Below are 112457 nucleotides of genomic sequence, written 5' to 3' on the forward strand. Positions count from 1 at the left end.
GACAACCCCGTCAACCTCGACCCCCGCATGGCCAAGCTCGCCGGCGGTGTCCACCGTCTCGACGGCCAGCTCATGGTCGTCCTCGACGTCGATCGTGTCCTCGAGCTCGCGCCCGAGATGATGGCGGCCTGATACGGCGGCATCGCCGCCGACGTACTCGCAATTGGAAGTTCCCCCGCAAAGGGGATCAGAAGCAGAGGTTCACATGAGAACGTGTCTCGTCGTTGATGATTCCAGCGTCATCCGCAAGGTTGCGCGCCGGATCCTGGAAGGCCTCGACTTCCAGATTCTCGAAGCCGAGGACGGTGAGAAGGCGCTCGAGGCCTGCAAGCGCGGGTTGCCCGACGCCGTGCTGCTCGACTGGAACATGCCGGTGATGGATGGCTACGAATTCCTCGGCCATCTGCGCCGCATGCCCGGCGGCGACCAGCCCAAGGTGGTGTTCTGCACCACCGAGAACGACGTCGCCCATATTGCGCGCGCGCTGCACGCCGGTGCCAACGAGTACATCATGAAGCCGTTCGACAAGGACATCGTGACGGCGAAGTTCCAGGAAGTCGGCTTGATCTGAGCGAACACCGGAGGCTGAACGGCTCCTTCGGCGTTTTCAACTAAACCGTTTCAGTCTGAGTTGGTGAGTAATGAGTATTGCGTTCGCAGGTAATTCGGCCACGGGCTCGTCGCGCGAAGCGGGACCGCTGCGAGTGATGATCGTCGACGACTCCGTCGTCATTCGCGGTCTGATCTCGCGCTGGATCGGTGCCGAGCACGATATGGAGGTCGCTGCCTCGCTGCGCACCGGGCTCGAGGCGGTCAACCAGATCGAACGCATCAGCCCCGACGTTGCCGTGCTCGACATCGAAATGCCCGAGCTCGACGGCATCTCGGCGCTGCCGCAGCTCTTGGCGAAGAAGCGCGATCTCGTCATCATCATGGCCTCGACGCTGACCCGCCGCAACGCGGAGATCAGCTTCAAGGCGCTGTCGCTCGGCGCGGCCGACTACATTCCGAAACCGGAATCGACACGCGAGACGTCCGCCGCGGACATCTTCCATCACGATCTGATCCAGAAGATCCGTCATCTCGGCGCGCGGTTGCGCAGGAAGCCTGCGGTTTCAAGCCCGCCGCTGGCGCCGGCGAGCCCGGCTCCGGCCGCGCGCGGACCGATTGCGCGGCCTGCCTCGCCAGCACCGGCTCCGGCCGCGCATGCCCTGTCGCCAGGCCCGGTCACCACGCGTCCGTTCTCGACCCAGGCGCCGAAGGTGCTGCTGATCGGCTCTTCGACCGGTGGTCCGCAGGCGCTGATGGCGCTGGTCACCGAGCTCGGCCCGGTGATCGACCGCGTTCCGGTGCTGATCACCCAGCACATGCCGCCGACCTTCACCACAATTCTCGCCGAGCATCTCGCGCGTTCGAGCCGCCGGCCGGCAGCCGAGGCGGTCGATGGCGAGCCGGTGAAGCCGGGGCGTATCTATCTCGCGCCCGGCGGCAAGCACATGCGCGTGGTGCGCAGCGGCGCGGACGTGGCGATCGCGCTCGACGACGGCCCCGCGGTCAATTTCTGCAAGCCCGCGGTTGACCCGCTCTTCACCTCCGCCATCGACATCTGGCACGGCAACATCCTCTCCGTGATCCTGACGGGCATGGGCTCGGACGGCATGCGCGGCGGCAAGGACATCGTCGCTGCCGGTGGCAGCGTGATCGCGCAGGATGAAGCCTCCAGCGTGGTATGGGGCATGCCCGGTGCGGCTGCCCATGCCGGCATCTGCGCGGCGATCCTGCCGCTCAACCAGATCGGCGCCAAGGTCAACCGCCTGTTCGCGGGAGATCGCTCGTGACGCCTGCGGACTACGAGTATCTGCGCAAGTTCCTGAAAGAGCGCTCCGGTCTCGATCTCTCGCCCGACAAGCAGTATCTGGTCGAGAGCCGGCTGCTGCCGCTGGCCCGCAAGGCAAGCCTATCAGGTATCCCCGATCTCGTGCTCAAGATCAGGAACGGCGATGGCCGGCTTGCGACCGACGTGGTCGAGGCCATGACCACCAACGAGACCTTCTTCTTTCGCGACAAGATCCCGTTCGATCATCTCCGCGACAGCATCATGCCCGGCCTGATCCAGGCGCGTGCCGCGCGCAAATCGTTGCGCATCTGGTCGGCGGCTTCGTCGACGGGGCAGGAGCCCTATTCGATCGCGATGTGCCTGAAGGAGATGGGCACCGCGCTCGCGGGCTGGCGCATCGAGATCGTCGCCACCGATCTGTCGCAGGAGGTGCTGGAGAAATCCAAGGCCGGCGTCTACAGCCAGTTCGAGGTGCAGCGCGGCCTGCCGATCCAGCTCCTGATGAAATACTTCACCCAGTCCAACGAGGTCTGGCAGCTCAATGCCGATATTCGCGCGATGGTGCAGTTCCGCCAGCTCAATCTGTTGCAGGACTTCTCCCATCTCGGCACGTTCGACGTGATCTTCTGCCGCAACGTGCTGATCTATTTCGACCAGGACACCAAAGCCGTGATCTTCGAGCGCATGGCGAAGGGCCTGGAAGCGGACGGCACGCTGTTGCTCGGCGCCGCCGAATCCGTCGTCGGCATCACCGACGCATTCCGTCCGATCTCCGACCGCCGCGGTCTCTACCAGCTCAATCCGGCGCGCTCCGGCCGGGCGATGGGGGGACTGATGCCGCAACCGCTGAAGGTCGCCGCGGCAAGGTGATCTACAAGATCGCATGCGGCAAAAACCGCGAGCCGTTGCCCGTGATCGGGCTCCCGTCTTCGCGGATCGAAAGCCCGCATGGCTCGTGGTTCACCAGCCAGCTTCCCACCACGGGATAGACGCCTGAAAAGTTCGGGAGCGGCGAGAGCGCCTGGCGAATAAATCCTTCCGCGCCATACGGGCCTGCGTGTTCGTCAAGCGAAACACCGGCCGACACCAGCGTGACATTGGCGCCTTCGCGCGACAGTAGGGGCTTGCGGACGTAGGAGCTGCCGAGCTCGGCTGCACGTGGATCGTCCTCGAAGAAGGCCGGCAGCAGATTGGGATGGTTCGGAAACATCTCCCAGAGCAGCGGCAGGATGCCCTTGTTGGAGAGCACCGCCTTCCATGGTGGCTCGATCCAGCGCGTCGGAGCGCCGGCAAGCTTTGCACCGAAAGCGTCGTGGAACATCCATTCCCAGGGGTAGAGCTTGAAGACCAGCTCGATGTCGCGGTCGTCGAGATCGACGAAGCCGCCGGCCTCATCGCGCCAGCCAATTTCTTCGATGTCGAGCAGCGTGGTCGAGAGGCCTGCCTGGCGCGCGGTGTCTTCGAGATAAGCGAGCGTGCCCGCGTCCTCTTCGTTGCCAGTCGTGCCTGTGAGATGCAGATGCCCGCCCGCGCCGATCGCTTTCCACGCCTCGATCAGCCGCTCGTGAATGGAGTTGAACTGGTCGGCGCGGGCGGGAACGATGCGCCGCTCGATCGCCTGCTCGAGCCAGGTCCATTGAAACACCGCAGCCTCGAAGATCGAGGTCGGCGTGTCCGCATTGTATTCGAGCAGCTTTGCCGGGCCGTCGCCGTCGAATTTCAGGTCGAGCCGGCCGTAGAGGCTGCGGTCGTCTCGCTCCCAGCTTTCCGCGATCAGGTCCCAGAACGCTTCCGGAATTTTGAGCCGCCGCAAATGGCGCTCGTCGCCGGTCACGTGACCAGCGAGCTCCAGGCACATGGCATCGATCTCGCCGGTCGGCGTTTCGATCGAGCGCTCGATCTCGTCGAGCGTGAAGGCATAATAGGCGCGCTCGTCCCAATAACGCTCGCCGTCGATGGTGTGGAAGGCGAAGCCGCATTGCTCGGCGGTCTGTTGCCAGTCGTCGCGCTCGGGACAAATGATGCGTTGCATGTGTCAGCCGCCGCCCGAGAAGCCATGCGCAAACGAGCCGAAGCCGCCGCGCGTGACGCCACCGGAGCCGGAATCGGACGACGTCCCTGACGAGGAATGGCTCGAGGAGTCGCTGCTGTAGAAACCCGACCGCGAGGACCAGTGCGAGGTGCCGCCTGACGAGCTGCTGCAGTTCGTCGTCTGCGTCGGCGCCGCCGCCCCGGGGACTGTCGCCCCGGCAACTGCCGCCCCGGGAGGAGAGGGGTCGCAGCTTCGGTGCGGTATCAGCGTGTAGGCCGTGGTGCCGGCCGCGATCGTCCCCATCACCAGCAGCGCGACATGGCCCGAGCGTTTCACCGGCTCGCGCGGGGCCGGCGGCGCGGGTGCGGGCCTGCGCTTGCCGAAATCCTTGGTCGGAGGCTTCGCTGCCATATCAGTAGATCATGCAGGCGGCGTTCAGGAGGCCCGCGGCGAGCGAGGACAGGCCGAGCCAGATCGCGGGCGCCAGCTCGCCGGCGGCGATCCGTCCCGACAGGTTCGGCACCGGGATTTTCACGATGTAAAACACGGCAACTTGCACGATCAGCGCGATTGCAGCCCAGATCAGGCAGTCCAGCACGTTGGCCGAATGCGCGATCGCGCTGAACAGCGGCGCCACGAAGCCGAGCAGGCTGAGGCCGAGCGCAATCGCAGCCGCCGGATCGTTGTCGCGGATCAGCTGAAACTCGTTGTGCGGCGTGATCCGCGTGTAAACGAAGAGATATGCCACTATCGCGATTAGCCCGGTGCAAAAATAGACCAGGAAGGCGGGCAGGCCGGCGAGCGATTGCAGGATCATGGGGAGGTCCAACGTTGGCGCCGTGAATTCTGGCACGATCGCTTAGTCGCCGCATCGGTCGAACAGGTTCGATCCCCAGAAACAAGCCGGCCCTGTGGTACGCCCCGGCACTGCACAAAATATCGGGCCGCATGAGACATGCTTCACAAATGCGTCTCGAGGTTGCATGTGATAGTCTCGCGCATTGTTTTCACGGTCGTCCTGATTGCGATCGGCCACGCACATTCGAGGGCTTCTTCGTTCAGATCAAAATCTTGTTGAGTGAGGCGCAAAATGCCTGTTGCCGAATACGAAGATTTCGAGCTCGAGATCGGCTCCGATCTGCCCGTGGGTGGCGGCCCTCAGCAATATTACGGTCGCGTCGTCAGGTCGCCGGCGGGTGAGGCGCCGAAGGCACAGGTGAAGTTCTGGTTCTCTGCGCCCGGCGAATTGGCCAAGTTGCGCGGCGAGCTGGAAAACGCCGTGCTGGAAATCGACGACAAAAATCGGCAGGGCCCGACGACGCGTGGCGAACAGGTGCTGCGGGATTTCGGGCGCGGCGTGTTCCGCAGCGTCTTCACCGACGTGCCCTCGATCCAGCGGATCTACGAGCGCAGCAAGGGCGCAGCCCAGGATCTGAGGATCAAGCTGCGGATCGAGGCGGCCGATCTTGCCGGACTGCCGTGGGAATATCTCTACGACGAAGACGACATGCCCGGTTTCGTCAGCTTGACGCGGCCCATCGTGCGCTATCTCGAAACCGCCGGCAGCGTGGGCCGGATGGGCGTCAAAGGGCCACTGCGCATTCTCGGCATGATCGCCGACCCCTCGACCAGCGAATGGCCGAAGCTCAACGTCGTCAAGGAGCGCGACCGCATCAACAAGGGCATCGATTCCCTCCAGCACGAAGGCAAGGTCGATTTCCAGTGGGTCCCGGGCGGGAGCGGAAGAGACCTGATGAAGAAGCTGTTGGAGGGCGAATGGCACATCTTCCATTTCATCGGGCATGGCGGGGTCGAGGAAACCTCGCCCGGGGCCGGCGCGAGCGGCTTCGTCGTCATGGTCGACGAGGACGGTAGGCCGGTGAAGAAGTTCGCCTCCGATCTTGCGATGATGCTGACGGGGGCAAAACGGAGCATGCGCCTGATCATGCTCAATTGCTGCGAGAGCGCCCGGATCAATGTCGGCGATCGCTTCGGCAATCCTGCGATCGGGTTGATGAAGACGGGATGGCTGCCCGCCGTGGTGGCGATGCAGTTTCCGATCACCGACAGTGCCGCGATTTCGATGTCGGAGGGGTTTTACGCGGCACTTGCCGGCAATCGTTCGATCGACGATGCGGTGACACTTGCGCGCAAATTCATCCAGGAGAAGTCCCGCGTCGAATGGGGAATCCCGGTCCTCTATATGCGCTCGTCCGACGGCCGAATCTTTGACGTCGAAGCGCCGCAGCCGCTGCCGACCCCGGCCGAGGCCGCGCGCCTCTCGAAGGACATGCTGCGGCAGCGGCGCGACGAATTCATGGAAGCACTCGCCGCCGGTCCCGCCACGATCGAGGCGCTGGAGGAGCTGACCCGGCGCGGGCAGGAGCTGCACGGCCTGCTCGCGGATGACGGCGAACTTTCGGTTCGGCTCGCAAAAGTCTATTTCGATCTCGGCACGCTTCAACACAAGCAGAAGCAGATTCCGAAAGCCGCCGCGAGCTTCGCCTACATGCTGAAGCTTGATCCGGCGAAGCCCGAATATTTCGTGCGCCGCGCCAATTTCAACGTGACCGTCGGTCTTTACGAAAATGCGCTCAACGACATCACCGAAGCGATCAAGCTCAAGCCGAAGAACCCGGAATTCTACTGGATCAGGGGCATCGTCAGCATGACGGCCGCCGGCATCGACGACAAGCGTGGCTATCTCGAGGAGGCCATCAAGGCCTTCGGCACGGCAATCGCGACCAACGAGAACGAGCCGAAATATCTGGTGTCCCGGGCCAACGCCTATGCCCAGATCAAGGACGTCGCGAAGGCCCAGAACGATATGGACAGCGCGATTGCGCTGGCTCCGGACAATATCGATCTCCTGGTCCAGAAGGCCAAGATGATCGCCCAGGCTGCGTGACTCTCACGCGACCGCCGGATGCCGCGGTGTCCGGCGCGCCTTTCAACAACGAACCCTAGCAATAGGAGTTCATCGTGCCGCTTGCTGATGTCGTAGACCCCCTGAATGCGATCCTCGAGTCCTTCGGCGGACCGCTTCTGGTCGTGCTGTTCTACTGGTTCAGGTTTCACACGATGAAGGGGACCCGCTCGTTCACGACGCGGCCGCTGTTCTTGTTCGGCCTCGCCGTCTTCATCACGCCGTTCCTGGTGATCTACGCTTTTCTTCCCGATAAGCTGTCGCCGCTCGCCGCGGTCTGGCTTCTGATGTTCGCCTGGCTCATTCCGGTCGCGCCGAAGGCGTGGCGGAAATTCTGCCAGGAGCTGGCCGGCATTCCCGTCAGGGCGTTCGCGCTGCGCGACGCGCTGGCCGCGTCGCCGTTCCAGGTCGCCCCGGACGATATGCAGAGCCTCCAGCGCAAGCTCTCCAGGGTCGGCTATCAGGTCGATGATTTCCGCGCCACGCAATCGACCGCGATCCAGTCGCGCTTCCTCAAGATCTCGGCGCTGATGCTCCATCTCGAGCGCTGGGCCGCCGAGCATGATGCCTTCATGGAGCGCAATTCCGATCTCTATGCCGAGCTGCTCGCGGTCTACGACTCTCTGTGCTTCCGCACCGTCCGCGTGCTCAAGAGCAGCGCCGAGATCTACGGTGCGATCATGGAGGACAGCCAGGTCGAGCCGGACGACTGGCAGGCGCTCGATCAGCTCTCGACCCGCCATAGTGCGGTCAGCCAGCTTCAGCTGGCCGCCCAGACCGCGGCGGGATGCATGCTGGAGGATCTGCGCAAGGACATGGATTCCCTGCTCAACAATCTCCTGCTGTTCGCGGCGCGCGCCGCGCTCGCCGGCGAATGGACCTTTGCCCGCAGCAGAAAAAGGTTAGGGGCAATCGGCTTCGTGCTGGAGCCGGCCCCACCCGGTATCGTCAAGGTCGTGGCGGTCGTGGCGGCCTTCGCCTTCGTCTGGTGCCTGGCGTGGCTGCTCGGGTCCGGCAAGGTCGTCCACATGCCTGGAGACCAATATGTCGGCATGATGCGGACGCTGCTGATGACGCCGCTGTACCTGATCGTGAACTTCTGGCTGGTTTATTATTTCAAGCGGCAATACGCGTTTGCGAACGAGACCATCTTCGGCCGGCTGCCGGTCGGATTCATTCTCACCATCGGTCTCTGGAGTGCCCTGATCCTTTTCCCGATTCAGGCCGCCTTCGACTTCTACCAGTTTCCGCAAAAGCCCTATCTCGACGTGGTCCTGCACGAACTGCCGCTTTTGACCTTTCCTTGGGGGATCGCGGCGATGGCGGCGCTGCTGGTGCAGGATTCGACCTGGGGCAGGCGGTCGCGCAAGACACGGCGGATGCGCGACGGCCTCGTCTTCGGTGGCGGCATGACGGTGCTGCTGTGGGTCCTGCTGGCCATCCACCAGGTCAGCCCGATGCCGGTCATGGAGGTCGTCGACAACGTCTCCGGCTGGGCGTTCTTCTGGTCCTTCGTGCTCCCGACCTTCGCGTTCGGATTCATCATCGGCTACGCGTTGATTGCCTGGCTGCGCGAGGCGGCCGCACGCGTCCCGGTCAGGAGCGCGCCTCTCGCCACCGCCTCGCTGGTGAGCGCCTGACGAAGCCCCAAAAACAAAAACCCCGCCATTCGCGGCGGGGTCCAGGCTGGGAGGAGCAAGCCCCGAATGGCTCGCGACGTAAACTGATCAGGCCGGAATGCGCTCTTCGACCTCGTGCGGCTCGCGCAGCACGTAGCCGCGGCCCCACACGGTCTCGATGAAGTTGCGTCCCTCGGAAGCGTTGGCGAGCTTCTTGCGGAGCTTGCAGATGAAGACGTCGATGATCTTCAGCTCGGGCTCGTCCATGCCGCCATAGAGGTGGTTGAGGAACATTTCCTTGGTGAGGGTCGTGCCCTTGCGGAGCGAGAGCAGCTCCAGCATCTGGTATTCCTTGCCGGTCAGGTGCACGCGCTGGCCACCGACTTCGACCGTCTTGGTGTCGAGATTGACGACGAGGTCGCCGGTCTGGATGACCGACTGGGCGTGACCCTTGGAGCGGCGCACGATCGCGTGGATGCGGGCAACCAGCTCGTCCTTGTGGAACGGTTTGGTCATGTAGTCGTCGGCGCCGACGCCGAGACCCTTGACCTTGTCCTCGATGCCGGCGAGGCCGGAGAGGATCAGGATCGGCGTCTTGATCTTGGAGACCCGAAGCTGCTTGAGCACGTCGTAGCCGGACATGTCGGGCAGGTTGAGGTCGAGAAGGATAATGTCGTAATCGTATAATTTTCCGAGATCGACGCCTTCTTCCCCCAAATCGGTCGTGTAGACATTGAAGCTCTCAGACTTCAGCATCAGCTCGATCGACTGCGCGACGGCGCTGTCATCTTCAATCAGCAAAACGCGCATGCCAGTTCCCCATAGTCGCCGCTCCTGGGCGTCAGGTCGGCCGCATTCGCGGCACTCAACTAAACGCCTTTGAACAACTGATTCGGATCCTGACGACAGATGGTTAACAAATCCTGATTCTGGAACGCAAGTCCCCTTGGTGCAATTTTTCTCGAATCGCCCTAAGGTCTTGCGTAGGAAGCAGCTTTTGTTACTCCGCTCCGTTCAAGCTCCACTTTAAGAGACGGGCCTAACCGACTCCCGCGACTCAGCCTTCTTCTGAAGGGGAGTCGCGCTCAGTCACAAAGACAGTGACGCAATGATTAACGATGCGGGTAAACACGAGGTTAAGCGCCGTTCAGAAATATGGCGAAACTTAAGGGTTTCGCCATGAAGGCCCCCATCATGAAGGCGCGTCCCCTATGAAGGCTGCTCCATGAAGGCTGCTCTATGAAAGCTCTTGCCGAGCAGATCGGCGATATCGACGGCGTCAATATCTATGGCCGTGTGGTCGGCGTGCGCGGCCTCATGGTCGAGGTCGCCGGCCCGATCCACGCGATGTCGGTCGGTGCGCGGCTCGTGATCGAGACCGGAGCCAACCGTTCCATTCCCTGCGAGGTGATCGGCTTCTCCGGCAACAACGCGGTCGTGATGCCGTTCGCCGGCCTCGACGGCGTGCGTCGCGGCTGCAAGGCCGTGATCGCCAATGCCGCCAATCAGGTGCGACCGTCGTCGGCCTGGCTCGGCCGCGTCGTCAATGCGCTGGGCGAACCGATCGACGGCAAGGGACCATTGCCGCAAGGCGCTTCCCCGGTGCCGTATCGCAATTCGCCGCCGCCGGCGCATTCGCGCAAGCGCGTCGGCGCGCCGCTCGATCTCGGCGTGCGCGCGATGAACACCTTCCTCACCTGCTGCCGCGGCCAGCGCATGGGCATCTTCGCGGGCTCCGGCGTCGGCAAATCCGTGCTGCTCTCGATGCTCGCGCGCAACGTCGATGCCGCGGTCAGCGTCATCGGGCTGATCGGCGAACGCGGCCGCGAGGTGCAGGAGTTCTTGCAGGACGACCTCGGCGAGGAGGGCCTGGCGCGCTCCGTCGTGGTGGTCGCGACCTCGGACGAGCCGGCCCTGATGCGGCGGCAGGCCGCGTATCTGACGCTCGCGGTCGCCGAATATTTTCGCGACGAGGGCCAGGACGTTCTCTGCCTGATGGACTCGGTGACGCGTTTCGCCATGGCCCAGCGCGAGATCGGGCTGTCCGCCGGCGAGCCGCCGACCGCCAAGGGCTACACGCCGACCGTCTTCACCGAGCTGCCGAAGCTTCTTGAGCGCGCCGGACCGGGGCTCGGCGAGGGCGCGATCACCGCGATCTTCACGGTGCTGGTCGACGGCGACGATCACAACGAGCCGATCGCCGACGCCGTCCGCGGCATCCTCGACGGCCACATCGTGATGCAGCGCTCGATCGCGGAGCGCGGCCGCTATCCCGCCATCAACATCCTCAGGTCGGTCTCCCGCACCATGCCGAAATCGGCCGATCCGCAGTTCTGGCCGACCATCCAGAAGGCGCGGGCGGTGATGGCCACCTATGCCGACATGGAGGAGCTGATCCGGCTCGGCGCCTACCGGGCCGGCTCCAGCCCCGAGGTCGACGAGGCGATCCGCCTGCACGAGCCGCTGGAGGCTTTCCTGCGCCAGGGCAAGGACGAAAATGCCTCGCTGGCCGATGGCTACCGCGAGTTGGCGCAAATCCTCGGCAATTTGGAAACGGAACGCTAACTTTGTCCCGTCATCATCCGACCTCACAGAGTAGCAGAGCCGGTCTTGGCCCAATCGGGCCTGTGGGGAGACTGGTGTCGTCCCACGTGCAGCCAAGGGACTTCTGGGGAGTACGAGTCGATGAAGTCACGTGATACCCTCATTCGCCTGAAGAAGTTTCAGGTCGACGAGAAGCGCCGCCGGGTCGCCCAGATCGAGTCCATGATCGCCGACTTCCAGCGGATGTCGACCGATCTGGATCGCGAGATCCAGACCGAGCAGGACCGCGCCGGGATCAACGATCCCGCGCATTTCGCCTATCCGACCTATGCCAAGGCCGCCATCCAGCGCCGCGAGAACCTGACCCGCTCGGCCGACGAGCTGAAGGGCCAGCTCGAGGAGGCCAAGGCCGCGCTCGGCGAGGCTTTCGAGGAGCTGAAGAAGGTCGAGCTCCTGGACGAGCGCGACCAGGCCCGCGAGCGGGCCGAAGAAAACGCCCGCGAGCAGGCCGATCTCGACAGCATCGGCCTGATGCGCTCCCGCATCGGCGCCGTTGCCTGAAGGCGCCGCCAGCGGTCAAGATCGCCAGAGAATTTGCGAGCCCGGACCCGCAAGGTCCGGGTTTTTGCGTGTGCTGTCCACAGCGTGGCGCGCCGGCTCTTGGTGACCGGCTTGGCCGCGCGCTATGGTAGCGGAGTGCCGGGGTCCGCGCGGATGCGGCGGGGCCTTGAGCGTTGGGGGGCTGAATGCTGACGCCAGCAGAGCTGGTCGGGCTGATCGAGGCGGTGGCGAAGCGCGACCAGGCCGCGTTCGAGCGCCTCTACGGCGCCACGCGCGCGAAACTCTATGGCGTCGTGCTCCGTATCTTGCGCCGGCAGGATCTCGCAGAGGAGGTCATTCAGGAGACCTACGTCAAGATATGGAACAGCGCCGGTCGGTTCAATCCGACGCTGTCATCGCCGATCACGTGGATGGCGTCGATCGCGCGCAACCGCGCCATCGATATCGTGCGCAAGAAGACGGAGGCCTCCATCGAGGAGGAGCCGCAGGCGATGGACGTCGCTGCCGACAGTCCCGATCCCCTGGCGCGCCGGGAGATGTCCGAGGAGTTGAAGCGGCTGCTGGAATGTATTGGCCGCCTCGAGCCGGACCGTCAGCGGCTCGTGCTTCTCGCCTATTACAACGGCTGGAGCCGCGAGCAATTGGCGGAGAAATTCGCCGCGCCCGTCAACACGGTGAAGACGTGGCTCCGGCGCAGCATGTTGGATATCCGGGAGTGCCTCGGACTTTAGTGGATGATGAGAGTGCCTATGCTGACGCAGCGTTCTTGTTTCACCTCTCCCTTCGGGAGAGCTGAAGGAAAGTGATGGCCTATAGCGAGGACCATATCGTGCTCGCCGCGGAATATGCGCTCGGCACACTCGATGCCGACGAGCGCGCGCAGGTCGCGACCATGATGGCGGTGGACCAGGAGTTCGCCGCCTTGGTGCAGTCGTGGGAATTCCGGCTCGGCGTCCTCAACCAGATGGTCGGCACGATCGAGCCGCGGCCGATCGTGTGGGAGAACATCCGGCGCGAGATCGCGCGGACGCTATCGTCGCAGGATTCGCCCCAGGCACCGCCGGTGCTCCCGGAGGCGCCGCCGCCACCGCCGGAGTTCTATTCACCGGAGCCTTCATCGCCCGAATCTTCGACGACAGAGCCTTCAGCGACAGAGTCTTCAACGTCAGGTCCGCCGACGCCGGAGCCTCCGTCGCCGGACGTGCCGTCGCCGGAATCCAATTCCGATGCCGTTCCGATTTTCCCGCCGCAGTTCGTGCCGCAGACCCATGCGCCCGATCCGAGCGTCGCACCGGTGACGCAGGCGCCGGTCGTCGACGGCAGCAACGTGATCCATCTCGAGGGCCGCGTGAAGCGCTGGCGCACGATCGCCTCCGCCGTGGGTGCGCTTGCGGCCGCATTGCTGGTGACGCTATCGCTTCAGATCTTCCTGCCCGATGCGCTGCCGGGCGCGCTGCGGCCCGCACCGCGTATCCAGACGGTCGAGCTCAAGACACCGGCCGCGCCGCTATCTTCGCCCGCGCAATATGTCGCGCTGTTGCAGGGCCAGAGCGGCGGCCCCGCCTTCATCCTCACCATTGACGGGGCGACCAAGAACTTCACGGTGCGCAAGGTCGGCGCGACGCCGGAGCCGGGCAAGAGTTTTGAGCTCTGGCTGATCTCCGACAGGTTGCCGCGCCCGCGTTCGCTGGGCGTGATCGGCAGCGGCGACTTCACGGCGCGCCCGGTGCTCGCCGGCTACGATGCCGATGTCGTCAATGGCGCAACCTATGCCGTCACGGTCGAGCAGTCGGGCGGCTCGCCCAACGGCCAGCCGACCGCGGCGCCGGTGTTTTCCGGCAAGCTGATTGAGACCGTGCCGCCGTCCCAGCCGCAGTTGCCGGCGAAGAAGTAGTCGCCACAAGGGCGCATCATTGTCGCTGCGGTCCATTTCGCCGTCGTAATTCGACAAGTCTGGCTGAATCCGTCTGTGATTTGAACCTCAATGCATGTCCCGGCGTCAAATGCCCGGAATTTGCAGTCGGCACCGCCGATCATGGTGCCGGAAAGGGGCTAGAAATCAGATGGATGCAGCCAAGCCGCCGGGCGTCTTTATTCACCAATATGCCGGCCTGCCGCAGGGGCCGGCATTCGAGCACTGGCGCGACAGGGCCTTGGGGTCCTGTGGCCTCGAGATCGGACCGAGCCAGGGCGACAGCATCGATTGCCGGCTGCAGATCAGCGTGGTCGATAATATTGCGCTCGCCATTCCCGAGGGGGCCTCCGCACACTATTCGCGCACGCAGAGCGGTCTCGCCGACGGCAGCGACGATCTCGTGCTGATCGCCGCGCATGCCGGCCTCGTCAACGTCCGGCAGAACGGCCACACCGTCGAGCTCGCGCCGGCGCAGATGACGCTTGCCGATATGGGCATCACCGGCAGCGTCGGTCACACCGACGAGAACCGCTTCGCCACCATCCGCATGCCGCGCCGCGCGCTGCTCGACATCAATCCGCGCGCCGAGGAGAAGCTGTCGCAGGTGCTGTCGGATGGTGCGGTCGCCGAGACCATCTTCCGCTATCACGCGCTCGCTGCCCATCAGGCACCGCATCTCGACGCCGTCGGCCAGCGCCTGACCGCGCAGCACATGGTCGATCTCGTCGGCCTGCTGCTTGGCACCGATGCCGAGCACGCGGCGCTCGCGCGCGGTCGCGGCCATGCGGCGGCCCGTCTCGATCTCATGCGCGCCGATGTGATGGCTGCACTCGGCCGCAACGATCTCTGCCTGTCCGAGGTCGCCACCCGCTCGGGGCTCAGCCCGCGCCAGGCGCAGCGGCTGTTCGAGCAGGCCGGCACCACCTTCACCGAATTCGTGCTCGAGCAGCGCCTGCTGCTCGCGCGAAAATGGCTCGGCGATCCCCGCGCGCGGGCGCGCAAGATCAGCGACATCGCGCATTCCTCCGGCTTCGCCGACCTGTCCTATTTCAACCGCGCCTTTCGCAAGCGTTTTGGCGCGACGCCGTCGGAACTGCGCGAGGCCTGAGGCCCGATTTTGTGCAGCGGCGCGACGCGGCCGCAGTTGGTCGATCCGGACGAATGAGCTATATCTGTCTGCGCGGGGCAGATCGTCGGATTCCCTGGAACAGCGAAGTCAAAGCACATGGCGCGTATCGTCGTGCTCGGCGCCGGGTTTGCGGGTCTGTGGGCGGCCATCGGTGCCGCGCGCATGCGCGACGAGATTGGTGCCGCCGGCCGCGACATCGAGATCCGCGTTGTCGACCGCAATCCCTACCACAACATCCGCGTGCGCAATTACGAGGTCGACCTCAGCGAGGTCGCGCTGCCGCTTCCGCAACTGCTCGATCCGATCGGCGTCGCGCACGGTATCGGCGAGGTCACGGCCGTCGATCCGTCGCGGCGCCAGATCTCGCTGGTCACGAGCAGCGGCGAGGAGACGCTGAGCTACGATCGCCTCGTGCTTGCACTCGGCAGCGAAGTGATGCGTCCTGATATTACGGGCCTGGCGGAGCATGCGTTCGACGTCGATACTTATGCTTCGGCGCTTCGCCTCCAGGATCACCTGATCTCGCTCGGGCGTAGCCCGCCGTCGCCGGGACGATCGACAATTCTGGTGGTGGGCGCCGGCTTCACCGGCATCGAGGTTGCCGCCGAATTGCCTGACCGGCTGGTGCGCGCGGGCATCACCGGCAATCGCCGTATCATCCTGGTCGATCCCAATCCCGCGGTCGGTGCCACCATCGGCGCGCAGGCGCGTCCCGTCATCGAGACGGCGCTGTCGTCGCTCGATGTCGAAGTGCGGCTCGGGGTGCGCGTCGCGTCGATCGAAGCTGCTGGCGTTCGCTTGAGCTCGGGCGAGTTCATCGCAACGCAGACGGTGATCTGGTGCGCCGGCATGCGCGCGAGCCGGCTGACCGCAAGCTTTCCGGGCGCGCGCGACCGCCTCGGGCGCCTTCTGGTCGATCCCTTCATGCGGGTCGCGGATCTGCCCGGCGCCTTCGCCGCCGGCGACGTCGCCTCCAGCGTGGTCGATGGCTTGCATCCGACCGTGATGTCCTGCCAGTTCGCCCGCCCCATGGGCCGGTTCGCCGGTCACAATGTGGTGGCCGATCTTGCCGGCCAGCCGCTGCTGCCGCTGCGGATCGACTGGTACGTCACCGTGCTCGATCTCGGCGACTGGGGCGCGCTCTACACGGAAGGCTGGGACCGCGAGGTGCGGACGACCGGCCAGGCTGCGAAGGCAACCAAGCAGACCATCAACCGCAAGCGCATCTATCCCCCACTCACCGGCAGCAAGGAAGATCTATTCGCCGCCGCCGCGCCGACGGTGCAGGCGCCGCCGCCGACCTATGGGACGCCGCGTCGTTGAGCTGGGCCGTGCATCCATCAGCCAAGCGAAATGATGAATGCGACGAAAGCAATGTCCGCTTTGTCACCAAAGCGAATGGCTGCAGCGGAGCTATTGCCATTGTTCGTCCGCTCCGGGTCTCTGAGCCGACTTGGGCGCGTTCCCGATGTCCCCAAATGACCCGAAACCGACTTTGCGCTGGCGGTCTCGGCAGCTATGATGTCAGCCGATAAAGATGGCATCTGACACAGCAACGAGGGTCTGTCGTCGATGAGGTTGATTTGTGCGGTTCTTTTGCTTGCCTTGACGCAGTCCGCAGATGCGCAGCAGCAACTCTCGACGATCACTTTGGCTTGCAACGGAACAAGTAAGTTGGTGGCTACATCCGGAGCAGAGTTGAAATTGGACCCCGTCGCCAATCTCCGCATCATTGTGAGCGCGGGCAGTCAAACAGTGTCGTTCCTTGATAACGTCGTACCGATCACGAAGACCACCCCTTTGCTTGTCGGGTTCAGCAGCCAGTACGCGAATGGGAGGCCGACCATCTCTGGCCGGATTGATCGGCTTACCAAGAGTGTCGAAATCGATTGGATGTACGAGAACGTCGGCGATAACGCCCATTGGGAGCTTACGTGTCGTCCCGTCGTTCCCTTTTCTGAAGGCCCCAATTTTGATCGCCCACGGGCCCACGGCTGACGTTAGCTTCTCGGCTTATGCCGGATAAAGGCACATCAGGCGGCTAGCATCGGTAGCAAAGAAAACGAAGCCACGCTCGGCGATAAACGCCCGATGGATGCCATTCGCTAAGTCGGTTGTTGGCCCATAGCTGATCTTACCCTGCCTCCTGCCGACTGTCGGCTTCCAATCCAATTCCAGATCTCTCAACGAACTCAGAGCTGCTTATCGCCACCAATCCGGCGGGCCATGTAGAGGTGAGTTTCGTAGTCCATTTCGAATTCTCCCCCGTGACGATCGATCGCCTTGGAAATGTCATTGATCAGCTCGTCGCGGATCGTTGGCGTGAGCATCCGAATATCCGAGCGCGTCCCCTGGAAATTGGCATAGCTTGAAGTCGTGTGCTGCCACTTCCACGGATAGCAGCGGTGCTCCACCGGTCCAAACAATCCCGACTCGTCAAACCAGCCTTTGAATGGACCGCTGGGCAGGTACCAGGCTTCCGGCGGGGGCCCCCAGCGGCCCGTATGACGCAGGTATATTTCCTTGAACCTTTCGAGCAACGGGATGGGCCATCCGGTCGGAACATGCCCGAAGACGGCCAATGATCCGTCCGATGAAAGCAACTTCGCGGCCTTCACGAACCGCAAGTCCGGCGAAACCCAGTGCCACGACTGCGCAGCGATGATGAGTCGGAACGCCCCTTTGTCTTGTGGCCACGCCTCGAGTGTCGTCTCGACCAGCTCGACGTTACCAAAACCGGCCAAGCTCTCACGCGCAGCGCGGATCATTTCGGGGCCAGGATCGATTGCAACGATCCGAAAATCTCGCTTCGCGAAGCTCCTCGTTGCCTGCCCCGTGCCGCAGCCAACTTCGAGAACGGGATCGCCCGGCCTCAAGTTGCCGTACGAAACCACGTCATCCACGAGAGCTTCGGGGTAGTCGGGGCGTGAGGCCCTATATGCCTCCGCAATCTGATCGAATGTAAAGCGCTGCTCCACGGAGGTCCCCGCTTCATCAGGTTGTGGAGCTAGCCAAGTAAAGCCATTCGTTGTCAAGACATCTTGAGCCCATCTACAAGCCCTTGCGTTGCCCGTCGGGCAAAACACCCAAACCGTCGGTCAATCCGCGCGGCCAAAAATATTCCACTTTACCGAAATTCGGAAATCGCGTATGTATCGCGCAACCCGGCCCAAGGAAGAGGGGCGTATCGCGATCGTCACGAACGCGGGCCGGATGGCGGTGGACGTGAGTCACATCGGCGCGAAGGGCAATCGCAGGGCGGGCAACCGTGAGCGAAGACCTCGCGCACACGACCGGTGTGATCTGCGTACGGCAAAATCGTGTGGTCCTGGCGCCCGGAGCCTGTGCGCCAAGTCTTGCGGTGATGGGTGTGGCCCAACCGGGCCCTCACATCAGTCATCCGTGAGGCGACGGGGGCAATAGCGCATCGCTCCCCGGGGAGAGCACGACATAAGCCGTCAAACCACTGCGCAGGGAAGGCCGGGATGTCCTGGCTTCACCTGTATGCCGCTGTGCAGATTTTCTGATTGTAACTTCGCACAGTGGACCGCGGGTGCCAGCCGGCTCCCGGCCTTCCCTGCGCCCTCTTTCAATTGAGGGCAAGGCGACGAAGCAAAGCTCGGGCGATATGAGCCGCGAGAGGGCGAAGGTGTGTCTGCGATGGATGTGCGAGTTGAAAGGACGATGTCCGCGCCTCACACTCCGTCATTGCGAGCGCAGCGAAGCAATCCAGACTGCCGCCGCGGAGGGATTCTGGATTGCTTCGCTCCGCTCGCAATGACGAGGTTGATGCAGCTGTGCGCGAACACCGCGCTCTCGTGCCCCGGACGCAGTGCAGCGCCCACTTCAGCGGTGCGCTGCAGAGCCGGGGGCCATGCAGCAGCGTGAGCGCGGCCTGGGTCCCGGCTCTGCGCAGCAACGCTAAGAGGCGTTGCGGCGCGTCCGGGACAAGAGAGGAGCGAGTGGCGCGCGCGTGCGCTCACAATGACGAGGTACCCCCAGACATGAGAAAGCGCCCGAGGGGGGCGGGCGCTTTCTGTAGTCGACTTGGGGTTGGGGTCGTCTACATATCCACGTGGCGACTTTGGGGGGCTGGTAAAGAGCCGCGTGAATTCCTGAAACTCAAATCTCCTTAGCGAACGACCGATGCGTTCGAGCTGGTGATCGCAACCGGCTTGCCGGCCTTGATGACGCGGGCGGTCTGGGTCAATCCGTCGTCCGAACCGGTGCGTGCAGTGATGCCGAACCCTGCCACCGCGATCCCGGCGACGAGGGCCACGACCACGATCTTCAGATGTGTCGAGCGATCTGCGCTGTAAATCGAGTGGTTCATGGAAGGCTCCTGCCGCCATCTACCCGAAGTAGTCGCCACCCTTGTTAGGCAGGTTCATGCTTCCGGTGCCCAACAACCTAGTATTGGGCGGATTCGTTCCCAAGGGGCTATCACAAGAGCGTGATACGACGTGAACGATCGCGATCAAGGGCGGATCTTGATCGCCAGATTTCGCAATTATTTCAAAGATGTAATATGCCTGGAAGGCCCTTTTCCAGCAGTTGGTCGACAAGGTGCCAGAAACTCAAAAACCATTTGCCTGTGGCCGAAAAACACACGGCTTCTTAAGGCAAATCAGATGCTTCCGACCGTTTTCAGCCTCGCTCTCGGGTGGATTTCGGCCTGCGACAACACGGTCGTCTGGGCCCGGAACCGCTCGACCAGGGAGCGGACGAAAGGTCGAATTGCCGCGGAGGTCACCAGCACCGGCGCCTCGCCTTCGCGGGCGGCACGCTCGAAAGCCTCGCGCACGCCGGTCATGAACTCCGACAGCTTGGAGGGCTGCATCGCGAGGCTGCGTTCTTCGCCCTGGCCGACGATGGATTCGGCAAAAGCCTGCTCCCACCGTGCCGACAGCGCGATCAGCGGCAGATAGCCATTGTAGGACGTATTCTGCGCGCAAATCTGCCGCGCGAGGCGAGCGCGGACATGCTCGACCATGGTCGCGGGATTGCGCGAGAAGGCGAGCGAGTCGGCGATGCCTTCGAGGATGGTCGAGAGGTCGCGGATCGAGATGCGCTCGGCGAGCAGCAGCTGGAGCACGCGCTGGATACCGGAGACCGTGACCTGTCCGGGCACGATGTCCTTGACCAGCTCGCTCTGCTCCTTCGGCAGCTCCTTGAGCAGCTTCTGCACCTCGCCATAGGACAGCAGGTCCGACATGTTGGCCTTGAGCAGCTCGGTGAGATGGGTCGAGAGCACGGTCGCGGCGTCGACGACGGTGTAGCCCTTGAGCGAGGCCTCCTCCTTGAGGCTGGCGTCGACCCAGGTCGCGGGCAGGCCGAAGGTCGGCTCGGTGGTGTGGATGCCGGGCACCTGCACCTGGCTGCCGCCGGGGTCCATGACCATGAACTGGTTCGGCCAGATCTTGCCGGTGCCGGCGTCGACCTCCTTGATCTTGATGATGTAGGTGTTGGCTTCGAGCTGAACGTTGTCGAGGATTCGCACCGCGGGCATCACGAAACCCATCTCGATCGCGAGCGAGCGGCGCAGCGCCTTGATCTGCTCGGTGAGGCGGTCGGTGCCGTCGGGGCCGTTGACCAGCGGCAAGAGCGCATAGCCGAGCTCGATCTTGAGGTCGTCGATCTTGAGCGCCGCCGAGATCGGCTCCTCGGCCGCCGCGGTGCCGGGGGCACCGGGCGTCCCGGCCGCGGGTGCGGCCCTTGCGGCAGCCTCGGCGTTGGCGGTCGCACGGTTGCGGTTGCGCGCCGACCACGCCAGCGCACCGGCGCCGGCGCCGAGCAGGAAGAAGGGGATGGTCGGAATGCCCGGCAGCGCGGCCAGCACCAGCATGACCGCCGACGACATCGCCAGCGCCTGCGGATAGCCGGAGAACTGCTTCATCAGCGCCTTGTCGGCCGCTCCCGAGACGCCGGCCTTGGAGACGAGCAGGCCCGCCGCGGTCGAGACGATCAGCGCCGGGACCTGGGTGACGAGGCCGTCACCGACGGTCAGCAGCGTGTAGCTGCGGCCGGCGTCGGCAAAGGACAGGCCCTGCTGCGCCACGCCGATAATCATGCCGCCGACGACGTTGATGAAGACGATCAGGAGGCCGGCGATGGCGTCGCCGCGGACGAACTTCGAGGCGCCGTCCATGGCGCCGAAGAACCCGCTCTCATCCTCCAGCGCCTTGCGGCGCTCCTTGGCGACCTTCTCGTCGATCAGTCCGGCGGACAGGTCGGCGTCGATCGCCATCTGCTTGCCGGGCATGGCGTCGAGGTGGAAGCGGGCGGCGACTTCGGCGATACGGCCCGAACCCTTGGTGATGACGACGAAGTTGACGATGATCAGGATGGCGAAGACGATGATGCCGATGACGAAATTGCCGCCCATCACGAAGCTGCCGAAAGCTTCGATGACGTGACCGGCAGCATCCGTGCCCTCGTGCCCATGCGACAGGATCAGGCGGGTCGAGGCCATGTTGAGCGACAGCCGCAGCATGGTCGAGATCAGCAGGATGGTCGGGAAGGCGGAGAATTCCAGCGGCGCCTGGATGAACAGCGAGGTCATCAGGATCAGGATCGACAGCGTGATCGAGATCGCCAGGAACAGGTCGAGAACGATCGCCGGCAGCGGCAGGATCAGCACCACAAGGATGGTGAGGACGCCGAGCGCGAGCGCGATGTCGCCGCGCTTGAGGATGGTGACGATCTCGGAAAGGGAGGGGATGCCGGGCTTGGCGTTACCTACGCCCTGTCCCGCGGTGACGTCGACCATGGTAGCTGCTCCCCCGCGCGACTGCCGTCCGCGCGCCCCAAACGTCTGCGCGGCGGCCGATGGGCCGCCGTTCCGAAAGTGAGGCACCGCACTGGCGTCCACGGGAGCTCCCGTTCTACGCGGCTGACGACACTCGACTCCACTGGGCAATTCTTGCCGGGTGTATGGTTAGCAAAGGGTTAACGGAGCGTGCGGCAGGAGTGCGGGGTGGGGGTGTTTCGGGACTATCAGGTCATCATTCCGGGTCCGCCAAGAGGCGCGCCCCGGAATGACCATGAAGGAGATCGCCCTACTTCGCCTTCTCCATCTTCGTCACCGTGTAACCCGACGCGGCCTCCTCGGCTTCGAATGACACCTTGTCGCCGACCTTGACCTGCTTGAGCATGGCGGGATCCCTAACGCGGTAGACCATGGTCATGGGCTCGTCCATGCCGAGGCCTTTGGCGGGGCCGTGCTTGAGCGTGATCTTGCCGGCGGTTTCGTCGATCTTCTTGACCTCACCGTTGATGGAAGCGGCCTGCGCCAGCGCGCTCGCGGTCAGGCCCAGCGTCAGTGCGAATGCTGCGGTGGCGCGGATGATCGGCTTCATGGCTCTCTCCATTGTCCTCATTTCACGGTGACGTGGCCGACCATGCCGTAGTCGCGATGGTCGGGGATCAGGCAGGAAAATTCGAAGGTGCCGGCTTTGGTGAACTTCCAGACGATCTCGGCCGTCTTGTTCGGCGCAAGCCGCACCCCGTTCGGGTCGTCATGCTCCATGTGCGGGTGCTTCTTCATCACCTCGGCATGTGCGAGGTTCTCCTTGGTGGTGGCGAGCAGGAATTCGTGGTCCTCCCTGCCGACATTACGCAGTACGAAACGGATCTGCTCGCCGCGCTTGACTGTGATGCTCGACGGCTCGTAGGACATTTCGCTCAACGCGATCTCGATGGTGCGCGCCGGCTTCCCGGGATCGCCGGGCTCGCCGGCCGAGAAGCCGTGATGGTCGTGACCCTCGTGCGCGAACGCGGGTGCGGTCGACAGCGCGAGCAGCGTCAAGGCGAGTTTGATCGTCTTCTTCATTGTGGTCTCCAGTTGGTGGTTCATCGAAACGCTCACATCTTCATCTTGTGCGCCGGCATGGCTGGCTGCCGCGCCGGCTCCGCCGCCGGCGAGGCGACCTCGTAGGCGACGGTGCCTTGCGGGAATTGATAGGGGCCGGGATCGCGATAATCGTCGCGCGCGAGGTCCTCGCGGATCTTCATCACCGTAAACATGCCGCCCATCTCGATCGGGCCGAACTGGCCGGTGCCGCTCATCATCGGCAGCGTGTTGTCAGGCGCCGGCATCTCCATGTTGCCCATCGCCATGCCGGACTGGCCCATCACCATGGCGTCGGGCGCAAGCTTGCCGACGGCCCTGGCGAGATCCTTGCGCGACACGCCGATCATGTTGCGCATGTCGTGTCCCATCGCATTCATGGTGTGGTGCGACTTGTGGCAGTGAAACGCCCAGTCGCCGGGATTGTCGGCAAGGACGTCGAATACGCGCACCGCACCGACCGGCACGTCGGTCGTCGTCTCCGGATATTGCGCGCTCTCGGGAATCCAGCCGCCGTCGGTGCAGGTCACGGCAAAGCTGTGGCCATGCAGATGGATCGGGTGATTGGTCATGCTGAGATTGCCGATGCGCACGCGCACCTTGTCGCCGAGCCTGACCGGCAGCGGATCGATGCCCGGAAACACCCGCGCATTCCAGGTCCACATGTTGAAATCAGTCATCTCGTTGACCCGCGGCAGATATGTGCCGGGATCGACGCGATAGGTGCTCATCACGAAAACGAAGTCGCGGTCGACGGGGCGGAAGTTTGGGTCGCGCGGGTGCACGACAACCATGCCCATCATGCCCATCGCCATCTGCACCATCTCGTCGGAGTGCGGGTGGTACATGAAGGTCCCGCTCTTCTTCATCTCGAACTCGTAGACGAAGGTCTTTCCCGGCTCGATATGCGGCTGGGTCAGTCCGCCGACGCCGTCCATGCCGCTCGGGATGATCATGCCGTGCCAATGCACGGTGGTGTATTCGGGAAGGCGGTTGGTGACGAAGATGCGGACCTTGTCGCCCTCGACTGCCTCGATGGTCGGCCCCGGCGACTGGCCGTTGTAGCCCCACAGATTGACCTTCATGCCCTCGGCGAATTCGCGCACCACGGGCTCGGCGACGAGATGGAATTCCTTCCAGTCGCCGTTGATGCGGAACGGCAGTGTCCAGCCGTTGAGCGTGACGACGGGGCGATAGTCGGGACCGCCAATGGGATGCAACGGCGGCTGCATCACCGCCTTGTCCATATGGGCTGCTTCCGGAATCGATGCGGCTTGGACGCGGCCGCTGACGGCTGATGCGCCCACGAGCGCGGCGGTGCCCAAAAATCCTCGGCGGGAAAACATGCTGGCCCCCATGTCAGTGGCCGCCATCGGCAGGTGCTGCCGCGGCGATATTGGTTGGATTGTCGCCGCCGGAAACAGGCGCGCCGCCGCCATTGACGGCGGTCTGCAACTCGGACTGGGCGATCAAGAAGTTTTGCCTGGCCTCGATCGCGCCGCGCAGCGAAGCGAGCCGCTGGCGTGCTTCGGTCAGGAGCGCGAAGATGTCGACCTGCATGCTGGAGAAGCGCAACTGCATCTCCTCGGTGATGATCTTTCGCAGCGGGATGATCTCGCGCTGGTAGTGACTAGCGATGTCGTAGGAGGAGCGATAGACACGGTAAGCGTCGCGCGCCTCCGAGCGGACGTTCACGGCACGCTCGGTGAGGCGGTTGAAGGCGAGATTGTAGGTTTCCGCGGCCTGCCGCACACGGACCTCGCCGCCATCGAAGATCGGGATCTGGAACTGCACGTCGAAGCCGCGCTCGCGGAACGGGGCGCCTTCCGGATCCTGAGTCCGGCGGGAGATGCCAGCGAGATCGAGCAGCGTGACGAAGCGGGTCGCCTCGGTGAGGTTCAACGACTTCGCCAGCGCCGTCAGCTCCAGCCGCGCGATCTGCAGGTCGATGCGATGGGCCACCGCGTCGGCCTCGATCGAGGGCAAAGCCTGCGGCCGGCGCGGCAGCGGCGGCAGTTGGTTGGGCAGACGGAAATCGAGGCCGTCATCCCACAGCCCCATCAGCCGTGCCAGCCTATCGCGCGCGCTCGTCGCCGCCTGGCGTGCGGTGGCGAGGTCGGCGGTGGTCTCGGCGTAAAACACCTGTTCGAGGGCCTGGTCGAGCTTGTTGACCGAGCCGGTTTCGCCGAGCTTGACAGCGAGCTGCGCGGTCGATTCCGCGGTCGCCTTCGCGTCGGTCAGCAGGACCACCATCTCGTTTCCGGCGACTGCGCGAACGTAAGCGCGCCGCACATCGGTGGCGAGCCGAAGTGTGGCCAGTGCCGCACGCAATTGCGCCTGACGAAAGCGCTCGCGCGCGATGTCCGATCGGAACGGCAGCGTGGCCAACGCCAGGATGTCGCCGACGACCTGGCGCTCGATCTCGCTGGCGCCATTGCCCGAGATGCGCGAGACCGAGAACACCGGATTGGACGGCAGGCTCTGCTCGACCAGATCGGTCTCGGCCAGCGCCAGCTCGTTATAGGCGGCCTGCAGCCCCTTGTTGTTGAGCAGCGCCAACTGCACGGCGGTCTCTTCGGTCAGCGTCCGCGACAGCAACTGGCGAACGCGCGCGTCGACCGCACCGGCTCCCTCGGCCGTCCGCACGAAGGCGATGTCCTTCCTGATGGTCTGGCTCGTCAGCTCCGAGACCGCGCTCATGCCGCTGTCGGGCGAGAACGCGGCACAGCCGGAGAGGCCGAGCGCGCCGAGAACGAGCAGGCTCCGTGCAAAATACTGTGCCATGGCGCGCTCCTACCGGTCCTGCTTCGGCTGCGGAGTGACAGCGTCGTTGCGCTCGCGCCATGGCGCAGGCGCTGCAGGCCGCAGGCTCGTGTAAGGCGCAACTGTCGAGCGATAGTCGACGCGCGCTGCCTTTGCTGCGGGATCGGCTGGATCCGCGCCGGTCACGGACGTTGTCGCTGGCATGCAGCCGGACAACGCCAATGTGGCCGCGGCCAGCAGCGGCCAATTGAATCGAAAGTGACCTCGACGCACCGCAGATGCGGCGGCGGACCTCGCCCCGAGAAGCGTAAGCATGATTTATCCCTGATCTGTCTGGAGACCACAGGTTCGCGCGCGCGGATTGCGCGCTCGGCCTGATGTCGTGGAATCAGATCAGATGATGGGAGGGCGATAGAGTCGGGGCGGCGCCGCGCTGTGCAGGCTGGCCACGATCTCGGGCGCGCAGCTGGAAACCGGCTGAAGCGGCTTTGCGAAGCTCGGCAGGTCGGCCGGTAACGCGCTGATGCACATCATGGCGCAGCACGGGCCAGCCTTGCCCTTGCCGTCATGATGATGCGGGGCAGGGGTGTCCTGCGCGGCGGCCTGGTGATGCGCATGCATCGCCGCGGGGTCATGCGCCACGTCGCCATGCATGTGGCTGGCCGGCATCTGATGATGCACGGCCACAAGGTTGGCGAGCGGGGCTTCGTCGCCAAGGCATGGCGCTGGACCACTGCCCCAGGCGAGGCTTGCCGCCGGCGCGAGCACGCAGAACAGATAGGCCAGCGCAATGAAGCGCCCCACCCTGATCCGCATCGATCGCGTCAATTGCAACAACATTCCGACAGCATGCTCCGCGCGGCATTGTTGCACACGCAGATTGCAAACTAATGGCAAAGCGCGATTTCGCCAAGCTCCTTCTTACCGCAGTGCACCGCGCATGCCCATTATCGCGGCACGATGCTTGACCGCGAGGCGATCCGCGAACATGTTCCGCGCCGTGCACGCACCAAATCACCCAGGACAGAAACCGGCCTCATTCAGCCCTGACTCCCGTCAGGCCTGGGTGCGGCTCTTGCTCGCACTGCTGATCGGCTCGATCGGCGGCGTCGGCATGTGGGCGGTCGTCGTGGTGATTCCCGTCGTGCAGGCCGAGTTCGCCGCCACGCGCGGCGCGGTGTCGCTGGCCTTCACACTGATGATGTTCGGCTTCGGGCTCGGCGGCGTGATCGCCGGCAAGATCACCGACAAGTTCGGCATCGTGCCGGCCATGGCGATCAGCATCGCCTTCCTCGGCGTCGCCAATACACTGGCGGGGCTCTCGACCCAGCTCTGGCAGTTCGTCGCCGCCTATTTCCTGATCGGCCTCGGCACGTCAGCGACCTTCGCGCCGCTGATGGCGGAGGCCTCGCACTGGTTCGAGCGCTATCGCGGGCTGGCCGTGACCATCGTCGCGAGCGGCAATTACGTCGCCGGCACGATCTGGCCGCCGCTCATCAGCTCGGGCATCGAGAGGATCGGCTGGCGCACCACTCATGTCGGTATCGCCCTGGTCTGCGTTAGCTTGATGTCGATCCTGGTGCTGGTCCTGCGCGCGCAGATGGGCGACGACAAGGTCCGCAATCACGCCAATGCGCCGCCGCCGCGGGTCGACCTCAGGCTCTCGACCAACACGCTGACGGTGCTGCTCTCGATCGCCAGCATCTCCTGCTGCGTCGCCATGGCGATGCCGCAGGTGCATATCGTCGCCTATTGCGGCGATCTTGGTTACGGCGTGGCGCGCGGCGCCGAGATGCTGTCGCTGATGATGGCCTGCGGCATCGTCAGCCGCATCGGCTCCGGCTATCTTGCGGACAAGATCGGCGGCATTCCGACATTGCTGATCGGAGCACTGGCGCAGGGTTTTGCGCTGGTGTTCTACCTGTTCTTCGATAGCCTCGCCTCGCTCTACCTGATCTCCGCGATGTTCGGCCTGTTCCAGGGCGGCATCGTGCCGAGCTATGCCATCATCGTGCGCGAGGCGATGCCGGCCAGTGAAGCCGCGACCCGCGTCGGCATCGTGATCTTCGCCTCCGTGTTCGGCATGTCCTTTGGTGGCTGGGTGTCCGGCGTCATCTTCGATGCCACCGGCTCCTACGCGGCTGCGTTCGCCAACGGCGTGGCGTGGAATGCCCTCAATGTCGGAATCGTGCTGATGCTGTTGATCCGCTCGCGGATGAATGTGGCGAGGCGCGGACCGGGATTTGCGACCTAGACCGCCTGTCCTGCCCTCAGCAGCGAGCAGCCGGTGATCTTGTAACCTCCGTCCGCCTGCTGCTCGAGCGTGTAGAGCGCTTCCCAGGCTTCGCCGTTGGCATCGATGATGTGAACCCGCTGGGCGACGGAGCTGCCTTCGATCTTGCTCTCGCCGAACTCAAAGCTCTTGTGACGATAGACCGGCGCGTAGCCGTTCTGCACCATGGACATGAAGATGTCGGGCGCGGGGAAGATCTCCCGGATCGCCGGCGCGGCGTAGGAATAGGCGGCCGCTGCGTCGTCATGGCTCAAGGCTTGTTCCTGCGCTCGGATCACGCCTTGCGCTGTCGCGATGTCGTCGGCACGTGCTGAGATGGAACTGCAAGCAATACTGAGAACAACGAGCACGGCGGCAATGCGCATGGCAGGCTCCGCGTTGAAATCCCGGCTATGCTGATCGTAGCACGACCTTGGCAACTACGGACGCGCTATCGCTTCGGTTTCGCGGCCGGCTTCGCGCGCTTGATGGTGTGCGCCTTTGGCTTTGCGACGGGCTGCACGCGAAGACCATCGACGAACACGTCGAGGAGTCGCAGTGCGGTTGACTGCCAGCCGGGCTGGTCGTGGATGTAGCACATGCCGAAGAACGCGCGCAGCAAGTCCTCGGGACTGATGTCGGCGCGCATCTCGCCGGCCGCGACTGCGCGGTCGAGCAGCGAGCCGGTCGCCTTCGTCAGCCGGTCGAACGAGAAGGCGTGCAGCTCGGACCCGCTCTGCACCGCGAGCGCCAGGGCCGCCACCATGCCTTTCTTGGTGGCGACGAATTCGACACCTGAACGCAGCCAGCGCCTGAGCGCATCGACCGGATCCTTGGCGTTCTTCAACTGCTCGGCGAACTCGCTGAGCTGCTCGACCTCGCGCCGGTACACCGCCTCGAACAGATCCTCGCGCGTCGGGAAATGCCGGTAGAGCGTGCCGATGCCGACGCCTGCGCGTTTGGCCACGGCCTCCAGGCTGGCCTCCGGACCGCCGGCGTTGAACACGACCTTGGCTGCCTCGAGCACGAGCTCGCGATTGCGCACGGCATCGGCGCGGGGCTTGCGGGTCTGGTCGGTGTGGTCGTCCATGCCGGCAATGTAGATCACGAATTGGTTAGATTGAACCCTTGGCTAGCTGCACCGCGTTGTCTGCGCACGGGCTTTTGACGAATTCCAAATATTTTCCAGTGGCCCTTGTTAAGCGGAGGCTGCCTCCGTATCTTCGCTGAGGTGCCGGTCCTGACCCACGTCCGGGGCGGCGCGATATCGGCGGCGGCCACGGCGGTGGCGCGCGGGCGATGAGCCATGTCCATATCTGATCGGAGCCTTCTATGAACCACTCCATCAGCCTCACCGTGAACGGTGCGCGGCGCGATTTCGTCCTCGACGATCCGCGCGTCACGCTGCTCGATCTCCTGCGTGAGCGCCTCCATCTGACCGGAACCAAGAAAGGATGCGACCGCGGCCAGTGCGGTGCCTGCACTATTCTGGTCGACGGCAAGCGCATCAATTCCTGCCTCGCGCTCGCCATTAGCCATGACGGCGCCGACATCCTCACCATCGAGGGCGTCGCGCGCGGCGATCAGCTTCATCCGGTCCAGGCGGCCTTCATCGCCCATGACGGATTCCAGTGCGGCTTCTGCACGCCCGGCCAGATCATGAGCGCCATAGGCATGATGCAGGAGGCCCAGGCCGGCAACGATCCCGAACGCATCCGCGAATGCATGAGCGGCAATCTCTGCCGCTGCGGCGCCTATGCCGGTATCGTCCATGCCGTGCTCGAGGCGCAGGCCGGTGCCGACGAATCCAACCGGAGGCGCTCCGCATGAAACAGTTCGATTATGTCAGGCCCGCCACCGTCGCTGAAGCCGTTGCCGCCGCCGCCCAGCCAGGCGCGACCTATCTCGCGGCCGGCACCAATCTGCTCGACCTGATGAAGGGCGGTGTCAGCCGTCCGGATCGGTTGGTCGACGTCACGCATCTCGATGGTCTCGATCAGATCGAGCGTCTCGCGGATGGAAGCGTGCGCATCGGCGCGTTGGTGAGCAATGCCGATCTCGCGCATGATGCAGAATTTGCAAAATCCTATCCGGCCGTCGTGGAAGCGCTGCTCTCCGGCGCGTCGGCGCAATTGCGCAATGCCGCGACCGTGGGCGGCAATCTGCTGCAGCGGACCCGTTGCGCATATTTCTACGACACCGCCAGCCGCTGCAACAAGCGCGAGGCCGGCTCGGGCTGCGACGCCCGCGAGGGCGAGAACCGCACGCACGCCGTGCTCGGCTGGAGTGAAAGCTGCATCGCCACGCATCCGTCCGACTTCTGCGTGCCGCTGGTGGCGCTCGACGCCATCGTCGAGATCGAAGGCAGGAACGGTCGTCGCGAGATCGCGCTCGACGAATTGCATCGCCTGCCCGGCCATACGCCCGAGCGTGAATCAGCGCTTGAGCCCGGCGACCTCATCGTCGCGGTGCGTCTGCCGCCCGCGGCGCGTGGTTTTGCCGCGCATGCGCGCTATCTTAAGGTCCGCGAGCGCACGTCCTACGCGTTTGCCGTCGTCTCGGCTGCTGCGGCGCTACGGATCGAGAATGGCAAGATCGCGGAGGCGCGACTTGCGCTTGGCGGCGTCGCCGCAAAGCCCTGGCGTACCCGCGCCGCGGAGGATGTGCTGAGGGGCGTCGCACCAACGGCAGATGCTTTCCAGGACGCCGCATGGCGCGCACTCGCCGACGCAAAGCCGTCCGGCGACAACGCCTACAAGATCGAGCTCGCGCGCCGCATCGTCGTGCGCGCGCTGACCCTTGCCGCTGCCGGCACGCCCGCGCGTATCTCCGCGCTGCCGGCTTCTCCCTTTGCCTCGACCTCTGGAGCCATCCATGCCTGAGCTCAATCTCACCAGCGCTCCCGCCCATCTTCGCCACGGCTCGAGCATCGGCCAGCCGCTGACCCGCCGCGACGGCGTGCTCAAGGTCAAGGGGCAGGCGACCTACGCCGCCGACAATCATCCGCCCGGCATGCTGTTTGCGGTGATGGCGGTTTCCAGCATCGCACATGGCCGCGTGATCTCGCTCGATGTCGCTGCCGCCAAGCGTCATCCCGGCGTCGTCGACGTCATGACGCCGGACCACAAGCCGCAGCTCGCGATCGATCCGGAGATCAAGACCAATCCGTTCGTGTTCCGGATGGAGGTGCTGCAGAGCAACGAGGTCCGCTACGCCAACCAGCCCATCGCCGTCGTGATCGCCGAGACGCTCGAGGCGGCGACCGAAGGCGCGGTGCTGCTGGCGCCGCGCTATGAGACGCTGCCCGCCCTCGTCGGCCTCGATGCCGGCGAGAGTTTTGTGCCGCCTGTCGTTGGCGTCGGCAATCCCGCGGAAAATCATCGTGGCGATGTCGAGGCAGGCCTCGCATCGGCCGAGAAGCAAATCGACGTCGTCTACGAGACGCCGCCGCAATACCACAACGCCATGGAGCCGCATGCGATCGTTGCTAGCTGGGATGGTGACAGTGTGCAGATCGACATGCCCACCCAAGGTCTCATGTTGTCGCTGGCGCGCGTCGCCGAACTGTTCGGCATCGCGCATGACAAGATCCATATCCGCAGCCCGTTCCTCGGTGGCGGCTTTGGCTCCAAGGGGCTCATGGCCGGTCCTCCCGTGCTCGGTCTGATGGCCGCAAAACTGGTCGGCAGGCCGGTCAAGCTCGTGCTGCGCCGTGAGCAGATGTATGGCCCGGTCGGCCATCGTGCGCCGACACGTCAGCGCTTGCGCATCGGCGCCGACGGCGAGGGGCGCCTGACTGCGCTCGACCACCATGCGCGCACCGTGTCGAGCACGTTCGATGATTTCTACGAACCGGCCGCCGACGCGTCGCATACGCTCTATGCCGCGCCTGCGATCCGCACCTCGCACGATGCCGTGCGCGTCAATACCGGCACGCCATTGTTCATGCGTGCGCCGGGCGAGGCGACGGGATCGATTGCGCTGGAAAGCGCGATCGACGAGATGGCCTGGGCTTGCAGTATGGATCCGCTGGCCTTCCGGCTGAAGAACTACGCCGAGGTCGAGCCGATCACCGGCAAGCCGTTCTCGTCCAAAGCGCTGCGCGCCTGCTACGATCAGGGCGCGGCGCGCTTCGGCTGGTCGAAGCGCTCGCTGCAGCCGCGCCAGACGCGCGACGATGCCGGCCTGCTGGTCGGCTGGGGCATGGGCACGGCGACCTTCCCGGCGCTGATGTTCCAGGCCGAGGCGCGCGCGGCGATCCGCCGTGACGGCACCGGCGCGATGGAGATCGGCGCGCATGACATGGGGCAGGGCGCCTGGACGGCGCTGGCCCAGATCGCAGCCGACGCCGTCGGGCTCGATATCGACCGCGTCGAGTTCAAGGCGGGGACATCAGATCTGCCCGATGCCGGCATCGCCGGAGGCTCGGCGCACACTGCAACCGCCGGTGCGGCGATCCACAGCGCCGGCGCGGCCGTGATCGCAAAACTCGCCGATCTCGCCACCAAGGACCAGCGCTCGCCGCTGTTTGGCGCCGGCAATGCCGGCGTGATCGCGCGCGACGGCCGGTTGATCCGGCGCGACGACGAGAACCGCAGCGAGAGCTACACCGAGATCCTGGCCCGTGCCGGCGTCGCCGAGGTCGAGGCCCGCGGCACAGGTGCGCCGAATCCGGCGGCGATGGAGGAGTATGCGATGCATGCCCATGGCGCGGTGTTTGCGGAGGTGAAGGTCGATCCCGAGCTCGGGCAGATCCGCGTCACCCGCATGGTCGGCGCCTTCGCCGCGGGGCGCATCGTCAATCCGCATCTGGTGAAGAGCCAGCTGTTCGGCGGCATGATCTGGGGCATGTCCTTTGCGCTGCACGAAGAGGCCATCACCGACCGCCGTAGCGGAAGGATCATGAACGCCAATCTCGGCGAGTACCACATCCCGGTGAATGCCGATGTGCCGCCGCTCGATGTGATCACGGTCGACGAGTACGATCCGCACGTCAATGCGCTCGGCATCAAGGGCGTCGGCGAGATCGGCATCACCGGCAGCGCCGGCGCCGTGGCGAACGCGGTCTGGCATGCGACCGGCGTGCGGGTGCGCCGCTTCCCAATCCGGATCGAGGAGCTGCTGACGTAGCTTTGAGGCTTTCGGCCTGCCGCCGGCTCAAAACGTCGGTGGCGTGCAGGCCGAGATCACTTCGCACGGCTTGCCGCCGACGCAGCGGAAGCGATGCGGACGGCGGCTCTCGAAATAATAGGCATCGCCCGGATTGAGGATGCGGCGTTCATCCTCAACAGTTACTTCGAGCTTGCCCGAAATCACGATGCCGCCTTCCTCGCCGTCGTGAACAAGATGCACGCGCCCGGTATCGCTGCCGGGCTCGTAGCGCTCCTTCAATATCTGCAGGCTGCGGCCGAACAGATTGTCGCCGACTTGCCGATACGAGATCGGCTTCTTACCGACCTCGGTCAGCTCTTCCGAGCGGTAGAAGATCTTGCGACGACTCTCCGGCTCCAGCGCGAAGAACTCGGCGAGCCCCATCGGGATGCCGTCGAGGATGCGCTTGAGCGCGCCGACCGACGGGTTCATCTGGTTGGATTCGATCAGCGAAATCGTCGAATTGGTGACGCCGGCGCGCTTGGCGAGCTCCCGCTGCGACAGCTTGTGGCGCGCCCGGATGAATCGCAGCCGTCCACCGATGTCGACGCTCATGCCCAAATCCCTGTTGCAGGTGTTGCGGATCGCGCAAATATGGACCGGCAGCCCCAGTTAAATCAATGGTTTGCAGGCCGTCAGAAAAGGACTTGTTGCGCTTTGGAAGCCGTGCCTCTGCTGTGCCGTCAGCAAAGGAGCGTGGCCCGTGACCCTTCATCAGATTCCGAACACTATCAAGACCGACTCGTTCTGGATGCCGTTCACGGCCAACCGTCAGTTCAAGAAGGCGCCGCGCCTGTTCTCCTCGGCCGAGGGCATGCATTACACCACCGTCGACGGCCGCAAGGTGATCGACGGCTCCGCCGGCCTCTGGTGCGTCAACGCCGGCCACGGCCGCAAGCAGATCGCCGCCGCAGTCGAGCGGCAGCTGATGACGCTGGACTTCGCGCCGTCATTCCAGATGGGCCATCCGCTGGCGTTCGACTTCGCCGAGCGCCTCGCCGAGATCGCGCCCAAGGGCCTCGATCGCATCTTCTTCACCAACTCCGGCTCTGAATCGGTCGACACCGCGCTGAAGATCGCGCTCGCCTATCATCGCGCCAACGGCCAGTCGAGCCGCACCCGCCTGATCGGCCGCGAGCGCGGTTATCACGGCGTCGGCTTCGGCGGCACGTCGGTGGGCGGCATGGTCGCCAACCGCCGCGCCTTCGCCACGCTGCTGCCTGGCGTCGATCACATCCGCCACACCCACGATCTCGGCCGTAACGCCTTCGCCAAGGACCAGCCGGAGCACGGCGCGGAGCTTGCTGATGATCTCGAGCGTCTGGTGGCCTTGCATGGTGCCGAGACCATCGCTGCCGTCATCGTCGAGCCGGTGCCGGGTTCGACCGCGGTGCTGCCGCCGCCGAAGGGCTATCTGCAGCGCCTGCGCGCGATCTGCGACAAGCACGGCATCCTCCTGATCTTCGACGAAGTCATCACCGGCTTCGGCCGCCTCGGCACGCCGTTCGCCGCCGACTTCTTCGGCGTCACGCCTGATATGATGACGACGGCGAAGGGCATCACCAACGGCACCATCCCCTGCGGCGCGGTGTTCGCCAGCCGCAAGATTCACGATGGCATGATGGTCGGTCCGGAGAACCAGATGGAGCTGTTCCACGGCTACACTTATTCCGCGCATCCGACCGCCTGTGCCGCGGGTATCGCCACGCTCGACATCTACAAGGACGAGGGCCTGCTCACGCGCGGTGCGTCGATCGCCGAATATTGGCGCGATGCGCTGCACTCGCTCAAAGGCCTGCCGAATGTCGTCGACATCCGCAATTGCGGCCTGATGGGCGCGGTCGAGCTGTCGTCGCGTGACGGAACGGTCGGTGCGCGCGGCTACGACGTCATGGTCGACTGCTTCAATCGCGGGCTCTACTTCCGCATGAGCGGCGACTCCTTCGCGCTGTCGCCGCCGCTCATCGTCGAGAAGAGCCATATCGACGACATCGTGTCGATCCTGGGCGATGCCATCAAGCGGGTGGCCTGATAATTGCTCCCGCGGTTCACGGAGTTTCTTCTTGCAGCGGCGAACGTGATGCCGCGGGAGTTTGACGAAGCGTGAAAGTTCTGATCCTCGGCAGCGGTGTCATCGGTGTCACCTCTGCCTACTACCTCGCGCGTGCCGGTCACGAGGTGACGGTCGTCGACCGTCAGCCCGAACCGGCGCTGGAGACCTCTTTTGCCAATGCCGGCGAAGTGTCGCCCGGCTATTCCTCGCCGTGGGCCGGCCCCGGCGTGCCGGTGAAGGCGGTCAAATGGCTCCTGATGAAGCACGGCCCGCTGGTGGTCCGGCCGAAGCTCGACCCCGTGATGTGGGTCTGGCTGCTCAAGATGCTGCGCAACTGCACCAGCGCGCGCTATGCGGTCAACAAGAGCCGGATGATCCCGATCGCTGAATACAGCCGCGACTGCCTGCGCGATCTGCGCCGCGACATCGGCATTCAATATGACGAGCGCACGCGGGGCACGCTGCAGCTGTTCCGCTACCAGGCGCAGCTCGACGGCACCGGCGAAGACATCGCCGTGCTCAAGCAATATGGCGTGCCTTACGAAGTGTTGAGCCGCGAGGGCTGCATCGCGGTCGAGCCGGCGCTTGCCGGCGTCAAGGAGAAGTTCGCCGGCGGGCTTCGTCTGCCGCAGGACGAGACCGGCGACTGCCACATGTTCACGCAGGCGCTGGCCAAGCATGCCGAAGCGCTCGGCGTGCGATTCATGTTCAATACCGGCATTGATCGGATCGTCACCGATGGCACGCGCCTCAGCGGTGTCGCGACCAGCGCCGGGATGCTGCAGGCCGACGCTTACGTCCTTGCGCTCGGAAGCTGGTCGTCGCGGCTCGTTGCGCCGCTCGGCATTTCGCTGCCGGTCTATCCGGTGAAGGGCTATTCGATCACGGTGCCGATCAAGGACGCCTCCGGCGCGCCGGAATCGACCGTGATGGACGAGAGCTACAAGGTCGCGATCACGCGCCTCGGCAATCGCATCCGCGTCGGCGGCACCGCCGAGATCTCCGGCTTCTCGACCAAGCTCTATGATGCGCGGCGCGCCACGCTCGATCACTCCCTGACCGATCTGTTCCCGCGCGGCGGCGATCTCTCCAAGGCGACGTTCTGGAGCGGCCTGCGTCCGATGACGCCGGACGGCCCGCCCGTGATCGGCCCGACGCGTTACAGCAATCTCCATCTCAACACCGGCCACGGCACGCTCGGCTGGACCATGTCCTGCGGCTCCGGGCGCGTGCTCGCGGACATGTTGTCGGGCAAGAAGCCGGACGTCGATGTGAGTGCCCTGACGGTGGACCGGTACGCGCACAGGTTTGGATAAGACTCTATCCCCTCGTCATTGCGAGGAGCCCTTGCGACGAAGCAATCCAGACTGCCTCCGCGGAAAGACTCTGGATTGCTTCGCTTCGCTCGCAATGACGATGTGGAGACGCTGCGGTTCTTCTTATCTTCTCCGTGCGCGGTGGTAGTGAGCACGGAGCTACCCTGCGCCCGTTACGCAATTCACCCACAGCACCACGGCCTTCGCATCCTGCGCCGGATTGGAAAACCGGTGTGGCCGGCGGCTCGCGAACCGAAAGCTGTCGCCTGTCTTCAGCGACCACGTCTCGCTGTCCACCGTCAGCATCATCTCGCCTTCGAGCACCAGGCCGGCCTCTTCGCCGTCATGGGTGTAGAGCTCGTCGCCGGTAGAGCCGCCGGGCTCCAGATGCACCAGGAACAGATTGAGCTTGTTGTCGGCACTCGCAGGGCTCAGCAATTGTTTTGAGACGCCGGTGCGCCAGAGTTTGAGTTCGGGCCGCTGCGATCCGCGCGTCACCACCTGATCGGATGTGCCGTCGGCGCTCGGGCTTGCGCCGAACAGCGCGGCGATGCCAACGCCGAGCACGTCGGCGAGCGTGGCCAGCACGCGCAGCGACGGCGACGACAGGCCGCGCTCGATCTGGCTGAGGAAGCCGATCGACAGCTCCGTGCGCGCCGCGACCGTCTCGAGCGAGAATTGCCTGACGCGCCGGAGATCGCGAATGCGGCGACCGACAGCAACGTCCATTGCAGGCTCCGCGGGCTTCGCGATAGCCTTGGCCTTCTTCACCGGCTTTGCGGCGGCCGGTTTGCGCATTCTTTTGCCACCGCTCACGTCAAACCGCTTCCTTCATGTGCATGAAAACCGCTTGCATCGCGGGCGAAAGTGTGGCCCAATTTTCATATTAGTGAAAATAGGCCGAAACGGCTCGGCCCGCAATGTCTGCGATGACGACATTTGCGAGCGCCGCATCGGCCCGGCCCAAAGGGGGATGCGATGAAGCGTTTTGGTCTGGCCGCGGTCGCGGCGCTCGCACTTGCGGCCATCGCGCCGGCTTCGGCGCAGCAGGTGCTGAAGGTCGGCTCGACGCCGACGGGCATTCCCTTCACCTTCCTCGACACCAAGACCAACACCATCCAGGGCATCATGGTCGATCTCATCACCGAGATCGGCAAGGATGCCGGCCTCAGCGTGCAGATCGAGCCGATGCAGTTCTCGGCGCTGATCCCGTCGCTGACCTCGAGCAAGATCGACATCATCGCGGCTGCGATGTTCATCACCGCGCCGCGCAAGGAGGTCGTCGACTTCTCCGACCCGATCTACACCTATGGCGAAGGCCTGGTGGTGCCGAAGGCCGACACCAAGGCCTATGCCACACAGGACGATCTGAAGGGCGAGACGGTTGGCGCCCAGGTCGGCACCGCCTTCGTCGACGCGCTGAAGAAGTCCGGCCTGTTCGCCGACGTCAAGGCCTACGACACCATCCCCGACATCCTGCGCGACGTGAACACCGGGCGCCTCAAGGCCGGCTACGCCGATTATCCGATCCTCGCTTACAATTTGAAGCAGGGCGGCTTCCCCGAGGTGCGTCTCGTCGACGGCTACAAGCCCGTTACCGTCGGCTCGGTCGGCATCGGCGTGCGCAAGGGCGAAGCCGCGCTGCTCGGCAAGATCAACGCGTCGCTGGCGAAGCTCAAGGCCAACGGCACCATCGACAAGATTCTCGGTAAATGGGGCCTGAAGGCACAGGGCTGATGAAAGGTCCATCGAAGGTTGCCCGATGAGAGGCTTCTGGCACGACGCCGTCGAGTTCTTCCCGATCCTGATGAGCGGCGTCGCGCTGACGATCGTCGTCACCATCGGCTCGCTGCTGCTCTCGACGGTGCTCGGCCTGATCTGGGCGATGATGCGGGTCTCCGGCATCAAGGTGCTGTCGATGCTCAGCGCCAGCCTGATCAACGTGATCCGCGGCATCCCGATCATCGTGCTGCTGTTCTATCTCTACTTCGTGATGCCCGATCTCGGCGTCACGCTCAGCGCGTTGCAGGCCGCGATCCTCGGGCTCGGCATCGCTTATTCGGCCTATCAGGCCGAAAACTTCCGCGCCGGCATCGAGGCGATCGACAAGGGACAGATCGAGGCGGCCCAGTCGATCGGGATGGGCTGGTGGGTGACCATGCGCCGCGTGGTGCTGCCGCAGGCAGTGCGCATCGTGCTGCCACCTTACGGCAACGTCATGATCATGATGCTGAAGGATTCCTCGCAGGCGTCGACCATCACGGTCGCCGAGCTCGCGCTTCAGGGCAAGCTGATTGCGTCATCAACCTTCAAGAACACCAACGTGTTCACGATGGTGGCGCTGATGTACCTCACCATGAGCATTCCGCTGATCCTGCTGGTTCGCCACTTCGAGAAGCGGGCGGGCAAGAAATGATCGAGCTCACCGACGTCCACAAGAGCTTTGGCCAGAACGAGGTGCTCAAGGGCATCACCGCGAACGTTGAGAAGGGCGAGGTGGTCTGCATCATCGGTCCCTCAGGTTCGGGCAAGTCCACCATTTTGCGCTGTATCAACGGACTTGAAAGCTACGATCGTGGTGAGATCAACATCGAGGGCCTGAAGGTCGACCGCGATGCGGCCTCGATCGTGAAAGTCCGCACCCAGGTCTCGATGGTGTTCCAGCGCTTCAACCTGTTCCCGCATCGGACGGTGCTCGAAAACGTTGTCGAGGGGCCACTCTTCGTGAAGAGGGAGCCGCGTGTCCAGGTGCTCGAGCGCGGCCGCGCACTGCTTGCGCAAGTGGGCCTGGCCGAGAAAGCCGACGCGCATCCGCCGCAGCTTTCCGGCGGCCAGCAGCAGCGCGTCGCGATTGCGCGGGCCCTGGCGATGCAGCCGAAGGCGATCCTGTTCGACGAGCCGACCTCGGCGCTCGATCCGGAGCTCGTCGGCGACGTCCTCGGTGTGATGCGCAAGCTCGCCGACGACGGCATGACCATGGTCGTCGTTACCCACGAGATGGGCTTTGCCCGCGACGTCGCCGATCGCGTGCTGTTCATCGATGGCGGCGTCATCGTCGAGCAGGGGCCGGCCAAAACACTGCTGAACCAACCCCAGCATTCGCGCACGCAGGACTTTTTGCGCCGCGTCCTGCATCCGCTCTGACCGGATTTCGCCATGACTACGCGCCTGCCTCTGCCGCCCTCGCTCTATGCGGACACCGCTGTCGCGCCGGTGGCCACGCCGCCGCTCGACGCGGACAAGACCGTCTCCGTCGCGATCGTCGGCGGCGGCTATACGGGGCTGTCCACGGCGCTGCATCTGGCGGAGCAGGGGGTCGGGGCGCTGGTGCTGGAGGCGCAGGAGCCGGGTTGGGGCGCGTCGGGCAACAATGGCGGCCACACCAATCCGGGATTGAAGCACGATCCCGATCAGATCGAGGCGGATTTCGGCGCGGAGCTTGGCCGCCGCATGATCGAGTTTGCCTATGGCACGACGAACTTCACGCACGATTTGATCCGGCGCTACCAGATCCCCTGCGAGGCGCGGCAGAACGGCACGCTGCGCGCGGCCTATAATGAGGCCAGCGCCGCCGCGATCGAGAAGACCGCACAGCAATGCATCCGCCGCGGCATGCCGGTGTCGTATCTGAACCGCGAGCAGCTGCGCGAGATGACCGGCACGGATCGCTACATCGGCGCCATGCTCGACACCCGCGGTGGCGACCTGCATCCGCTCAGCTACGCCCGAGGCCTCGCGCGCGCCGCGATCTCCGCCGGCGCGAAGGTTTATGGCGAGACGCCGGCGCTATCACTCCGGCGCGACGGCAGCCGCTGGCGCATCGAGACGCCGCGCGCGGTCGTGCATGCTGATAAGATATTGCTCGCCACAAACGGTTTCACTGACGATCTCTGGCCCGCACTTCGCCGCACCATCGTGCCGGTATTCTCTTCGATCGCAGCCACCGCGCCCCTTTCGGACGATGTCGCGCGCTCGATCATGCCGACGCGTCCCGTCCTCTACGAGAGCGGCCACATCACGGTGTATTACCGCATCGATCAGCAGAACCGCCTCTTGATGGGCGGCCGCGGACCGATGCGCTGGATCAATTCGCCGAACGACGTCGCCTATCTCGTCCGCTACGCCGAGCGGCTCTGGCCACAGCTCAAGGGCGTGGCCTGGACCCATGGCTGGAACAGCCGGCTCGCGATCACCAAAGATCATTATCCGCATGTGCATGAACCTGCGGAGAACATCCTGATCTCGCTCGGCTGCAACGGTCGCGGCGTCGCGCTCTCGACCGCGATGGGCGCGCAGCTCGCACGCCGTTTGATCGGCGGAGCCAAGGCCGAGATCGATATGCCCGTCACCGGGATCAAGCCGATCCCGATGCACGCGTTCTGGCCGGTCGGGGTGACGACTGCGGTGATCACGGGCCGCGTGCGCGACCGGCTGGGGATCTAGCTTTCCGCCACCGCATCGGCCCAGGGCTGGAAGATCTCGACTGCGCCGGAATTGATGTCGCCGTCGCGCATCACAACGCTCGGGCAGGCGAACTTCATCGGCAGGGTCTGCACCGGCGCTTCCTTGTAGTCGAAGCGTGCGGCAAGCGCCTTGCGTACATCCGCAGGCAGCCGCGTGTCGCCGAGCACGAGCGCGCCTTCGCTACAATCGATGCGGGGCTGATGGATGGCGGCATCGAGGTCCATGTCGAAATCCATCGCAAAGGACACGAGCTGCATCACCGAAGGCAGGATGCGGCGGCCGCCGGAAGCGCCAACTGCGAGGCGCTTGCCGTCCTTGGTCTCGGCAATAACAGGTGTGTAGTTGGTGAGGCAGCGCTTGCCGGGGGCGAGCGAGTTGGTGGTAGCAGGCGTCGGATCGAACCACATGATGCCGTTGTTCATGGGAATACCGGTGTGCGGCGTCACATATTTCGAGCCAAAGGACGAGAGCAGCGTCTGCGTCACCGCGGCAATGTTGCCGTCTCGGTCCACCACGGAGAAATGCGTGGTGCAGGCCGGCGCCAGATATTCGGCGCCGAGCGCGCGCTTGCCGTCGGCATCGCCCATGTCCTTGAGCCGCTCGCGATAGGCTGCCTGCAAGGCGAGCGCATATTCGACATAGGCGGCCGCATCTGGCGTGCCGGCCGGCTTCAGACCTTGCTGCAGCAGGCGCAGCGCATGCGCCATGGTTGGCCCGGCGGTGAGTTCGGGCGTCGCAAGCACCTTGCCGCCGCGATAGGGGATCGCTAGCGGCTCGCGCAGATGTGCGCGGAACGCGGCGAGATCCTCGACCGACAGCGAGCCGCCATCGGCCCTGATGTCGGACGCGATGCTCTTGGCGAGATCGCCCTGATAGAAGTCGCGCGGTCCGGCTTCGGCGAGGTGCAACAGCGTCGCCTTTAGATTGTGCTGCGGTAGCCGGATCTCAGCCTCGATGCTCCAGGGCGGGCTCGGGGGCAGGCCGTCCTGCAAAAACATTGCCGCGCTCGCGGGATAGCGCCGAAGATCTGCCGCCGAGCCCGCGATCGTCAGCGCGGTCCACCAGTCGGCCAGCAGGCCCTCGCCGGCGAGCGCCGCAGCCGGAGCGACCAGGTCTTTCCACGTCATCCGGGCGTGTCGACGGTGCGCCTCCTCCATGCCGGCGACGACACCTGGCACGGCGATCGCGCCGGGGCCGTGAACGTTGCGGTCGTCCTTCACCCGCGGCCACGGAAACAGGTCGGAAGCGGCGCGTTCTCCGGTGATGGGATAATCGGCCGCACGCAGGCTTTGCGGTGCGCACATGCCATAGTCGATCACCTCGTAGCGATTTTCCTTGGCGCGGTAGAGCACCATCGCGCCCCCGCCGCCGATGCCGCTGTTCCAGGGCTCCAGAACATTCAGCGCAAAGGTGGTCGCCACGATCGCGTCGACGCAGTCGCCGCCCGCTGCCAGCACCTGCGCTCCCACCTCGGCCGCCCGCCGCGATTGCGAGGCGACAATGCCGCCCTTGGAGGTGACGGCGGGCTTGCGGACGGTTTGGTTGAGGCTGAACTGATGAGGCATGAGTCGTTTTGTGTCTTCGGTTATCGTTGCTTCGCGCGCGCTGACAATGGCACATCGCCTTCAACGAGAACATCCACCGGGAGGAACGACATGGCAGGTGTGAAACAGGCGCGGGTTGGCGCCGTCGGGATATTGACGCTCGACGAGCCGGAGAGCCCGAACGCAATGACGCCGGTCCGCTCGGCGCGCTTGCCGGTCGCGACGCGCGCACTGGTCGAGGAGAGCGAGCACACCAGCTACGAGGCGCAGTTCCGCCGTGAGATCGAACTTCAGGCCATCATCCGCACAAGCGCCGACGCTATCGAAGGCCCCAAGGCCTTCGTCGAGAAGCGCAAGGCGAAGTTTACGGGGAAGTAGGCGAGAAGGAGCGGGCTGCGCTCAGAGCTCGCGGTTCAGCCGGCTGGCCTGATATTTGGCGTGCCATTTTGGGCCAGGGCCGCGCATGTAGTAGAGCTCGGGGCGGTAGGGGTTGCCTGCGATCCGCACCAGCTTCTGCCATTTGGTGGCGACGAAGGTGAGGGGCTGGCGGAGCAGAGTCAATGACGCGAGCAGCATGGCATCACCTCAGTGCGGCTTGCCGAGCATGGCGGTGAAGGGAAGATCGAAAATCTCCTCGCCGTCGTCGTCGCTGATATGGATCACCCAATCACGCCAATCCTCGGCGCCGGGCGTCTCGATCATCGCGCGCATGATCTGGGCGGCGCGGTCGCGCGCCTCGGTCAGGTTGGCGACTGCCGTGCCGTAACGATCGATCAGCGTGCCTTCGGCATTCGAGCAGTGGAAATACATCTGAACCATGCACGCCTCCTCTGGAAAGCGATTTGGACGGCATATCGATACCACCCGAACAGAACGAAAAATATTCGGGCCAAGCCCGGTAAGGGAATCTACGGAGATTGGTCGGCACCACGCGCCTTGCGGGTTTGATCACAGGCGGGTGATGTTCAACTGGACGGCGCCTGGCGGGCATGGAACAACCTTCGACCGAACGTCCGGGAGGCCCAGTGAATCATCTCACATTCCAGGTTGGACGCCGAAGCTTGTGCGTAGGTGTCGTCGCCTTTGCGGCAGTCCTGCACGGCTTTGGCTCACTGGCTGCGTCCGACCCCGTGAGGAAAAGCGGCTACGCGGTGGGAACGGAGACCTGCGGCAGCGGCGATCTCGCCTTTCCCAAGGTCCAGATCGATATGAAGGCCGGCTTTTGCGCCGGCCTCGTCGCCAGCGAAGAGGACCATCTGAAATTTCCGCGGTCGATCATCCAGGTGCCCGGCCGGGACCTGTTCGTGGTCGCCGACATGGGCGGTTGGGGTCATGCCGATGGCCGGCTGCTGCTGCTCGACCCGCACGCTGCCCAGGGGCAGCGCTTCAAGGAGCTCCTGACCGGGGTCGAATATCCGTTCGGCCTCGTGATCGGTCCGGACAAGAAGCTCTACGCCTCGACCGCCGAGACCATCTTCCGCCTCGATCCGCTCGCGGACGATCCGCGCGGCACGGTCGAGACCATCATTCGTCACATGCCGGGCCGCCGCATCACGCTGCCTGACGGCACGAAGCTCGACGAGAGCGCGCACCCCCTCAAGCAGTTCGTGTTCGATCGCAACGGGCGGCTGTTCGTCAATGTCGGCGCCCACAGCGACGATTGCATCACGCCGGCGCCGATCACGAGACCTTGCGCGGCGGCTGAAGGTTCTTCCGCCATGGCTGCGATCTGGCTGTTCACGCCGCCGTCGGGGGGCGTCTTCCCGGCGTTGAAGCCGAATGATCCCGATCCGCCGCATACGGTCTACGCGCGGGGCCTGCGCAACTCGATGGCGCTGGCGCTGCACCCGAACTTTCCCGACGCCGGCTACGCGTTCCTGCAAGGCGAAAACGGCCGCGATCTGCCCGACATCTTCGAGCCGAACGAGGAGATCAACGCGATCGAGCGGGGCAGGCACTACGGCTGGCCTTATTGTTATGATCTGTCGACGCCGAGTCCCGAGTTCAAGCGCGTGCTGCAATCCGGCGTCTATAAATCGCTTTGCACGGCGAACGCGCTTTACAAGCAGCCGTTCTCGCTGCTGCCGCCCCACGGTGCGCCGCTCGCGATGTTGTATTATCACGGCGCCAAATTTCCGGAGCTCGAAGGCAAGCTGCTGGTCGGCCTGCACGGTTATCGCCCGACCGGCAGCCGCGTGCTGATCTACGACGTCGACGACCACGGTTTTCCAAAACCCGCGCCGGCGCCGGTGCGCTACCACGTCAGTTGTGCGGCCGATCCGACTCACAATTTTCAGACCGACGCCGGAGATGTCGCCGCCGCGTCGTTCGAGGAGTTGATCGCCGGCTGGCACCGCGTCAATGGTGCGCGGCCGCAAGGCGCGCCGGTCGGCATCACGGTCGCAGAGGACGGTGCGATCTGGCTGGTCGAGGACAAGAACCAGACGATCATCCGCATCGATCGCGCCGCGGGCGATCCGCCGCCGCCGCTGCCCTGCGACACGCGCAGCCAGGCGCTGATCGACCAGCTCGCTGCCTTCGTCGCCAGGGATCCGCAAAACAAGGTCCGGCTCGCCACGCTGCGCAAAAACCTCGTCGAAAAGCACTGCGTCGGCTGTCACTCCGATTTCGGTCTGAAGGCGGGGCAGTCGGACGCCGATAAGGACGCGACCGTGCTCCGTTTCATGTTGTCGCAGGATGGCTGGATCTATCCGGGCGATCCGGAGTCCGGCAAGCTGCGCACGCGGCTGCGCGGCATTGGCGCGGAGAAGCTGATGCCGCCGGGCGGCGAGAGCCTGCCCAAGACCGAGCCCGGTTATGCGGCTCTGCTCACGACTGCGGATCAGCTCGTTGCCAAGATGGTTCCGGGAACGCCGATGCGCATCAAGCTCGGCCTGCCGCAGCGCAAGTTTTATGGCAAGGCGAACAAGGAATGCGGCGAAATACCGGCCGCCAAGGTCGTTGTCGTGACACAAAGGAACGCTGTAGACAAACCGGGCTTCAGTCGATTCTTCCGGCCGGCCGATCCTTACTTGAATGGCGAGTGCAGCGACGACGATGGCTATTTCATCCGGCAGGAATTTCTGGTGCCTGTGCAGTAGCATCCTGCTCGTCGTCGCCACGCCGCTCGTCGCGGCCGAGACGAAGCTGTTCGAAAGCGTGCAGGTGACGCCGGCCAGCGAATATACGTTCGGCATCGAAGGGCCTGCCGCCGATCTCGATGGCAACCTCTTCGTCGTCAATTTCGGCAAGCCCGGCACCATCGGCCGATTGCCCGCAGGTGGCACGGCGTCGGAGGCCTTCACGGCGCTTCCCGAGGGCAGCGTCGGCAACGCCATCCGCTTCGATCGCAACGGCACGATGTTCATCGCCGACTACAAGAAGCACAACATTTTTGCGATCCCGAAGGGTAGCGCCGAGCCCGGCGTCTGGTTTCACTCCGACGAGATGAACCAGCCCAACGACATCACCATCGCCCGCGACGGCACGATCTATGCGACCGATCCGAACTGGAAAGGTCGCGAAGGCCACGTCTGGCGCATTGCGAAAGCCGCCGATGGCACGGTGCAGGGACAGGTTATGTCGGCGCCGCGGGCGATGGGCACCACCAACGGCATCGATCTCAGCCCCGACGGCAACACGCTCTACGTCGGTGAATCCAGCAACGGCCAGGTCTGGTCCTACGCCATCCGCGGCAACGCGCTCACCGACGCGAAGCTCGTCAAGGCATTCCAGCCCGACACCATCGACGGCCTGCGTACCGATATCACCGGCCGCCTCTACGTCGCGCGCATCCTCAAGGGGACGATCGCGCTGATGAAGCCCAACGGGGCGGTCGAGCGCGAGATCGCGCTAAGGGCCAAGGAGCCGACCAATCTCGCCTTCGGCGGCAGCGACGGCAAAACCGTCTTCGTCACCCAGCGTCAGGGCGGCTTTATCGAATCCTTCCGCACCGACCAGCAGGGCCGCGAGCACTGTCTCCAGCGCGAGCGCTGCTGAGCATCAGACGCGATCTGTCGTTGGCGCAGGGCCGTGCCGTGAAGACGGCATTCTTCTTGCTTGCATCTGGCCGCCGCAGGGATTTAGACATCTGCGGGCATCGTCAATGCGACCACGGAGTATCGAGTGAAAGCCGTCCATACCGAACTGCACCGCAGCCACGATCCGCAATTCTTCCTGGTTCGCGGTGTCGTCAAGCGCACCACCGAGCAGCCTGAGCGCGCAGACCGCCTGCTCAAGGGCCTGAAGGACGGCAAGCATCAACTGGTCGAGCAGACGACATTCGGCCAGGGCCCGCGCGCGCGCATTCACAGCCCCGAATATCTGTCGTTCCTGAGTGAAGCCTGGGACGCCTGGAAAGCACTCGGCGATTCCGGCCCGGAGATGATCGGCAACATCCATCCCGTGCGACATGCCGCGACCTATCCCACCCACATTGTCGGCAAGCTCGGCTGGCACACCGCCGACACCGCGGCGCCGATCGGCCCGGGCACCTGGGACGCGGCCTGCGCCGCGACCGACGTCGCGGTCACGGCGGCGCAGATGGTGATGGACGGCGAGGACGCGACCTACGCCCTCTGCCGTCCGCCCGGCCATCACGCCTATCGCGACATGGCCGGCGGCTTCTGCTTCCTCAATAACAGCGCGATTGCCGCGGCCCATCTGCGGCTCAAGCACGAGCGTGTCGTCATTCTCGACGTCGACGTCCACCACGGCAACGGCACGCAAGGCATCTTCTACGCGCGGCCGGACGTCTACACGGTCTCGATCCACGCCGATCCGATCGCGTATTATCCCTATGTGTGGGGCTATGCGCACGAGCACGGCGAAGGTCCAGGCCTCGGCACCAATCTCAACATTCCGCTGGCGATCGGCACCGGCGATGACGGCTACATCCAGGCGATGGATGTCGCGTGCAAGGCGATCGAAGCCTTCGCGCCCGGCGCGCTCGTGATCGCGCTCGGCCTCGACGCCTCGGAGCACGATCCCTTGAAGGGCCTCGCCGTCACCACGCCCGGCTTCCGCCGCATCGGCCAGGCCATCGCGAAGATGGGCCTGCCGACCGTGTTCGTGCAGGAAGGCGGTTATCTCTCGGATATTCTGGGTGCGAACCTGACTTCAGTGCTGGCAGGATTCGAAGAGGCGCGGTGATTGTCTCGCCCTAATCCTTGAACAGGATCTGCTCGAGCAGGTCGATCCGCCTGATCCGGATGGAGCTGCCATCGATGGCGATGATGCGGCGGTTCTGGAAGCGCTTGAGCATCATCGTGACCCATTGCCGGGTCGAGCCGACCATGGCCGCGATCTGGTCATGGGTGATCTTGCGGTTGATGACGACGGTGTCGCCATCGGCAATGCCGTGCAGCTCCGACAAGGTGAGCAGGAGCTGCGCCAGCCGCTCGATCACCGATCGCGTGCCGAGGATCTGTGCCATCGAGGAATAGCATTTGCCCTTGGCGATGAGGCCGTCGATCAGCGCCAGTGCGAATTGCGGCATGCCGGTCAGAAGCTTCTCGAGCGCCGGGCCCGACAGCGCCGCGATCTCACAGGCCTCGATGGCGATGCCCGACCACATGTGAATGCCGCCACCGGAGATCTCCGGACCGCCGATGAAATGTCCCGGCGTCCAATAGGCGAGCGTGATCTCGCGGCCTGACGGTGCCGTGTAGTAGACCCGCACCTGGCCGCGGCGGATGATGAAGATGCCGTCGTGGCCGTCGCCTTGGCTGAACACCATCTCGCCCTGCGGCACCGTGATCGTGCGGCCGGCCGCATGCACGCGCGCCTGTTCCGGCGCGGACAAGCGATCGAGGAAATGCGCGCCGGCATTCAAGCCGTCGATCGTCTCGCTCATGAACAGCGCCGAGCTTGTGGTCGTCGTACGTGCGCTGCGGGACCGCCGCGACTTCTCGCGGCCGGGCCAGTCGAACCGCACGCCTGCATGTGGCCGCTGGGCAAAAGCGGCAGGCTCGGTCACGGCAGCTTCCTTGAGAATGGTCATCCCAATCCTGAGCTCAACGAGGTCTTGCAAACAGGTAAGTGCGGAGATGGTGCGATGTCCATCTCTTTGCGATCGTTCCAAATCACATAGCAAAGCTTGATATGCGCGCCGAACGGAGACGAAACGATTCCTCTGTCGATTGCATGGTCCTGAGAAAATCCTTTGCGCCGGCGCGCGACGGAATCATGACGCCAGCGCTCTATGCTCGCGATGCAAGTAATTGCTTCAACCGCTGCGTCGCGCCTTCGATAGTGACGGTTCGCGTCGCTGCCGGCATGGATCCGGCCTGCCGAGGACAGTTCGATGATCGATTTCAGCTCTTTGAGACTCAGTGCGGCCGTCGTGGTCATGACCGTCGCCATGTTCGGACCGTCGCGGGCGGAGACGATCCGGGTTGCGGTCGGGACGCAGGATACGACCATCAACTGCGCGACCGGCGGGCTGCTCATTCGCGAGCTCAAGCTGCTGGAGAAGTTCCTGCCTCGTGACGGCAAGTACAAGGATGTGACCTACGACATCCAGTGGAAGAATTTTACGAGCGGCGCGCCGCTCACCAACGAGATGGTCGCGGGCAAGCTCGATTTCGGCGCGATGGCGGATTTTCCGGGCTCGCTGAACGGCGTTGCGTTCCAGAAGGCCGGGCGTCGCAGCCTGTTTATCAGCGTGCTGTCCGGCAGCACCAAGGGCAGCGGCAACGGAATCGTGGTGCCGTCGAGCTCGCCGGTGCAGTCGCTCGATGAGCTCAAGGGCAAGACCATCTCCGTTCCCTTTGCCTCGACCTCGCACGGCATGCTGCTCCGCGCCATTGAGGCCAAGGGCTGGAATCCCCAGACCGACGTCAACATCATCACGCAGGCACCGGAAGTCGCCGGGCCGGCCTTGCAGGCCAATAAGATCGAGGCACATGCCGACTTCGTCCCGTTCGCTGAGCTGTTTCCGTGGCGCGGCTTTGCGCGCAAGATCTTTGACGGTGCACAGGCCAATGCACCAACATTCCACGGTTCACTCGTCGACGCTGACTACGCCGAAAAATATCCGGAGATCGTGGTCGCCTATTTGCGTGCTGCGCTCGAGGCGGATCGCCTGATCGCGGAGGAGCCGGAGAAATATAGCGAGCTGATCGCGAAGGTGACCGGCATCGAGGCGGAGGTCGACTACCTCTTCCACGGTCCGCTCGGTCTTCAGACCCGCGATGTCACCTGGAAGCCGGAATACCGCCAGGCGGTCGCCACCTCGATCAAGACGCTGAAGCTGCTCAAGCGCGCGGACAGCGATCTCGATATCAACCAGTTCGTCACCGACAAGTATATTCGCATTGCAGCGGCGCAGGCCGGCCGCGACTATGACGCCGGGCTGAAAAACTATGCGCAGCTTCCGCTTCGCGCCAAGGATGCGGCGACGGGCGCTGAGATCAGCGACTTCAGTCGCGTGGCACAGATCTGGGTCAAGGATGAGCCGCATGTGCGCCACTACGCCTCGCCCGAGAACGCGCTGAAGGCGCTCGCCGGACTCGAGAAGGACGGCAAGACCGCCCGCGTCGTCTATGCGCAGGATCGCGAAAGCGGCATCAAGCTGTTCGCAAACCAGGCGTGGTTCGTGCGCTCCCAGAACGGTGAGCTGAATGCGTTCCTGCTCAAGGAGGGGGCCGAGCGCTGGTCGAAGCAGCATGGCGGGACGGTGCTCGACTTCGCCGCTGCGCGCGAATCCTTGGTCGCGAGCCGGTAGGGCCATGGCGATCGCTCAACCGGCGCGGCCTGCGGGCATCCGATGGGTGGTCCGCGGCCTTTCGATCCTGGCCTGCATCACGCTGTGGCAAGTCGCATCAGTGATGCATCTCAATCTGGGGATCGTCACCTTCCGCAACGTGCCGCCACCGGTCGAGGTCGTCGAATCCGCTGTCGCCCTGTTTCATTCGCCGAAGCTGGCGGCGCATATCACCAGCAGCCTCTGGCGCGTGTTCGCGGGCTATGGGGCGGCGGTGGTGATCGGCGTGGTCCTCGGCTTTGCGATCGGCCGGTCGCGCGCTGCGAGTGACCTCTTGCTGCCGCCGCTGGAATTGCTGCGGCCGATTCCGGCGGTGGCGTGGATACCGCTGTCGATCCTGATGTTCCCGTCGTCCGAGCTGTCGATGATCTACATCACCTTCATCGGTGCGCTGTTTCCGATTGTGCTGAACACGGTCCACGGTGTTGCGAATGTCGATCGCCGGCTGGTCGCGTCCGCGCGCAGTCTTGGCGCCGGGGAGCTGGCGATCCTGAAGGAGGTGGTGCTGCCGGACGCCGCGCCCAGCATCGTCACCGGTCTTGCGATCGGCATGGGCACCTCGTGGTTCTGCCTTGTCACCGCCGAGATGATCTCGGGCCAGTTCGGCATCGGCTATTACACCTGGGAGGCCTACACGCTTCAGAACTATGCCGACATCATCGTCGGCATGCTGGTGATCGGCCTGCTCGGGATGGGCTCCAGCTGGCTGTTGACGACGGCCGGACGGCTCGCGATGCCCTGGCGTAGTCCGAAGGTGGTGCGATGAATATTCGGGTTGCGGATATCGGCACGCAAAGCGTCGGCCTTATCGACATCGCTGATGTCTCGATCTCGCTCGGAGAGGGAATCGATGCGTTCGAGGCGGTGAGCGGGCTCGATGTCTCGATCTCGCCGGGCGAACTCGTCTGTGTTCTTGGGCCTTCCGGCTGCGGCAAGTCCACGCTGCTCGGCGCGCTAGCCGGACATCTGCCGAATACGGCAGGCCGGCTCACGGTCGACGGACAGACGGTCGTGGGGCCGAGCCCGGACCGCGGCATGGTGTTTCAGCAGCACACGTTGTTTCCGTGGAAACGGGTGCGGGACAATGTAGCCTTCGGCCCGAAGATGCGGGGCCTTGCAAAAGCCGAGCGCAATCGCGCGGCGGATGCAATCCTGAAGCTGGTCGGTCTGTCCGGCTTCGAGGCATTTTACCCGGCGCAGCTGTCGGGCGGCATGCAGCAGCGTGTCGAGATTGCGCGGGTGTTGATCAACCAGCCGCGGGTGCTGCTGATGGACGAGCCCTTCAGCGCGCTCGACGCGCAGACGCGCGGCATGATGCAGGAGGTCCTGCTCGATATCTGGGGCAAGATCCCGACCACCACGGTGTTCGTCACCCACGACATCGACGAGGCGCTGTTCCTCGCCGATCGCATCGTCGTGATGAGCGCAAGGCCTGGCCGGGTGATCGAGGACATCGTGCCGCCGTTTGCTCGGCCACGGAGCCAGGATCTCGTCACCGAACCCGAGTTCGTGCGCCTGAAGCGTCTTGTCATGCAGCTTCTGCGGCGGCCAGAAGGCAGCGAGCCGATGGCGCGGCTCAGCCCGCTGGGCGTGCCGACCTAGAATAGTTCGCTCGCCCTCAACGCCTTGCAGACGTGCTGCATCTCGGTCTCGTCCGCAACCATGTCGAGCATGATCGTGGTGAGGCCCTTCGCGGCAAACTCCTTCAGCTTCGCGCCGATCTCGGCATGGCTGCCGACGAGATAGGGGCAGTCGGCCTGGAAGGTGAGGAACGGCAAGAGCCAATAGCCATTGTCGTGGAGCTCGCCGGTCTGGCCTTCGTACAATCGTCGCTTCCAGACGGAATCTGAATTCTCCACCGTAAGCGCGAGCAGGTCGCGGTCATCAGGGTTGTCGCGGAAGCGGGCCTTCGCCGCCTGCCGCGCCTCCTCGCTGCTCTCGCGCGCGAAGATGCCAAAATTCATTCCGGGGGCGTTGAGGCCGCGATCGAGGTCGGGCGGGAGCATCTGCATCTTGATGCAGCCGGTCTCCTCTGCGACGCGCCGCGCCGCTTCCGACTGCCCCGCGATCAAAAATTCCGGCATCAGCTCGGTCGGCAAGCGCGGCCGGAGTTGCAGATTGCTGGCGCGGTAGAACCGACCCTCGAGATTGACCGGGCGCTGGCTCGCGAGCAGCTCGCGCATCAGTGCGACGAACTCGCCGAGCCGGACATAGCGGTCGGCATGCGGTTGCTCGTCGCCAAGTCCCTCCAAGTCGCTGATTGCGGTGCCCGTAATCATGTTGAGATAGACCTTGCGGCCGTAGAGCTGCGCAAAGGACGACACGAACTTCGCCGCTGTGAACGGGTGCATGTAGACCGGATTGACGGCGATCAACGGCGAAGATCGCGTCGTCGCGGCCAGGATGTGCTGGGCCATCGCCCAGGGCTCGACGAAGACGTCATTGCCTTCGAACAGCAGAATGCCTTCGAAACCGTTGCGGTCGGCGAACTCCGCCACCCGCATCAGCTCGCCGACATATTTTTGGGGATCGCGGTTGCGCGAGATCGCGGGAAAGACGCGCAGCCGCGCCGGAATCATTCCGCCGCTTCCCGGAGCGGCCAGGCGTTGCGGGTGATGCGAAGGCCGCCGGCCGCACCGGAGCCGTCGGCGATCGCCAGGCGATGCGAGGGCGAGGGCGAGCACAGCGAGAAGTGCCAACCTGCCGGATCGTCGGAGATATCGGGCTTGAAGCTGATCTCGATCGCCTCTCGCGACACCTGCATCGCGAATGCGTCGAGCGGCAGGTTGAGCCCAAAACCCCTGGCTTTCAGATAGGCTTCCTTCAGCGTCCAATAGTCGAAGAAGCGCTCGATCGCGGCGGGCTCCGGCAGTCCGCGCAGCGTCTCGACCTCCTCCGGCGCAAAGAAGCGAAGCGCGGTGGAGAGTGGCGCGACGCGCCGCGACACGGTCTCGACGTCGACGCCGACGGTCTCGTGCTTCGAGACGACGCAAGCTACGCAGCCGTCGGCATGGGACAGGCTGAAATGCAGTGCCGTCGAAGTCGCGGGCGCCGCGACAAAGGGCCGCCCGTAGCGGCCGGTCGAAAACGACCAGTCGGTCGGCTCGATCTCGGGGGCCGCGTGCGAGAGCGCCAGGCGCAACATCGCGTGCGCGAAGATATATTGCCGCTGATGCCGCTCAAACATGAAGCGGTCGGCGCGTATCCGTTCATCGACGGAGAGCAGCCGCCGGCACGATTCGACCGCGCCCGGCGTCTCGATGCTCTCGATCAGTCCGACAAACAGTTCAATTTCGTCGTCTGCCATCAATTGGGCCCATAGCGTCAGGCGGAGGCCAAATCCGGCCCTGACCGAAGAATCAACCAAACAGGAAGCAACTGAGCCGACCGCTTCTAGCGGTCCACTCAGGCAAATTCTTGTCGATTGCTGGCCGGTTTACAGGTTCAAGCTTGTGCGAGACCCCAACTCGACAGGCGAGCGGCCTAAATTTGGAAATGAACTTGAAGATTCGTGCGGCGTCCCGGCCGACAAGTCTTACTTTTTCTTCTTGGCTTTCTTGCCGCCCAGCATCGAAAGGCTGGTGTCGACGTCCTTTAGAGCGGACTGGAGCTTCTTCTTCTCGTCAGAGAGAAGCTTTTGCAGGGCCTTGCGGTCCTTGTCGCTCAGCGAGGTACCCTTGGTAAATTTGATGAAACCCATAATGACACTCCCCCGGTTGAAAATAATCGTCCAAATCAAAAACGCAGGAATAATCTTGCGCGGCAAGCGCCAAAGAATCAAGATGCAACTTGGTCATTCACAGCTCTTGCGAGTGAACCCGCGTTCGGCGTGGACTAACAGCCGGTCAAGCCGCCCGGCGGGCGAGCAGCCGGTCGAGTGGCGCATTGGGCTGCGTGATAGCGGCCCTCAGCAGCGCAACGAGATCCTCCATCCAGGCGCCGACCACGGCGCCGTCGAGCAGCTCGCCCTTGTAATTGCACGAACCTGTAATCCCGGTCAGGCGCTCCTTGAGCATCAGCGACAGCCAGGTCTGGTCGACCGGCAGTACCGGCTGGCCCTCGCGCGCAACATTTCCGATCGATCGCACTGCGACATCAGGCAGCTCGAGCGGCTGGCGCAGCGGATTTTGCAGCGTGAAATAGACCTGGAGCAGCGAAGCCGGATCGATGCCCTCCTGCTCCAGATGGTCGGCCAGGATGTTGAACGGCAGCTCCTGCCGGGCATGCGCCTCGAGCACGCTTTGGCGCACGCAGCCCAAGGCCTGCGTGAACGACAGATCCGGCGTGATTCGGCTGCGGACGATCACGGTGTTCTCGAACGGGCCCACGATCCCCTCGGTGTCCGGCTGGGCGCGATTGGCCATGGCGGTCGCGACCGAGATGTCCGTGCGTCCGGTCCGCGCCAGCAGCAGGGCCTTCAGGCCAGTGAGCAGGCACATGAACAGCGTGGCGTTGTGCTGTCGCGCATAGGCGGTGAGGCGGGCGACTAGGTCGCGCTCCAGGCTGAGGGGATGATGGCCGGTCGACGCGCCCGGCCGCGCCTCACCGTCAAACAGGGGGGCTGAACCGCGCAATGCCTCGCTCCAGTCGAGGGCCTGGCGGCGGGCCGCCTCAGTGCCGCACCACCAGCGCTGCCAGCGTGCGACGTCGGAGAACGCGAGCGGCATCTTCGGCAAGGGCGCCGACGGATGGCCTGCCAGCGCGGCGTAGCGGTTGGACAGTTCCTCGAACAGCATGCCGATCGACCAGCCATCCGCGATGGCATGGTGCAGTGTCAGCAGCAGGATGTGATCCTCGGCGTGCAGCCGCAGCAGCCGCGCCCGCAGCAGCGGCGCCCGGGCGGCGTTGACAGGAGTATATGTCTCCTGCGCGATCAGGAGCTCGATTTTCCTGAGCTCGAGGGCCTTGCGGCGCTTGTTGTTGTGGGGCCGCCCGTCGCCGATGGTCTCGACGGTCAGAACCGGACCGAGCGCGGCGGGCGCGACGATCCGGCTGACCGGCTCCTCGCCATTCCAGCCGAACGCCGTGCGTAACGATTCGTGGCGGCGCACGATGTCGTCGATGGCCTGCGCCAGCCTGCGCGGATCGATCGGGCCTTCGAGGTGGAAAGCGAAGGGCAGGTTGAACAGCGGCAGATCGGGCAGATTCTGCTCAATTCGCATCATCTGGTCCTGCGCGATCGACAGCGTGGGCGGTCCGCTGTCGGCGAGGCGTGGCACGCCGGCCGCGGGTTTTTGCGGTTTCGTGGTCACGGCCTCGTCGACCCGCCGGGCGAGCTCCTCGATCGTCGGCGCCTCGAAGATGGTCTTGATCGGCAGCGAGACCCCGAGCGCACGGGCCACGCGCGCCATGGCTTGGCCCGCGAGCAGCGAATGGCCGCCGAGGTCGAAGAAATTGTCGGTGACGCCGAGGCTCTCGACCTTCAGCAGATCGATCCAGATGTCGGACAGCACCTTTTCGGTGAAGCGGCGGGCTGGCACGGCGGCTTCCGTCGCCGCACTCTCCTGTTGCGCGGGCGCCGGCAGGGCGGAGCGATCGAGCTTGCCGTGGGCATTGAGCGGAATCTGATCCAGGAACAGGAAGGCCGACGGGATCGCATGCACAGGCAGCCGGCTCTTGAGGAAGTCGCGCAGCTCGCTGGCGCTGATCTGGCTGCCGGCCCTGGCAATGACATGGGCGATAAGCCTCACATCGCCATTGGCGTCGCGGCGCGGCTCGACGATGCCGGCGCGCACGCCTGCGTGGTCGCCAAGCGCAGCCTCGATCTCCTTGAGCTCGATGCGATAGCCGCGGACCTTGACCTGAAGGTCGGCGCGGCCGAGGCATTCGATCGTCCCGTCGGCGCGGCGGCGGGCGAGGTCGCCGGTGCGGTACAGCCGGCTGCCTTGCGCGCGTGCGAACGGATCGGGGATGAAGCGCTGCCGGCTCTGGGCGGGATCGTTGATATAGCCGCGGCCGACGCCGGCGCCGCCGATGCAGAGCTCGCCGACCACGCCGACCGGCTGCGGCTCCAGATTGGGATCGAGCACATAGAGCTGGGTGTTGGGCAGCGGCGCGCCGATCGGGACATTGGTCGTCGCGGTGTCCGGCGCCCTGGTCAGCCGGTGCAGGGAAACGTCATCAGAACATTCCGAGGCGCCGTAGGCGTTGATCAGCGGCACCTTCGGGCAGCGGACGAACCAGGCGCGGCAGAGCTCGACGGGCAGTGGCTCGCCGGTCGAGATCAGCAGCCGCAGTTTCGCAAAGGCGCGCAGCATCGGTGCCTCGCCGAGGCGTTCGAGGATGACGCGGAGCAGCGAGGGGACGATCTCGAGCACCGTGATGCCCTCGCGTTCGATCTCCCGCGCCAGCAGGATCGGATCCTGCACGACCGAATTGCCGCAGACATGGACACGTGCGCCGACCATGGGAGCGGCGAGGAACTGCCAGACAGAGATCACAAAGCTCTGCGGTGCGGTCTGTGCGACCACGTCCTTGCCCGTGAGGCCGAGCTCGGCGATGAGCGACGCCAGATGGTTCGACAGCCCGCGCTGCTCGATCATGACGCCCTTCGGCGCACCGGAAGAACCGGACGTATAGATGAGATAGGCAAGGCTCGCGCTTGCGCGCCGTGCCGCGCGGGCCGGCTTGGTCGATTCCAGCGCCATCGCATCCTCGATCTCGGCGACCTGGATGCGCGCGACCAACGGCTCGAGCAGCGTGTCGACCATGGCGGACTGGGCGCGCCCCGTCAGCAGCACGCTTGCGCAGCTCGATCCGAGGATGGTTGCGAGCCTCGCGGGTGGCTGCTCGGGATCGAGGTTCAGGAAGGCCGCGCCCGCGCGTTGCACCGCGATCATCGCCGCGAGCAGGTCGGGCCCGCGATCGGCAAGCAGCGCGACCACGGTCTCGGTGCCGACGCCCTCGCGGGCAAGCCAGCGCGCGATCGCCTGGCTGCGGCGCGCCAGTTCGCGATAGCTCAGGGACAGAACTCCGTCGGATATCGCCACGGCGTTCGGCGTCTTCTTTGACTGCCGCTCGAAGCGTTCGCATAGATTTCCGCGCGTGGCGAAATTGGCAGGCCGGCCTTTCGTCGGCAACAGCCGGCGTTCCGCGTCGGTGAGCAGCGGCAGACGCGAGATGCGCTGCTCGGGATTGGTGATGGCGGCCTTGAGCAGGGTCTTGAACTGACCCGCCATGCCCTCGATCGTACCTGCGTCGAACAGATCGGTGGCGTATTCGAAGAAGCCGGTGAAGCGGCCCTCGGCCTCGACCAGCTCGAGCGTGATATCGAAGCGCGCGACTTCCGGGTCGATCTCCAGCCGCCGCGTCGACAGGCCGGGGAAGCGCGCCGCCTCGATCGACGCATTCTGGAGGATGAACATGATCCGGAACAGCGGATTGCCGTCGCTCCTTCGCGCGATCTGCAACGCGCGCAGGACTTCCTCGATCGGAAGATCCTGGTTGCGATAGGCATCGAGCGTGACCCGGCGCACCCGCCGCAGCATCTCGCCAAAGGTCGGGTCGCCACCGAAATCGTTGCGCAGGATCAGCGTATTGGCAAACAGCCCGATCAGCCGTTCGCTTTCGATCTGGTTGCGGTTCGCGATCAGCGAGCCCGTCGCGACATCCTCATGTCCGGTATGGCGGAACAGCAGGCACTGGAATACCGCGAGCAGCGCCATGAAGGGCGTCACGCCCTGGTCCTGGCTCAGTGCGCGAATGTCGGCCGAAAGGGTTCTTGAGAATTCGAAATAGTGACGGGCGCCGTGTCCGTTCCAGACTTCCGGCCGCGGCCGGTCGGTCCGCAGCGGCAGCGTGGTGACGCCGTCGAGCTGGGTTCGCCAGTAATCGAGCTGCTCCTTCGCCATCGGTGTCTGCGCCCAGCTCAGCTGCCAGCGCGCAAAGTCGCGATATTGGAAGCCGGGCGAGGGCAGCATCGTCGTGCTCCCTTTGCGAGCGGGGGAATATCCGGCGGCGAGCGCCTCCCAGAACAGCCGCTGTGACCAGCCATCGGTGACGAGGTGATGGACATTGACCACCAGCGCATGGCTGGATTTGTCGAACGAAAGCAGCGTGACCTTCAGTGGTGGCTCGCGGGCGAGGTCAAACGGATATTGCGCCAGCTTGAGCGCCTCGCGCCTGACGACCTCAGCCCGCCGGTGCGGAGGGCAGGGTCTCAGCTTGATCCGCTCGAACCGCGGCGGTGCGTCAAGCACGCGCTGCACAAGCTCGCCCTCGCGTTCGACGAAGACCGAGCGCAGTGCCTCGTGGCGCGCGCAAATCGCACCGAGGCTCGCCTGGAGCGCAGCGATATCGACCTGCCCCTTGAGCAGCGCGACCTCGACCACGTTATAATTGTAGCGTGTCGGATCGAGCCGCGAGAGCACATACATCCGCTGCTGCTGGAACGACAGCGGCGCATCTCCTTCAGAAGCCGCCGGGCGCCAAGCCGGCAGCGTCGCATCCCGATGCGCCGTGGTCTCGAGCCGGGCTGCAAGAGCGCCGACCGTGGCGCAATCGAAAATGTCCTCGAACGAGAAGTCGACGTTGAAGCGCTCGCGCAGGCGCGAGCGCATCTGCGTGACCGCGAGCGAGTCTGCGCCGAGCGCAAAGACATCCTGATCGACGCCTACTTTCGGAAGCTCCAGAAGATTGGCCCAGATCTCCGCGAGCTGGGTCTCCAGCGCGTTGCGCGGCAGCTGCGTCTCGTCGTCATCATGGGACGCCGAAATCAGGTCGGCCAGCGCGTTGCGCTTGACCTTGCCGCTGGCGCCTTTCGGCAGCGCCGCCACGCTGCGGATCAGGCTTGGCACCTTGTAGGCGGCGAGACGTTTGCGCGCGAACTGGCGCAACTGGTCGGAGGTCGCCTCGGAATTGTCCCGCAGCACCACGACGGCGGCGACGTTCTCGCCGAGTTTTGCGTGGGGAACGGCAAAGACGCCAGCTTCCAGCACCGCCGGATGGGCCAGCAGCACCTCTTCCACCTCAAGCGGCGAGACCTTCTGGCCGCCGCGGTTGATGACGTCCTTGATGCGGCCGACGATGAAGAGATAGCCGTCGGCATCGAGATAGCCGAGATCGCCGGTCCGGAACCAGCCGTCGCGAAATGCAGCTTGCGTCGCGGCCTCGTCATTATAATAGCCGCGGCTCATGTTCGCTCCGCGCAACATGATCTCGCCACGCTCGCCGCTTGCAAGCGCACGGCCGGTCTCGTCCATGATGGCGATCTCAGGACCTGCGGCACGGCCGACCGATCCGATCTTGCGCAGCTCGAACGGATTAGCGGCAATCTGCGAGGCCGCTTCAGTCATGCCATAGGTTTCCAGCACGGGCACGCCGAACATCGTCTCCAGCCCGTTCAGGATCGCGGGCGCAAGCGAGGACGAGGCCGAGCGGATTACGCGCAGCGATGACGCGCGGGCGCGCTCCGGGTTGGCTTCCGCGGCCGTCAGCAGGGCGCGGTGAATGGTCGGCACCGCCGTGTACCAGGTCGGTTGCAGGTCCCGCATCCAGCCGAAGAAGGACGGTGCGTCGAAACCGCCGGTCGCGATCACGCTGGAGCCCGCGGCGAGCGCGGTCAGGAGACCGGAGATCAGGCCATGGGCGTGAAACAGCGGCAAGGCATTCAGCAGGCGATCGTGCGATGTGAGCGACAGCACGCGGCCGGCATTTTGCGCGGAGAGACACACATTGCGATGCGTCAGCGGTACCATTTTGGGCCGCGCCGCTGTGCCTGACGTCAGCAGGATGAAGGCATCATCCTCGGCACTCGCGGCGCCGTTCGCGCAGGCCGGACCGATCGTCGGTCCGATGAACGCACAGCCGCCAAGATCCGTCTCAGGTCCCGGAACGAAGTCGATCATCGCGATGTCAAGCGCCCTGGCGACGTCACGACTCGGCGAGTTCATATCGGGCCGGGTGACTAGCGCCGTCAGCTTCAATTCGCTGAAATAACGTTGCAGCTCATCCGCCGTCAGGTCCGGGTTGACGGGGACGCAGGCACAGCCTGATGCGACCGCGATGAGAGCCAGCGCGCTGTCGGCCCCGCGCGGCAGCGCAACGGCAATCCGGTCGCCAGGTGCAATGCCGAGCCCGCGCAGCGTTTGGACGAGATGCGCGGTCCTGGCGCCGAGCGCACCATAATTCAGAGGCGGCCGGCCAGGGGCGAGCAGGGCGGGCGCCGCCGGCATCGTTCGCGCATGGAAGGCGAGAAGGCCGCCGATATGGGCAAACGTATTGGTTTCGGCGCCCGCGTCTGCCGATCCCTCTCCCGCCCCGGACGCAATCTCCGACAATGCCATTCCCTTTTGATCTGATTGGGCTATTCTTCCCAAGAGTTAGGGAACGCGTCCAGTCCGAGGTGAAGTTTTGGTCCCAAAATCTGTGGTTGAGGGACCTTAAGCCTTTCGGCGGGGGGAGTGTCGGGCGGGATCACCATGCTGGAGAAAGAGCCGGGGACGGATGTCGGGTTGAAGCGCTGGCTCGAAGGCATCGGTCTCGGCCACTACACCGATCTGTTCGCGCAACACCGCCTCGATCTCGATGTCATGGGGGACCTGACCGAGGCTGATCTTGCCGAGCTCGGATTGCCGCTTGGCGATCGCAAGCGGCTGCGGCGGGCGACCGCGTCGCTGTTCCAGGCCGAGACGGCGGAGGCGCCGGCCGCGCCGGCGCACCCGCCGACCCGCACCGAGGTCGGTGCCGAGCGGCGTCAGCTCACTACCATGTTCTGCGACATGGTCGATTCCACCGCGCTCTCCGCCCAGTTCGATCCGGAAGACGTGCGCGACATGATCGCGAGCTTTCGCGAGACCTGCGTGCGCGTGGTCAAGCATTACGAGGGTTTTGCCGCCCGCTTCGTCGGCGACGGCATTCTGGTCTATTTCGGCTATCCGACCGCGCATGAGGACGACGCCGAGCGTTCGGTGCGCGCCGGGCTCGAGATCGTGCGGGTGCTCTCGACGGCGCGTGCGATCGAGCCGCGCGGCGCGCTCAGCCACGCGCCCGCCGTCCGTATCGGGATCGCGACCGGCCTCGTCGTGGTCGGTGACCTCGTCGGCCAGGGCACCGAGGAGCGCGATTCCGCGGTCGGCGAAACCGTCAATCTGGCCGCGCGCCTGCAGGCGCTGGCGCCGCCCAACGGCGTGGTGATCTCCTCCTCGACGCAGTCGTTGCTGAAGGGGAAGTTCGATTACCGCAATCTCGGCGCCCACGCGCTGAAGGGCATCTCGGAGAAGACCCAGGCCTGGCACGTCGTGCGCGCCACGCGGGTGGAGACCCGCTTTGCGGCCGCCATGGGCACGCGCCTGACCCCGCTCGTCAACCGCGAGGAGGAAATCGCGCTGCTGATGGGACGCTGGCAGCAGGTCAAGGTGGGCGACGGCCAGGTCGTCGTCAAGTTCGGCGAGCCCGGCATCGGCAAGTCGCGCATCATCCAGGAGATTTTTGAGCGGATCGCGGGCGACCGCCACGGACAGGTTTCGTTCCAGTGCTCGCCTTATTACACCTCCACCGCCTTCTATCCGTTCGTCGAGCAGCTCAAGTTTTCCCTCGGCCTCGATCGCGAGGATGTGTCCGCGCTGTCGCTGGCAAGCCTGGAGAATGCAATTGCCGCCGCGCACGGCGATATCGAGCAGGTCGCGCCGCTTTTTGCCGCGCTACTGTCGATCCCGACCGGCGAGCGCTATCCGCCGCTCGACCTGTCGCCGCAGCAGCAGAAGGACGCGACCGTCGCGGCACTGGTCAATCACTTCCTGGGCCTCGCGCGCGAGATGCCGCTGGTGATGGCCTTTGAGGATCTGCACTGGATCGATCCGACCTCCCGCGAGGTGGTCGACCTCGTCGTCGACCGGGTGCAGAACCGGCCGATCCTTGCGATCATCACCGCGCGCTCCGAATTCCAGCCGAGCTGGAACGCGCATTCGCACATTACCACTCTCGTGCTGAACCGGCTCAGCCGGCCGTTGCGCGCGACGCTGGTCGAGCGTGTCGCCGGGCGCGAGCTACCCAAGGAGGTCATCGAGGAGATCATCGTCAAGACCGACGGCGTGCCGCTGTTCCTGGAGGAGCTGACCAAGACGGTTCTCGAGTCCGATCTCCTGACCGAGCGGCATGGCCGCTACGTTCTGTCGGGCCCGTGGCGGCAACTCGCGATCCCGGCGACGCTGACGGACTCGCTGATGGCGCGTCTCGACCGGATGGGGCCGTTCAAGCGGATCGCGCAGATCGGCGCCACGATCGGCCGCGAGTTCTCCTACGAGACCCTGCATGCGGTCGCCAACACGCCTGCGGAGCAGATCGAAGCGGCGCTGACGCATCTGGAGGAGGCGGGCCTGATCATGCGGCGCGGCCATCCGCCGGACGCGCTCTACTCCTTCAAGCACGTGATGATCCAGAACGCGGCGCATGCCAGCCTCTTGCACAGCGAGCGGCGCAAGCTGCATGCCAGCATCGCCCAGGTGCTCGCCGAGATGTATCCGGAGAAGACCGAGCGCGAGCCGGAGCTGCTGGCCCACCATCTCACCGAGTCCGGCCAGAGCGAGGGCGCGGCGAGCTTCTGGCTCAAGGCCGGCAAGCAGGCGGCCAAGAGCGGCGCCAATCTCGAGGCCATCGGCCATCTGCGCCGCGGCTTGAGCGTGGTGCAGGCCAATGCCCGCATGCAGGGCGCCGACGAGATGGAGCTCGAGGTGCGCATCGCGCTCGGCAACGCGCTGATCGCCGCCAAGGGCTACGCGGTGCAAGAGGTCGAGGAGAACTACATCCGCGCCCTCGAGCTCGGCCAGCAGCTCGACGACGACGAGAAGGCTTTTGCCGCCACCCGCGGGCTCTGGGTCTGCCATTTCATCCGCGCCGATCTCACCCGCGCGCATGATCTCAGCGTCGAGCTGTTGAAATTCGCCAAGCGCGAGCGGCTCAACGAACGGGCGCAGCCGGCGCAGCAGACCGGCTATCTGATCGAGGCGCACCGCTCGATCGCGATGACCATGCTCTATCGCGGGCGCTTCGCCGCCGCGCAGCATCATCTGCACCGCTGCATCAATCTCTATAGCCCCGATTTGCACTCCGACCTGATGGAGCGGCACGGCACCGATCCCGGCGTCGTCTCGCTGTCCTACCTCGGCTATCTCCTGTGGTTCCTCGGCCAGCCTGACGCGGCGCGGCAGCACAGCGAGCAGGCGATCCTGCATGCGGAGAAGATCCGCCATCCCTTCTCGCTCGCCTTTGCGTTGGTGTTCGGCGCCTATCTCTGCCAGCATCTGCGCGATATCGAGGGCACGCGCGACCACGCCAACCGCGCCATGATCATCGCCACCGAGCACAATTTCCTGCACTGGAAGCAGCAGGCCACGATCCTGCGCGGCTGGGCGCTGGCGCAGCTCGGCGAGGCCGACGAGGGCATCAGCCAGATGCGGTTCGGCCTCGACGAATACGAGGCGATGGATTCCTGGCTCGCCGGCTGCTGGTTCCGCTGCCTGCTGGCGGAGGCCTATGCCAAGGTCGGCATGCGCGATGCCGCCTTGCGCGCGCTGGACGGTGCGCTTGCGACCGCAAGACGGACCGGCGATCACTCCTATCTGGCGGAAGTCTATCGCCTGCAAGGCGAGATCACCCTGTCGGACGGCAATCCGACTTCGGTGCAGGAGGCCGAAGATTTGTTCGAACTGTCGCTCGAGACCGCGCGCAAGCAGGGCGCGTTGTCCTGGGAGCTCAGAACTGCCGTCAGCCTCGCACGGCTGTCGCACGACGCCGGCAAGCGCGAACACGCCAGTCTGTTGCTCGTGCCGATCGTCGGCAAGTTCAACGAGGGATTCCTGACGCCGGACCTGAAGCTGGCCATGCAGCTCGTGCACGAGATCGGTGGCGACACGCCGGCTCGTCAGGCCGATCCGGTGAAATGAGCGATCTGCCCGCCGCCCGTGCGCGCTACGTCGAGCTGATTGCGAAGCGGGAACGACTCTCCTCGCCGCGCCTGCTTGCAGCCCTGGCGGCGGTGCCGCGCGAAAATTTTCTGGCGAAGGGGCCCTGGCGCATCAAGAGCGAGGCGGCGCGCAAATACCGACTGACGCCCGACGCCGACCCCGTCCATCTCTACGACAATGTGCTGGTTGCGATCGACGCGCGCCGCAAGCTCGACACCGGACTGCCGAGCCTGTGGGCGCACTTCATCGATTTGCTCGGCGTCGGCGAGAAGGATCGCGTGGTCCAGATCGGTTGCGGGCTCGGCTATTTCTCGGCGATCCTCTCAGAGATCGTTGGCCCGAACGGCAGGGTGCATGCGATCGAGTGTGACGAGCGGCTCGCGGTGCGTGCCGCGGCCTGTCTTCGCGCCTATCGAAATGTCAGGGTTGTCAACGGCGACGGCTGCCGCAACATCGGCGAGGCCGCTGACGTCATCATTGTGCATGCCGGCTTCTCGCATCCGCAACCGCTCTGGCTTCAATCGCTGCGCCCGCGCGGCCGCCTGCTGGTGCCGCTGACGCAGCGGGACCGCGAAGGTGCCGCCCTCAAGATCACGCGCAAAGGCAAGGGATTCGAGGCCGAGGCTGTGCAGCAGATCCGGATCTTTCCCGGCCGGGGCCGGGGGGCGACGGCGCTTGACGATCGCGTCGCCGATTGGTGGCAGCGCGCCTCGTCGCTGGCGCCGCTGCGCTTTCGCGGCATCGCGCAGGGGCTGCCGTCGGATGGCTAACGATTCGTTTCATTTTACCTTGATTACGAATCGAAGTTTCCAACGTCTCCCGTCGCTTGTATGAGTGTGTTTCGATGGCCATTTGAGCACGTATCATGCATTCCGTTGCCCTGCTGACTGCTAGCTATGCCAAGGATATCGAGCGCTTCTCGCTGCTGAGCGAGAGCATCGACACCTGGTTGACGGGTTACACGCGGCATTATGTTCTCGTTAACGATGAGGACGTGCCGCTGTTCGAGCGGTTTGCGTCCGACAAGCGCGTCATCGTTCCGGCCTCGCGTTACCTGCCGAAATGGCTGTGGGCGCTGCCGCCGTCGCTCCAGTTCATCAGCAATCGCCGTGTCTGGCTGTCGCTGCTGTCATCGCCTGTCCATGGCTGGCACATCCAGCAGATCCTGAAGATCGCCGGCGTGCTCAATGGACCCGAGCAGCGCGTCTGTATTCTCGACTCGGACAATCTGTTCTTCCGCGAGTTCGACGTCGGCCAATATGCCGGTGCGGAGAAAACGCCGCTGTTCGTCACGCGCAAGGGAATCGACGCCGACCATCCCCTGCATGTGCTGTGGCTCCGCACCGTCGATCAGCTTCTCGGTATCAAGGAGCGCGCCTTCCCGGCGGACGATTATGTCGGCAACGCGCTGGTCTGGGACAAGGACGCCGCGCGCGCGATGACCGGCGCCATCAAGTCGGCGACGGGCCTCAGCTGGGCCTTGGCGCTGTGCCGGAAGAAGAAATTCTCCGAGTACCTGCTGTATGGAAACTTCGTCGCGAACTCGCCGGAACATCTGGCGGCACACCGGGTGAGCGAAGACAGTATCGCCGTCTCGCACTGGGACGACACCCGCCTCGATCGCGCGGCGATCGAAGCCTTGATGGCCGCCGCATCGCCAGAGCAGGTCGCGCTCTGCATCCAGTCCTATTCGTCGACCTCGATTGACGACATCCGCGACGTCTTCCGCCTGAATTCGCGCGACCGCCGCGGTCCCAGCCTGTCTCCCGACCACATGGGCGACACGACCGCTTTCGAGACGCCCAAAACCGGCTAAAGCATGATCCGGAAAAGTGTGCAGCGGTTTTCCGAAAAGATCATGCTTAGGCAAAGCCTCACAGGTCCTTCGTGAACTTGCTGATGACGTCCATGAACGGCTTCGGCTTGAACTCGCCGTCGAGCGGCAGCGGGCGGTTCGGCTGCTTGTCGCTGCGGGCGAAGGTGCCGTTGATCCAGCTGTAACGATCGGAGATGCCCCAGGTCAGGATCGAGCGTGCCGGTCCGCTGGTCGCAATTGCCGTCAGCAGATCGTCGACACGCTTGGCGACGATGGCATCGCGCTCCGAAGCACTTCCCGTCAGCTTCTGATCGTCGACGTCGAGCTCGGTGACGTAGATCTCCAGGCCCCACGCGCGGAGCTCGGTGACAAACTCGGCGAGCCCATGGGTGTCGATCTCGAGCTCGGCATGCAGATGCGATTGCAGTCCGACCGCGTGCAGGGGCGCGCCCTGGTCGAGCAGATTCATGATGAGGTTGCGGTAGGCGGCGCGCTTGGCGATGAACGAGTCCTTCGCCGACTCGATATCGTATTCGTTGATCGCGAGCTTGACGTAGGGATCGGCCGCGGCCGCGGCGCGGAAGGCGAGCGGAATCCAGCGGTCGCCGAGATGCTGCGTCCAGAACGTGTTGCGCCGGTCGGTGACGCTTTTGGGATTGTCAGGGATGGGCTCGTTGACGACGTCCCACGAGGTCAGCTTGTCCTTGTAGTAGGAGACGACGGTGTTGATGTGATCGACATAGGCGCGCTCGACGCCTTTCGAATCCTTGATCTGCTTGGTCCAGTCCGGAATGTCGTGATACCAGGCGAGCGCGTGGCCGCGCATGGTCAGGTCGTTCTTCTGGGCGAAATCATAGATGGCGTCGGCGCGCTCGAAGGCGAACGTGTGCGCGTCCGGCCGCAGCATCGGCCATTTCAGTTCGAGCACCGGCACCACCTGCGTACAATAGGTGCTGATGGCCTCGCCGAGCCGCGGATCAGCCTGCAGGTCCCAGAGCGTGGCGGCGGCGCCATAGCCCGGACGGCGCTGCGCAAGTTTCGACACCGGAAGTGCTGACGCCGATACGCCCGCTGCGAGCGTTGCGGCGCTGCCGAGGAGAAATTCGCGTCTGTCGAGCTTCATCACGTGGCGGCCGCCCTTTCGGAACTAACGCGCCAATGTACCAAGCGGCGCCTTGCGACGCCGCGGTTTCCTGTTCTTGGGTTAACTTTCGCGAACGGTCTTGTCAGCGCGCCTGACGCTGCACCGCCTCGGCGATCCCGTAATAGTGAAGCGCGCCCTTTTCGAGCGTCAGATTGTCCATCACATAATCGCGAGGTGCGAAGTCGCCCGCGATGACCTGCGACCAGAAGTCGCTCCAGCCGGCGACGAAGCCGTTCGCGTCGATGAACGTGCGGCCGCAACGTGCGTCGAAATAGGGCACTGAGGACACGCCGCCTTCGTATCTCACCTTGTCCGGAAAATACTCCGGATCCTGCCACGGCCCGCCGCGATTCCACGCGAACACGGGCACGCCGCTCGACAGCGCCTGCTGACAGGCGATGCCCTGGCTCTCATGCTCGCAGAGGAACACCATGCTGCGGCAGCGCGCCAGCGCCGCCTTGTAGTCGTCTTCCTTGTAGTGACCGTAGCGGATCACCTCGACCGAGCGGCCGCTGGCTTCGAGATGCCGGCGGATCGGTTCGATCAGCTCGCTCCCGTAGCGCTCGTGCTCCCAGCGCACCTTGTCATAGAGCAGCACATCGACGCTCTTCTGCTCGGCGGCGGTCTCGGTCCACACATCGGTTTCGATGCCGACCGGCCAGACCTCGACATGCGGCCAGTACGGCCGGCACATCTCCGCGTACCAGTCGCAGGGCACCAAAATCGTCTTCTTGTGCAAGTCTTTCAGATGCTCCGGTGCATCCACGGGGTGGTTGTACATGGCGACCCCCAGCAAAAGCGGGTTTTGCCAGGCGAACCAGTCGAGCACGAAGGGACGCCCGATGATGCAGGCGAGCTCGTCCGGATGCTTGCGGATGTAGCCGTAGTCGTTGACGCGATAGCGGATCCCGACCCGGTCGAGCCCGGCACGGAGATTGAGGAACACGCGCCGCTGGCCGCTGATCCAGGACTTGCCGAGCAGCATCCGCCGCAGCAGCGGCCGGATGTGGCGGTCGCCCGGAAACCAGCGGTCGTCCCGCTCCTCGAAGAACAGGTTGAGCGTCATCCGCTCGTCCCGGGCGGCGGGGGCGGCCGGGACCAGAGACGCATCCGTCCCGCCATGGGGCACGGAGGCGGGGTTTGCCCGCACACGCTCGGCAACGTCCATGTCAGTCACGTCCATACTAAGAGAAAGCCGGGCGACGCCTTGAAATCATGGTTTCTTTTCGGTGATCGGGTCGGTCCGTACAAGGACAGGGCAAATTTAACGCTAACGCGCGAAACCGGGGAGGCCACCCCATTCGGCGGCCGTTCTGCAGACTTAAATGACTATCCTGGGAGATGCTGCGGCGCAGTCCGATCGTCAAGCCTTCGATCGTCAAGCCAAAGTCCAACTGATTAACGGCCGCTCGATTTCAAGGCCGCCGGTCCCGTGCACGCATGCTGAATCGCCATTTCTCCATCTATCTCGTTGCCTACATCCTGCCCGCGGCGGTGGGCTTCTTCGCGGTCACCGCCTACACGCGGCTGCTGACGCCGGCGGAGTACGGCGTCTATGTCGTCGGCATCAGCATTGCCGGCATTCTGGGGGCGATCTTCTTCGCCTGGATCAAGTTGTCGGTGTCACGCTACCAGGCGATGTCGTCGGAGGTTGATTTTCGCGGGACGGCGATGGTCGCCTTCGCGCTGACGGTCGTTGCCATGTGCGCCGCGACCCCGCTGGTGTTCCTGTTCCGCGGCGATGTCAGCGTCGAGCTGGTGCTCGCCAGCATGTTCGTCGCGATCATGTCGAATGCGGTCGATGTCGGCCAGGAGTTCGAACGTGCCAAATTGCGCCCCTATCGCTTCGCGGCGATCTCGATCGTGCGCAGCGTGTCGAGCGTGGGCTTCGGCCTGCTCGGGATCTGGCTTGGCTGGGGCGGCATGGGCCTGCTCGCGGCGTTCGGCCTGGGCTCGCTGACCGGCATCATTCTCAACCTCGTTGGCGATCGCACGAAGATCGCGCGCTTTCAGCGCAGCCAGTTCATGCAGCTGGCGCGCTACGGCCTGCCGCTGACGCTGGCCGGGCTCTCGGTTGCGCTCTACTCGACCAGCGACCGGCTCATCGTCGCCTGGCTGCTCGGCAGGGATGCCGCCGGTATTTTTGGCGTCGCCGCCGATCTGCCGCGCCAGTTCATGGTCATGATCGCCTCCAGCGTCGCCGCAGCCACCGTGCCACTGGTGTTTCGTTCGTTGTCGGAAAAGAACAACGAGACGACACGGGAGCGCTTGACCGAGAGTCTCGAGCTGCTGCTCGTCGTCGTCGCACCCGTCGCGGTCTGGCTTGCGCTCGCATCCGACCAGGTCGCGGGCACGCTCGTCGGCGTCGATTTCCGCGCCGGCGTGTCGGCACTGTTGCCGACGTTGGTGCTCGCCCGCTTCTTCGGCATCGCCAACCAATTCTACGTGCAGATCAGCTTCCAGCTCGCCGAGCGGCCGTTCATGCTGGCGGCGCAGTCGTTCCTCACCTTGGTTGTGAGTGTGGCGTTGATGATCGCACTGGTAGCGGGCTACGGCCTCTACGGTGCGGCGCTGGCGACGCTGGCGACCGAGGCAATCGGCTTCGTTGTCGCTGTCACGCTGATGCACCGCGCCCATCCCGTGCCGTTCGACCTCAACCGGCTTGCCGGCGTCGCGGCATCGGCAGCAGTGATGGCGGCTGCGATCCTCATCGCACGCGCACAGGTCGGCGGCACCGGCCTCGTGTCGCTGATCGTCGTGAGTGTTGCGGGCGGCCTCGCCTACACCGCCGCCGCGTGGCTGCTGAATGTCGCGAATGTGCGGACGTTGTCGCTCCGGTTCCTGCGGACGTTCAACCGCAAGGCGCTCGGCGTCTAGCCGCGGGCCGACGCCGCCCGCCCGCATCGTCGGAACAGGAGGGTAGCCCGCATCTGATTGCGACCGCGGTGGGCCGTACTGTCCCGGGAAATTCGGGGGTGGATGTTGGATATTGGATTGTGCAATACTGCTCGGCAGGACATTCGCGCTCGAATCAATAAGAGAGTGTTTGGAAGCGCGACCTCAGAGCCACTGCCGAAGGCGTTCGTGCGCGGGAAGCGTGCCGTCCTGGGCGGGCATTTTCAGAAAGCAGACTAGATATGGCTCAAAGGATGCCGGAAATCCGTGCATTGGCGCAACTGCTCGGCCGTTATCGCGAGCCCGACAGTACGCGCGGCGTCCTCGAACTGGCAGTCACGGCAGTGCCGTTGCTGGTCATCTGGACCCTGACCTGGAATGCTTTTGACAATGGCTATTGGCTTGGCTTGCTGCTCGAGGTGCCCGCAGCCGGCTTGCTCGTCCGCCTCTTCATGATCCAGCACGATTGCGGACACGGCTCGTTCTTCCGCAGCCGGGTCGTGAACGACTGGGTCGGCCGGGCCATCGGTGTCGTGACACTGACGCCTTACGATTATTGGCGGCATAATCATGCGCACCATCATGCGAGCTCCGGCAATCTCGATCACAGGGGTCTTGGCGACATCGATACGTTGACCGTCCGCGAGTTTCTCGCGCAATCTCGATGGCGTCGGATGCTCTATCGTCTCTACCGGCATCCCATGGTGATGTTTGGCGTCGGTCCTTCATATTTGTTCATCCTGAAGCACCGATTGCCGGTCGGGAGGATGCGCGGCGGCTGGAAGCCCTGGTTGAGCACGATGGGCACAAATGCTGCCATCGCGGTTCTCGTCGCCGCGATGATCCGCCTGGTGGGCTATGGGCCGTTCCTGCTTGTGCATCTGCCGATCATAATTCTGGCGGCGTCGATCGGTGTCTGGCTGTTCTACGTTCAGCACCAGTTCGAGGACACGTACTGGTCCCATGACCAAGGCTGGAGTTTTCACGAGGCTGCGCTGCATGGCAGTTCCCACTACCATTTGCCGACTGTCTTGCGATGGTTCACGGCCAATATCGGCATCCACCACATCCACCATCTCAGCAGCAGAATTCCCTGCTATCGACTGCCGGATGTGTTGCGGGATCATCCGCAGCTCGCTGGCGTCGGACGAATGACCCTGCTCCAGAGTCTGCGGTCTGTGCCGCTGGTCTTATGGGATGAGGAGCGCCTGCGGCTCGTCTCCTTTGCGGAGGTAAGAGCCCGGTCCATGCCCGATCTGCCCGTGATCGCGGACTGTTGTAACCTGTAGCCGGCACCCACCGGCGTTGCCGCGCGGTGCCTATTTCTCGTCACGGAAATTTCTGCAAACGCGATAAGTCACCGGCTTTTACATTTTGCGGCAGCCGGAGCCATGCCTTGCCGAGCTTGTCAATCAAAGCCCGTTCTGCTCAGTAGGAGTTTGAAATTGCGCAGCAATATGCGCATGCATCTATCGACTAAAGTCGAAATTCAGCGAGGAAACAAACAATGCGCAAGCTCACTTTGGCCATTGCCGTGATCGTCCCGATGCTTGGTCATGCAGCGTCGGCCGAGGACAGCCTCAAGATCGGCTACATCGATCCGCTCTCCGGCGGCGGCGCCAGTGTCGGCGAAGGTGGCTTGAAGACATTCCAGTATCTGGCCGACGAGCTCAACGTGAAGGGCGGCATCCTCGGCCACAAGATCGAGATCGTCCCGCTCGACAACAAGACCAATCCGCAAGAGAGCCTGGTTCAGGCCCAGAAGGCGATCGACGCCGGGGTTCACTACATCACCCAGGGCAACGGCTCGTCCGTGGGCGCGGCGCTGTCGGACTTCGTCACCAAGAACAACTCGCGCAATCCCGGCAAGGAAGTCCTGTACTTCAACTACGCCGCCGTCGATCCGAGCCTGACCAACGAGAAGTGCAGCTACTGGCATTTCCGCTGGGATGCGAGCTCCGACATCAAGATGGAAGCGCTGACCAACTACATGAAGGACACCGCCTCCATCAAGAAGGTGTACCTGATCAACCAGGACTATTCGTTCGGCCAGTCCGTTCGCACCGATGCGCGCAAGATGCTCGGAGCCAAGCGGCCCGACATCCAGATCGTCGGCGACGAGCTGCATCCGCTGCTGAAGGTCACGGACTTCTCGCCCTACATCGCCAAGATCAAGGCGTCCGGCGCCGATAGCGTCGTCACCGGCAATTGGGGCCAGGATTTCGCGCTGCTGCTCAAGGCCGCAGCCGATGCCGGCCTGAAGGTCAACTGGTACACTTATTATGCCGGCGGCGCCGGTGGCCCGACCGCCATCAAGCAGACCGGTCTCGATGGGCAAGTCTTCCAGATCACCGAAGGCTTTGCCAACTCCGGCAACAAGGCCGCGATGGACTACGAGAAGGCCTTCCGCGCCAAGGTGAACCTGTCGCTGTGGTATCCGCGTGCGGTCAACGAGATGCGGATGTTCAAGGCTGCGGCCGAGAAGGCCAACTCGATCGACCCCGTGAAGGTGGCGGCGGCGCTCGAGGACCTGAAGTTCGATGTCCTGGACGGTGGCCAGGGCATCATGCGCAAGGACGATCATCAGTTCTTGCAGCCGATCTACATCTCCTCGTTCGGCAAGCTGACCGAGAGCGAGCCGTTCGACGAGGAGAGCACCGGTTGGGGTTGGCATCTGGTCTCCAGGATCGACACGCCGCAGGCCATGGTCTCCACGACCTGCAAGATGGCGCGGCCGTAATCAGGGAATACGTCGCCTTTCCGCGGCCGCTATCGGTCGCGAGAAGGCGGCCGGAATGCATTTGATCGGTTGGGCGATGTTCACCGGGACCAGCGAGCCCCGGATACCCATGAGTGCGCTGTGCTTGAACTCATTGTCATTTCGACCCTCAACGGTGTGCTGTTCGGCATGCTGCTCTTCCTGTTGTCGAGCGGGCTGACCGTCATCTTCAGCATGATGGGCGTACTAAACTTCGCCCATGCCAGCTTCTACATGCTCGGTGCCTTCTTCGGCTTCCAGCTCACGAAGTGGATCGGCTTCTGGCCGGCGCTGGTGGTAGCGCCGCTGCTGGTTGGTGCGATTGGCATGGCGGTGGAGCGCTACGGCTTGCGCAACACGCACAAGCACGGCCATGTCGCCGAGCTGCTGCTGACGTTTGGTCTCGCCTTTGCGATCGAAGAGATCGTCTCGATGATCTGGGGCAAGAGCCCGCTCGACTACCGCGTGCCGGCGCTGCTGGATTTCCCGGCCTTCACCATCTTCTCGACCAACTATCCCGCCTACAAGATCTTCATGCTGGCCGTGTCGGTCATCATTTTCGTGGCGCTGCTGATCGTGCTGAAACGCACCCGCGTCGGTCTCATCGTTCAGGCGGCGCTGACGCATCCGCACATGGTCGGGCATCTCGGCCATAATGTCGGGCGCGTCTTCATGGCGGTGTTCGGGGTCGGTAGCGCGCTCGCCGCCCTTGCCGGCGTCATTGCAGGTCCCGCCCTGGTGACCCAGTCCGACATGGCGGCCTCGCTCGGACCCATCCTGTTCGTGGTTATCGTGTTCGGCGGCCTCGGCTCCTTGCCTGGCGCCTTCATCGCGTCGCTCGTCATCGGACTGGTGCAGACCTTCGCAGTGGCGCTCGATGGTTCGCTTACGAGCGCCTTCGGACCGCTCGATCCGTCGGCGGGACCGTCCGTCCTCACCGACATCTGGAACGTCACGATCGCGCAGGTTGCGCCGATCGTTCCATACCTTCTGCTGGTGATCATTCTGATCGTTCGCCCCATGGGCCTGATGGGGACGCGCGAGTCATGACCACGGCTACGACTTCGACCTCCAAGGCGGCGGCAGATGCCGCCGGCGGAAGCCTGCGCTTCTACGGCGTCTGGCTGACCGGCATCGTCGTGCTGATCGTCCTGCCGATGATCTTCTCGTCGGGCGGCTCGCTCACATCCTTCAGCCTGATCGGCATCGCGATCGTGTTCGCGCTGTCCTACAACATCCTGCTCGGCCAGACCGGCCTGCTGTCGTTCGGTCACGCCGTGCATTACGGCCTCGGCGGCTTCGCGGCCTGCCACATGATGAATGCGGTGGTGTCGCATGGCTGGCCGATCCCGCTGCCGTTCATTCCACTGTTCGGCGGGCTGGGCGGCCTCGTGTTTGCGATGATCATCGGCTGGGTCATGACCAAGCGCGCCGGCACGGTGTTTGCGATGATCTCGCTCGGCATCGGCGAATTGGTGGCGTCCTCGTCGCTGATCCTGCGCTCGGTGTTCGGCGGCGAGTCCGGCATCACCACGGACCGCACCGCGCTGCCGAAACTGCTCGGCTGGTCGTTCGGGCCGCAGCTTCAAGTCTATTATCTCATCGCCTTCTGGCTGGTGTTGTCGGCGATCGCGATGTACGCGCTGACCCGCACACCGCTCGGGCGGATCTGCAATGCGGTCCGCGACAATCCGGAGCGCGTCCAGTTCATCGGCTACGATCCGCACGTCGTCCGCTACATCGCGTTCTGCTTCGCAGGCTTCTTCGCCGGCATTGCCGGAGGTCTTGCCGCGATCAATTTCGAGATCGCGAACTCCGCCTATCTCGGCGCGATCCAGTCCGGCCTCGTGCTGTTCTCGACCTTTATCGGCGGCACCGCGTTTTTCTTCGGCCCGATCCTCGGCGCGATCCTGGTGACCTATCTCCAACTCGGGCTGACCAACCTCACCACGGCCTGGCAGCTCTATTTCGGCATCATCTTCATCGGCATCGTGATGTATGCGCCGGGCGGCATTGCCGGCCTGTTGATGATGCATCGGCCGCTGATCCGCGCCGGGACGCTATGGACGGTGATCCCGTCCTATCTCGTTGCGATCGTGCCGACGGTCGCGCTCGCTTGCGGCGTGATCCTGGCCATCGAGACCGTCGCACGTTTCTCCGGCGGCGACGCAATCAACCTGTTCGGCATCGCCTTCAATCCGACATCGCCGGTGACATGGATCGCGGCTGCGGTTCTTGTTGTCGGGGGCTTCGTCGTCGCACGGCTGACCTGGCGGCGGATTGCGGACGCGTGGGACCGCGCCGCCACGGTGGCGCGGGACCGGGGGTATCTCGCATGAGCGGAGCGGTATCTGGAAAGGGCGCAGCCGTCGAAGTCCGCGCTGTCGAGAAGCGTTTTGGCAATGTCGGCATCATCCGCGACCTCAATCTCAGCGTTGCCGAGGGTGAGCGTCACGCCATCATCGGCCCGAACGGCGCCGGCAAATCAACCACGTTCAACCTGATCAGCGGCCACATCGCCCCGACCTCGGGCGAGGTGAAGCTGAATGGCGATGTGATCTCCGGCCTGCGGCCATTCGAGATCAACCGCCGCGGCCTGTCGCGCTCGTTCCAGGTCACCAACGTGTTCGCGCGCATGACGGTCTGGGAGAACGTGCGCTGTGCCGTGCTGTGGGCCGCGGGGCATCGCTACGCGTTCTGGAAGAACGTCGACAGCCTGCCTGAGGTGCGCGAGCGCACGGCTCGGATCCTCGACGACATTCATCTGACGCATCGGCGTGACGTGCCGGCGGGTTTGTTGACCTATGCCGAGCAGCGCGAGCTCGAGATCGGCATCACCATCGCGAGCGGGGCCACCGTCGTCATGCTCGACGAGCCGACCGCCGGAATGAGCCACGCCGAGACCGAGCGCGCCGTGTCGCTGATCCGGCGGCTGACCGAGGGCAAGACGCTCGTGATCGTCGAGCACGACATGAGCGTCGTGTTCGGCCTCGCCGACCGCATCTCGGTGCTGGTCTATGGCCACATCATCGCATCGGGCACGCCGGAAGAGATCCGGCGCGATCCGAAGGTCAAGGAAGCCTATCTCGGCGAGGAAGCGCACTGATGCTCGAGGTCAGGGATCTCCACGCCTATTACGGCAAGAGCCACATTCTTCAGGGCGTCGACCTCGATGTCGGCGCCGGCGAGGTCGTGAGCCTGCTCGGCCGCAATGGCGTCGGCCGCTCCACCACGGTCAAGGCGATCATGGGTGAGGTCGCCCCGCAAGGCACGATCCGCTTCAAGGGCAAGGACATCGCGGGCCTGCCCAGCTACAAGATCGCCCACCTCGGGCTCGGCTATGTGCCCGAGCATCGCGACATCTTCCCGAGCCTGACGGTTCGCCAGAACCTGCTGCTCGGCATCAAGGACACGCGCCGTCCCGGCAAATGGCGGCTGCAGGACATGCTCGACATGTTCCCCAATCTCGCCGCGCGTGCCGATACGGCCGCGGGCGTGCTGTCCGGCGGCGAGAAGCAGATGCTGACGACGTGCCGGACGCTGATGGGCGATCCCGATCTGATCATGATCGACGAGCCCACCGAAGGCCTCGCGCCGCTGATCGTGCAGCAGGTCGGCGATCTCATTGCGCGGATAGCGCAGGCCGGCGTCGCCATCCTCCTCGTCGAGCAAAAACTGTCGATCGCGATGCGCATCTCCAGGCGCGTCTACATCATGGGCCACGGCCGCGTGGTGTTCGAAGGCACGCCGGAAGAGCTCAAGGCCAATGCCGCCGTGCGCCAGGAATGGCTCGAGGTCTGACGGCTGCAAGCCGCGCATACGCATCTGAATTCTAAGCTACATCTCACGCCCGATAATCAAGGTATCGTCCCGCCTGCCGACATCGCGAGCGATGCGGTCGATGATAACCAAAAAACGAAGCGGAGGACGTTGACCGCGGCCTTGCGAGCCCGCGCGTCGATGCACTCTGCCAGGGAAGGAGATGCCGCGCATGCCCGGCCACCAATTCAAGTTCATCGCCGGAGTCGTCGCTCTGCTTGCCGTCCTGAGCGCTGCTTCGGTCGCGACGGCCGGAAATTACGACACCGGCGCGACCGACACGGGCATCAAGCTCGGCCAGACCATGCCCTATTCGGGACCGGCCTCGGCCTATTCCGCGATCGGCCGCGCCGAGATCGCCTATTTCAAGATGCTCAACGACAAGGGCGGCATCAACGCCCGCAAGGTCGATCTTCTCAGCATGGACGACGCCTACTCGCCGGCGAAGACGGTCGAGCAGACGCGTCGTCTCGTCGAGAGCGACGAGGTCCTGGCGATGTTCTCGATGCTCGGCACCGGCCCGAACATCGCCGCGCAAAAATATCTCAACGTCAAGAAGGTGCCGCAGCTGTTCCCGTCGAGCGGCGCCAGCCGCTGGAACGATCCGCATCATTTTCCCTGGACCACCGGTTCGCAGCCGACTTACAGGACTGAAGGACGGATCTACGCCAAGTGGATTCTGGCGAACAAGCCCGACGCCAGGATCGCGGTGATCACGCCGAACGAGGATCCCGGCCGCGACTATCTCGCCGGCTTCAAGGAGGGGCTTGGCGAGCACGTCAGCCAGATCGTGTCGGAAGCGGTGTACGAGACGACGGATGCGACGGTCGACTCCCAGATCGTCAAATTCAAGGCCGCAGGCGCCGACGTTCTGTTCAACGAGTGCACGCCCAAATTCGCGGCTCAGGCGATCAAGAAGGTCGCCGAGCTCGGCTGGAAGCCGCAGATCATCGTTCCCGCCGTCTCCAATTCCGTCGGCTCCGTGCTGGCGCCGGCCGGGCTCGAGAATTCCGTCGGCATCGTCACCGGTGCCTTCCTGAAGGATCCCGGTGATCCGCGCTGGGAGAACGACGCCGGCATGAAAGCCTGGCGCGAATGGATGAAGACCTACAATTCCGGCGCTGATCCCGCCGATGTCTTCAACGTCACCGGCTACACCATGGCGCAGATGATGGAGCTGGTGCTGCAGCGTGCCGGCAACGATCTCACGCGCGCGAACCTGATGAAGCAGGCGCAGTCCTTTAGGGATGTCGAGCTGCCGATGCTGCTGCCCGGCATCAGGCTCAACACCTCGGCCGAGCAGGTCACGCCGATCCGCCAGTTGCAGATGGCGCGCTTCAACGGAAAATCCTGGGAGCTGTTCGGCGACGTTCTCGGCGAGTAGGCTCACCGTGAATGCTTCCTCCAACCACAGTGAAGCGACGATGGCACCGACCGGCCCCCTCAGCGGCATCCGCGTTCTCGATCTGACGAGCGTGCTGTTCGGACCCTATGCCGCGCAAATGCTCGGCGACTGGGGCGCCGACGTCATCAAGATCGAGCCGCCGTCGGGCGACACCTGGCGCTACACCGGCGTGTTCCGGAACCGCGGCATGAGCGGCCAGTTCATGGCGGTCAACCGCAACAAGCGCAGCCTCGCGCTCGATTTGAAGCATCCGGACGGCAAGGCGGCGCTGGCGAAGCTGATCCCGACGGTCGACGCGCTCGTCACCAATGTGCGCCCCGCAGCGATGGCACGGCTCGGCTTCGGTTATGGGGACTGCGCCAAGCTCAACCCGCGGCTCATTTATGCCGCCGCGACCGGTTTTGGCCAGGACGGCCCTTGGGCAGCGCGGCCCGCCTTCGATGAGATCATCCAGGCGGCCTCCGGCCTCGCATCATCGATCGGATCTGACGAGCAGCCGCAGTTCGTTCCGAGCCTGATCGGCGACAAGATCTGCGCCATGGCGATGGTCGGTGCGGTGTCGGCAGCCCTGTTCAGGCGCGAGCGCACCGGACAAGGCCAGATGGTCGAGGTGCCGATGCTGGAGACGATCGCGGGTTTCAACAGCATCGAGATGCTGGGCGGACACGCGTTCGATCCGCCGATCGGCCCGGCCGGCTACAAGCGCATGAAGAACCGGCGCCCGGTGAAGACCAGGGACGGCTGGCTGACGATGCTGCCTTATTCGGGCGACAATTGGTGCGCCTTCTTCGAGGCCGTCGGCCGCCCCGAATTGAGCGACGAGCTCGGCGTGCGCGATCCCGTGCTGCGCTCGCAGAACATCGACAAGATCTACGACCGCATGAGCGAGATCGGACCGACCCGGACCACGGCAGAGTGGGAGGAACTTTTGCTGCGACTGGACGTGCCGCACACCGCGTTTGCCCGGCTCACCGAGATCGGCGATCAGCCGCACCTCGCGGCTGTCGGACTGTTCGCGGATATCGATCACCCGACTGAGGGACGGATTCGGCAGGCGCGTCCGGCGACAAAATTCTCCGAAAGCCCGGCCGGTATCCATCGCATGGCGCCGCGCCTTGGCGAGCATTCGCGCGAGGTGTTGCGCGAAGCGGGTCTGAGCGACGCCGAGATCGAAGCGCTCGTTGCGAACAAGGCAGTTGGCGCGCCGTAGAGCGGGCGGGCCAACTGACGCCGAGCGCTACCGCTTGCTGCCGGCCGTCCTGGCGTAATTCTCTGTGATTCCGGTCACATTCCCTCCTGCCGCTTCAGGTGGACATTCTGCCGCAGAGCGCGTCCGCCAGCTCCAGGCCAGCCCCGGCCGCGGACCGCCCTTCCGCCCGCGCGGGCCGTCGTATATGAGAGCTTTGTCGCCGGAACCGACCGAAAATCGCCCGATACGGAACGGATGGTGGCTGCGATTTCTTAATCTAGAGATCGCAATCTGATCGATGATCGACGCAAGTGCGGACCGGCAACCGGGGAATGGCATGAAAGACCTGATGACGACGGCGCAATCCAATGGGGCGATGCGGCGTTGGGGGCCTCCCGGAATTGTGATGTTCGCGGTAGCGGTTGCGCTGTCTGCAATGATCCCGGACGCCATGGCGGCGAAGCAGCCGCGCCAGACCGCCGAGGCGGTGGCGCAGCGCGAGGCCGGCGAGCCGATTATGGCGATCGTATCCATCAAGAGCCAGCAGGTCACGTTCTACGATTCAGAGGGCTGGATCCTGCGCGCGCCGGTCTCGACCGGCACGACCGGGCGCGAGACGCCCGCCGGCGTCTTCGCCGTTATCGAGAAGGACAAGGACCACCACTCCACCATGTATGACGATGCCTGGATGCCGAACATGCAGCGCATCACCTGGAACGGCATCGCGCTGCATGGCGGGCCGCTGCCCGGCTACGCGGCCTCGCACGGCTGCGTGCGGATGCCCTTCCCCTTCGCCGAAGGCCTGTTCGACAAGACCAATATCGGCATGCGGGTGATCATCTCGCCGAACGACGCCGCTCCAGTCGATTTCTCGCATCCCTCGCTGTTCGTGCCGAGCAAGGAGGCCATCGCGGCGGCACCGAATCGTGCCGACAAGCTGTCCGCCCAGGCGGAGGAAGCCGCGAGCGCGGCTGATGACGCCAAGAAGGCCGCGACGGCAGCCGCGAAGGATGCGCAATCGCTTCCGGCATCGCTGCGCAAGCTCGAGCAGCAGAAGGCGCGCGCCGACGCCGACAACGCCTATGCCGACAAGCTGGTCGCGAATGCCAAGACTGATCAGGCCAAGGCAAAGGCCGACGAGCTGAAGCAGAAGGCCGCGACCAAGGCCGCGGATGCGGCAACTCAGTTGGACGCCGCCAAGGCCGCCGCGCAACCGAAGCGCGACGCGGTTGCCGCAACAAAGGATGCTGCCAAGGCGGCCGCGGCCAAGAAGGCTGAAGCCGTGAAGGCTGCGACCGACGCAAAGCTCGCGCTAGAGCCGGTCTCGGTCTACATCAGCCGCTCGACGCAAAAGCTCTACGTGCGTCGCAATACCCACAAGCCAGCGCCCGACGGCGGCGGCGAGGTGTTCGACACCAGCATCGAGGTTCCCGTCACCATCCGCAATCCCGACCAGCCGCTCGGCACGCACATCTTCACGGCGATGGCGAAGAACGACACCGGCCTGCGCTGGAGCGTCGTCACCATCGACGAGGGCGATAGCGCCAAGGATGCGCTCGACCGCGTCACCATTCCGCAGGAGGTGTGGGATCGCATCGGGCCGACCGCATTGCCGCGCTCGTCGATCATCATCTCGGACGAGCCGCTGAGCGCCGAGACCAACTACCGCACCGAGTTCGTCGCCGTCCTGAGCAACCATCCGCAAGGCGGCTTCATCACCCGCAAGCCGACCGCGCCGCCGATGGAGGTGGCCACCGACGATGGCTGGGGCGGCAACGGCTTTGGCGGCAATGGCTTCTTCTTCTTTGGGCAGCGCGATCCCACCCCGCAGCCGGTCAATCCGCGCCGCCGCGGCGGCCAGTACCAGTACTATCAATCGACGCAGCCGGTGCAGCGGAGCTTTTGGTAGGCGCGCGGCCGGAGCGTAGCGGCTCACGCCGTTACGGCCGGGCCGTGATCACCAGGGCCTGAATCCTGGCTTCGACCGGTCCGGAGCCGTGGCGTTTTCGGATGGCTTGCGCAACGGCATCGGTTGCGGCCTCGAGCTTGCTCGCATCCCTGGCCTCGATCTCGCCGCGCAGTGGCGTTCCCTGGCAGTAGGCGATCGCGACATATTCCGCCGAGGGCGCGCGGCTCATTGCTGTCAGCGTCTCTATCGAGATGTCCTTGAAGCCCGCGCGTTCGAGATCGGCCTTGATGACAGCCTTGTCGTGGTAGCCGTGCGGCGTCCGCGCCATGAACAGCGGCGGATTGTCGGGAAACATCCTGCCGAGCGTGATCGTCGCGTCGTCCGCGAACACATTGTCCTCGATACGGTCCCAGACACTGAACAGGTACGCGCCATCAGGCTTCAACACCCGCTTCGTTTCCGCATAGCCCTTGCTGCGATCCGGAAAGAACATGGCGCCGAACTGGCAGCAGACGACGTCGAACGCGGCATCGTCGAAGGGCAGCGCTAGCGCATCCGCCTGTCGCCAGGACATGCGGGGGTCATCGCCCTGACGCTGCTTCGCGACCGCGAGCATCGGTTCGTTGAGGTCGGTCGCGACATAGCGGACACTGGGAGGCAGCAGCGCCGCCACGGCCCGCGTGACGGCACCGGTGCCGGCGGCGATCTCGAGCAGGTCCGAGGGCAACAGCGCCGCGATGCGCCGGGCAAGGTCGTCGGCATAGAAGGAGAAGATCAGCGGCACCAGATATTCGTCATACAGCTTTGGGACCGAGCCGGCGAAAACCTTGTCAGTGCTGGACATGGATGCCTCGCTGAAGGTTCAGCTATCACGGCCAGGATAGCACAGGCCGACCGCCCTGGCCGCTCCTATCGCTCCGGCGAGAGTGCCCGGCCGATCAAATGATCCAGCGAGACGCGCCCCGGTCCGTAGGCCATGATGCCGAGGGCCATCGCGGCCCAGGTGATGTGCACCGGCCAGCCGTCGGGCACGGTGAGCTCGACGATCACTGTCATGAACAGCAGTCCGAGGGCTGCGAACCGCGTGCCGAGGCCGAGGACCAGCAGGATCGGGAACGTGATCTCGCCGCACCCCGACAGGAAGGCCATCACCGCCGGCGCGGGATAGTGATAGGGGCCGCCCGGCAAATGCAGCATGAATTCGTCGGTGAACAGCGTCACCGCGGTGTCGTTCAGCTTGAGGAAGCCGCCCCATTTGAGGATGCCGGAGCGCCAGAACGGCACCGCCAGCGCCAGCCGCAACACGAGCTGGACCAGCGAGGGCGCAGCAATCGTCTGCACCAGACGATTGGCGTTGTCGACGAGACGCTCCAGTGGCGGCAGGCTTCCTTCGGCCGACATGCGTTGGTCCGTGATCATCATGCGTCTCCGAAGGCGATTGACGTGAATGCGCCGGCTTCGATCAGACCTGCGATGTTGGCGGCGATATCGAAGTCGGGCGAGGCGTCCAGCGCCGATGCCGCAGCCTCGCCGAGCGGCCGCCCCTCCGCCAGGGAGGTTGCGAACACCGCCCCGCCGGGAGGCAGGTGCCGCACGATGACATCGAAGCCGGGCCGCGTGATCAGCGCGTCTTCCGGTGTCGAGGCGTCGATGCGGCTCACGGGCGCGCTATCGCGGTTGGCGGCAAAGATCGTCACGGCGGAAAATTCTGCGCACACGATCTGCGCTGCCGGGTGCTGTGTGAGAACGAGGTCGGCCAGTCGCTCCGGTGCGACCGCCGCGAGTTGCGCCGGCGCCAGCGGCGTTGCGTCGCGCGCGTGGTAGGCGTCGAGCCAGGCTCGCTCGATCCGGGCGACATCGGCGAGCCAGGGCATGGTTTGCGCGTGCTCATATCGTGCAATGAAGTCCGGAAAGCCGCGGCCATATTCGAACAGCAACGGCGAGGTCGGCGGGCTGCCGCGAACATGGGAGCGCGCCATCGCACGGAAGAAGTCAGGGCCGGTGATGCGTTGCACCGCCGGATAGATCGCAGCGAGCGCGTCGATCAGGCTCACCGTGACATTGTTGCGATAGACGTCGTAGCGCTTTCCGGCGGCCTTGCCGTTCGGGCCGGTTACAATCCGAGGCGCGTCGCGCGTCGGATCGAGCAGCGCCGGCGCGAACGCCGCGGCAAACGAGATCGGCTCAGGCGGCATGACGATCCTCCGCGCGCGCGGCGATCCCGCGGCGATCGAGGATCGCCTGCGCAGCGGCGGCTTCCGCTTGCAGAACCGGCCAATCAGGAATCTTGCTGTCCCACTCGATCAGCGTCGGCACCGGGCCGCAGCGTTCGATGACGATCTCGTAGAGCTTCCACACCGCGTCCGCGACCGGACCGTCATGGCTGTCGATCAGGAGTGGCTCGCCGTCATCGTCCGCCTGCTCGTCGTGCCCGGCAAGGTGGATTTCGCCAATGCGCGACAGCGGAAAATCAGCGAGATAGTCGAGCGCCGAAAAGCCGTGATTGGTCGCGGACACGAAGACGTTGTTGATATCGAGCAGCAGGCCGCATCCCGTGCGCTCCGCAACGCTGCGGATGAAATCGGTCTCGCTCATGGTCGTTTCCGTGAAAGCGAGATAGGTCGACGGGTTTTCCAGCAGGATCGGACGCCGGATCGCCTCCTGCATCTCGTCGATGTGAGCGCAGACGTGGCGCAGCGTCGCCTCGGTGTAGGGCAGCGGCAGCAGATCGTTGAAGAAGCTGCTCTCATGCGTCGACCAGGCCAGATGTTCGGACACCATCGCCGGCTGGTAGCGCGCCACCAGGCCGCGGAAGCGGGCCAGATGCGCCTTGTCGAGCGGCTGCGGCCCGCCGATCGACATGCAGACGCCATGCAGCGACAGCGGATGGTCGCGGCGGATTGCGTCCAGGGCGCGGTGCGGCGGCCCTCCCGCGCCCATGTAGTTCTCGGCATGAACTTCGAAGAAGCCGCGCTTCGGGCCGTCCGCGAGGATCGCCTTGAGATGCTCGTGCTTGAAACTGGTGCCGGCGATGCCGCCGATCGGAGACGGAAAGCGGAGGGGCGTGGGTGTGGACGGGCCGGGCCCGATCGCTAGTGTCATGTCGCTCCTCCGCTTTCCCTGTTTGGCGATGTGCTGGTGTCAGACCGGCTTGAGCGAGCCCTTCTTGCCGTTCGGCAGGTCGATGCTGGTGCACGTGCCGCCCTGCACGAACTTCCACGCATTACCCTGGAAATCGGTGGTCGAGGTGCCCTGGCAGGTGGTGCCCGGTCCGGCCGCGCAATCGTTCTGGCCCTTCAGCGCAACGCCGAAGCACTTTTCCTTCTTGGCGGCGATCGCGGCATCGGCCTCGGCCTTGGTCAGCGGAGCAGCAGCGGCAAACGTCGCGAGCGCAGTCGACATGGCGCCGGCGAGAACGAGCGTAGTGACGGCAAGTTTGGCAGACATGGAATTCTCCTTTCGGGATAGCATCGCTTGGCAAGCGAAGAGCGCATTGTCGGGTTCGTCACGTACGCAGCTCGTGTTACCCATAGAGCTGCTCACGAGTCCGTGAGCGTGTCCGCGAGACGGTTGGTTGGAGGGCGGTAGGTGGTGCCTGCCACAGGTAACGAACGCAGGCGCGCCACGTAGAGCGATAGCAGGAGATATGGCCGGGTCGCGGCCCTGCCGGAGAACGGAACCCACGATGAACGTTGATCCCGGACGGCACTTTCACGCGCTCGCCAGGCTGACGGTCAGCATCCGCCTTGCGGTCTCGGCGCTGGTGTTGACCGCGATCCTGCTGACCGCCGCCTTGTCCAGCCTGCTGTGGTGGCGGACGGCGGAAGCAACCAGTCGGCAACTGGCCGCGACCATCAACGAGCAGATCGTGGCAGCGGTCCGCAAGGAGGTCGCGGCCATCGTCGACGAGGCACGCGCCGCCCATACCGCCATCCGCACGCTGTTTTTGCAGAACGTGCTCGACACCCGCGAGGCCGACAAGCGCGAGTTCGTGTTCCTGTCGCAACTGCAATCGCAGGCGACGATCTCCTCGGTTGCCTTCGGCTGGCCGGACGGCTCGTTCTTTGCCGCCCACAAGCTCGGCGACCGCCGTCTGGAGATGATGGAGATCTCGCTGACCGATCATCCCGGCCAGCGCCGGATCGATGAATATGACGTTGTGCCCGGCGACATCGAATTCGCCAATCGCCGCTTCGAGCCGACCGAATTTCGCGTCGCCGACCTCGCCTGGTTCAAGACCGGCCTCGCAGCGGAGGAGCCGCAATGGTTCAGGGTCTCGAACCATCCGACCGGCGAGCGGCCGTCGATTGCCTTTGCGGGTCCGATCGACGTTTACCAGGAACGGCAGGGCGTGCTTGCGATCATTATCGAATACACTAGGATCGCGCGTTTCCTCTCCCAGCTCGAGGTCGGCCGTACCGGCGCGGCTTTCATCTTCGATGGCAGTGGCGAACTCGTGGCCGCGCCGGACATGGATGCCGACGAGCTGCATTCAGCGCGTGAAGAGCAGAAGCTGTTGCCATTGGCGCGGCTGGCGCTGGCCCAGGCCGGCGACCAGGGCCGCAAGGAGGCGTGGCGAAGCCGGCTCGCCTCGCACGGCGCGGCCTACGAAGTCGCGCTGACGCCGTTGCCGTTCCCGGGCTGGTCGCTTGCAACCGTCATCCCCGAGGCCGAATTTCTCGGACCTGTCGAGACGACGCTGCGGCGGCTGATCGTCGGTCTTGCCGTCGGCGCGGTGCTTGCGGCCTTGGTGTCGGCGATGCTGGCACGTTCGGTGATTGCCGCGCCGCTGACGCGCGTGGTCGGCGAGCTCCGTCATGTCGAAGCCTTTGCGCTGGAGAAGGTTCGTCGGCACCCGTCGCGGCTCAAGGAGATCACGAGCCTGTCGGGTGCGATCGCCGAGATGGCGGCCGGTCTCTCCGCCTTTCGCAAATTCATCCCGGCAGATCTCGTTCGCTCGCTGCTACGACAGGGTGTCGAAGCGAAACCCGGCGGCACGATTCAGGAGCTCAGCGTGATGTTCATCGACATCGCCGGCTTCACCGGATTATCCGAGCGCATGGGCGATCGCATCGTGCCGCTGTTGTCGGGCTATCTCGACGCCGCCTCGGAAGTCATCGTCGCCGATGGCGGCACCATCGACAAGTTCATCGGCGACGCCGTCATGGCATTCTGGGGCGCGCCGCAGCCGCAGGCCGATCATGCGCTGCGCTGCTGTCGCGCCGCGCTCGGCTGCCGCAGCGCGATCGAGGCGTCGGGCCTTTCCGACGATTCCGGCCAGCCTCTCCAGATCCGGATCGGAATCAATTCCGGCCGCATGCTGGTCGGCAACATCGGCTCGGAGCTGCGCCTGAACTACACCGTGATCGGCGATGCCGTGAACGTCGCAAGCCGCCTTGAGGGCGCCAACAAGTCTTACGGCACGCAAATCCTGATTGGCGAGGCGACCGAATGCCTCGCACGCGGCGCCATCGTCACGCGGGAAATCGACAGCATCGCGGTTTACGGACGGGAGGAGGGTTTCTCGGTCTACGAATTGATCGGACTTGCCGGGGAAGGCGACGGCACGACCGGATGGATTGCGGACTATGAGCGCGGCCTTGCCAATTATCGCGCGCGCCGGTTTGCCGCCGCGCTCGCCGATTTCGAAGCCGTGCTGAACGAGCGCGGCCATGATCGCCCGGCAGAATTGATGCGGGACCGTTGCCGGCAGTTCGCGACTGTCGCGCCCGACACGTCGTGGCGGCCGGTCGCCGCGCTGACGACAAAATAGCCGGGAGGCGAGGACCGGCGACCGTCCGAAATGCGCGCGGCTTTCGCGTTCTCCCTTCACCGGCTCCGAGATTCAGATTGCGCGCGATAGCCATTCCGCTTAATAGAATTGGACAAATGACCAAATAACATGGTCGCGCGCCGAAGGGCGCTGGTCGGGACGGGACGCGCAGCATGTCGCAGGACGGTTTTGGGCTGGCGGGGGTCATCGGCATGCCGGTCGCGCAGTCGCGCTCGCCGGTCATTCACAATTACTGGCTGAAGGCGCACGGCATCCGCGGCTCCTACGTCCCGCTCGCCGTGAAGCCGGAGCGGCTCGAGGATGCGCTGGACGGGCTGATCGCGCTCGGGTTCCGCGGCTGCAACGTCACCATGCCGCACAAGCAGACGGCAATGCCGATGCTCGACCGCGTCAACGAGACCGCCAGGCGCATCGGCGCCGTCAACACCATCGTCGTCGAAGCCGACGGCACGCTGTCCGGCTTCAACAATGACGGCAACGGTTTTGTCCAGAGCCTGCGCGACGCCAGGGCCGACTGGCGCGGCGATGCCGGGCCGATCCTGCTGCTGGGCGCGGGCGGCGCCTCGCGCGCGGTGGTCGTAGCGCTGCTGGAGAACGGCGCGCGCGAGATCCGCATCGCCAACCGCACGGCGGAGAAGGCGCAGGCGATCGCGACCGAATTCGGCTCCGCCGTCAGCGCCGTTCCGTGGGACGATCGCGCCGCGGCGCTCAGTGATGTCGCGCTGCTCGTCAACTGCACCGATCGCGGCATGGTCGGCAAAAGCGCGCTCGAGATCGATCTGTCGCGGCTGAAGTCAACGACACTCGCCGCCGATCTCATCTACACGCCGCTCGAGACGCCGTTCCTGGCTAATGCCCGCGCCCGCGGCTGCGTCACGGTGAACGGGCTCGGCCTGCTGCTCAACCAGGCGCGGCTCGCCTTCAAGGCCTGGTTCGGCGTCATGCCTGATGTGACGCCCGAGCTGATCAAGGCCATCGAGGCCACGTTCTGAACCGCGCGGGGAGCTTTGCGCCATGACCTTGCCGGCGGGCCCCAAGATCGACTGCCACATCCACGCGCTCGATCCCGTGCGCTTTCCGTACGGCGCCGATACGCCGTACCGGCCAAGCGGGCAGGAGATCGCGCCGGCCGCGCAGCTCATCCGCGTGTTCGATGCCTTTGATGTCCGCCACGCGCTCGTCGTCGCCACCAATACCGGCTATGGCAGCGACAGCCACATCCTGCTCGACACCTTGAGGCAGGGCGGCGGCCGCCTCAAGGGCGTCGCCGTGGTCGAGAACGACGTCGATATCCGCGAATTGGAACGATTGAAGGCGGCCGGCGTGATCGGCGTCGCCTTCAACGTGCCGTTCCACGGCGCCGACTATTATCGCAACACTGCCCCGCTGCTGGAGAGGCTGACGAGCCTCGGCCTGTTCCTCCAGATCCAGGTCGAGAACGATCAGCTGCTCGACCTGCTGCCGCTGATCGACAAATCGCCGGTGCGCCTGGTGTTCGATCATTGCGGCCGACCGTCGGTCGCGCAAGGCTTGCAAGGCAAGGCCTTCCAGGCGCTGCTCACGATCGGCCGCGAGCGCGACGCGCATATCAAGCTCTCCGGCTATTACAAGTTCTCCGAGCTGCCGCATCCTTATGAGGACATTTGGCCGTTCATCGCCGCGCTGGTTGAGGCTTTCACGCTCGATCGCTGCGTTTGGGGCTCCGACTATCCGTTCCTGCGCGCCGCGGAAAGGCTCGACTACGGGCCGCTGCTCGCGGTGCTGACAAAGCTGTTTCCGGATCCGGGCGACCGGCATCGCCTGCTGTGGCGGACGCCGGCGAAACTGCTCGGCTTCGACGGATCATAGAAAAGAAAGCAAAACGGGGAGGACATCATGAGACATCTTGCAGGAACGCTCGTCATCGCCTTGGCGGCATCGCTCGCGGCGGGAGCGGCCCGCGCGCAGAGCACGGTCTACATCCCCGATGTCATCGAGCTGTCCGGCCCCGGCGCCGTCTCCGGCACCAACTGGCGCGACGGCGTCGCGCTCGCGGTCGACGAGATCAATGCTGCCGGCGGCATTCTGGGCCGCAAGATCCAGACCGAGCATCTCGATACCCAGAGCAACCCCGGCATCTCGCGCGCGCAGGTGCAGAAGGTGCTGGACAAGGATCCCTATGTAGTGCTCGGGCCGATCTATTCCGGTTCGGTCAAGGTCAACATGGCGCTGACCCAACAGGCCGAGATCCCGCAGATCGTCGGCGCCGAGGCCGCCGACATCACGACGCAAGGCAACCCCTGGGTGTTCCGCACCGCCTTCGGCCAGCAATTCTCCATGCCGAAGATCGCCAATTACCTGCACGACAAGCTGAAGGTGAAGAGCATCGCGGTGGTCTGGGTCAACAATGATTTCGGCAAGGGCGGCCACGACAATTTCGTCAAGGAGATGAAGACGCGCAATATCGAGGTATCGGCCGATATCTCCACCGAGCAGGGCCAGGTCGATTTCGGCTCCGACGTCATCAAGCTCAAGAGCGCCAAGGCTGATGCCGTGTTCGTCTACACCAACGAGGAGGAGAGCGCGCGCTTCCTGATCGAAGCCAAGCGGCAGGGCCTGTCGACGCCGCTGTTCGGCGAGACCACGCTGCTGAGCCAGAAGGTGGTCGAGCTCGCCGGCCCCGCCGCCAACGGTGTGCGCGGCCATGTTGGTCTCAGTGCGGACGCGCCGGTACCGGCGATCGAGGCGTTCACCAAAAAGTTCAGCGACCGTTTCAAGTACCGGCCGGATCACAACGGCATCAAGGGCTACACCGCGGTCTATCTCGTCAAATACGTCACCGAGAAAAACGGCAAGTTCGACAGCAAGGCGTTTGGCGCGGCGATGAAGGGCCTGACGCTGACGCCCGACAAGGCGCCGGGCATGCTGATGGAAGCAAGCTGGGACCAGAACGGCGATATCGACCGCGCCAGCTTTCTCGCCGAGATCGTCGACGGCAAGCAGAAGATCGTCGAGACCTTGCCGAAGCTGAACCGCGGCAGGGCGGAGTGAGGTGCGCGGCATCTCCCTCAACGTCGTCCTGGCTTTCGCGTGGACGACGGCGCGATTTGAGGTCTGCGGCAATTGTGATATCGGTCTGCTCGCCCTTTTCGGACGAGCTGAAAAACATGAAAACCACGCTGCTGAAATCCGAAAACTATACCCGCTCGCCCTGGAAGAACGGCGGCGGCATCTTTACCGATATCGCGGATGCGCATCGGCCGGGCGCGGCGGTGAAGGATTGGGACAGCCTGCTGTGGCGCTTTGCCGTCACGCCGATCGTGGCGCCCGGGCCGTTCTCCCACATGGCGGGCATCGACCGCCTGCAGATGGTGGTCGGCGGGCGCGGGCTGGTGCTGAAAGCGCCGGGGCAGGAGTTCGATGAGCGCGAGCCGTTCACGACCGTGCGCTTCACCGGCGAGCTCGCGATCGTCACCGCGCTCGAGGCCGGCCCGGTCGAGGTCGTCAATCTGATGGCCCGGCGCGGTGTGGCGGAGATCGAGCTTGGGGCGCTCAGGGCGCCCGGCGAGCGGCCGTTGCCCGCGGGGACGCATTTGCTTTACGCCGCGCGCGGCGACTGCAGCGTCCGTCTCGGCGGTCAGGATTTTCCGATTTCGCACGAAGACACGTTGAAGGTCGAATTGACCGAAGCCTCGGCGCTCGCGCTGGTTTCGGGCCTGGCCGTCCTGGGGTCGATCAAAATCGCCGGCTGAACGGCGATCCTGCCCACCAGGGCGATGCGCACAATCCGTGCAACTGGCTAGGTTGACGCGGCCGCGCCGGAACACGATATGTCCGGGACCAAGACCGCCGTCCAGAGGCAGATGATGAGCGCGCCGCGAAACGATGAATTAATCCATTCCGGCAGCGACGCTGTCGTCGACTGGCTGACCAATGGCACGCGCGACCAGCGCTTCATCGACAATATCTTTGCCGAGATGTGCATCCGCCTCCAGCAGGCCGGCATTCCGCTCAAGCGGTCGACGCTTCATGTCATGATCCAGCACCCGCAATGGCTGGGGGCCCGTATCATGTGGTCCGACGGCATGCGCGAGGCCGAGATCACGCGGGTTGATTTCGATGTCAGGGGACGCTCCGAATATATCGGCAGCCCCGCCAACGAAATGTTCGACGGTGCAACCGAAGTGCGCGAGAATCTCGAACGGGATCCGGCGCTCGGCCGCAAGCACGCGCTCTATGACGAGATGCGGGCCAAGGGCCTGACCGATTATGTGGCCTGGCCGCTCTATCATACGCTCGGCAAGCGGCATCTCGTCACGTTCTCGACCGACCGTCCCGGTGGCTTCGACGACGCCCATGTCGCCGCACTGAGGAAGGTGTTGCCGGTGCTGGCGCTGGTCAGCGAGATCCGGGTCAAGAATCGTCTGGCGCGGACGCTGCTGGAGACCTATGTCGGCGCCCATGCCGGTGAGCTGATCCTCGCTGGCGCCACGCGACGCGGCACCGGCACGACGGTGCGCGCCGCGATCATGATCTGCGACTTGCGCGATTTCACGAAGATCTCCGACAACTGGCCGCGCGACGACGTCATCGATCTTCTCAACGATTATTTCGACGCGATGTCGGAGCCGATCGCGCGCCACGGCGGCGAGATCCTGAAATTCATCGGCGACGGCCTGCTCGCCATCTTTCCGCTTCATGAGCCCAACGCCTGCGCCAATCTGCTGCATGCGGTGGCCGAGGCGCGCGAGGCCATGGTCGCGCTGAACGAGCGCAACAAGGCGACCAGCCGCGCGCCGCTGAACTACGGCATCGGCGTCCATGTCGGCGACGTCATGTACGGCAATATCGGCTCGACCAGCCGGCTCGACTTCACCGTGATCGGTCCTGCCGTCAACATGGCCTCGCGGCTCGAGGCGCTCACCAAGCAGATCGGCAAGCCGGTGCTGCTGTCGCGCGATTTTGCCGAGCTGGTGACGCCGGAGTTCGAGCTCGAGCGCGTCGGCCAGCACGCCGTGCGCGGTTTCAGCGAGCCGATCGAGCTGTTTGCGTTTCACGGATGAGGATGCGCGATGCGTTCCTTTGCGGCCGAAGCGAGCTCCGGGAGTTCGACGACCGACCGCGCCGCCACAAGATGTGACCAGAGCTCCTCCGCACGCCGGCTGAGGCGTCGCTGCGGCCGATAGATCCGGATGTCGAGATCGACATCCAGGTCCGGCAAACCCGTGCGGACGAGACGGCCGCGGAGGATGTCTTGGTGTGTCGTGGTCAGCGGCAGCCAGGCGACGCCGAGCCCGGACAACGCCATCGATCGCAGTCCATCGGCCAGCGAGTTTTCATAGATGCGATTGAGCTGGGGCAGGCCGGTCGCCTCAGTGAGCTTCTGGTCGACGGCCCAGCCGAGCGAGCACTCGCTGCTATAACCGAGATAGGAAACCGACCGACGCGGCTCCGGCGCCAGATCATGGAGGGGCTGCTTGTCGCCGTCGACGGCTGACAGCGGTACGAGCTTCTCCCGACCAATGGTCAGCCACTGACACCGCGAGATCGACAGCGTCTTTCCGCCGGCCGAATTCAGCCCGCTGGCCTGATCCATGTAACAGACGACGAAATCGACAGCGCCGTCGTCGAAGGCGTCACAGCATCCGGGTAGATTGTCGGACAGGATCGTCAGCCGCGTCGATCCGATCGTTGCCTGGATCTGCGGCAGCCACTTTGGAAAGAACGTCACGGATAGCAGGTGAGGCGCGGCAAAGCGCACGCTCCTGGTTGCCTGATCCTGGTCTTCCCTCAGGGCGCGCCGGGTGGCGTTGAGCCGCCCGACCACGTCGTTCGCCGTGGCCAGCAATTGCGCCCCTGCATCGGTCAGCTCGATCGGGGATTTGCGGCGGTCGAGCAAGGCTGAGCCTGCCCAGTTTTCGAGCGATTGCAGCCTGCGGCTCAGTCCGGACTGACTGACATTCCGCAGCTCGGCGGCACGCGTCAGGTTCTTGGTCTCGGCCACTGCGGCCAGATCCTCAAGCCAGCGGACATCGAGCATGATTGGTGCCTTCTCGCGATCTCTCGTGGCAAGCACCATAGCCGGTTTCCGCCGCTCGGCCGATGCAAATTCCGCATCAACTCCGCGCGCATTCGCATTGGAAATGTCCGGCATCGGCGCAGTAGCGTCCTGTCGGGCAGACGGGCTGGAAGGGACATCCGATGAGACTGGGCAAATTCGGCATCGCGACAATGGCATCGATCGCGATGATAGCGCGCCTGGTCACGGCGGCTTCGGCGGAGCCGCTCCCCGTACAGCAAGGGCCCGGCAACAGCGTCGTTCTCAAGCGCATCCTGGAGCGTGGTGCGATCAACATCGGCCATCGCGAGGCCTCAGTGCCGTTCTCCTACATCAGCGATGAGCAAAAGGTGGAAGGATATTCGATCGATCTCTGCATGAAGGTGGTCGATGCCGTGAGGCAGCGGCTGAACAAGCCCGATCTCAAGGTGACGTTCACGCCGATCAACGTGACCAACCGGATCCCGCTGGTAGCCAACGGAACGATCGATCTCGAATGCGGCACCACCTCGAATTTTCTGACACGCCAGGAACAGGTCGAGTTCTCGCCGATCTTCTACGTAACAGGCACGCAGTTGCTCGTGAAAGCGGCATCCGCGACCAGGGAGATCGAAGATCTCAAGGGCAGGCGCGTTGCCGCGCTGCAGGGTTCGTCGAACGAGGCCGCGGTCCGCAAGCTCAATGACGAGAAGGCGCTCGGCGTCCAGCTGGTCTATGTGAAGGATCTCCCCGAGGGTGCGCTCCTGGTCGAGAACGACCGTGTCGACGCGTTCGTCGCGGACGGTGTGCAGATCAAGGTCTATGCCGCCACCAAGGCGAAGAAGCCGGCGGGCTCGCTCGCTGTCGTTGGTCGCCTGCTCACCTACGACCCCTATAGCGCGATGATGCAGCGTGGCGATCAGGATTTCGCCTTGCTGGTGCGGGGCGCCTTCGCCGATGCGTTCCGGTCGGGAGAGGCCGAGAAGACCTATGCCAGATGGTTCGACCCACTGGGCCTGAAAATCGAGGGCGAGCTGCTCGCCGCCTTCCGGGTTCAGGCCCTGCCGCGCTGAACGGTCCGGGCAGGCACGCGATGCAATATCGCTGGAACTGGCGCATTCTGTTCGTTGAGCCGTATTTCGGATGGCTCCTCGCCGGCGTGAAATGGACGCTCCTCGTCGCGGGCGCGGCATGGATCATCGCGCTCGCAATTGGCTGCACCGTCGGCGTGTTGAGCACGCTACCGAGCCGGACCGCCCGCCTCATCGCGACGGCCTATGTGGATTTGTTCCGCAACATCCCCCTGCTGCTCCAGCTGTTCCTCTGGTACTTCGTGCTGCCGGAGCTGTTGCCGGGATCGTTCGGACTTTGGATCAAGCGCGACCTGCCGATGCCCGAATACTGGTTCTCCGTGGCTGGGCTCGGCTGCTTCACGGCTGCGCGCGTCGCCGAGCAGGTCCGCGCCGGCATCGAATCGATCGGCGCTGGGCAGCGCATGGCAGCCGCTGCGATGGGCTTCACCGTCGCGCAGGCCTATCGCTACATTCTTCTGCCCCTCGCGGCGCGCAACGTGCTGCCGCCATTGACGTCGGAAGCGCTCAACATCATCAAGAATTCGTCGCTCGCCTTGACTATCGGGGTGCTGGAGCTGACGGGCCAGAGCCGCCAGATCGAGGCGAGCACGTTCCAGGGGATCGAGGCTCTGACGGCCGCGACCGTCATCTATGTCATGCTGACGCTCTGCGTCATCGTCGCGATGCGCGCCGTCGAAAGGCGGGTCTCTATCCCCGGCACTCTGGGGCGAGGCTAACCGTGCGAAACCTCGACTGGAGCGCCGTGGTTCACGCCTTGCCATTCCTTTGGCAGGGACTGCAGACGAGCTTTGTCCTGGTGGCGCTCGCGATGGCGGGCGGAATCCTGCTCGGGACCATGATCGCGGTTGTGCGCCTGTCGGCACCACGGCCCGTTGCCGCGCTCGCTGCCGGCTATGTCAACGGGTTGCGCTCGATTCCGCTGATCATGGTGATCTTCTGGTTCTATCTGCTGGTGCCGCTGTTCATCGGGCGGCCGGTCGGAGCGTTCACGTCCGCACTCATCGCATTCACCCTGTTCGAGGCCGCCTATTATTCCGAGATCATGCGCGCCGGCATCAACGGCATCTCCCGAGGACAGATGGCCGCGGCGCTGGCGATCGGCATGACCGGGATGCAGGCCTACCGCTACGTGGTCCTGCCGCAAGCCTTGCGCCGCATGGCGCCCATCCTGCTCACGCAGAGCATTGCTCTGTTTCAGGACAGCTCGCTGGTCTACGTCATCGGTCTCCATGATTTCATGACGTCGATCGGCATCGTGGCCAACCGGGAGGCGCGCTTGATCGAATTCTATCTGTTCGCGGCCCTGGTCTACTTCGCGATCTGCTTCTCGGCATCTCGCGCGGTGAAGCGGCTTCAGCACCGGATGGTCACCGCATGACGAGCGCCCATCTGAATGCCGCGGGTGCCGGTCTGATGCCCGAGAGCGTGGTTGCGGCGATCAAGTCCCACCTCGATCTCGAGGCCCGGCGCGGCGTGCACTGGGCGGCGGCCGATGCGAGACACGCCATTGAAGAGACGCGTATCCTGGCAGGCCGTCTGACGGGCGTCGCCCCGACGCATCTTGCCTTCGGCGAGCAGGCGAGCCGACTCTGGGCACTTGCCTTTGCATCGATGCCGCTCAAGCGTGGAGATCGCATCCTGATCGCGCGGAACGATTGGGGCGGCAATATCGTGAATGCCGTGCGGCGCGCGGCTGCGGCCGGAGCGGAGGTGGTCAGGCTGCCCATGACCGGACAGGGGCGGATCGACATCGAGCAGGCCGCTGCGCTGGTCGATGAGCGTACGGTCGCGATCTGCGCATCGGCGGTTGCCAGCAGTTTTGGATTGCGCCAGCCGGTCGAAGCGCTTGGCTCGATTGCGCGGCCGGACGCCTGCCTTTATTTCATCGACGGCGCGCAAGCCGTCGGTCAGTTCGAGTTGACGCTGCCTGGGGCATCTTCCGACGTCATGGTCGCGCCGGGACGGAAGTGGCTCCGAGGTGGTCGCGGGCAGGCCATGATGGCGCTGTCGGATCGGGCGCTGCGCCGTCTGGTCGAGCCGGTCATCGTCGACCAGAGCGCCGGCACCTGGTGCCCGGATGACCGCTTCCTGCCGCTGGAGGATGCGCGGCGCTTCGAGGCATGGGAGTTCTGCGCTGCCGGCCGTCTCGGCTTGCGGGCATCTTTCCAGGAGCTCGATCGTATCGGCATTGCGAACGTTCGTGCGGGCAACGACGAGAAGCTGCGCCGGTTGGGCGCGAACCTGCGTGACATCTCCGGACTCACGGTGTTCGAGGACGAAGATGCCGGCGCGGCATTCCTGACGTTCCAACATGCGTCGCTGCCCGCGAACAGGATTGTGGAGGAATTGGCCACGCGCGGCATCGCGGTCGCATCTGTGGGTCTCGATCATGCCAGATGGGAGCTCGAGGCGCGTCGCCTCAAGAGGATCGTACGCGTGGCGCCTCACATCTACTCGTCGGACGATGATATCGGGCGGTTCACCGAAGAGCTTGGGCGTCTTGCGATCCGGGCAGATCTGGATCGCGGGCGTTCCGCTTGAGATAGAAAAATCTTCGATTGGGAGTCCTGTTGCCAACGCAGGAACGTCCGACTACGTTTGACACCCAGTCCGCCCAAACGGTCTTTGCATCGGCCGCACGTTCATGCCCAAATTCCTTCGCATCGGCCTGCATCAGTCGAACGTGTCAGGATACACCTCAAAAGCTTGGTGTGTGCGGCGGGTCGGCTCGGCAGTGTTCCTGAAATGGGGTGCCGTGGAGGTGCAGGGCGCCGGCAAGGGACGCAAGGTTTACTGGACGCGTCTGCCGCAGGAGAAAACGATCCGCTGCGGCACGGTCGAGCGCGCCCAGGACTATACCAAATCCGCGATCGCGCGACGGCGCAGCCACGACTATGAGCCGCTGACGGGCGCTATCTCGGCCCGGCGCAAATCCGCCAACGGGAGTGCCGACCTCAAGCAGGCGCTCGCCACGATCCTGATCGTCGACATCGTCGGCTCCACCGCAAAAGCCGCAAAGCTTGGCGATGCGCGCTGGACCAAGGTGATCGGCCTGTATTACGCGGCGGTCCGCAAGGAGCTCAAATCTTCGCGCGGCAAGGAAGTCGTGACGACCGGCGACGGCGTGCTCGCGACCTTCAAGGCACCGGCCGCCGGCATCAATTGCGCAACCGCGATTCGGGAGGCCGTGCGCACGCTCGGGCTTGATATCAGGGTGGGCTTGCACGCAGGCGAATACACGATCAGCGGCGGCGAGATGGTCGGCCTCGCCTTCCACATCTGCACCCGCGTCGCCGCCAAGGCGCGCGCCGGCGAAGTCCTGGTCTCACGTGCGGTGAAGGATCTGCTCGCGGCACAATCCCAGATCCGCCTCAGGGATCACGGCAGCCACCAGCTCAAGGGTGTGCCGGCGCGGTGGCGGCTGTATCGGGTTGAAGGTTAGGCAGGCGCGAGGGGAGGTGCCGGCGCGTCATTCGTTTTGTCGTGGCTGCGCCGCGCGGACACCAGAGCCTCCAGCTCGCCGCGAACGCCCTCCACGACCCCGGCCCAGTCGCCTCGCACCGGTTGCCTGAACAACCGCATCGACTGATACCACGGGCTGTCGTCGCGGTTGAGCAGCCAGCGCCAATCCGGGTTGAAGGGCAACATGGTCCAGACCGGCGCGCCGAGCGCGCCGGTGAGGTGAACCACGCTGGTGTCGACCGAGATCACCAGATCGAGACAGGAGACCAGCGCCGCCGTGTCGCTGAAATCCGTCAGCTGGTCCGTCAGGTCGAGGATGTCCTTGCGCTCGTCGAGGAAGGCGCGATCCTGGTCCCGCACACCCTTTTGCAAGGAGACGAACTGGACATCGCAATCCAGCAGAGGCGCAAGCGCGCGCAGCGATATCGACCGGTTGTGATCGTTCTTGTGACCTGGATCTCCCGACCAGACCAGACCGACGCGGAAGCGCGTGCGCGGACCAAGCCGGTCTTCAAGCCGATCCTCCCACGCCGTCACGCGCGCCGCCGCCGGCGCTGGCAGGAAGCCTTGCGCGAACGGGATCGTGTCGAGCCGCGTCCCGAACGCCAGCGGCAGGCTTCCAAGCGGGCAGTGCAGGTCGAACGCCATCGACGTCGCAGACGATCGATCGACACAATGTGCAACGCCGGGCAGGGCGGCCAGTAGCCGCTGCACCGCAGGCTTCACCTCCAGGATGACCTTAGCGCCGAGCGCGGCCACGAAGGGCACATAGCGCGCAAACTGAATCGAGTCGCCCAGGGCCTCGTCGGCGTGAAGCAAAATGGTCTTGCCTTCGAGCGGCTGGTCACGCAGCCAAAGGGCTTGCGAGAATCCGCGATCGGCGAGGCCGAGCGACGACGCCTTCCAGCGCGCCTCGCGTCCCGCCAGGCCCCGCGCGAAATCTCCAGTCAGCATCTGCAGCAGCGCGAGATTCCAGATCGTGTCCGCGTTGCCGGGCTCGAGGGCCAGCGATTGGTGAAAGGCCGCGAAAGCCTCGTCCAGCAATTGCAGGCTCCACAGCGCCCGCGCCTTTTCGTTGAGCGCTGCGGGAAAATTCGGACGAAGCGCCAGCGCGCGATCGAAGCTGGCAAAGGCCTGCTCCATCCGGCCAAATCGCGCATGAAGCGAGCCGAGGTTCTTGTGCGTCTCGGCCTCGCTGGGGTTGAGCGCAATCGACCGCTCGAAGTCGGCCTGCGCCTCCTCGAACCGGCCCAGCCGCTGCAGGCAAAGCCCGCGCGTCTGATACAGCGGTGCGACGTCAGGATTGAGCCTCGCGAATGCGTTGAAGTAGTCCAGGGCTTCGGCATACCGGCCGAGATTGAACAGCAACTGGCCCTGTTTCGCAGCCTCGAGGCTCCTGGCGATCGCCAGATTCTGCGGCGTGATCCTCTCGGATTGCTTGGCCGCGGCCCGGCGTTCTTGGCGGTTCATGAGGTGACCAGAAAAGCTGTGCTTGCGGGTCTGCCGAGCGCGATCGGAGAGTCCCGTTGCAGCAGTTTCTGGTGCGAAGCTGGTGCGAGGCTGACGCGGAGTGGACATTCCGTGCCGAGATGCTCTCTCCACCGTCATTGCGAGGAGCCCTTGCGACGAAGCAATCCAGAATCTTCCCGGGGAAGGACTCTGGATTGCTTCGCTGCGCTCGCAATGACGAAGTATGAGGAAGCGCGAGGCAGTCCGCGATATCACCGCAACCCAATGATCGCCGATCCTGTTCTATCGGCGCTGGAGCAGCACGGCTTCCCAGAAAAACCGCGATGCTTCGGCGTGCGCTTCGTGCAGGCCGATGCCGATGTCGTGGAGAAGCTCGGGCTTGTCCCTGAGGTCCGCGCGCAGCTCTGTCCTGAAGCGAGAGCGCTGCCACCATGTGGCGGGCAGGCTGAGGATCGCGCGGATGCGAAAGCCGTTATCGCCTGACGCCGACCCCGTTGCCGGTATGACCGTCGCCCGATCGGGAACGGCGGCTTGCGCACTTGTCTGCAAAGCTTGTGATCGCATGTCAGAAATCTCCAAATCTCATTGACGGTCGCCGCGTGCAATAAGCAGCCGCCGTCGTTGCCGGCGTCAGTCAGGCGTCAAAGGAGCGTTATTTTTGCTTGGGGGGCCGTGACGCACTGGCGCGACGCAGTCGGGCATGTAGTATGGAAGGGCCGGTGGGGGAGCCAAATTGGACAGAATCAGTCTTCACGATCCCCTTTTCGCCACTTATGTCGTTGCTGCCAGCCTGATGATCTTGAAGGCCGTTGCGATGTCCTGGTTGACCGTGTTCCGGATGGTGAGAGCCCAGGGGGGCTACCGTTCGCCGGAGGACATCAAGAAGACACCAATGAATCCTGCGCCCGATCCAGCGCAGCTTCTTCCCAACGAAGGTGTCGAGCGGATCCGCCGGATCCAGATGAACGATGTCGAGAACCTGCCGTACTTCCTGGTCGCGGGATTTCTCTACGTCCTCACACGGCCATCGCTGCTTCTCGCGCAATGGCTGCTCTATGGCTACGTTGCCTCACGCCTGCTCCACTTCTTGGCCTATTTCACCGCGCAAATTCACGATATTCGCGCGACTCTGTGGACCATAGGCTCGCTCATCCTGGTCTTCATGACCGTTCGCACGCTTCTCGCAGCACTCGGCGCTTGAGCTCAGTCGGCCACGCCGGCTGCCTGCTGGGCCGAAAGATAGCGTTCAAGCACCTCGTGTTGCTTGAAAAAGCGCATGGCACGCAGATCGCGGATCGTTGTTTTTTGTGTCGCATCGCGAATCCGAGTGACCTCGCGGGCTTCTTCCAGGCGCCCGACACCGGCCAGATTGGCCGCCAACATACGATGGCCGGTGCCGTTGCTCGGATTGTGCCGAACCGACTTCCGTGCCCAGGCGATGCCCTCCTCGTATTGCCCGAGCGCGAAATAGGATGCGGTCAATCCTGTCATCCACAAATGCAGCATCCTGTCGTCGGGACTAAGCGCGAGCGACCGATGCAGGCATGCGAGGGCGTTGGCATAGTCGCCTCCCATGCTGTCGATCATCCCGAGCACGCCCCATGCGAAGGCCGAACTGGGGTTGAGCCTTACGGCTTCGCTGGCGTGAATACGTCCCTGATCGTTGGTGCCGGCCGGCCCAAAGAGCGCGAAGCCATAGACCGCGTGAGCGAAGGCGTCCTCAGCCTCCTGCTCGACGGCGCGACGGGCCAGACCGAGCGCCTCGGCCGCGGCATCTGGAGACGTGTTGGCGCCCAGCGGCGGGGCCATGACGAGCCCCCAGGCCAGCGCCGCCAGCGTCGCCGTTCGCTCCTGATCGAGGCCCAGAGACTGCCGAAGCAGCTCGATGGCCTTGATGACACCTTCACGGGTGCCGGTCCACAAATGGTGAAGTCCACGCAGATAGAGATCATAGGCCGATAGATCGGTTGGCGGCTTGCGGCGCGCGCGTTCGATTTCGGCGCTCCGAACGACGGGAGCGACGACCGCAGCAACGCTGCTGCTGACGTCGTCTTGCAGATCGAATATATCGACAAGCGGGCGATCATAGCGATTGGACCAGACTTGGGCTTCGCTGCCGGTATGCGTGAGCTCGGCCGACACGCGAATGCGGTTGCCCGCCTTGCGTATATGGCCGCTCAGGAGGTACTGGGCACCGAGTTGTTGCGCAATCTGCCGGCTGGTCATTCCCTTGTCCCGAAAGACAAAGCTCGATCCGGCCGCAATCACCACCAGTTCGCGAAAGCGCGATAGAGCGGTGATGATGTCTGCAGTGATGCCATCGGCAAAGTATTCCTGTTCGGTGTCACCGCCCATGTTCTGGAACGGAAGCACCGCTACGGAGGGCCTGTCGTTGCCAATCATGTACTCGGCTTGTTCTGCCGCGATTTCCCCCATTGCCGGGGCCGTCTTCTGCTCCTGGACTTTGCGCAGCTCTGCAGCGAGCGAGTTGGTCGCAACATCGGGCCCGGTGCCAAGCTCTTGCTTCAGCAGGGCTACGACGGCCTGGTAGTATTTGAGTGCTTCGGCGTTGCGGCCAGCCGCCGACAACGCGCGCATGATCAGGCGGTGCGCATCCTCGCGCAGGCTGTTGAGCGCATTGGCACGCTGGCCGGCGAGGAGGGCATGGCCGGCACGCTCCTGTGTCAGTTCAGACTCGCCGAGGGCGACCAGGGCGCCAACAGCGAGCTCCGACAGCCGCTCGCGTTCGCCGGCCAGCCAATCGCGCCAGCCTTCCTCGCTGACGCCGATGTCATCAACGAGAGGCCCACGATAGAGATCTGTCGCCGCACTCAGCGCCTCGCGGCTGTCCTTCGCGACCAGCTCCTCAAATCGCCGTACGTCGCAGATGACCACTGCGGCGTTCAACGAGATGAACTCGCCATCGCTCCTGAGAGCGCCCTGACCAAGAACCTGGCGGAGCTTGAACAGCGCCTGCCGCAGATTTTGCTTCGCCTGCGCGTCGAAGTGAGATCCCCACAGCAGGGTCGAGAGTCTCTCCCGGTATTGAGGCTGAGGTGCCGTGCAAGCCAGATAGGCCAGCAATCCCGCGAGCTTCTTGTTGGGCAAGCTGACCACGCCATTCGGCCCGGTCAGCTCGAAACGCCCCAGTAGCGAGAGAGTGAAGCTTGGGCCGGGCGCAGACGCAGTTTCAGTCATTCCGCCTCAAAATTGAGCAGGCATGCTCGCAGGTATACATCCTACACGAGTTGCCAACTTTGCGAACAATATTAACGCCGTAATGACGATTGAATAACGCCCGCGACGACGCCGACGCGTTCAGATCGCGTCGCGACGGGATGCCGGTTGGCCTGATCGACGCAGAGCAATTTCATCCGGCAAGCCGACATGCGCGCGCATCACCTCATCATCATCGTCGTCAGCCTGTTCGTGGTCCTCGCCGGGTTCGACGCAGCGTTGAGTTCTTTCGCGCGCCCGACACTCAGGGCCGCTTCGGAGCCGGCACCTCCCGTCGCACCGCTCCTTTTCGGAGGCGACTGATCGCACCCCGAATGTCGGAATCGCCATCAACCAGGAGGTCGCATTGACCGATATCGTGCAGCTGGAAAACAAGCCGTACTATTTTCGCGCACCCGACGAGGAGCTGCGAATAATCAGTACGTGGAGACTTAGACTGATCGCATTCTATGGCTCGCTCCTCGCGCTGCTAATTGCCTTCGCTGCGACGAGCCAGGCGCCCCGAGAGCCCCAAGCGGATCTCGTCTCCGATGATTTCGTCACCCATTACATTTTTAACCCGCCGCTGCCGTAAACGATCCGCATCGGGCAACGGGGCCGCGCGGACCAAGGGTCCCCCCGCGGTCGCTACGCAAGCCAGCGCAACCGTAAAGAGGGAAGCCGTGAAAAACGACGTTCATGCCGGGTCTGCAATTCGGGCCGGATCTCCAATGCCGCGTGACACAAACGCAAGCCGAGGCGGCGGGACGCGCCTGATGATTCTCGTTCTTCTGGGCTTCGGCGCTGTTCACGCGATGGCCGCGATCCTCATGCAGCGAACGTCACCCGAGCGAGGTGGCGCTCCCCTGGGCATCGATTTGCGGTGCGACTGACGGGCACGCGTGGCACATCCAACTCACCGATCTAAAAAGCAAGGCGGCAACATGACGGCAATCAAGCGCGCAATTTCCCACACGGTCCTCTCGGTCACCGGCGCCGGCCTGGCCAAACACGCCCTGCTGTTCTGTGCAGCTTGCGCGTTTGTGTTCGTGCTCTCTCTGACCGACGGCCTCGATTTGAGCCCTGGATTCTTCTGACCTTGGCCGGCGTCAACCGCTGTGGTGCACACCGCACAACACGGGCCGCTATAGCTGCGCATCCGGGGCGGCATCACGCCGATGCGCATGCAAATGAGGAGGCGATATGTACGTTGGCCGGATATTGTCCACACTTGGCGGACAAGGACCGATCCTTTTGGTGATCTCGCTTTGCGCAGGCCTGTTGATCTCGCCCTTCGCGCGCTTCGGCTACGGTCTTCTGCCTTTTTCAGCATTTCTTCTGACGCTTGGTTCGTTTCTCACGGCGGGTCTTGCTCCCTCCGAAGGCAGCGTTCGTCTGCCGCTGATAGGCCTGGTGCTCGGCTGGGTCGGCCTGGTGCTGCCTTTGGCTGCTGCGATGCTGCTGTCCTTTGTCCCGCTTGATCCTGCCCTGCGGGCCGGCGTTCTGCTTTCACTGCTGGCGCCGCCGGTCGGAAGCGCGGCCGCGATTGCTGGAATGCTCGGTTTGCGACCACGTCTCGCCCTGGTCGTCTCGATTGCGCTGACCCTGGTTACGCCGATCTCGATTCCGTGCTTCGCCACGATGCTCGGACTTGGCATTGCGTTCGACATGAGCGGGCTGGCGATCCGGCTATTCAGCATTATCGGCGCTGCCGGCTTGGTGGCCTTTTTAGCCATAAGGTTCCATCGTCATCTGAGTCTCGTTCTGCCGGATCAAAGCGCCGCCACCGGAATCGCCGTGATCGGGCTCATCATCGTGGGGCTTGCCACCTCGCAGGGCATAAGGGCGCAATGGACCAGCAACGCGCTGCGTTTCGACGTGATGCTCGCCGCGGCAGTCGTCCTCAATTTCGGCCTGTGCGGACTCGCTACGGTGACGTTCGCGAGACTGGGGCTGCAAACCGCCGGAACCATAGGCCTCGTGAGCGGAAACCGTAACGTTACTCTCGTGTGGGCGGCGGCCGGCTTCGGTCTGCCATCTCTCGCGGAGGGTTATGTCGCTGCATGCGTCATCCCGGTCCTCGCGCTTCCTCTCATCGTCAAGCTCTGTCTTGGACTACCTTCCTTCAGCCGTTTCATCCCGCAAAGCGAATGAAGAGCGCAAGGGCTGCGAGTTGCAATGCCTCACTGGCGCTTGCGACCGGAGGCATTGAGTGCCGCCACCGTAATCCCGCAACTCTCTCCATCGTCATTGCGAGGAGCCCTTGCGAAGAAACAATCCAGAATCTTCCCGCAGGGAGACTCTGAATTGCTTGTCTTCGCCGCTTCGCTCGCAATGACGGAGCGTGTGGCGCCGCCTATGTTCCAACTACGCAGCAGGGGATCGGCCATACGTCACGGCGCCAGCAAATGCCGCAGCGTTCGACGCGCCATGTTGAGCGGCTTAGGGCTGCGCTCGACCTTCGCTGAGAGCACCGCGCCTTCCCAAAGCGCCAGCACCGTACGCGCAAGCTCGGTGGCGGGCACGTCGGTTCGTACGCTGCCGTCGCGCTGCCCATCCGCCAGGCACTGGGAAAGTGCATCCGTCCACTGCCGCCACAGGCGCGACAAATCCTGGCGAAAGGCGTCGAGTTGCGCGAGTTCGGCCGTGAGATTTCCGATCAGGCAGCCATCCTCGCTATAGCCGAGGGCCGCGAGGTAGCGGTCAAGCCGCTCGAGCCCGGGAAGGCTGGCGTCCCGCAACAGGGCACGCGCTTTGGCGCGGTCCTCCCAGTAACGCGCCAGCGCCGCCAGGCCGAGGGCGTCCTTGCTTTCGAAATGACTGTAGAAAGAGCCCTTCGGCACACCGGCCGACGAGACGATCTCCTGAACACCGGTTGCATGATAGCCGCGGTGATGAAACGCCGCGAGGCCCGCGTCGAGGAGTGCTTCCTTATGATTAGGTTTTGGCATGGTCAGTTCAGGGTCCAATTCTCGGCGAAGGGCCGGATGACATGATCGAACGACCACGTGGAGGGGTGTTGATGCGCGATGTGGTAAACCTCGTCGGCAATCGCATCGGGATGCGCGAAATGGTCGCCCCGCTTATCCTGCCAATCCGGCAGCGGCAAGGTCTCCCTCCTCCACGGGGCATCGATCGCGGCATCGATGGTGATGTATCCAACATGCACGCGCTTCGGGCCCAAATCCTTTGCGAGGGACTGCGCGAGGATGCGCTGGGCGGCCTTCGTCGGCGCGAAGGCCGGGCGCAGCGGAATGCCCCGGAACGACGAGGTGTTTCCGGTGACCATGATGGCTCCCTCGCCGCGCTCAATCATCGCCGGCGCGAGTTTTTGTGCCAGGAAGAACAGCGACGTGGTGTTCACTTGAAAATTTCGCTCTAGATCCTCGACCGAGGCGTCGAGGATCTTGGCGAATGTTGCCGCGACGGCGTTATGGATGAGCACATGGGGTGGCCCGAGCTCGGTCTGCACGCGCTCGACAATTTCGCCGAGTCGGGTAAGGTCGGCGACGTCGCAAGGATAGCCGCGCGCACGAGGTATCTGCGTCTCGAGCTCCGCGAGCCGCTCGGCGTTGCGGGCGATCATCGCCACACGATATCCACCTTGTGCGAAGCGCCGCGAGAGCGCAGCGCCAGTTGCGCCGCCGACGCCTGCGATGAGAGCGATCCGATCAGCCATGCTTTCCTCCATGCGCCTCAAGCCGCTACCCTTGTCAGTGCGAAGGGCGGTGCGTCTCGATACTCGGCTGCAAGCTCAGCCAGGGCGGGGATTGCGGGAAGGGCCTCCAGGTCCGGATTCGTCCGGGCGAGGTATTCCACCGCTACGATGGCGGTGATCGCTGCGGCATCCAGCGGGCTCGCCCTGAGCGGTCCGCCGTCGCGCGCGGCCTCGTCGAGCGCGCGCAAGCCTCCCAAAATCTGCGCTTTCCAGCGGTTGGCCTCGGTCTCAGGGACCTCGCGTCCACGGAACGACAGGCTGGTGGCCTGTTCATAGACGCCGTAACCGATTGCCGCGAGCTTGAGCGTCGCCCGGCGCGCGCTTGACGCGGCGGGGATCAGCGGCGCCGAAGGCGTCAGTTCATTGAGGTAGTCGAGGATGGCCGTGCTGTCGATCAGGACCTCGCCATCGTCGAGCACGAGCGAAGGTACCTTCGCCACGGGATTATAGCGGCTCGCGGTCTCGAACTCCCGGTAGCCGTTCACAGGTTCATGGTCGAAGGGCAGCCCGCGGGAGATCAGGGCCGCTGCGACCCGCCTCGCGTAGGGCGACAGATAGGTGCCAATCAGCTTCATGCAAACTCTCCTCGCACTTCGGAGGCTAAGACGACCGGTCGTATTCACTATACGACCGGTCGTCTATAAGGTCAAGCGCGCCGGTCCAGTGCAGGGTGGACCAGTGCCCACACGATTGTTGCGGCACCTGCGGCAAGGCGCTCGCGTGGGGGGTGACAACGTCGCGCTGGCGACTGCGCAGCGGGTCGCGCTTGTGGAATTACGATTGACCCGCAAAGCGAGATTTTGGCTGGCGCAGCAGACCCGCGCAGTGATAGGGCTGCTATCGGTTACTGAGCGCGTCACGCATAGGCCGTCGATCCGTCTGGCCGGCGCGGCACCTTGCGCTCCCAATGAACGTAATCCTCTTTGCCGAGCACCTCCATGTCCATCTCGACGCCCCAACCCGGCCGGTCGGGCCGCAGCTCGAGATAGCCGTTCTTCGGCAGGTAGGGGTCCTTCACGTACCAGGCACCCTGCGAGCGGTCCGGCGTGACGTTGGGGTCGCTGCTGCCGTCGCCGAAGGCGTAAGCCGCACCCTGCGGCAGTCGGTATTCGAGAATTCGGAAGTTCGGCTGCGCAGCGGAGAAATGCAAATTGACGGCGGTGGCGAGCGGTCCCATCGGATTGTGTGGGGCGACCGTCACGTAGTGCGCCTCGGCGAGGGTGGCGATCCGGCGCATTTCCGAAATCCCGCCAACCACGCAAATGTCGGGCTGGATGATGTCGCAGCCCTTGACCGATAACAGCCGCAGGAATTCGAAGCGGTTGTAAAGGGACTCACCCGTCGCAAGCGTGCAGGTGAGACCCCGTTTTAGGTCGCTCCAGGCCTCGATGTTCTCAGGCCGGATCGGCTCTTCGAAGAACAGTGGATCGTAGGGCGCGAGCGCATTGCCTAGCTGGATCGCCTGTCCGACCTCGAAGATCTTGGCGTGGGCGTCGAAGGCGATCTCGTAGTCGGTGCGCACCGTCTCGCGCAGCTTGCGGAAATACTCCGCGCTGGTACGTACGACCTCGCCCCAGCGTTGCGCATGCATGTCGATCCGGTAGGGGCTGAGCTTGAAGGCCGTCAGGCCCCATTCAGCGTTGAGCCTGTCGAATTCGTCGCGGGCAATCGCTGCGTCCGGCGCGGTATAGACACCGGCGTAAATGCGGACGCGGTCGCGCACGTTGCCGCCCAGCAGCCGGTAGACCGGCACGTTGAGCGCCTTGGCCGAGATGTCCCAGAGGCAATGATCGATCGCGGAAATCGCCGCAAGGCCCAGCGCGCCGGGCGGAAAGCGGCATTGCTGCAACAGATACTGGATCAGATATTCGATCCGCCGCGGATCTTCGCCGCGGATGAAAGTGAACAGATACTCGAGCAGCGGTTCCAGCGCCTTGTCGGGCCCGTGATTGTAGCACTCGCCCCAGCCGGTCAGCCCGTCGTCGGTATCGATGGCAATGATCAGGCGAGGGCGGTCCTTGTCGCGTGACATAAAGGCCCGCAGGCGGTCGATCTTCACGGGTTATCTCCATCCATTTGCTTGTTGTCGCGCCCGAAAACGGACGCCGGAATTGTCTCAGGCCGCCGTGTAGCGGTGCCGCCGGTGGATGCTGCGCGCCCGCGGGTCCGGTCGTGGAATGGCTGACAGCAGCGCCTGCGTATAGGCGTGGGTCGGGGAGTTGCAGACCTGCTCGGCGGAGCCGGTTTCCACCACCCGACCGCGATACATCACCGCCACGCGATCGCACATGTAGCGGATCACGCCGATGTCGTGGCTGATGAAGACGTAGGACAGTCCGAGCTTGTCCTGCAGGCCCATCATCAGGTCGAGCATCTGCGACCGCAACGAGACGTCGAGCGCGGACGTCGCCTCATCGGCGACGATGATGCGCGGATTGAGGGCGATCGCGCGGGCAATGCCGATGCGCTGGCGCTGGCCGCCGGAAAAAGCGTGCGGGTAGCGCTCGCGCCAGGATGGCTCCAGACCGACCTGCTGCAGCAGATCGGCCACACGGTCGTCGAGCTCCTTGCCGGCTGCGATCCTGTTGACGAGCAGCGGCTCGCCGACAATCTGGGCCACAGTCATGCGCGGATTGAGCGAGCCGACAGGATCCTGGAAGATCATGCGAATCTCGCGCCGGCAGGCCTTCAGCGTCTCCTTGTCCGCCTTGACGAGATCGAGGGTACTGCCGTCCGGCCGGCGATAATCGATTGCGCCGGCGCTGGGATCGTAGATCCGCAGCAGGCAACGTCCCATCGTCGTTTTGCCCGATCCGGACTCACCAACAATGCCCAGCGTCTCGCCCGGCTTCACGGTCAGCGAGACATCGTCGACGGCCTTAAGCGCGTTTTTTCCCGAGCCGAACTGCATGCTGAGATTGCGGACCTGCAGCACCGGCAGCGTCTCGTCGGCGATCGGGGAGCGACGCAACCGGATCTCCGCCTTCTGCTCCAGCTTCAGCACTGAGCCGATCAGCATCCGCGTATAATCGTTCTGCGGTGAATGGAAGATGGCGTCCACCGTGCCGCTCTCCATCACCTTACCGCGATGCATCACCAGCACGTCATCGGCGATCTCGGCGACGACACCCATGTCGTGGGTGATGAACATCACGGCCATGCCGTGCTGCTGCTGCAGCCGGCGGATCAGGTCGAGGATCTCCGCCTGAGTGGTGACGTCAAGCGCGGTGGTTGGCTCGTCGGCGATCAGGAGGGAAGGGTTACAGGCCAGCGCCATCGCTATCATCACGCGCTGGCGCATGCCACCGGAGAATTCGAAAGTGTAGCGGTCGATGGCCCGCTCGGCATCGGGGATCTCGACCTGCTTGAGCAGCTCGATGCAGCGCGCGCGGGCCTGCTTCTTTCCCATGTCGAGATGCAGCCGCAACACCTCCATCATCTGGTCGCCGACGGTGTGGACCGGCGATAGCGACGACATCGGTTCCTGGAAGATCATCGCGATCTCGCGGCCGCGTACCGCACGGATCTCCCGTCCGCGCGGATTGAACTTGGCGAGATCCACCGACGTTCCGTCGGCTCGATGCAGCATCATCGCGCCGGACACGATGCGCCCTGGCGCGTCCACAATCTGCAGGATCGAACGGGCGGTCACGCTTTTGCCCGAGCCGCTTTCGCCGACGATGCAGAGCGTCTTGCCACGCTCGAGCGTGAGCGACACGCCATCGACGGCCTTGACGATGCCGTTTCGTACCGGGAAGTGCGTTACGAGGTCCTTCACCTCGAGAATGAGCGAAGGGGGTGTGGCCGAGCGCGCGCCAGCATGGGTTGCGAGATCGATCAGGCTCATTTGTTGTACGGATCTGCGGCGTCGCGCAGCCCGTCTCCCAGGAAATTGAGGGCGATCACGGCGATCACCACTGCGGCGCCGGGTGCAAACAGCCATGGCGCGGTTGCGATCGATCGGATGTTCTGGGCTTCGCGCAGCAGCACGCCCCAGGAAATGGTCGGTGGCTGCAGGCCGAGGCCGAGGAAGCTGAGCGACGTTTCCGCAAGGATCATAGCCGGAATCGCCAGCGAGATCGACGCGATGATGTGGCTGGTGAAGCTCGGCAGCATGTGACGGAAGATCACCCGCCATTCGGATGCGCCGTCGAGCCGTGCCGCGGTGACGAACTCCTCGGTGCGCAGGCTAAGGAAGCGGCCGCGTACGACGCGCGCGAGTTGGGCCCAGGCGGTGAGGGAGAGGATCAGCGTGATCATAAAGTAGTTGAGCGTCGCTGGCCAATCGTGCGGCAGAGCCGCCGACAGCGCGAGCCAGATCGGAATGCTGGGCAGCGACAGCACGAAATCGATCAGCCGCTGAACCGCGAAATCGATCCGTCCGCCATAATAGCCGGAAAGGCCGCCGAGCACGATGCCGATGGTCAGCGACAGCAGCACGCCGGCGAGACCGACCGACAGCGAGATCTGAGCGCCCTGTATGATGCGGCTGTAGACGCAGCGGCCGAGCCGGTCGGCGCCGAGCAGGAACAGCGGCTGGTTCTTGTTGTCGGTGGCGATCAGGTGCGTCGTGGTGTCGAACAGGCCGAACAGCTTGTAGGCGTAGCCGGTGCCAAAGAACCGGATGTAGCTCTTGCGCGTCTCGTCCTCGCGATAGACCGCCTGCAGCGTCTGCGGGTCACGCTTGAGCGCATAGGGATGGATGTAGGGCCGGACCGACCAGCTGCCGTCGGCCGCGAGGTCGATCAAATGTACGCCCTGGGGCGGATGATAGGCGGCGCGCGCATTCTGCTGCGATGGATCGTTGACAGCGAAGAAGCCGGGCGCTGCGGCTACGATGTAGAAGAATGCCGTGACGACGAGCCCGGCCATGGCGAGACGGTGGCGCTTGAATGCCCACCACACCAGTTGCCACTGCGATGCTACCGCGAGCTGGCGGCTGTCGACGTGTGAAATGGCGATATCGGTCATGATTCTGATCCCGGCCTATTCCAGCCTGATGCGCGGGTCGACGAGGGCGAGCAGGATGTCGCTTATGAGCGAGCCGATCAGCGTCAGTGCGCAGATCAGGAGCACGAAGGCGCCGGCCAGATACATGTCCTGGCTCATCAGTGACTGCAGCAGAAGCGGTCCCGCCGTCGGCAGGCTGAGCACGATGGCCACGATGATCGAGCCGGAGACGAGGTTCGGAAGCAACCAGGAGATCGTCGAAATGAAGGGATTGAGCGCCAGCCGCAGCGGGTATTTCACCAGGAGATGGAATTCCGACAGGCCTTTTGCGCGTGCGGTGGTGACATAGGGCTTGTTGAGCTCGTCGAGCATGTTCGCGCGCATGACGCGGATCAGGCTGGCGGTGCCGGAGGCCGCGAGGATGATGACTGGAATCCAGAGATGGTGCAGCAGGTCGAGGACCTTGCCGAAGCTCCAGGGCGCGTTGACATAAGCCTCTGAGAAAAGTCCGCCGACCTCCTGGCCGAATTCGACGGCGGCGATGTACATCAGCACCAGCGCGAGCAGGAAGCTTGGGATCGCGAGCCCGAGGAAACTGAGGAAAGTGACGACGTAGTCGCCGACCGAATATTTCTTGACCGCCGAGTAGACGCCGACCGGCAGCGCGATGCCCCAGGTCGCGAGCAGGGTCGAAAACGTCAGCACCAGCGTGAGCGCCATCCGTTCCCAGATCAGGTTGCTGACCGGCTGTTGCCATTCGAAGCTGAGGCCGAAATCGCCGTGCAGCAGAATGCCGCTGATCCATTTCAGATACTGGATGATCATCGGCTGATCGAGCCCGAAGCGGGCGCGAAGGTCGGCGGCGGTGTTCTGGTCGACGACCTCGTTCGACGCGGCCAGCGTCGCGATAAAGGTCGTGACGTAGTCGCCGGGCGGTAGCTGGATGAGAACGAACGCGAGGAAACTCACCACGATGAGCGAGGGCACCATCCAGAGAAGGCGCTTGGCGATGAAGCGGAGCATGGTCCTGCCTGTTCAGGGAAATAGAATCCGGTCGCACCGCGCGGCGCGGCCGGGCTCAAGGCCGATCACGTCGAGAAGAAGAATTGCTGCGGCAGGGCCGGGCCTGGATTGGGCCACGACCACGAGTTCGGATATTTCGCTGGCACGTTCGCCAGGTTGGTCTTGCAGATGCCAAAGGCGTTCACCGCCAGGCAAATGCCGATGGTCTCGAAAGCGTCGGCCGTGAGATCGAACAGCTGCTTCATGATTTCGCCGCGCTTTTGCAGGTCGGCCGTGGCACGAGCCTGATCGAACAGCTTCATGCGCTGCTTCTGGCTCTCAGGCGGCTCCTGGCCATCCTTGCCGCCGGAGACGTACCATTGCGCCCACGGCACGGCGTAGCGCGAGCCCTGTGTGTGCTGTGCGAAGAAGTCACGCGGATCGAGCATCGGATCGAGGCCGCCCGGGCCGGGCCATACCGCCGCATCGTGGTCGTTGTTGTCGCCGCGCGTGTAGTAGAGCGCGCGCTCGATGGTGTTGACCTTGATGTCGATGCCGATATCGGCCCAGTGCCGCTTCACCAACTCGAGCGCATCGACCTCGTCCGGGTAGAGCGTCGGGATTACGTCGATGGCGAAGAAGATCTTCTGTCCGTCCGGACGTAGCCGGAAGCCGTTGGCATCCTTCTTGGCATAGCCGAGCTTGTCGAGGATGGCATTGGCCTGGGCCTGATCGAACTCGCTGAACTGCGTCGCTAGCGCGGCATGATACCAGGGATGCCCCGGCCGCGGCCCGGCCTGATAGGGCTGCGATTGTCCGAGATAGACCAGCTCGATGATCTCGCTGCGGTTCATGCCGAGCGACAACGCCTTGCGAAATTCCTTGTTGGCGAACATTTCCCGCATCTTCGGATCCTTGTGCGTGAGGTTCAGGTAGATCTGAACCTGCTGGGATCCGGAATTGATCAGTTCGATCAGGCGATAGCCGCCCTTCTGCATGTTCTGCGACAGCGTAGGTTTGTTTTGCAGCGTGTCGATATGGCGTTCCTGGATGTCGAGACGGCCAGAGATCACATCGAGCATCAGCGACTCGACGTCCTGCGAGATGTTGAAGTTGAGCCTGTCGATATAGGGAAGCTGGTTGCCGGCGGTGTCGACCT

Annotated in this window: 101 protein-coding genes and 1 pseudogene (1 of these 102 running past the window's edge); 57 read left to right on the forward strand and 45 right to left on the reverse strand. The window is 64.4% G+C overall.

The features are described from left to right. The 4 genes and pseudogenes from ABIC09_RS30395 to ABIC09_RS30410 all read left to right on the forward strand — a co-directional run. Positions 1–132 (forward strand): annotated as a pseudogene (locus ABIC09_RS30395) (chemotaxis protein CheW); the annotation flags it as partial. Positions 133–205: 73 nt separating this feature from the next. After that, complete coding sequence (locus ABIC09_RS30400; protein ID WP_007600538.1) at positions 206–571, forward strand: response regulator; 366 nt, start codon at positions 206–208, stop codon at positions 569–571. A 70-nt stretch (positions 572–641) separates the two neighbouring features. Continuing rightward, a complete protein-coding gene (locus ABIC09_RS30405) occupies positions 642–1838 on the forward strand; it encodes a protein-glutamate methylesterase/protein-glutamine glutaminase (protein ID WP_354111569.1) in 1197 nt (398 codons plus the stop codon). After that, entirely contained in the window at positions 1835–2707 is an 873-nt protein-coding gene (locus ABIC09_RS30410) for a CheR family methyltransferase (RefSeq protein ID WP_354034850.1), read from the forward strand. The genes ABIC09_RS30405 and ABIC09_RS30410 overlap by 4 nt, the downstream gene beginning before the upstream one ends. Position 2708: 1 nt before the next feature. On the opposite strand, the gene ABIC09_RS30415 is transcribed toward ABIC09_RS30410, so the two are convergent. From ABIC09_RS30415 to ABIC09_RS30425, 3 genes are read right to left on the reverse strand one after another with little or no spacing between them, the layout of a single operon-like run. Then, on the reverse strand, positions 2709–3869 hold the full coding sequence (locus ABIC09_RS30415; RefSeq protein ID WP_354111570.1) for a glutathionylspermidine synthase family protein: 1161 nt from the start codon (positions 3867–3869) through the stop codon (positions 2709–2711). Positions 3870–3872: 3 nt separating this feature from the next. Beyond that, positions 3873–4280: a hypothetical protein gene (locus tag ABIC09_RS30420; protein WP_354111571.1), complete on the reverse strand. Its 408-nt coding sequence runs from the start codon at positions 4278–4280 to the stop codon at positions 3873–3875. 1 nt (position 4281) lies between these two features. Next, positions 4282–4686: a DUF350 domain-containing protein gene (locus tag ABIC09_RS30425; protein ID WP_128968112.1), complete on the reverse strand. Its 405-nt coding sequence runs from the start codon at positions 4684–4686 to the stop codon at positions 4282–4284. A 273-nt stretch (positions 4687–4959) separates the two neighbouring features. Between ABIC09_RS30425 and ABIC09_RS30430 the strand changes: the two genes are divergently transcribed. After that, entirely contained in the window at positions 4960–6777 is a 1818-nt protein-coding gene (locus ABIC09_RS30430) for a CHAT domain-containing tetratricopeptide repeat protein (RefSeq protein WP_354111572.1), read from the forward strand. Positions 6778–6851: 74 nt separating this feature from the next. After that, positions 6852–8435 carry a hypothetical protein gene (locus ABIC09_RS30435; RefSeq protein WP_354111573.1) on the forward strand — a complete coding sequence of 528 codons (1584 nt, stop codon included), beginning with the start codon at positions 6852–6854 and terminating at the stop codon, positions 8433–8435. 87 nt (positions 8436–8522) lie between these two features. Here ABIC09_RS30435 and ctrA read toward each other — a convergent pair whose 3' ends face one another. Next, positions 8523–9224 (reverse strand): response regulator transcription factor CtrA, encoded by a 702-nt coding sequence (gene ctrA / locus ABIC09_RS30440; RefSeq protein ID WP_007600544.1) that lies wholly within the window; start codon positions 9222–9224, stop codon positions 8523–8525. A gap of 429 nt (positions 9225–9653) precedes the next feature. On the opposite strand from ctrA, the gene fliI reads away from it, so the two are divergent. From fliI to ABIC09_RS30470, 6 genes are all read left to right on the forward strand, one after another. Then, entirely contained in the window at positions 9654–10979 is a 1326-nt protein-coding gene (gene fliI / locus ABIC09_RS30445) for a flagellar protein export ATPase FliI (protein ID WP_354111574.1), read from the forward strand. Between the two features lie 120 nt (positions 10980–11099). Then, a complete protein-coding gene (gene fliJ / locus ABIC09_RS30450; RefSeq protein ID WP_128953708.1) occupies positions 11100–11519 on the forward strand; it encodes a flagellar export protein FliJ in 420 nt (139 codons plus the stop codon). Between the two features lie 185 nt (positions 11520–11704). Continuing rightward, on the forward strand, positions 11705–12250 hold the full coding sequence (locus ABIC09_RS30455; protein ID WP_148753284.1) for a sigma-70 family RNA polymerase sigma factor: 546 nt from the start codon (positions 11705–11707) through the stop codon (positions 12248–12250). 74 nt (positions 12251–12324) lie between these two features. Next, positions 12325–13413, forward strand: coding sequence for an anti-sigma factor (locus tag ABIC09_RS30460; RefSeq protein WP_354111575.1), 1089 nt, complete (start codon positions 12325–12327; stop codon positions 13411–13413). Positions 13414–13582: 169 nt separating this feature from the next. Beyond that, positions 13583–14542: a helix-turn-helix transcriptional regulator gene (locus ABIC09_RS30465; RefSeq protein WP_148753286.1), complete on the forward strand. Its 960-nt coding sequence runs from the start codon at positions 13583–13585 to the stop codon at positions 14540–14542. A 117-nt stretch (positions 14543–14659) separates the two neighbouring features. Continuing rightward, entirely contained in the window at positions 14660–15886 is a 1227-nt protein-coding gene (locus ABIC09_RS30470) for an NAD(P)/FAD-dependent oxidoreductase (protein WP_354111576.1), read from the forward strand. Between the two features lie 869 nt (positions 15887–16755). Here ABIC09_RS30470 and ABIC09_RS30475 read toward each other — a convergent pair. The 9 genes from ABIC09_RS30475 to ABIC09_RS30515 form a co-directional block, all read right to left on the reverse strand. Beyond that, positions 16756–17466 (reverse strand): class I SAM-dependent methyltransferase, encoded by a 711-nt coding sequence (locus tag ABIC09_RS30475; RefSeq protein ID WP_354111577.1) that lies wholly within the window; start codon positions 17464–17466, stop codon positions 16756–16758. Positions 17467–18695: 1229 nt separating this feature from the next. Beyond that, positions 18696–18896, reverse strand: coding sequence for a hypothetical protein (locus ABIC09_RS30480; protein WP_148753290.1), 201 nt, complete (start codon positions 18894–18896; stop codon positions 18696–18698). A gap of 294 nt (positions 18897–19190) precedes the next feature. Further along, complete coding sequence (gene flhA, locus ABIC09_RS30485) at positions 19191–21332, reverse strand: flagellar biosynthesis protein FlhA (protein WP_187435077.1); 2142 nt, start codon at positions 21330–21332, stop codon at positions 19191–19193. Between the two features lie 289 nt (positions 21333–21621). Next, a complete protein-coding gene (locus ABIC09_RS30490; RefSeq protein ID WP_354085040.1) occupies positions 21622–21921 on the reverse strand; it encodes a copper-binding protein in 300 nt (99 codons plus the stop codon). A gap of 17 nt (positions 21922–21938) precedes the next feature. After that, a complete protein-coding gene (locus ABIC09_RS30495; protein WP_354111578.1) occupies positions 21939–22394 on the reverse strand; it encodes a cupredoxin domain-containing protein in 456 nt (151 codons plus the stop codon). 32 nt (positions 22395–22426) lie between these two features. Continuing rightward, entirely contained in the window at positions 22427–23758 is a 1332-nt protein-coding gene (locus tag ABIC09_RS30500) for a copper oxidase (protein WP_354085038.1), read from the reverse strand. 13 nt (positions 23759–23771) lie between these two features. Beyond that, positions 23772–25196, reverse strand: coding sequence for a TolC family protein (locus tag ABIC09_RS30505; RefSeq protein ID WP_354111579.1), 1425 nt, complete (start codon positions 25194–25196; stop codon positions 23772–23774). Between the two features lie 9 nt (positions 25197–25205). Then, a complete protein-coding gene (locus ABIC09_RS30510) occupies positions 25206–25490 on the reverse strand; it encodes a hypothetical protein (RefSeq protein ID WP_354085036.1) in 285 nt (94 codons plus the stop codon). A 78-nt stretch (positions 25491–25568) separates the two neighbouring features. Continuing rightward, complete coding sequence (locus tag ABIC09_RS30515) at positions 25569–26015, reverse strand: hypothetical protein (RefSeq protein WP_354111580.1); 447 nt, start codon at positions 26013–26015, stop codon at positions 25569–25571. A gap of 148 nt (positions 26016–26163) precedes the next feature. Between ABIC09_RS30515 and ABIC09_RS30520 the strand changes: the two genes are divergently transcribed. Continuing rightward, positions 26164–27429 (forward strand): MFS transporter, encoded by a 1266-nt coding sequence (locus ABIC09_RS30520; RefSeq protein WP_354034821.1) that lies wholly within the window; start codon positions 26164–26166, stop codon positions 27427–27429. On the opposite strand, the gene ABIC09_RS30525 is transcribed toward ABIC09_RS30520, so the two are convergent. Then, the gene (locus tag ABIC09_RS30525; protein WP_148753300.1) at positions 27426–27833 is read right to left on the reverse strand and encodes a DUF4864 domain-containing protein; all 408 of its coding nucleotides are present in this window, start codon (positions 27831–27833) and stop codon (positions 27426–27428) included. The genes ABIC09_RS30520 and ABIC09_RS30525 overlap by 4 nt on opposite strands. 65 nt (positions 27834–27898) lie before the next feature. After that, complete coding sequence (locus tag ABIC09_RS30530) at positions 27899–28537, reverse strand: TetR/AcrR family transcriptional regulator (protein WP_354111632.1); 639 nt, start codon at positions 28535–28537, stop codon at positions 27899–27901. A gap of 242 nt (positions 28538–28779) precedes the next feature. Between ABIC09_RS30530 and ABIC09_RS30535 the strand changes: the two genes are divergently transcribed. From ABIC09_RS30535 to ABIC09_RS30545, 3 genes are read left to right on the forward strand one after another with little or no spacing between them, the layout of a single operon-like run. Further along, entirely contained in the window at positions 28780–29277 is a 498-nt protein-coding gene (locus ABIC09_RS30535; protein WP_354111581.1) for a (2Fe-2S)-binding protein, read from the forward strand. Next, entirely contained in the window at positions 29274–30329 is a 1056-nt protein-coding gene (locus ABIC09_RS30540) for an FAD binding domain-containing protein (RefSeq protein WP_354111582.1), read from the forward strand. Before ABIC09_RS30535 ends, ABIC09_RS30540 begins: the two co-directional genes overlap by 4 nt. Beyond that, positions 30322–32577 (forward strand): xanthine dehydrogenase family protein molybdopterin-binding subunit, encoded by a 2256-nt coding sequence (locus tag ABIC09_RS30545; protein WP_354111583.1) that lies wholly within the window; start codon positions 30322–30324, stop codon positions 32575–32577. The genes ABIC09_RS30540 and ABIC09_RS30545 overlap by 8 nt, the downstream gene beginning before the upstream one ends. Positions 32578–32604: 27 nt before the next feature. Here ABIC09_RS30545 and ABIC09_RS30550 read toward each other — a convergent pair whose 3' ends face one another. Continuing rightward, positions 32605–33153: a cupin domain-containing protein gene (locus tag ABIC09_RS30550; protein WP_148753305.1), complete on the reverse strand. Its 549-nt coding sequence runs from the start codon at positions 33151–33153 to the stop codon at positions 32605–32607. 148 nt (positions 33154–33301) lie between these two features. On the opposite strand from ABIC09_RS30550, the gene aptA reads away from it, so the two are divergent. Both aptA and ABIC09_RS30560 read left to right on the forward strand, forming a co-directional pair. Then, complete coding sequence (gene aptA, locus ABIC09_RS30555) at positions 33302–34630, forward strand: omega-aminotransferase AptA (protein ID WP_148753306.1); 1329 nt, start codon at positions 33302–33304, stop codon at positions 34628–34630. Positions 34631–34701: 71 nt separating this feature from the next. Continuing rightward, positions 34702–35967: a D-amino acid dehydrogenase gene (locus ABIC09_RS30560; protein WP_354111584.1), complete on the forward strand. Its 1266-nt coding sequence runs from the start codon at positions 34702–34704 to the stop codon at positions 35965–35967. 159 nt (positions 35968–36126) lie between these two features. Here ABIC09_RS30560 and ABIC09_RS30565 read toward each other — a convergent pair whose 3' ends face one another. Beyond that, on the reverse strand, positions 36127–36765 hold the full coding sequence (locus ABIC09_RS30565; RefSeq protein WP_354111585.1) for a helix-turn-helix domain-containing protein: 639 nt from the start codon (positions 36763–36765) through the stop codon (positions 36127–36129). A 180-nt stretch (positions 36766–36945) separates the two neighbouring features. Between ABIC09_RS30565 and ABIC09_RS30570 the strand changes: the two genes are divergently transcribed. The 4 genes from ABIC09_RS30570 to ABIC09_RS30585 are packed head-to-tail and all read left to right on the forward strand — an operon-like array spanning position 36946 to position 40410. Then, positions 36946–37704 carry an ABC transporter substrate-binding protein gene (locus tag ABIC09_RS30570; RefSeq protein WP_148753309.1) on the forward strand — a complete coding sequence of 253 codons (759 nt, stop codon included), beginning with the start codon at positions 36946–36948 and terminating at the stop codon, positions 37702–37704. Positions 37705–37729: 25 nt separating this feature from the next. Continuing rightward, positions 37730–38383, forward strand: coding sequence for an amino acid ABC transporter permease (locus ABIC09_RS30575; RefSeq protein ID WP_148753310.1), 654 nt, complete (start codon positions 37730–37732; stop codon positions 38381–38383). Further along, complete coding sequence (locus ABIC09_RS30580) at positions 38380–39111, forward strand: amino acid ABC transporter ATP-binding protein (RefSeq protein WP_148753311.1); 732 nt, start codon at positions 38380–38382, stop codon at positions 39109–39111. Before ABIC09_RS30575 ends, ABIC09_RS30580 begins: the two co-directional genes overlap by 4 nt. A gap of 12 nt (positions 39112–39123) precedes the next feature. Further along, on the forward strand, positions 39124–40410 hold the full coding sequence (locus tag ABIC09_RS30585; RefSeq protein ID WP_354111586.1) for an NAD(P)/FAD-dependent oxidoreductase: 1287 nt from the start codon (positions 39124–39126) through the stop codon (positions 40408–40410). Here the strand turns inward: ABIC09_RS30585 and ABIC09_RS30590 are convergent. Beyond that, positions 40407–41996, reverse strand: a complete 1590-nt coding sequence (locus ABIC09_RS30590) for a gamma-glutamyltransferase family protein (RefSeq protein WP_354111587.1) — start codon at positions 41994–41996, stop codon at positions 40407–40409. The genes ABIC09_RS30585 and ABIC09_RS30590 overlap by 4 nt on opposite strands. 90 nt (positions 41997–42086) lie before the next feature. Between ABIC09_RS30590 and ABIC09_RS30595 the strand changes: the two genes are divergently transcribed. After that, on the forward strand, positions 42087–42353 hold the full coding sequence (locus ABIC09_RS30595; RefSeq protein ID WP_354111588.1) for a hypothetical protein: 267 nt from the start codon (positions 42087–42089) through the stop codon (positions 42351–42353). 21 nt (positions 42354–42374) lie between these two features. Here the strand turns inward: ABIC09_RS30595 and ABIC09_RS30600 are convergent, their stop codons facing one another. Both ABIC09_RS30600 and ABIC09_RS30605 read right to left on the reverse strand, forming a co-directional pair. Then, on the reverse strand, positions 42375–42551 hold the full coding sequence (locus ABIC09_RS30600; RefSeq protein WP_187435082.1) for a hypothetical protein: 177 nt from the start codon (positions 42549–42551) through the stop codon (positions 42375–42377). A gap of 9 nt (positions 42552–42560) precedes the next feature. Next, a complete protein-coding gene (locus ABIC09_RS30605; protein WP_187435083.1) occupies positions 42561–42794 on the reverse strand; it encodes a DUF6894 family protein in 234 nt (77 codons plus the stop codon). A 206-nt stretch (positions 42795–43000) separates the two neighbouring features. Here ABIC09_RS30605 and ABIC09_RS30610 point away from each other — a divergent pair, with 206 nt between their 5' ends. From ABIC09_RS30610 to ABIC09_RS30620, 3 genes are all read left to right on the forward strand, one after another. Next, entirely contained in the window at positions 43001–45076 is a 2076-nt protein-coding gene (locus ABIC09_RS30610) for a PQQ-dependent sugar dehydrogenase (protein ID WP_354111589.1), read from the forward strand. Beyond that, a complete protein-coding gene (locus tag ABIC09_RS30615; protein WP_354111590.1) occupies positions 45033–45974 on the forward strand; it encodes an SMP-30/gluconolactonase/LRE family protein in 942 nt (313 codons plus the stop codon). The genes ABIC09_RS30610 and ABIC09_RS30615 overlap by 44 nt, the downstream gene beginning before the upstream one ends. Positions 45975–46100: 126 nt before the next feature. Next, a complete protein-coding gene (locus ABIC09_RS30620; protein ID WP_354111591.1) occupies positions 46101–47126 on the forward strand; it encodes a histone deacetylase family protein in 1026 nt (341 codons plus the stop codon). Positions 47127–47136: 10 nt separating this feature from the next. Here the strand turns inward: ABIC09_RS30620 and ABIC09_RS30625 are convergent, their stop codons facing one another. Further along, positions 47137–47976, reverse strand: coding sequence for a Crp/Fnr family transcriptional regulator (locus ABIC09_RS30625; protein WP_354111592.1), 840 nt, complete (start codon positions 47974–47976; stop codon positions 47137–47139). Then, positions 47973–48326, reverse strand: a complete 354-nt coding sequence (locus ABIC09_RS30630) for a hypothetical protein (protein WP_354111593.1) — start codon at positions 48324–48326, stop codon at positions 47973–47975. The genes ABIC09_RS30625 and ABIC09_RS30630 overlap by 4 nt, the downstream gene beginning before the upstream one ends. Between ABIC09_RS30630 and ABIC09_RS30635 the strand changes: the two genes are divergently transcribed. The 3 genes from ABIC09_RS30635 to ABIC09_RS30645 are packed head-to-tail and all read left to right on the forward strand — an operon-like array spanning position 48325 to position 51342. Beyond that, positions 48325–49701, forward strand: a complete 1377-nt coding sequence (locus ABIC09_RS30635) for an ABC transporter substrate-binding protein (protein WP_354111594.1) — start codon at positions 48325–48327, stop codon at positions 49699–49701. The two genes, ABIC09_RS30630 and ABIC09_RS30635, sit on opposite strands and share 2 nt — an antisense overlap. A 4-nt stretch (positions 49702–49705) precedes the next feature. Beyond that, positions 49706–50506: an ABC transporter permease gene (locus tag ABIC09_RS30640; RefSeq protein ID WP_354034788.1), complete on the forward strand. Its 801-nt coding sequence runs from the start codon at positions 49706–49708 to the stop codon at positions 50504–50506. After that, a complete protein-coding gene (locus tag ABIC09_RS30645; RefSeq protein ID WP_354111595.1) occupies positions 50503–51342 on the forward strand; it encodes an ABC transporter ATP-binding protein in 840 nt (279 codons plus the stop codon). The genes ABIC09_RS30640 and ABIC09_RS30645 overlap by 4 nt, the downstream gene beginning before the upstream one ends. Here ABIC09_RS30645 and ABIC09_RS30650 read toward each other — a convergent pair. The 4 genes from ABIC09_RS30650 to ABIC09_RS30665 form a co-directional block, all read right to left on the reverse strand. Beyond that, positions 51339–52319: an LLM class flavin-dependent oxidoreductase gene (locus ABIC09_RS30650; protein WP_354111596.1), complete on the reverse strand. Its 981-nt coding sequence runs from the start codon at positions 52317–52319 to the stop codon at positions 51339–51341. The two genes, ABIC09_RS30645 and ABIC09_RS30650, sit on opposite strands and share 4 nt — an antisense overlap. Continuing rightward, positions 52316–53047 (reverse strand): 4'-phosphopantetheinyl transferase family protein, encoded by a 732-nt coding sequence (locus ABIC09_RS30655; RefSeq protein ID WP_354085019.1) that lies wholly within the window; start codon positions 53045–53047, stop codon positions 52316–52318. Before ABIC09_RS30655 ends, ABIC09_RS30650 begins: the two co-directional genes overlap by 4 nt. A gap of 228 nt (positions 53048–53275) precedes the next feature. Continuing rightward, on the reverse strand, positions 53276–53440 hold the full coding sequence (locus ABIC09_RS30660; RefSeq protein ID WP_187435087.1) for a hypothetical protein: 165 nt from the start codon (positions 53438–53440) through the stop codon (positions 53276–53278). Between the two features lie 145 nt (positions 53441–53585). Beyond that, positions 53586–60023 carry a non-ribosomal peptide synthetase gene (locus tag ABIC09_RS30665; RefSeq protein ID WP_354111597.1) on the reverse strand — a complete coding sequence of 2146 codons (6438 nt, stop codon included), beginning with the start codon at positions 60021–60023 and terminating at the stop codon, positions 53586–53588. A gap of 135 nt (positions 60024–60158) precedes the next feature. Between ABIC09_RS30665 and ABIC09_RS30670 the strand changes: the two genes are divergently transcribed. The 3 genes from ABIC09_RS30670 to ABIC09_RS30680 all read left to right on the forward strand — a co-directional run bounded on the left by ABIC09_RS30670 (position 60159) and on the right by ABIC09_RS30680 (position 65457). Further along, complete coding sequence (locus tag ABIC09_RS30670) at positions 60159–63620, forward strand: ATP-binding protein (RefSeq protein ID WP_354111598.1); 3462 nt, start codon at positions 60159–60161, stop codon at positions 63618–63620. Further along, entirely contained in the window at positions 63617–64411 is a 795-nt protein-coding gene (locus ABIC09_RS30675; protein WP_148753326.1) for a protein-L-isoaspartate O-methyltransferase family protein, read from the forward strand. The genes ABIC09_RS30670 and ABIC09_RS30675 overlap by 4 nt, the downstream gene beginning before the upstream one ends. Before the next feature lie 95 nt (positions 64412–64506). Further along, positions 64507–65457: a DUF6492 family protein gene (locus ABIC09_RS30680; protein WP_148753327.1), complete on the forward strand. Its 951-nt coding sequence runs from the start codon at positions 64507–64509 to the stop codon at positions 65455–65457. Between the two features lie 58 nt (positions 65458–65515). On the opposite strand, the gene ABIC09_RS30685 is transcribed toward ABIC09_RS30680, so the two are convergent. Both ABIC09_RS30685 and ABIC09_RS30690 read right to left on the reverse strand, forming a co-directional pair. Next, on the reverse strand, positions 65516–66583 hold the full coding sequence (locus ABIC09_RS30685; RefSeq protein WP_354111599.1) for an endo-1,4-beta-xylanase: 1068 nt from the start codon (positions 66581–66583) through the stop codon (positions 65516–65518). A 100-nt stretch (positions 66584–66683) separates the two neighbouring features. After that, positions 66684–67769, reverse strand: a complete 1086-nt coding sequence (locus ABIC09_RS30690) for a glycosyltransferase family 1 protein (protein WP_354111600.1) — start codon at positions 67767–67769, stop codon at positions 66684–66686. Positions 67770–68041: 272 nt separating this feature from the next. Between ABIC09_RS30690 and ABIC09_RS30695 the strand changes: the two genes are divergently transcribed. The 10 genes from ABIC09_RS30695 to ABIC09_RS30740 all read left to right on the forward strand — a co-directional run bounded on the left by ABIC09_RS30695 (position 68042) and on the right by ABIC09_RS30740 (position 80576). Continuing rightward, positions 68042–69478 carry a lipopolysaccharide biosynthesis protein gene (locus ABIC09_RS30695; protein ID WP_354111601.1) on the forward strand — a complete coding sequence of 479 codons (1437 nt, stop codon included), beginning with the start codon at positions 68042–68044 and terminating at the stop codon, positions 69476–69478. A 260-nt stretch (positions 69479–69738) separates the two neighbouring features. Beyond that, complete coding sequence (locus tag ABIC09_RS30700; protein ID WP_354111602.1) at positions 69739–70785, forward strand: fatty acid desaturase; 1047 nt, start codon at positions 69739–69741, stop codon at positions 70783–70785. 218 nt (positions 70786–71003) lie between these two features. Continuing rightward, on the forward strand, positions 71004–72236 hold the full coding sequence (locus tag ABIC09_RS30705) for a branched-chain amino acid ABC transporter substrate-binding protein (RefSeq protein WP_148753332.1): 1233 nt from the start codon (positions 71004–71006) through the stop codon (positions 72234–72236). Positions 72237–72356: 120 nt separating this feature from the next. After that, on the forward strand, positions 72357–73304 hold the full coding sequence (locus ABIC09_RS30710; RefSeq protein ID WP_354111603.1) for a branched-chain amino acid ABC transporter permease: 948 nt from the start codon (positions 72357–72359) through the stop codon (positions 73302–73304). Then, a complete protein-coding gene (locus ABIC09_RS30715; RefSeq protein ID WP_354111604.1) occupies positions 73301–74593 on the forward strand; it encodes a branched-chain amino acid ABC transporter permease in 1293 nt (430 codons plus the stop codon). Before ABIC09_RS30710 ends, ABIC09_RS30715 begins: the two co-directional genes overlap by 4 nt. Beyond that, the gene (locus tag ABIC09_RS30720; RefSeq protein ID WP_354111605.1) at positions 74590–75360 is read left to right on the forward strand and encodes an ABC transporter ATP-binding protein; all 771 of its coding nucleotides are present in this window, start codon (positions 74590–74592) and stop codon (positions 75358–75360) included. Before ABIC09_RS30715 ends, ABIC09_RS30720 begins: the two co-directional genes overlap by 4 nt. After that, the gene (locus tag ABIC09_RS30725) at positions 75360–76055 is read left to right on the forward strand and encodes an ABC transporter ATP-binding protein (RefSeq protein ID WP_354034764.1); all 696 of its coding nucleotides are present in this window, start codon (positions 75360–75362) and stop codon (positions 76053–76055) included. The genes ABIC09_RS30720 and ABIC09_RS30725 overlap by 1 nt, the downstream gene beginning before the upstream one ends. Positions 76056–76245: 190 nt before the next feature. Beyond that, positions 76246–77457, forward strand: coding sequence for an ABC transporter substrate-binding protein (locus ABIC09_RS30730; RefSeq protein ID WP_354111606.1), 1212 nt, complete (start codon positions 76246–76248; stop codon positions 77455–77457). Between the two features lie 40 nt (positions 77458–77497). Continuing rightward, positions 77498–78688, forward strand: a complete 1191-nt coding sequence (locus ABIC09_RS30735; RefSeq protein ID WP_354111607.1) for a CaiB/BaiF CoA transferase family protein — start codon at positions 77498–77500, stop codon at positions 78686–78688. A 316-nt stretch (positions 78689–79004) separates the two neighbouring features. Continuing rightward, positions 79005–80576, forward strand: a complete 1572-nt coding sequence (locus tag ABIC09_RS30740) for a L,D-transpeptidase (RefSeq protein ID WP_354111608.1) — start codon at positions 79005–79007, stop codon at positions 80574–80576. Between the two features lie 31 nt (positions 80577–80607). Here the strand turns inward: ABIC09_RS30740 and ABIC09_RS30745 are convergent, their stop codons facing one another. The 5 genes from ABIC09_RS30745 to ABIC09_RS30765 all read right to left on the reverse strand — a co-directional run bounded on the left by ABIC09_RS30745 (position 80608) and on the right by ABIC09_RS30765 (position 84023). Continuing rightward, on the reverse strand, positions 80608–81420 hold the full coding sequence (locus ABIC09_RS30745) for a class I SAM-dependent methyltransferase (protein WP_354034756.1): 813 nt from the start codon (positions 81418–81420) through the stop codon (positions 80608–80610). A gap of 65 nt (positions 81421–81485) precedes the next feature. Continuing rightward, a complete protein-coding gene (locus tag ABIC09_RS30750) occupies positions 81486–81995 on the reverse strand; it encodes a DoxX family protein (RefSeq protein WP_354111633.1) in 510 nt (169 codons plus the stop codon). Further along, positions 81995–82771, reverse strand: coding sequence for an HvfC/BufC N-terminal domain-containing protein (locus ABIC09_RS30755; protein ID WP_354111609.1), 777 nt, complete (start codon positions 82769–82771; stop codon positions 81995–81997). Before ABIC09_RS30755 ends, ABIC09_RS30750 begins: the two co-directional genes overlap by 1 nt. Further along, a complete protein-coding gene (gene bufB, locus ABIC09_RS30760; RefSeq protein WP_354111610.1) occupies positions 82761–83678 on the reverse strand; it encodes an MNIO family bufferin maturase in 918 nt (305 codons plus the stop codon). The genes ABIC09_RS30755 and bufB overlap by 11 nt, the downstream gene beginning before the upstream one ends. Positions 83679–83717: 39 nt before the next feature. Then, complete coding sequence (locus tag ABIC09_RS30765) at positions 83718–84023, reverse strand: BufA1 family periplasmic bufferin-type metallophore (protein ID WP_354111611.1); 306 nt, start codon at positions 84021–84023, stop codon at positions 83718–83720. Between the two features lie 238 nt (positions 84024–84261). Here ABIC09_RS30765 and ABIC09_RS30770 point away from each other — a divergent pair, with 238 nt between their 5' ends. The 6 genes from ABIC09_RS30770 to ABIC09_RS30795 all read left to right on the forward strand — a co-directional run bounded on the left by ABIC09_RS30770 (position 84262) and on the right by ABIC09_RS30795 (position 91412). Continuing rightward, complete coding sequence (locus ABIC09_RS30770) at positions 84262–86349, forward strand: adenylate/guanylate cyclase domain-containing protein (protein ID WP_354111612.1); 2088 nt, start codon at positions 84262–84264, stop codon at positions 86347–86349. A gap of 173 nt (positions 86350–86522) precedes the next feature. Further along, positions 86523–87362: a shikimate dehydrogenase gene (locus tag ABIC09_RS30775; protein WP_354034747.1), complete on the forward strand. Its 840-nt coding sequence runs from the start codon at positions 86523–86525 to the stop codon at positions 87360–87362. A 22-nt stretch (positions 87363–87384) separates the two neighbouring features. Then, positions 87385–88218, forward strand: a complete 834-nt coding sequence (locus ABIC09_RS30780) for an amidohydrolase family protein (protein ID WP_354034746.1) — start codon at positions 87385–87387, stop codon at positions 88216–88218. 27 nt (positions 88219–88245) lie between these two features. Then, positions 88246–89400 (forward strand): ABC transporter substrate-binding protein, encoded by a 1155-nt coding sequence (locus ABIC09_RS30785; protein ID WP_354111613.1) that lies wholly within the window; start codon positions 88246–88248, stop codon positions 89398–89400. Positions 89401–89516: 116 nt separating this feature from the next. Then, positions 89517–90101, forward strand: a complete 585-nt coding sequence (locus ABIC09_RS30790; protein WP_354111614.1) for a HutD/Ves family protein — start codon at positions 89517–89519, stop codon at positions 90099–90101. A 114-nt stretch (positions 90102–90215) separates the two neighbouring features. Continuing rightward, positions 90216–91412 carry an adenylate/guanylate cyclase domain-containing protein gene (locus tag ABIC09_RS30795; protein ID WP_354111634.1) on the forward strand — a complete coding sequence of 399 codons (1197 nt, stop codon included), beginning with the start codon at positions 90216–90218 and terminating at the stop codon, positions 91410–91412. Here the strand turns inward: ABIC09_RS30795 and ABIC09_RS30800 are convergent. Further along, entirely contained in the window at positions 91403–92389 is a 987-nt protein-coding gene (locus tag ABIC09_RS30800; protein WP_354111615.1) for a LysR family transcriptional regulator, read from the reverse strand. The genes ABIC09_RS30795 and ABIC09_RS30800 overlap by 10 nt on opposite strands. 161 nt (positions 92390–92550) lie before the next feature. Between ABIC09_RS30800 and ABIC09_RS30805 the strand changes: the two genes are divergently transcribed. From ABIC09_RS30805 to ABIC09_RS30825, 5 genes are all read left to right on the forward strand, one after another. Next, positions 92551–93459: an amino acid ABC transporter substrate-binding protein gene (locus tag ABIC09_RS30805; protein WP_354111616.1), complete on the forward strand. Its 909-nt coding sequence runs from the start codon at positions 92551–92553 to the stop codon at positions 93457–93459. 20 nt (positions 93460–93479) lie between these two features. Continuing rightward, positions 93480–94196 carry an amino acid ABC transporter permease gene (locus ABIC09_RS30810; protein WP_354111617.1) on the forward strand — a complete coding sequence of 239 codons (717 nt, stop codon included), beginning with the start codon at positions 93480–93482 and terminating at the stop codon, positions 94194–94196. A 2-nt stretch (positions 94197–94198) separates the two neighbouring features. After that, positions 94199–94858, forward strand: a complete 660-nt coding sequence (locus tag ABIC09_RS30815) for an amino acid ABC transporter permease (protein ID WP_354111618.1) — start codon at positions 94199–94201, stop codon at positions 94856–94858. After that, positions 94855–96021, forward strand: coding sequence for an aminotransferase class V-fold PLP-dependent enzyme (locus ABIC09_RS30820; protein ID WP_354084994.1), 1167 nt, complete (start codon positions 94855–94857; stop codon positions 96019–96021). The genes ABIC09_RS30815 and ABIC09_RS30820 overlap by 4 nt, the downstream gene beginning before the upstream one ends. Positions 96022–96124: 103 nt before the next feature. Next, positions 96125–96922 (forward strand): adenylate/guanylate cyclase domain-containing protein, encoded by a 798-nt coding sequence (locus tag ABIC09_RS30825; RefSeq protein WP_354034731.1) that lies wholly within the window; start codon positions 96125–96127, stop codon positions 96920–96922. Here ABIC09_RS30825 and ABIC09_RS30830 read toward each other — a convergent pair. Further along, positions 96919–98412 (reverse strand): tetratricopeptide repeat protein, encoded by a 1494-nt coding sequence (locus tag ABIC09_RS30830; protein WP_354111619.1) that lies wholly within the window; start codon positions 98410–98412, stop codon positions 96919–96921. The genes ABIC09_RS30825 and ABIC09_RS30830 overlap by 4 nt on opposite strands. 282 nt (positions 98413–98694) lie before the next feature. After that, complete coding sequence (locus ABIC09_RS30835) at positions 98695–98976, reverse strand: DUF1127 domain-containing protein (RefSeq protein WP_354111620.1); 282 nt, start codon at positions 98974–98976, stop codon at positions 98695–98697. Between the two features lie 169 nt (positions 98977–99145). On the opposite strand from ABIC09_RS30835, the gene ABIC09_RS30840 reads away from it, so the two are divergent. Further along, positions 99146–99613, forward strand: a complete 468-nt coding sequence (locus tag ABIC09_RS30840; RefSeq protein WP_354111621.1) for an MAPEG family protein — start codon at positions 99146–99148, stop codon at positions 99611–99613. A 2-nt stretch (positions 99614–99615) separates the two neighbouring features. Here ABIC09_RS30840 and ABIC09_RS30845 read toward each other — a convergent pair whose 3' ends face one another. After that, positions 99616–101610 carry a BTAD domain-containing putative transcriptional regulator gene (locus ABIC09_RS30845; protein ID WP_354084990.1) on the reverse strand — a complete coding sequence of 665 codons (1995 nt, stop codon included), beginning with the start codon at positions 101608–101610 and terminating at the stop codon, positions 99616–99618. A gap of 385 nt (positions 101611–101995) precedes the next feature. On the opposite strand from ABIC09_RS30845, the gene ABIC09_RS30850 reads away from it, so the two are divergent. The 3 genes from ABIC09_RS30850 to ABIC09_RS30860 all read left to right on the forward strand — a co-directional run bounded on the left by ABIC09_RS30850 (position 101996) and on the right by ABIC09_RS30860 (position 103782). Further along, positions 101996–102223, forward strand: coding sequence for a hypothetical protein (locus ABIC09_RS30850; protein ID WP_354084989.1), 228 nt, complete (start codon positions 101996–101998; stop codon positions 102221–102223). A 349-nt stretch (positions 102224–102572) separates the two neighbouring features. After that, entirely contained in the window at positions 102573–102725 is a 153-nt protein-coding gene (locus tag ABIC09_RS30855; protein WP_354084988.1) for a hypothetical protein, read from the forward strand. Between the two features lie 106 nt (positions 102726–102831). Next, complete coding sequence (locus tag ABIC09_RS30860) at positions 102832–103782, forward strand: hypothetical protein (RefSeq protein WP_148753358.1); 951 nt, start codon at positions 102832–102834, stop codon at positions 103780–103782. A gap of 239 nt (positions 103783–104021) precedes the next feature. Here the strand turns inward: ABIC09_RS30860 and ABIC09_RS30865 are convergent, their stop codons facing one another. The 8 genes from ABIC09_RS30865 to ABIC09_RS30900 all read right to left on the reverse strand — a co-directional run. Next, positions 104022–104597: a TetR/AcrR family transcriptional regulator gene (locus ABIC09_RS30865; RefSeq protein WP_354084987.1), complete on the reverse strand. Its 576-nt coding sequence runs from the start codon at positions 104595–104597 to the stop codon at positions 104022–104024. Then, positions 104582–105319, reverse strand: coding sequence for an SDR family NAD(P)-dependent oxidoreductase (locus ABIC09_RS30870; protein WP_354111622.1), 738 nt, complete (start codon positions 105317–105319; stop codon positions 104582–104584). The genes ABIC09_RS30865 and ABIC09_RS30870 overlap by 16 nt, the downstream gene beginning before the upstream one ends. A 5-nt stretch (positions 105320–105324) precedes the next feature. Next, complete coding sequence (locus ABIC09_RS30875; RefSeq protein ID WP_354034722.1) at positions 105325–105921, reverse strand: glutathione S-transferase N-terminal domain-containing protein; 597 nt, start codon at positions 105919–105921, stop codon at positions 105325–105327. Between the two features lie 281 nt (positions 105922–106202). Further along, the gene (locus tag ABIC09_RS30880; RefSeq protein WP_354111623.1) at positions 106203–107405 is read right to left on the reverse strand and encodes a mandelate racemase/muconate lactonizing enzyme family protein; all 1203 of its coding nucleotides are present in this window, start codon (positions 107403–107405) and stop codon (positions 106203–106205) included. 57 nt (positions 107406–107462) lie between these two features. Continuing rightward, entirely contained in the window at positions 107463–109193 is a 1731-nt protein-coding gene (locus ABIC09_RS30885) for an ABC transporter ATP-binding protein (protein ID WP_354111624.1), read from the reverse strand. Beyond that, positions 109190–110317 carry an ABC transporter permease gene (locus ABIC09_RS30890; RefSeq protein WP_354111625.1) on the reverse strand — a complete coding sequence of 376 codons (1128 nt, stop codon included), beginning with the start codon at positions 110315–110317 and terminating at the stop codon, positions 109190–109192. The genes ABIC09_RS30885 and ABIC09_RS30890 overlap by 4 nt, the downstream gene beginning before the upstream one ends. Positions 110318–110332: 15 nt before the next feature. Further along, on the reverse strand, positions 110333–111319 hold the full coding sequence (locus ABIC09_RS30895) for an ABC transporter permease (RefSeq protein ID WP_354034718.1): 987 nt from the start codon (positions 111317–111319) through the stop codon (positions 110333–110335). Positions 111320–111384: 65 nt separating this feature from the next. Further along, positions 111385–112457: the 3' portion of an ABC transporter substrate-binding protein gene (locus ABIC09_RS30900; RefSeq protein WP_354111626.1), read on the reverse strand. 886 nt of this gene lie beyond the right edge of the window; 1073 of the gene's 1959 nt are visible here — the last part of the coding sequence; its start codon lies off the right edge, out of view — the gene reads right to left on this strand; it ends in the stop codon at positions 111385–111387.

This window comes from Bradyrhizobium sp. S3.12.5, assembly GCF_040548225.1.
Lineage (GTDB): Bacteria > Pseudomonadota > Alphaproteobacteria > Rhizobiales > Xanthobacteraceae > Bradyrhizobium > Bradyrhizobium cytisi.

What these genes read in the sequence shown, in the direction of transcription:
- ABIC09_RS30400 (WP_007600538.1), top strand. Translation starts at nt 206, where the DNA reads ATGAGAACGTGTCTCGTCGTTGATGATTCCAGCGTCATCCGCAAGGTT.
- ABIC09_RS30405 (WP_354111569.1), top strand. Translation starts at nt 642, where the DNA reads ATGAGTATTGCGTTCGCAGGTAATTCGGCCACGGGCTCGTCGCGCGAA.
- ABIC09_RS30415 (WP_354111570.1), bottom strand. Translation starts at nt 3,869, where the DNA reads ATGCAACGCATCATTTGTCCCGAGCGCGACGACTGGCAACAGACCGCC.
- ABIC09_RS30420 (WP_354111571.1), bottom strand. Translation starts at nt 4,280, where the DNA reads ATGGCAGCGAAGCCTCCGACCAAGGATTTCGGCAAGCGCAGGCCCGCA.
- ABIC09_RS30425 (WP_128968112.1), bottom strand. Translation starts at nt 4,686, where the DNA reads ATGATCCTGCAATCGCTCGCCGGCCTGCCCGCCTTCCTGGTCTATTTT.
- ABIC09_RS30430 (WP_354111572.1), top strand. Translation starts at nt 4,960, where the DNA reads ATGCCTGTTGCCGAATACGAAGATTTCGAGCTCGAGATCGGCTCCGAT.
- ctrA (WP_007600544.1), bottom strand. Translation starts at nt 9,224, where the DNA reads ATGCGCGTTTTGCTGATTGAAGATGACAGCGCCGTCGCGCAGTCGATC.
- fliI (WP_354111574.1), top strand. Translation starts at nt 9,654, where the DNA reads ATGAAAGCTCTTGCCGAGCAGATCGGCGATATCGACGGCGTCAATATC.
- fliJ (WP_128953708.1), top strand. Translation starts at nt 11,100, where the DNA reads ATGAAGTCACGTGATACCCTCATTCGCCTGAAGAAGTTTCAGGTCGAC.
- ABIC09_RS30455 (WP_148753284.1), top strand. Translation starts at nt 11,705, where the DNA reads ATGCTGACGCCAGCAGAGCTGGTCGGGCTGATCGAGGCGGTGGCGAAG.
- ABIC09_RS30460 (WP_354111575.1), top strand. Translation starts at nt 12,325, where the DNA reads ATGGCCTATAGCGAGGACCATATCGTGCTCGCCGCGGAATATGCGCTC.
- ABIC09_RS30465 (WP_148753286.1), top strand. Translation starts at nt 13,583, where the DNA reads ATGGATGCAGCCAAGCCGCCGGGCGTCTTTATTCACCAATATGCCGGC.
- ABIC09_RS30470 (WP_354111576.1), top strand. Translation starts at nt 14,660, where the DNA reads ATGGCGCGTATCGTCGTGCTCGGCGCCGGGTTTGCGGGTCTGTGGGCG.
- ABIC09_RS30480 (WP_148753290.1), bottom strand. Translation starts at nt 18,896, where the DNA reads ATGAACCACTCGATTTACAGCGCAGATCGCTCGACACATCTGAAGATC.
- flhA (WP_187435077.1), bottom strand. Translation starts at nt 21,332, where the DNA reads ATGGTCGACGTCACCGCGGGACAGGGCGTAGGTAACGCCAAGCCCGGC.
- ABIC09_RS30490 (WP_354085040.1), bottom strand. Translation starts at nt 21,921, where the DNA reads ATGAAGCCGATCATCCGCGCCACCGCAGCATTCGCACTGACGCTGGGC.
- ABIC09_RS30495 (WP_354111578.1), bottom strand. Translation starts at nt 22,394, where the DNA reads ATGAAGAAGACGATCAAACTCGCCTTGACGCTGCTCGCGCTGTCGACC.
- ABIC09_RS30500 (WP_354085038.1), bottom strand. Translation starts at nt 23,758, where the DNA reads ATGTTTTCCCGCCGAGGATTTTTGGGCACCGCCGCGCTCGTGGGCGCA.
- ABIC09_RS30505 (WP_354111579.1), bottom strand. Translation starts at nt 25,196, where the DNA reads ATGGCACAGTATTTTGCACGGAGCCTGCTCGTTCTCGGCGCGCTCGGC.
- ABIC09_RS30510 (WP_354085036.1), bottom strand. Translation starts at nt 25,490, where the DNA reads ATGCTTACGCTTCTCGGGGCGAGGTCCGCCGCCGCATCTGCGGTGCGT.
- ABIC09_RS30515 (WP_354111580.1), bottom strand. Translation starts at nt 26,015, where the DNA reads ATGTTGTTGCAATTGACGCGATCGATGCGGATCAGGGTGGGGCGCTTC.
- ABIC09_RS30520 (WP_354034821.1), top strand. Translation starts at nt 26,164, where the DNA reads ATGTTCCGCGCCGTGCACGCACCAAATCACCCAGGACAGAAACCGGCC.
- ABIC09_RS30525 (WP_148753300.1), bottom strand. Translation starts at nt 27,833, where the DNA reads ATGCGCATTGCCGCCGTGCTCGTTGTTCTCAGTATTGCTTGCAGTTCC.
- ABIC09_RS30530 (WP_354111632.1), bottom strand. Translation starts at nt 28,537, where the DNA reads ATGGACGACCACACCGACCAGACCCGCAAGCCCCGCGCCGATGCCGTG.
- ABIC09_RS30535 (WP_354111581.1), top strand. Translation starts at nt 28,780, where the DNA reads ATGAACCACTCCATCAGCCTCACCGTGAACGGTGCGCGGCGCGATTTC.
- ABIC09_RS30540 (WP_354111582.1), top strand. Translation starts at nt 29,274, where the DNA reads ATGAAACAGTTCGATTATGTCAGGCCCGCCACCGTCGCTGAAGCCGTT.
- ABIC09_RS30545 (WP_354111583.1), top strand. Translation starts at nt 30,322, where the DNA reads ATGCCTGAGCTCAATCTCACCAGCGCTCCCGCCCATCTTCGCCACGGC.
- ABIC09_RS30550 (WP_148753305.1), bottom strand. Translation starts at nt 33,153, where the DNA reads ATGAGCGTCGACATCGGTGGACGGCTGCGATTCATCCGGGCGCGCCAC.
- ABIC09_RS30565 (WP_354111585.1), bottom strand. Translation starts at nt 36,765, where the DNA reads ATGCGCAAACCGGCCGCCGCAAAGCCGGTGAAGAAGGCCAAGGCTATC.
- ABIC09_RS30570 (WP_148753309.1), top strand. Translation starts at nt 36,946, where the DNA reads ATGAAGCGTTTTGGTCTGGCCGCGGTCGCGGCGCTCGCACTTGCGGCC.
- ABIC09_RS30575 (WP_148753310.1), top strand. Translation starts at nt 37,730, where the DNA reads ATGAGAGGCTTCTGGCACGACGCCGTCGAGTTCTTCCCGATCCTGATG.
- ABIC09_RS30580 (WP_148753311.1), top strand. Translation starts at nt 38,380, where the DNA reads ATGATCGAGCTCACCGACGTCCACAAGAGCTTTGGCCAGAACGAGGTG.
- ABIC09_RS30585 (WP_354111586.1), top strand. Translation starts at nt 39,124, where the DNA reads ATGACTACGCGCCTGCCTCTGCCGCCCTCGCTCTATGCGGACACCGCT.
- ABIC09_RS30590 (WP_354111587.1), bottom strand. Translation starts at nt 41,996, where the DNA reads ATGCCTCATCAGTTCAGCCTCAACCAAACCGTCCGCAAGCCCGCCGTC.
- ABIC09_RS30595 (WP_354111588.1), top strand. Translation starts at nt 42,087, where the DNA reads ATGGCAGGTGTGAAACAGGCGCGGGTTGGCGCCGTCGGGATATTGACG.
- ABIC09_RS30600 (WP_187435082.1), bottom strand. Translation starts at nt 42,551, where the DNA reads ATGCTGCTCGCGTCATTGACTCTGCTCCGCCAGCCCCTCACCTTCGTC.
- ABIC09_RS30605 (WP_187435083.1), bottom strand. Translation starts at nt 42,794, where the DNA reads ATGGTTCAGATGTATTTCCACTGCTCGAATGCCGAAGGCACGCTGATC.
- ABIC09_RS30615 (WP_354111590.1), top strand. Translation starts at nt 45,033, where the DNA reads ATGGCTATTTCATCCGGCAGGAATTTCTGGTGCCTGTGCAGTAGCATC.
- ABIC09_RS30625 (WP_354111592.1), bottom strand. Translation starts at nt 47,976, where the DNA reads ATGACCATTCTCAAGGAAGCTGCCGTGACCGAGCCTGCCGCTTTTGCC.
- ABIC09_RS30635 (WP_354111594.1), top strand. Translation starts at nt 48,325, where the DNA reads ATGACCGTCGCCATGTTCGGACCGTCGCGGGCGGAGACGATCCGGGTT.
- ABIC09_RS30630 (WP_354111593.1), bottom strand. Translation starts at nt 48,326, where the DNA reads ATGACCACGACGGCCGCACTGAGTCTCAAAGAGCTGAAATCGATCATC.
- ABIC09_RS30640 (WP_354034788.1), top strand. Translation starts at nt 49,706, where the DNA reads ATGGCGATCGCTCAACCGGCGCGGCCTGCGGGCATCCGATGGGTGGTC.
- ABIC09_RS30645 (WP_354111595.1), top strand. Translation starts at nt 50,503, where the DNA reads ATGAATATTCGGGTTGCGGATATCGGCACGCAAAGCGTCGGCCTTATC.
- ABIC09_RS30650 (WP_354111596.1), bottom strand. Translation starts at nt 52,319, where the DNA reads ATGATTCCGGCGCGGCTGCGCGTCTTTCCCGCGATCTCGCGCAACCGC.
- ABIC09_RS30655 (WP_354085019.1), bottom strand. Translation starts at nt 53,047, where the DNA reads ATGGCAGACGACGAAATTGAACTGTTTGTCGGACTGATCGAGAGCATC.
- ABIC09_RS30660 (WP_187435087.1), bottom strand. Translation starts at nt 53,440, where the DNA reads ATGGGTTTCATCAAATTTACCAAGGGTACCTCGCTGAGCGACAAGGAC.
- ABIC09_RS30665 (WP_354111597.1), bottom strand. Translation starts at nt 60,023, where the DNA reads ATGGCATTGTCGGAGATTGCGTCCGGGGCGGGAGAGGGATCGGCAGAC.
- ABIC09_RS30670 (WP_354111598.1), top strand. Translation starts at nt 60,159, where the DNA reads ATGCTGGAGAAAGAGCCGGGGACGGATGTCGGGTTGAAGCGCTGGCTC.
- ABIC09_RS30675 (WP_148753326.1), top strand. Translation starts at nt 63,617, where the DNA reads ATGAGCGATCTGCCCGCCGCCCGTGCGCGCTACGTCGAGCTGATTGCG.
- ABIC09_RS30680 (WP_148753327.1), top strand. Translation starts at nt 64,507, where the DNA reads ATGCATTCCGTTGCCCTGCTGACTGCTAGCTATGCCAAGGATATCGAG.
- ABIC09_RS30690 (WP_354111600.1), bottom strand. Translation starts at nt 67,769, where the DNA reads ATGGACGTTGCCGAGCGTGTGCGGGCAAACCCCGCCTCCGTGCCCCAT.
- ABIC09_RS30695 (WP_354111601.1), top strand. Translation starts at nt 68,042, where the DNA reads ATGCTGAATCGCCATTTCTCCATCTATCTCGTTGCCTACATCCTGCCC.
- ABIC09_RS30700 (WP_354111602.1), top strand. Translation starts at nt 69,739, where the DNA reads ATGGCTCAAAGGATGCCGGAAATCCGTGCATTGGCGCAACTGCTCGGC.
- ABIC09_RS30705 (WP_148753332.1), top strand. Translation starts at nt 71,004, where the DNA reads ATGCGCAAGCTCACTTTGGCCATTGCCGTGATCGTCCCGATGCTTGGT.
- ABIC09_RS30715 (WP_354111604.1), top strand. Translation starts at nt 73,301, where the DNA reads ATGACCACGGCTACGACTTCGACCTCCAAGGCGGCGGCAGATGCCGCC.
- ABIC09_RS30720 (WP_354111605.1), top strand. Translation starts at nt 74,590, where the DNA reads ATGAGCGGAGCGGTATCTGGAAAGGGCGCAGCCGTCGAAGTCCGCGCT.
- ABIC09_RS30725 (WP_354034764.1), top strand. Translation starts at nt 75,360, where the DNA reads ATGCTCGAGGTCAGGGATCTCCACGCCTATTACGGCAAGAGCCACATT.
- ABIC09_RS30730 (WP_354111606.1), top strand. Translation starts at nt 76,246, where the DNA reads ATGCCCGGCCACCAATTCAAGTTCATCGCCGGAGTCGTCGCTCTGCTT.
- ABIC09_RS30735 (WP_354111607.1), top strand. Translation starts at nt 77,498, where the DNA reads ATGGCACCGACCGGCCCCCTCAGCGGCATCCGCGTTCTCGATCTGACG.
- ABIC09_RS30740 (WP_354111608.1), top strand. Translation starts at nt 79,005, where the DNA reads ATGAAAGACCTGATGACGACGGCGCAATCCAATGGGGCGATGCGGCGT.
- ABIC09_RS30745 (WP_354034756.1), bottom strand. Translation starts at nt 81,420, where the DNA reads ATGTCCAGCACTGACAAGGTTTTCGCCGGCTCGGTCCCAAAGCTGTAT.
- ABIC09_RS30750 (WP_354111633.1), bottom strand. Translation starts at nt 81,995, where the DNA reads ATGATCACGGACCAACGCATGTCGGCCGAAGGAAGCCTGCCGCCACTG.
- ABIC09_RS30755 (WP_354111609.1), bottom strand. Translation starts at nt 82,771, where the DNA reads ATGCCGCCTGAGCCGATCTCGTTTGCCGCGGCGTTCGCGCCGGCGCTG.
- bufB (WP_354111610.1), bottom strand. Translation starts at nt 83,678, where the DNA reads ATGACACTAGCGATCGGGCCCGGCCCGTCCACACCCACGCCCCTCCGC.
- ABIC09_RS30765 (WP_354111611.1), bottom strand. Translation starts at nt 84,023, where the DNA reads ATGTCTGCCAAACTTGCCGTCACTACGCTCGTTCTCGCCGGCGCCATG.
- ABIC09_RS30770 (WP_354111612.1), top strand. Translation starts at nt 84,262, where the DNA reads ATGAACGTTGATCCCGGACGGCACTTTCACGCGCTCGCCAGGCTGACG.
- ABIC09_RS30775 (WP_354034747.1), top strand. Translation starts at nt 86,523, where the DNA reads ATGTCGCAGGACGGTTTTGGGCTGGCGGGGGTCATCGGCATGCCGGTC.
- ABIC09_RS30780 (WP_354034746.1), top strand. Translation starts at nt 87,385, where the DNA reads ATGACCTTGCCGGCGGGCCCCAAGATCGACTGCCACATCCACGCGCTC.
- ABIC09_RS30785 (WP_354111613.1), top strand. Translation starts at nt 88,246, where the DNA reads ATGAGACATCTTGCAGGAACGCTCGTCATCGCCTTGGCGGCATCGCTC.
- ABIC09_RS30790 (WP_354111614.1), top strand. Translation starts at nt 89,517, where the DNA reads ATGAAAACCACGCTGCTGAAATCCGAAAACTATACCCGCTCGCCCTGG.
- ABIC09_RS30795 (WP_354111634.1), top strand. Translation starts at nt 90,216, where the DNA reads ATGAGCGCGCCGCGAAACGATGAATTAATCCATTCCGGCAGCGACGCT.
- ABIC09_RS30800 (WP_354111615.1), bottom strand. Translation starts at nt 92,389, where the DNA reads ATGCTCGATGTCCGCTGGCTTGAGGATCTGGCCGCAGTGGCCGAGACC.
- ABIC09_RS30805 (WP_354111616.1), top strand. Translation starts at nt 92,551, where the DNA reads ATGAGACTGGGCAAATTCGGCATCGCGACAATGGCATCGATCGCGATG.
- ABIC09_RS30810 (WP_354111617.1), top strand. Translation starts at nt 93,480, where the DNA reads ATGCAATATCGCTGGAACTGGCGCATTCTGTTCGTTGAGCCGTATTTC.
- ABIC09_RS30820 (WP_354084994.1), top strand. Translation starts at nt 94,855, where the DNA reads ATGACGAGCGCCCATCTGAATGCCGCGGGTGCCGGTCTGATGCCCGAG.
- ABIC09_RS30825 (WP_354034731.1), top strand. Translation starts at nt 96,125, where the DNA reads ATGCCCAAATTCCTTCGCATCGGCCTGCATCAGTCGAACGTGTCAGGA.
- ABIC09_RS30830 (WP_354111619.1), bottom strand. Translation starts at nt 98,412, where the DNA reads ATGAACCGCCAAGAACGCCGGGCCGCGGCCAAGCAATCCGAGAGGATC.
- ABIC09_RS30835 (WP_354111620.1), bottom strand. Translation starts at nt 98,976, where the DNA reads ATGCGATCACAAGCTTTGCAGACAAGTGCGCAAGCCGCCGTTCCCGAT.
- ABIC09_RS30845 (WP_354084990.1), bottom strand. Translation starts at nt 101,610, where the DNA reads ATGACTGAAACTGCGTCTGCGCCCGGCCCAAGCTTCACTCTCTCGCTA.
- ABIC09_RS30855 (WP_354084988.1), top strand. Translation starts at nt 102,573, where the DNA reads ATGACGGCAATCAAGCGCGCAATTTCCCACACGGTCCTCTCGGTCACC.
- ABIC09_RS30860 (WP_148753358.1), top strand. Translation starts at nt 102,832, where the DNA reads ATGTACGTTGGCCGGATATTGTCCACACTTGGCGGACAAGGACCGATC.
- ABIC09_RS30870 (WP_354111622.1), bottom strand. Translation starts at nt 105,319, where the DNA reads ATGGAGGAAAGCATGGCTGATCGGATCGCTCTCATCGCAGGCGTCGGC.
- ABIC09_RS30875 (WP_354034722.1), bottom strand. Translation starts at nt 105,921, where the DNA reads ATGAAGCTGATTGGCACCTATCTGTCGCCCTACGCGAGGCGGGTCGCA.
- ABIC09_RS30885 (WP_354111624.1), bottom strand. Translation starts at nt 109,193, where the DNA reads ATGAGCCTGATCGATCTCGCAACCCATGCTGGCGCGCGCTCGGCCACA.
- ABIC09_RS30890 (WP_354111625.1), bottom strand. Translation starts at nt 110,317, where the DNA reads ATGACCGATATCGCCATTTCACACGTCGACAGCCGCCAGCTCGCGGTA.
- ABIC09_RS30895 (WP_354034718.1), bottom strand. Translation starts at nt 111,319, where the DNA reads ATGCTCCGCTTCATCGCCAAGCGCCTTCTCTGGATGGTGCCCTCGCTC.